General features: G+C 71.1%; 107 protein-coding genes and 8 pseudogenes (2 of these 115 running past the window's edge). 59 read left to right on the top strand and 56 right to left on the bottom strand.

What is annotated here, in order from left to right; translation table 11 throughout:
- The 3 genes in view from A4E84_RS39000 to A4E84_RS38990 are tightly spaced (each overlapping or abutting the next) and all read left to right on the top strand, a layout consistent with a single transcriptional unit that may run on beyond the window.
- Positions 1–633: the 3' portion of an NAD-dependent epimerase/dehydratase family protein gene (locus A4E84_RS39000; protein WP_062931056.1), read on the top strand. It extends 270 nt beyond the left edge of the window; 633 of the gene's 903 nt are visible here — the last part of the coding sequence; its start codon lies off the left edge, out of view; the stop codon is at positions 631–633.
- Positions 630–1292, top strand: a complete 663-nt coding sequence (locus A4E84_RS38995; protein ID WP_062931055.1) for a spherulation-specific family 4 protein — start codon at positions 630–632, stop codon at positions 1290–1292. The genes A4E84_RS39000 and A4E84_RS38995 overlap by 4 nt, the downstream gene beginning before the upstream one ends.
- On the top strand, positions 1289–2095 hold the full coding sequence (locus tag A4E84_RS38990; protein ID WP_062931054.1) for an endo alpha-1,4 polygalactosaminidase: 807 nt from the start codon (positions 1289–1291) through the stop codon (positions 2093–2095). The genes A4E84_RS38995 and A4E84_RS38990 overlap by 4 nt, the downstream gene beginning before the upstream one ends.
- Positions 2096–2186: 91 nt before the next feature.
- Here A4E84_RS38990 and A4E84_RS38985 read toward each other — a convergent pair whose 3' ends face one another.
- Entirely contained in the window at positions 2187–2465 is a 279-nt protein-coding gene (locus A4E84_RS38985) for a GlsB/YeaQ/YmgE family stress response membrane protein (RefSeq protein ID WP_062931053.1), read from the bottom strand.
- A 178-nt stretch (positions 2466–2643) separates the two neighbouring features.
- Between A4E84_RS38985 and A4E84_RS38980 the strand changes: the two genes are divergently transcribed.
- Complete coding sequence (locus tag A4E84_RS38980; RefSeq protein ID WP_062931052.1) at positions 2644–3558, top strand: NAD-dependent protein deacetylase; 915 nt, start codon at positions 2644–2646, stop codon at positions 3556–3558.
- On the opposite strand, the gene A4E84_RS38975 is transcribed toward A4E84_RS38980, so the two are convergent.
- Together A4E84_RS38975 and A4E84_RS43290 are read right to left on the bottom strand one after the other, a co-directional pair.
- Positions 3521–5500, bottom strand: coding sequence for a glycosyltransferase family 2 protein (locus tag A4E84_RS38975; RefSeq protein ID WP_335340849.1), 1980 nt, complete (start codon positions 5498–5500; stop codon positions 3521–3523). The genes A4E84_RS38980 and A4E84_RS38975 overlap by 38 nt on opposite strands.
- 142 nt (positions 5501–5642) lie before the next feature.
- Positions 5643–5927 (bottom strand): hypothetical protein, encoded by a 285-nt coding sequence (locus A4E84_RS43290; RefSeq protein ID WP_062931050.1) that lies wholly within the window; start codon positions 5925–5927, stop codon positions 5643–5645.
- Between A4E84_RS43290 and A4E84_RS38965 the strand changes: the two genes are divergently transcribed.
- The 3 genes and pseudogenes from A4E84_RS38965 to A4E84_RS38955 all read left to right on the top strand — a co-directional run bounded on the left by A4E84_RS38965 (position 5823) and on the right by A4E84_RS38955 (position 9740).
- Positions 5823–6986: a tryptophan dimethylallyltransferase family protein gene (locus tag A4E84_RS38965; RefSeq protein ID WP_079129297.1), complete on the top strand. Its 1164-nt coding sequence runs from the start codon at positions 5823–5825 to the stop codon at positions 6984–6986. The genes A4E84_RS43290 and A4E84_RS38965 overlap by 105 nt on opposite strands.
- Positions 6987–7170: 184 nt before the next feature.
- A pseudogene (locus A4E84_RS38960) lies at positions 7171–8357 on the top strand (tryptophanase).
- A 195-nt stretch (positions 8358–8552) separates the two neighbouring features.
- Entirely contained in the window at positions 8553–9740 is a 1188-nt protein-coding gene (locus A4E84_RS38955; RefSeq protein ID WP_062931048.1) for a beta-ketoacyl-[acyl-carrier-protein] synthase family protein, read from the top strand.
- Between the two features lie 28 nt (positions 9741–9768).
- Here the strand turns inward: A4E84_RS38955 and A4E84_RS38950 are convergent, their stop codons facing one another.
- The 4 genes and pseudogenes from A4E84_RS38950 to A4E84_RS38935 all read right to left on the bottom strand — a co-directional run bounded on the left by A4E84_RS38950 (position 9769) and on the right by A4E84_RS38935 (position 16136).
- A complete protein-coding gene (locus A4E84_RS38950) occupies positions 9769–11919 on the bottom strand; it encodes an ATP-binding SpoIIE family protein phosphatase (RefSeq protein ID WP_062931047.1) in 2151 nt (716 codons plus the stop codon).
- Between the two features lie 165 nt (positions 11920–12084).
- Positions 12085–14169, bottom strand: a complete 2085-nt coding sequence (locus tag A4E84_RS38945) for a SpoIIE family protein phosphatase (protein WP_062931046.1) — start codon at positions 14167–14169, stop codon at positions 12085–12087.
- Between the two features lie 219 nt (positions 14170–14388).
- Positions 14389–15689: pseudogene (locus A4E84_RS38940) on the bottom strand (MFS transporter).
- A gap of 51 nt (positions 15690–15740) precedes the next feature.
- On the bottom strand, positions 15741–16136 hold the full coding sequence (locus A4E84_RS38935) for a GNAT family N-acetyltransferase (RefSeq protein ID WP_062931045.1): 396 nt from the start codon (positions 16134–16136) through the stop codon (positions 15741–15743).
- A 124-nt stretch (positions 16137–16260) separates the two neighbouring features.
- On the opposite strand from A4E84_RS38935, the gene A4E84_RS38930 reads away from it, so the two are divergent.
- The gene (locus A4E84_RS38930; RefSeq protein ID WP_062931825.1) at positions 16261–16794 is read left to right on the top strand and encodes a GNAT family N-acetyltransferase; all 534 of its coding nucleotides are present in this window, start codon (positions 16261–16263) and stop codon (positions 16792–16794) included.
- A gap of 151 nt (positions 16795–16945) precedes the next feature.
- Here A4E84_RS38930 and A4E84_RS38925 read toward each other — a convergent pair whose 3' ends face one another.
- Positions 16946–17545 carry a TetR/AcrR family transcriptional regulator gene (locus tag A4E84_RS38925; protein ID WP_062931044.1) on the bottom strand — a complete coding sequence of 200 codons (600 nt, stop codon included), beginning with the start codon at positions 17543–17545 and terminating at the stop codon, positions 16946–16948.
- 145 nt (positions 17546–17690) lie between these two features.
- On the opposite strand from A4E84_RS38925, the gene A4E84_RS38920 reads away from it, so the two are divergent.
- Positions 17691–18602, top strand: coding sequence for an NAD(P)-dependent oxidoreductase (locus tag A4E84_RS38920; RefSeq protein WP_062931043.1), 912 nt, complete (start codon positions 17691–17693; stop codon positions 18600–18602).
- A gap of 244 nt (positions 18603–18846) precedes the next feature.
- Here the strand turns inward: A4E84_RS38920 and A4E84_RS41735 are convergent.
- Positions 18847–19183 (bottom strand): annotated as a pseudogene (locus A4E84_RS41735) (inositol monophosphatase family protein); the annotation flags it as partial.
- A 48-nt stretch (positions 19184–19231) separates the two neighbouring features.
- Positions 19232–19993: a ZIP family metal transporter gene (locus tag A4E84_RS38905; RefSeq protein WP_062931040.1), complete on the bottom strand. Its 762-nt coding sequence runs from the start codon at positions 19991–19993 to the stop codon at positions 19232–19234.
- Positions 19994–20279: 286 nt separating this feature from the next.
- Here A4E84_RS38905 and A4E84_RS38900 point away from each other — a divergent pair.
- Positions 20280–20854: pseudogene (locus A4E84_RS38900) on the top strand (dihydrofolate reductase family protein).
- Positions 20855–20875: 21 nt separating this feature from the next.
- Positions 20876–21049 carry a hypothetical protein gene (locus tag A4E84_RS43630; RefSeq protein ID WP_167455431.1) on the top strand — a complete coding sequence of 58 codons (174 nt, stop codon included), beginning with the start codon at positions 20876–20878 and terminating at the stop codon, positions 21047–21049.
- Here the strand turns inward: A4E84_RS43630 and A4E84_RS38895 are convergent.
- From A4E84_RS38895 to A4E84_RS38880, 4 genes are all read right to left on the bottom strand, one after another.
- Entirely contained in the window at positions 21046–21339 is a 294-nt protein-coding gene (locus tag A4E84_RS38895; RefSeq protein WP_062931039.1) for a hypothetical protein, read from the bottom strand. The two genes, A4E84_RS43630 and A4E84_RS38895, sit on opposite strands and share 4 nt — an antisense overlap.
- A 32-nt stretch (positions 21340–21371) precedes the next feature.
- On the bottom strand, positions 21372–22091 hold the full coding sequence (locus A4E84_RS38890) for a hypothetical protein (protein WP_062931038.1): 720 nt from the start codon (positions 22089–22091) through the stop codon (positions 21372–21374).
- A 136-nt stretch (positions 22092–22227) separates the two neighbouring features.
- Entirely contained in the window at positions 22228–22995 is a 768-nt protein-coding gene (locus tag A4E84_RS38885) for a class I SAM-dependent methyltransferase (RefSeq protein ID WP_062931037.1), read from the bottom strand.
- Between the two features lie 73 nt (positions 22996–23068).
- On the bottom strand, positions 23069–23551 hold the full coding sequence (locus A4E84_RS38880) for a MarR family winged helix-turn-helix transcriptional regulator (protein WP_062931036.1): 483 nt from the start codon (positions 23549–23551) through the stop codon (positions 23069–23071).
- 107 nt (positions 23552–23658) lie between these two features.
- Between A4E84_RS38880 and A4E84_RS38875 the strand changes: the two genes are divergently transcribed.
- The gene (locus A4E84_RS38875; RefSeq protein WP_062931824.1) at positions 23659–24405 is read left to right on the top strand and encodes a dienelactone hydrolase family protein; all 747 of its coding nucleotides are present in this window, start codon (positions 23659–23661) and stop codon (positions 24403–24405) included.
- Positions 24406–24490: 85 nt separating this feature from the next.
- A pseudogene (locus A4E84_RS41730) lies at positions 24491–24679 on the top strand (nuclear transport factor 2 family protein); the annotation flags it as partial.
- A gap of 89 nt (positions 24680–24768) precedes the next feature.
- Here the strand turns inward: A4E84_RS41730 and A4E84_RS38870 are convergent.
- Positions 24769–25407 (bottom strand): maleylpyruvate isomerase family mycothiol-dependent enzyme, encoded by a 639-nt coding sequence (locus A4E84_RS38870; RefSeq protein ID WP_062931035.1) that lies wholly within the window; start codon positions 25405–25407, stop codon positions 24769–24771.
- Positions 25408–25504: 97 nt separating this feature from the next.
- Here A4E84_RS38870 and A4E84_RS38865 point away from each other — a divergent pair, with 97 nt between their 5' ends.
- Positions 25505–25969, top strand: a complete 465-nt coding sequence (locus tag A4E84_RS38865) for a MarR family winged helix-turn-helix transcriptional regulator (RefSeq protein WP_062931034.1) — start codon at positions 25505–25507, stop codon at positions 25967–25969.
- Between the two features lie 305 nt (positions 25970–26274).
- Here the strand turns inward: A4E84_RS38865 and A4E84_RS38860 are convergent, their stop codons facing one another.
- Positions 26275–26670 carry a RidA family protein gene (locus tag A4E84_RS38860; RefSeq protein ID WP_062931033.1) on the bottom strand — a complete coding sequence of 132 codons (396 nt, stop codon included), beginning with the start codon at positions 26668–26670 and terminating at the stop codon, positions 26275–26277.
- A gap of 136 nt (positions 26671–26806) precedes the next feature.
- On the opposite strand from A4E84_RS38860, the gene A4E84_RS38855 reads away from it, so the two are divergent.
- Positions 26807–27775, top strand: a complete 969-nt coding sequence (locus tag A4E84_RS38855) for a helix-turn-helix transcriptional regulator (protein ID WP_062931032.1) — start codon at positions 26807–26809, stop codon at positions 27773–27775.
- Positions 27776–28145: 370 nt separating this feature from the next.
- On the opposite strand, the gene A4E84_RS38850 is transcribed toward A4E84_RS38855, so the two are convergent.
- Positions 28146–28763 carry a TetR/AcrR family transcriptional regulator gene (locus tag A4E84_RS38850; protein WP_062931031.1) on the bottom strand — a complete coding sequence of 206 codons (618 nt, stop codon included), beginning with the start codon at positions 28761–28763 and terminating at the stop codon, positions 28146–28148.
- A gap of 68 nt (positions 28764–28831) precedes the next feature.
- Here A4E84_RS38850 and A4E84_RS38845 point away from each other — a divergent pair, with 68 nt between their 5' ends.
- Positions 28832–30166 (top strand): alpha/beta fold hydrolase, encoded by a 1335-nt coding sequence (locus A4E84_RS38845; protein WP_062931030.1) that lies wholly within the window; start codon positions 28832–28834, stop codon positions 30164–30166.
- Positions 30167–30182: 16 nt separating this feature from the next.
- Here A4E84_RS38845 and A4E84_RS38840 read toward each other — a convergent pair whose 3' ends face one another.
- The gene (locus A4E84_RS38840; protein ID WP_062931029.1) at positions 30183–30815 is read right to left on the bottom strand and encodes a TetR/AcrR family transcriptional regulator; all 633 of its coding nucleotides are present in this window, start codon (positions 30813–30815) and stop codon (positions 30183–30185) included.
- Positions 30816–30880: 65 nt separating this feature from the next.
- Between A4E84_RS38840 and A4E84_RS38835 the strand changes: the two genes are divergently transcribed.
- Positions 30881–32485 carry an FAD-binding oxidoreductase gene (locus A4E84_RS38835; RefSeq protein ID WP_062931028.1) on the top strand — a complete coding sequence of 535 codons (1605 nt, stop codon included), beginning with the start codon at positions 30881–30883 and terminating at the stop codon, positions 32483–32485.
- Between the two features lie 33 nt (positions 32486–32518).
- Here A4E84_RS38835 and A4E84_RS38830 read toward each other — a convergent pair whose 3' ends face one another.
- A complete protein-coding gene (locus A4E84_RS38830; RefSeq protein ID WP_062931027.1) occupies positions 32519–32827 on the bottom strand; it encodes a hypothetical protein in 309 nt (102 codons plus the stop codon).
- A 981-nt stretch (positions 32828–33808) separates the two neighbouring features.
- Between A4E84_RS38830 and A4E84_RS38820 the strand changes: the two genes are divergently transcribed.
- The 3 genes from A4E84_RS38820 (at position 33809) to A4E84_RS38810 (ending at position 35317) form a co-directional block, all read left to right on the top strand.
- A complete protein-coding gene (locus A4E84_RS38820) occupies positions 33809–34576 on the top strand; it encodes a restriction endonuclease (protein ID WP_062931025.1) in 768 nt (255 codons plus the stop codon).
- A gap of 23 nt (positions 34577–34599) precedes the next feature.
- On the top strand, positions 34600–34785 hold the full coding sequence (locus tag A4E84_RS38815; protein ID WP_062931024.1) for a hypothetical protein: 186 nt from the start codon (positions 34600–34602) through the stop codon (positions 34783–34785).
- A 106-nt stretch (positions 34786–34891) separates the two neighbouring features.
- Entirely contained in the window at positions 34892–35317 is a 426-nt protein-coding gene (locus tag A4E84_RS38810; RefSeq protein ID WP_062931023.1) for a DUF6003 family protein, read from the top strand.
- A gap of 91 nt (positions 35318–35408) precedes the next feature.
- Here the strand turns inward: A4E84_RS38810 and A4E84_RS38805 are convergent, their stop codons facing one another.
- From A4E84_RS38805 to A4E84_RS38795, 3 genes are all read right to left on the bottom strand, one after another.
- Positions 35409–36080, bottom strand: a complete 672-nt coding sequence (locus A4E84_RS38805) for a hypothetical protein (RefSeq protein ID WP_062931022.1) — start codon at positions 36078–36080, stop codon at positions 35409–35411.
- A 362-nt stretch (positions 36081–36442) separates the two neighbouring features.
- Positions 36443–37648, bottom strand: coding sequence for a glycoside hydrolase family 64 protein (locus A4E84_RS38800; protein WP_062931021.1), 1206 nt, complete (start codon positions 37646–37648; stop codon positions 36443–36445).
- Between the two features lie 97 nt (positions 37649–37745).
- On the bottom strand, positions 37746–38345 hold the full coding sequence (locus A4E84_RS38795; protein ID WP_062931020.1) for a DUF998 domain-containing protein: 600 nt from the start codon (positions 38343–38345) through the stop codon (positions 37746–37748).
- A 139-nt stretch (positions 38346–38484) separates the two neighbouring features.
- Between A4E84_RS38795 and A4E84_RS38790 the strand changes: the two genes are divergently transcribed.
- The 6 genes from A4E84_RS38790 (at position 38485) to A4E84_RS38765 (ending at position 43512) form a co-directional block, all read left to right on the top strand.
- Positions 38485–39483: an inorganic phosphate transporter gene (locus tag A4E84_RS38790; protein WP_062931019.1), complete on the top strand. Its 999-nt coding sequence runs from the start codon at positions 38485–38487 to the stop codon at positions 39481–39483.
- A gap of 19 nt (positions 39484–39502) precedes the next feature.
- Positions 39503–40117 (top strand): hypothetical protein, encoded by a 615-nt coding sequence (locus A4E84_RS38785; protein WP_062931018.1) that lies wholly within the window; start codon positions 39503–39505, stop codon positions 40115–40117.
- Positions 40118–40144: 27 nt separating this feature from the next.
- Positions 40145–40948 (top strand): DUF817 domain-containing protein, encoded by an 804-nt coding sequence (locus tag A4E84_RS38780; RefSeq protein WP_062931017.1) that lies wholly within the window; start codon positions 40145–40147, stop codon positions 40946–40948.
- Positions 40949–41072: 124 nt separating this feature from the next.
- Positions 41073–41903 (top strand): PP2C family protein-serine/threonine phosphatase, encoded by an 831-nt coding sequence (locus A4E84_RS38775; protein WP_062931016.1) that lies wholly within the window; start codon positions 41073–41075, stop codon positions 41901–41903.
- Between the two features lie 59 nt (positions 41904–41962).
- A complete protein-coding gene (locus A4E84_RS38770; protein ID WP_062931015.1) occupies positions 41963–42958 on the top strand; it encodes an MASE1 domain-containing protein in 996 nt (331 codons plus the stop codon).
- 56 nt (positions 42959–43014) lie between these two features.
- Positions 43015–43512: a hypothetical protein gene (locus A4E84_RS38765; RefSeq protein ID WP_062931014.1), complete on the top strand. Its 498-nt coding sequence runs from the start codon at positions 43015–43017 to the stop codon at positions 43510–43512.
- Positions 43513–43527: 15 nt separating this feature from the next.
- Here the strand turns inward: A4E84_RS38765 and A4E84_RS38760 are convergent, their stop codons facing one another.
- The 3 genes from A4E84_RS38760 to A4E84_RS38750 form a co-directional block, all read right to left on the bottom strand.
- Positions 43528–44187, bottom strand: a complete 660-nt coding sequence (locus tag A4E84_RS38760) for a YceI family protein (protein ID WP_062931013.1) — start codon at positions 44185–44187, stop codon at positions 43528–43530.
- 190 nt (positions 44188–44377) lie between these two features.
- Positions 44378–45343 carry a transferase gene (locus A4E84_RS38755; protein ID WP_237305086.1) on the bottom strand — a complete coding sequence of 322 codons (966 nt, stop codon included), beginning with the start codon at positions 45341–45343 and terminating at the stop codon, positions 44378–44380.
- Positions 45340–46605 (bottom strand): glycosyltransferase family 4 protein, encoded by a 1266-nt coding sequence (locus A4E84_RS38750; RefSeq protein WP_062931012.1) that lies wholly within the window; start codon positions 46603–46605, stop codon positions 45340–45342. Before A4E84_RS38750 ends, A4E84_RS38755 begins: the two co-directional genes overlap by 4 nt.
- A 217-nt stretch (positions 46606–46822) precedes the next feature.
- Here A4E84_RS38750 and A4E84_RS38745 point away from each other — a divergent pair, with 217 nt between their 5' ends.
- On the top strand, positions 46823–48541 hold the full coding sequence (locus A4E84_RS38745; RefSeq protein ID WP_062931011.1) for a VanW family protein: 1719 nt from the start codon (positions 46823–46825) through the stop codon (positions 48539–48541).
- 117 nt (positions 48542–48658) lie between these two features.
- Positions 48659–50050 (top strand): hypothetical protein, encoded by a 1392-nt coding sequence (locus tag A4E84_RS38740; RefSeq protein ID WP_062931010.1) that lies wholly within the window; start codon positions 48659–48661, stop codon positions 50048–50050.
- Between the two features lie 46 nt (positions 50051–50096).
- On the opposite strand, the gene A4E84_RS38735 is transcribed toward A4E84_RS38740, so the two are convergent.
- The 4 genes from A4E84_RS38735 to A4E84_RS38720 form a co-directional block, all read right to left on the bottom strand.
- On the bottom strand, positions 50097–50912 hold the full coding sequence (locus tag A4E84_RS38735; RefSeq protein WP_062931009.1) for a carbonic anhydrase: 816 nt from the start codon (positions 50910–50912) through the stop codon (positions 50097–50099).
- A 177-nt stretch (positions 50913–51089) separates the two neighbouring features.
- Positions 51090–53309 (bottom strand): catalase/peroxidase HPI, encoded by a 2220-nt coding sequence (gene katG / locus A4E84_RS38730; RefSeq protein ID WP_062931008.1) that lies wholly within the window; start codon positions 53307–53309, stop codon positions 51090–51092.
- Positions 53310–53415: 106 nt separating this feature from the next.
- Positions 53416–53853 (bottom strand): Fur family transcriptional regulator, encoded by a 438-nt coding sequence (locus A4E84_RS38725; protein WP_062931007.1) that lies wholly within the window; start codon positions 53851–53853, stop codon positions 53416–53418.
- A 177-nt stretch (positions 53854–54030) separates the two neighbouring features.
- Positions 54031–54897, bottom strand: a complete 867-nt coding sequence (locus A4E84_RS38720; RefSeq protein WP_062931006.1) for a hypothetical protein — start codon at positions 54895–54897, stop codon at positions 54031–54033.
- 157 nt (positions 54898–55054) lie between these two features.
- On the opposite strand from A4E84_RS38720, the gene A4E84_RS38715 reads away from it, so the two are divergent.
- Positions 55055–56500, top strand: coding sequence for a glyceraldehyde-3-phosphate dehydrogenase (locus A4E84_RS38715; RefSeq protein WP_062931005.1), 1446 nt, complete (start codon positions 55055–55057; stop codon positions 56498–56500).
- A gap of 51 nt (positions 56501–56551) precedes the next feature.
- On the opposite strand, the gene A4E84_RS38710 is transcribed toward A4E84_RS38715, so the two are convergent.
- Positions 56552–59731, bottom strand: coding sequence for a glycoside hydrolase (locus A4E84_RS38710; protein WP_062931004.1), 3180 nt, complete (start codon positions 59729–59731; stop codon positions 56552–56554).
- A 205-nt stretch (positions 59732–59936) separates the two neighbouring features.
- Here A4E84_RS38710 and A4E84_RS38705 point away from each other — a divergent pair, with 205 nt between their 5' ends.
- From A4E84_RS38705 to A4E84_RS38685, 4 genes are read left to right on the top strand one after another with little or no spacing between them, the layout of a single operon-like run.
- A complete protein-coding gene (locus A4E84_RS38705) occupies positions 59937–61478 on the top strand; it encodes an ABC transporter substrate-binding protein (protein ID WP_062931003.1) in 1542 nt (513 codons plus the stop codon).
- 10 nt (positions 61479–61488) lie between these two features.
- On the top strand, positions 61489–62415 hold the full coding sequence (locus tag A4E84_RS38700) for an ABC transporter permease (protein ID WP_062931002.1): 927 nt from the start codon (positions 61489–61491) through the stop codon (positions 62413–62415).
- A 14-nt stretch (positions 62416–62429) separates the two neighbouring features.
- A complete protein-coding gene (locus tag A4E84_RS45045; protein WP_237305085.1) occupies positions 62430–64370 on the top strand; it encodes a dipeptide/oligopeptide/nickel ABC transporter permease/ATP-binding protein in 1941 nt (646 codons plus the stop codon).
- Complete coding sequence (locus tag A4E84_RS38685; RefSeq protein WP_062931001.1) at positions 64363–65355, top strand: ABC transporter ATP-binding protein; 993 nt, start codon at positions 64363–64365, stop codon at positions 65353–65355. The genes A4E84_RS45045 and A4E84_RS38685 overlap by 8 nt, the downstream gene beginning before the upstream one ends.
- A gap of 93 nt (positions 65356–65448) precedes the next feature.
- Here the strand turns inward: A4E84_RS38685 and A4E84_RS41715 are convergent, their stop codons facing one another.
- Positions 65449–65622, bottom strand: coding sequence for a CsbD family protein (locus A4E84_RS41715; RefSeq protein ID WP_078625313.1), 174 nt, complete (start codon positions 65620–65622; stop codon positions 65449–65451).
- 102 nt (positions 65623–65724) lie between these two features.
- Positions 65725–66351, bottom strand: a complete 627-nt coding sequence (locus A4E84_RS38680; RefSeq protein WP_062931000.1) for a TetR/AcrR family transcriptional regulator — start codon at positions 66349–66351, stop codon at positions 65725–65727.
- Positions 66352–66451: 100 nt separating this feature from the next.
- On the opposite strand from A4E84_RS38680, the gene A4E84_RS38675 reads away from it, so the two are divergent.
- Together A4E84_RS38675 and A4E84_RS38670 are read left to right on the top strand one after the other, a co-directional pair.
- Positions 66452–67123 (top strand): hypothetical protein, encoded by a 672-nt coding sequence (locus A4E84_RS38675; protein WP_063827544.1) that lies wholly within the window; start codon positions 66452–66454, stop codon positions 67121–67123.
- Positions 67124–67190: 67 nt separating this feature from the next.
- Positions 67191–67835 carry a hypothetical protein gene (locus A4E84_RS38670; RefSeq protein ID WP_062930999.1) on the top strand — a complete coding sequence of 215 codons (645 nt, stop codon included), beginning with the start codon at positions 67191–67193 and terminating at the stop codon, positions 67833–67835.
- An 8-nt stretch (positions 67836–67843) separates the two neighbouring features.
- On the opposite strand, the gene A4E84_RS38665 is transcribed toward A4E84_RS38670, so the two are convergent.
- Entirely contained in the window at positions 67844–69517 is a 1674-nt protein-coding gene (locus A4E84_RS38665; protein WP_062930998.1) for a hypothetical protein, read from the bottom strand.
- Between the two features lie 189 nt (positions 69518–69706).
- Between A4E84_RS38665 and A4E84_RS38660 the strand changes: the two genes are divergently transcribed.
- Positions 69707–71086, top strand: coding sequence for a GH1 family beta-glucosidase (locus A4E84_RS38660; RefSeq protein ID WP_062930997.1), 1380 nt, complete (start codon positions 69707–69709; stop codon positions 71084–71086).
- Positions 71087–71496: 410 nt separating this feature from the next.
- Positions 71497–72324, top strand: coding sequence for an SAM-dependent methyltransferase (locus A4E84_RS38655; RefSeq protein ID WP_062930996.1), 828 nt, complete (start codon positions 71497–71499; stop codon positions 72322–72324).
- Positions 72325–72390: 66 nt separating this feature from the next.
- Here the strand turns inward: A4E84_RS38655 and A4E84_RS38650 are convergent, their stop codons facing one another.
- Together A4E84_RS38650 and A4E84_RS38645 are read right to left on the bottom strand one after the other, a co-directional pair.
- The gene (locus A4E84_RS38650; RefSeq protein WP_062930995.1) at positions 72391–73305 is read right to left on the bottom strand and encodes a helix-turn-helix domain-containing protein; all 915 of its coding nucleotides are present in this window, start codon (positions 73303–73305) and stop codon (positions 72391–72393) included.
- Positions 73306–73458: 153 nt separating this feature from the next.
- Positions 73459–73689 (bottom strand): DUF397 domain-containing protein, encoded by a 231-nt coding sequence (locus A4E84_RS38645; protein WP_062930994.1) that lies wholly within the window; start codon positions 73687–73689, stop codon positions 73459–73461.
- Between the two features lie 231 nt (positions 73690–73920).
- On the opposite strand from A4E84_RS38645, the gene A4E84_RS38640 reads away from it, so the two are divergent.
- The 6 genes from A4E84_RS38640 (at position 73921) to A4E84_RS38615 (ending at position 81181) form a co-directional block, all read left to right on the top strand.
- The gene (locus A4E84_RS38640; RefSeq protein ID WP_062930993.1) at positions 73921–74514 is read left to right on the top strand and encodes an ATP-binding protein; all 594 of its coding nucleotides are present in this window, start codon (positions 73921–73923) and stop codon (positions 74512–74514) included.
- Positions 74515–74543: 29 nt separating this feature from the next.
- Positions 74544–75080: a hypothetical protein gene (locus A4E84_RS38635; protein WP_062930992.1), complete on the top strand. Its 537-nt coding sequence runs from the start codon at positions 74544–74546 to the stop codon at positions 75078–75080.
- A 151-nt stretch (positions 75081–75231) separates the two neighbouring features.
- On the top strand, positions 75232–77967 hold the full coding sequence (locus A4E84_RS38630; RefSeq protein WP_174569495.1) for a SpoIIE family protein phosphatase: 2736 nt from the start codon (positions 75232–75234) through the stop codon (positions 77965–77967).
- A 128-nt stretch (positions 77968–78095) separates the two neighbouring features.
- Complete coding sequence (locus A4E84_RS38625; RefSeq protein WP_062930990.1) at positions 78096–79460, top strand: FAD-dependent oxidoreductase; 1365 nt, start codon at positions 78096–78098, stop codon at positions 79458–79460.
- A 156-nt stretch (positions 79461–79616) separates the two neighbouring features.
- Positions 79617–80111, top strand: a complete 495-nt coding sequence (locus tag A4E84_RS38620; protein WP_062930989.1) for a lamin tail domain-containing protein — start codon at positions 79617–79619, stop codon at positions 80109–80111.
- A gap of 95 nt (positions 80112–80206) precedes the next feature.
- Complete coding sequence (locus A4E84_RS38615; RefSeq protein ID WP_062930988.1) at positions 80207–81181, top strand: alpha/beta hydrolase; 975 nt, start codon at positions 80207–80209, stop codon at positions 81179–81181.
- Positions 81182–81341: 160 nt separating this feature from the next.
- On the opposite strand, the gene A4E84_RS38610 is transcribed toward A4E84_RS38615, so the two are convergent.
- The 8 genes from A4E84_RS38610 to A4E84_RS38585 all read right to left on the bottom strand — a co-directional run bounded on the left by A4E84_RS38610 (position 81342) and on the right by A4E84_RS38585 (position 86637).
- A complete protein-coding gene (locus A4E84_RS38610) occupies positions 81342–82526 on the bottom strand; it encodes an IS701 family transposase (RefSeq protein ID WP_062931209.1) in 1185 nt (394 codons plus the stop codon).
- 91 nt (positions 82527–82617) lie between these two features.
- Positions 82618–82767: a hypothetical protein gene (locus tag A4E84_RS42700; RefSeq protein ID WP_167455396.1), complete on the bottom strand. Its 150-nt coding sequence runs from the start codon at positions 82765–82767 to the stop codon at positions 82618–82620.
- A gap of 109 nt (positions 82768–82876) precedes the next feature.
- The gene (locus A4E84_RS38605; protein ID WP_030847269.1) at positions 82877–83251 is read right to left on the bottom strand and encodes a roadblock/LC7 domain-containing protein; all 375 of its coding nucleotides are present in this window, start codon (positions 83249–83251) and stop codon (positions 82877–82879) included.
- A gap of 91 nt (positions 83252–83342) precedes the next feature.
- Positions 83343–83864: a roadblock/LC7 domain-containing protein gene (locus tag A4E84_RS38600; RefSeq protein ID WP_062930987.1), complete on the bottom strand. Its 522-nt coding sequence runs from the start codon at positions 83862–83864 to the stop codon at positions 83343–83345.
- A 38-nt stretch (positions 83865–83902) separates the two neighbouring features.
- Entirely contained in the window at positions 83903–84763 is an 861-nt protein-coding gene (locus tag A4E84_RS38595) for a hypothetical protein (protein ID WP_062930986.1), read from the bottom strand.
- A complete protein-coding gene (locus tag A4E84_RS38590) occupies positions 84760–85200 on the bottom strand; it encodes a hypothetical protein (RefSeq protein ID WP_062930985.1) in 441 nt (146 codons plus the stop codon). The genes A4E84_RS38595 and A4E84_RS38590 overlap by 4 nt, the downstream gene beginning before the upstream one ends.
- Positions 85201–85855: 655 nt before the next feature.
- Entirely contained in the window at positions 85856–86023 is a 168-nt protein-coding gene (locus A4E84_RS45040; RefSeq protein WP_237305084.1) for a hypothetical protein, read from the bottom strand.
- 239 nt (positions 86024–86262) lie between these two features.
- Positions 86263–86637 (bottom strand): hypothetical protein, encoded by a 375-nt coding sequence (locus tag A4E84_RS38585; protein WP_062930984.1) that lies wholly within the window; start codon positions 86635–86637, stop codon positions 86263–86265.
- Positions 86638–87079: 442 nt separating this feature from the next.
- On the opposite strand from A4E84_RS38585, the gene A4E84_RS38580 reads away from it, so the two are divergent.
- Both A4E84_RS38580 and A4E84_RS38575 read left to right on the top strand, forming a co-directional pair.
- Entirely contained in the window at positions 87080–87763 is a 684-nt protein-coding gene (locus A4E84_RS38580; protein ID WP_062930983.1) for a TetR/AcrR family transcriptional regulator, read from the top strand.
- A gap of 429 nt (positions 87764–88192) precedes the next feature.
- Positions 88193–88876, top strand: a complete 684-nt coding sequence (locus tag A4E84_RS38575; RefSeq protein ID WP_062930982.1) for an acetoacetate decarboxylase family protein — start codon at positions 88193–88195, stop codon at positions 88874–88876.
- A gap of 101 nt (positions 88877–88977) precedes the next feature.
- On the opposite strand, the gene A4E84_RS38570 is transcribed toward A4E84_RS38575, so the two are convergent.
- Together A4E84_RS38570 and A4E84_RS38565 are read right to left on the bottom strand one after the other, a co-directional pair.
- Positions 88978–89166 carry a YbdD/YjiX family protein gene (locus A4E84_RS38570; RefSeq protein WP_062930981.1) on the bottom strand — a complete coding sequence of 63 codons (189 nt, stop codon included), beginning with the start codon at positions 89164–89166 and terminating at the stop codon, positions 88978–88980.
- Positions 89163–91316, bottom strand: coding sequence for a carbon starvation CstA family protein (locus A4E84_RS38565; RefSeq protein WP_062930980.1), 2154 nt, complete (start codon positions 91314–91316; stop codon positions 89163–89165). The genes A4E84_RS38570 and A4E84_RS38565 overlap by 4 nt, the downstream gene beginning before the upstream one ends.
- A gap of 226 nt (positions 91317–91542) precedes the next feature.
- On the opposite strand from A4E84_RS38565, the gene A4E84_RS38560 reads away from it, so the two are divergent.
- The 3 genes from A4E84_RS38560 to A4E84_RS38550 are packed head-to-tail and all read left to right on the top strand — an operon-like array spanning position 91543 to position 93916.
- Positions 91543–93084 carry a sodium:solute symporter family protein gene (locus tag A4E84_RS38560; protein WP_062930979.1) on the top strand — a complete coding sequence of 514 codons (1542 nt, stop codon included), beginning with the start codon at positions 91543–91545 and terminating at the stop codon, positions 93082–93084.
- On the top strand, positions 93081–93647 hold the full coding sequence (locus A4E84_RS38555) for a SigE family RNA polymerase sigma factor (protein WP_062930978.1): 567 nt from the start codon (positions 93081–93083) through the stop codon (positions 93645–93647). Before A4E84_RS38560 ends, A4E84_RS38555 begins: the two co-directional genes overlap by 4 nt.
- On the top strand, positions 93644–93916 hold the full coding sequence (locus tag A4E84_RS38550; RefSeq protein ID WP_062930977.1) for a hypothetical protein: 273 nt from the start codon (positions 93644–93646) through the stop codon (positions 93914–93916). Before A4E84_RS38555 ends, A4E84_RS38550 begins: the two co-directional genes overlap by 4 nt.
- Here A4E84_RS38550 and A4E84_RS38545 read toward each other — a convergent pair.
- Positions 93898–94518, bottom strand: coding sequence for a dihydrofolate reductase family protein (locus A4E84_RS38545; protein ID WP_062930976.1), 621 nt, complete (start codon positions 94516–94518; stop codon positions 93898–93900). The two genes, A4E84_RS38550 and A4E84_RS38545, sit on opposite strands and share 19 nt — an antisense overlap.
- Before the next feature lie 132 nt (positions 94519–94650).
- Here A4E84_RS38545 and A4E84_RS38540 point away from each other — a divergent pair, with 132 nt between their 5' ends.
- A complete protein-coding gene (locus tag A4E84_RS38540) occupies positions 94651–95307 on the top strand; it encodes a maltokinase N-terminal cap-like domain-containing protein (RefSeq protein WP_062930975.1) in 657 nt (218 codons plus the stop codon).
- 10 nt (positions 95308–95317) lie between these two features.
- Here the strand turns inward: A4E84_RS38540 and A4E84_RS38535 are convergent, their stop codons facing one another.
- A complete protein-coding gene (locus tag A4E84_RS38535; RefSeq protein WP_062930974.1) occupies positions 95318–96262 on the bottom strand; it encodes a helix-turn-helix domain-containing protein in 945 nt (314 codons plus the stop codon).
- Positions 96263–96363: 101 nt separating this feature from the next.
- Here A4E84_RS38535 and A4E84_RS38530 point away from each other — a divergent pair, with 101 nt between their 5' ends.
- Positions 96364–97395, top strand: coding sequence for a saccharopine dehydrogenase family protein (locus tag A4E84_RS38530; protein WP_062930973.1), 1032 nt, complete (start codon positions 96364–96366; stop codon positions 97393–97395).
- Positions 97396–97441: 46 nt separating this feature from the next.
- On the opposite strand, the gene A4E84_RS38525 is transcribed toward A4E84_RS38530, so the two are convergent.
- Positions 97442–97729 carry a hypothetical protein gene (locus tag A4E84_RS38525; protein ID WP_237305083.1) on the bottom strand — a complete coding sequence of 96 codons (288 nt, stop codon included), beginning with the start codon at positions 97727–97729 and terminating at the stop codon, positions 97442–97444.
- A 118-nt stretch (positions 97730–97847) separates the two neighbouring features.
- Here A4E84_RS38525 and A4E84_RS41705 point away from each other — a divergent pair, with 118 nt between their 5' ends.
- The 6 genes from A4E84_RS41705 (at position 97848) to A4E84_RS38505 (ending at position 103563) form a co-directional block, all read left to right on the top strand.
- On the top strand, positions 97848–98009 hold the full coding sequence (locus A4E84_RS41705) for a hypothetical protein (protein WP_237305082.1): 162 nt from the start codon (positions 97848–97850) through the stop codon (positions 98007–98009).
- Positions 98010–98186: 177 nt separating this feature from the next.
- Positions 98187–98348: a hypothetical protein gene (locus A4E84_RS43285; RefSeq protein WP_162494365.1), complete on the top strand. Its 162-nt coding sequence runs from the start codon at positions 98187–98189 to the stop codon at positions 98346–98348.
- A gap of 79 nt (positions 98349–98427) precedes the next feature.
- Complete coding sequence (locus A4E84_RS38520) at positions 98428–99516, top strand: ABC transporter substrate-binding protein (RefSeq protein ID WP_062930971.1); 1089 nt, start codon at positions 98428–98430, stop codon at positions 99514–99516.
- Positions 99517–99570: 54 nt separating this feature from the next.
- Positions 99571–102408 carry a SpoIIE family protein phosphatase gene (locus tag A4E84_RS38515; RefSeq protein ID WP_079129293.1) on the top strand — a complete coding sequence of 946 codons (2838 nt, stop codon included), beginning with the start codon at positions 99571–99573 and terminating at the stop codon, positions 102406–102408.
- 171 nt (positions 102409–102579) lie between these two features.
- Entirely contained in the window at positions 102580–103071 is a 492-nt protein-coding gene (locus tag A4E84_RS45560; protein WP_335340858.1) for a TIM barrel protein, read from the top strand.
- Between the two features lie 138 nt (positions 103072–103209).
- Positions 103210–103563: a cupin domain-containing protein gene (locus A4E84_RS38505; protein ID WP_062930970.1), complete on the top strand. Its 354-nt coding sequence runs from the start codon at positions 103210–103212 to the stop codon at positions 103561–103563.
- 329 nt (positions 103564–103892) lie between these two features.
- On the opposite strand, the pseudogene A4E84_RS41700 reads toward A4E84_RS38505, so the two are convergent.
- The 3 genes and pseudogenes from A4E84_RS41700 to A4E84_RS38495 all read right to left on the bottom strand — a co-directional run.
- A pseudogene (locus A4E84_RS41700) lies at positions 103893–104196 on the bottom strand (LysR family transcriptional regulator); the annotation flags it as partial.
- 163 nt (positions 104197–104359) lie between these two features.
- Positions 104360–105067 (bottom strand): GNAT family N-acetyltransferase, encoded by a 708-nt coding sequence (locus A4E84_RS38500; protein WP_062930969.1) that lies wholly within the window; start codon positions 105065–105067, stop codon positions 104360–104362.
- Between the two features lie 140 nt (positions 105068–105207).
- Positions 105208–105759: a DinB family protein gene (locus A4E84_RS38495; RefSeq protein WP_213084223.1), complete on the bottom strand. Its 552-nt coding sequence runs from the start codon at positions 105757–105759 to the stop codon at positions 105208–105210.
- Positions 105760–105989: 230 nt separating this feature from the next.
- Between A4E84_RS38495 and A4E84_RS38490 the strand changes: the two genes are divergently transcribed.
- Positions 105990–107891, top strand: a complete 1902-nt coding sequence (locus A4E84_RS38490; RefSeq protein ID WP_062930968.1) for a rhamnogalacturonan lyase — start codon at positions 105990–105992, stop codon at positions 107889–107891.
- Positions 107892–107912: 21 nt separating this feature from the next.
- Here A4E84_RS38490 and A4E84_RS38485 read toward each other — a convergent pair whose 3' ends face one another.
- Positions 107913–108395: a MarR family winged helix-turn-helix transcriptional regulator gene (locus A4E84_RS38485; RefSeq protein WP_062930967.1), complete on the bottom strand. Its 483-nt coding sequence runs from the start codon at positions 108393–108395 to the stop codon at positions 107913–107915.
- A gap of 154 nt (positions 108396–108549) precedes the next feature.
- On the opposite strand from A4E84_RS38485, the gene A4E84_RS38480 reads away from it, so the two are divergent.
- Positions 108550–109911, top strand: coding sequence for a pyridoxal phosphate-dependent decarboxylase family protein (locus tag A4E84_RS38480; protein WP_062930966.1), 1362 nt, complete (start codon positions 108550–108552; stop codon positions 109909–109911).
- 35 nt (positions 109912–109946) lie between these two features.
- On the opposite strand, the pseudogene folE reads toward A4E84_RS38480, so the two are convergent.
- Positions 109947–110318: pseudogene (gene folE / locus A4E84_RS44000) on the bottom strand (GTP cyclohydrolase I); the annotation flags it as partial.
- Between folE and A4E84_RS45975 the strand changes: the two are divergent.
- A complete protein-coding gene (locus tag A4E84_RS45975) occupies positions 110247–110420 on the top strand; it encodes a hypothetical protein (RefSeq protein ID WP_213084253.1) in 174 nt (57 codons plus the stop codon). The pseudogene folE and the gene A4E84_RS45975 sit on opposite strands and share 72 nt — an antisense overlap.
- A gap of 171 nt (positions 110421–110591) precedes the next feature.
- On the opposite strand, the pseudogene A4E84_RS38470 reads toward A4E84_RS45975, so the two are convergent.
- The 3 genes and pseudogenes from A4E84_RS38470 to A4E84_RS38460 form a co-directional block, all read right to left on the bottom strand.
- A pseudogene (locus tag A4E84_RS38470) lies at positions 110592–110909 on the bottom strand (VOC family protein).
- Between the two features lie 51 nt (positions 110910–110960).
- Positions 110961–111308: a YciI family protein gene (locus A4E84_RS38465; protein WP_062930965.1), complete on the bottom strand. Its 348-nt coding sequence runs from the start codon at positions 111306–111308 to the stop codon at positions 110961–110963.
- Positions 111305–112052 carry the 3' portion of a Vgb family protein gene (locus tag A4E84_RS38460; RefSeq protein ID WP_062930964.1) on the bottom strand. It continues 194 nt past the right edge of the window, so only the last 748 of its 942 coding nucleotides appear in the window; its start codon lies off the right edge, out of view — the gene reads right to left on this strand; the stop codon is at positions 111305–111307. The genes A4E84_RS38465 and A4E84_RS38460 overlap by 4 nt, the downstream gene beginning before the upstream one ends.

Genomic DNA, 112052 nt, shown 5'->3' with positions numbered 1-112052 from the left:
GCACTGCGCGAGGCGGCCCCGGCGGCTCGCCTGGTGCACCTGGGCTCGGCCGCCGAGTACGGCCCCGGAGCGCCGGGCACCCCGGTGACGGAGTCGGCGGCCACCCGCCCGGTCGGCCCCTACGGCGCGACCAAGCTCGCGGGCACGGTCGCGGTGACCGCCTCCGGCCTGGACGCGGTGGTGCTGCGGGTGGGCAATCCGGTGGGGCCCGGGGCGCCACCCTCCGGACTGCCCGGCCGGATCGCCGCACTGCTGCGCGAGGCCGGCCCCGGACCGGAGGCGGTGCTGCGGCTCGGCGACCTGTCCGCCCACCGCGACTTCGTCGACGTGCGCGACGTGGCGCGGGCGGCGGTACTCGCGGCCACGGCCCCGGGCCCGCTGCCGCCCGTCCTCAACATCGGCGGAGGCCGGGCCGTTCCGGTGCGTGACCTGGTGCGGGGCCTGGCCGATCTGGCCGCCTTCCGGGGCCGGATCGAGGAGGGCACGTCGGGCACGGCCGGCTCGGCCCGTTCCGCGCAGGTGTCGTGGCAGTGCTCCGACATCGCCGCCGCCGGACGGGCCCTGGGCTGGCGTCCGGCCCACACCCTCGACGACGCGCTGGCCGCGCTGTGGGAAGGCGGCCGCACCCCGTGAACCTGCTGATCCCGCTGTACGTCCACCCGGCCGAGGACCCGGGCGCCTGGCACCGGCTGATCACCGCCGCGAACCGCACCTACGGGGTCGTCCTCAACCCGGCGAGCGGTCCGGGCGAGGTCCCCGACCCGGCGTTCACCGCTGCGGCCGGTGCGCTGCGGGCCGCGGGGGCGCGTCTGCTGGGCTACGTCGACACCGACTACGGGGTGCGCGAACCCGCGGACATCGCCGAGGACGTGCGCCGGCACCGGGAGTGGTACGCGGCGGACGGCTGCTTCCTGGACCGGGTGACGGCGACCGCGGACGGGCTGCCTGCCTGCCGCCGCCTGGTACGGGCGGTACGCCGGCTGGGGGCGGGGACGGTCGTCCTCAACCCCGGGGTCCATCCGGCCCCGGGATATGCCCGCCTCGCCGACCTGACCGTCACCTTCGAGGGCCACTGGTCGACGTACGTCTCCGCCTTCAGCCGGCCGGCATGGACCGCACGGCACCCGCCCGAGCGGCTGTGCCACCTCGTCTACGGCGTGCCCGGGGCCCTCGTTCCCCTCGCCGTGCGCACCGCGCACGAGCGCGGTGCGGCGGTCAGCGGACCGGTGACGGGCGAACCCCCCAACCCGTGGGCCCAGTTGACGCCCGCGCTCACCGGGGCGGAGCGTTGAAGAGGACGGCCCTTGCCTGTGCGGTCCTGCTGACCGCGCTGGCGGGTTGTTCCGGCAGTGCGAAACCACCTGCCGACGCCCCGGGTACGACATCGCCTTCTCGTGCCGTGTGGAAACCCCGTCCGGGTCTCGCCTGGCAGTGGCAACTGGACGGCAGGGTCGACGCCTCGGCCGATGTTCCCGTCTACGACATCGACGGATTCGAGAACTCCGCGGCGGACGTGGCCCGGCTGCACCGTGCGGGGAAGAAGGTCATCTGCTACGTCAACGTGGGTGCGTGGGAGGACTTCCGGCCGGACCGGGACGCCTTCCCGCGCTCGGTGCTGGGCGAGCCCAACGGGTGGGCGGGCGAACGGTGGCTGGACATCCGACGGCTGACCGTCCTGCGACCGATCATGGAACGTCGCTTCGACATGTGCCGCGACAAGGGCTTCGACGCGGTGGAACCCGATCTGGTGGAGGGCTACGGCAACGACACCGGCTTCCCGCTCACGGCACGCGACCAGCTCGGGTACAACCGTATGATCGCGGCCATCGCCCACGAGCGCGGGCTGTCGGTGGGACTGAAGAACGACCTGCCCCAGATCCCCCAGCTCGTGGACCACTTCGACTTCGCGGTCAACGAGGAATGCGCCCAGTACGACGAGTGCGGCGAGCTCTCCCCGTTCATCGCGGCGGGCAAGGCGGTGTTCCACGTGGAGTACACGGAGCCCCGGAGCGGTTTCTGCGCCGAGTCCCGTCGGCTGAAGCTGTCGTCGATGCTGAAGAAACCGGAGCTCGGGGTGTGGCGTCTCCCCTGCTGAATGTGCTCCGGACGCACCTCGACGGCTCCCTCCCCTGTGAACAAGGGGAGGGAGCCGTCGAGGTGCGTCCGGAGTGTCCGCTGTCAACGGGTCACGCGTGGCGGTGCGAGCGCCGGTTGCCGGTGACGACGCGGTAGAGGGCCAGCAGGATGAGGGAGCCGACGATCGCGGCGATCCAGGTGGAGAGTTCGAAGAACCCGTCGACGGAGTCGACGCCGAAGATGACCTTGCCCAGCCAGCCGCCGAGCAGACCGCCAGCGATGCCGATGAGCATGGTGATGATGATGCCGCCGGGGTCCTTGCCCGGCATCAAGGCCTTGGCGATCGCGCCGGCGAGCAGCCCGATGATGATCCAAGCAATGATGCCCATGGTCCGTCTCCGCTTCGTCGTATAAGGATTGCGTTAAGTCATCGGGTACGCCGATCCCGCCCGGCCAAACGTCTCGGCCTGATATCGGCTCAGGCGCGGTGGAGGTGGCGGCTCCCGTCGGGCCCCGGCCATGGCCGTGCGGTCTCCTTGCGGAGGTGTCCTTTCGTACCCTGACTGCATGCGCATGCGTCCCACCCTGAGCTGGACCCCTTCCGAGAACCTGCCACCCGCCACCTCGGACGCGGGGCCGGTCGCCGATGCGCTGAGCACCGGCGGAGTGCTGGTGCTCAGCGGAGCGGGCATCTCCACGGAGTCGGGCATCCCCGACTACCGGGGCGAGGGCGGGAGCCTCAGCCGGCACACTCCGATGACCTACCAGGACTTCACCGCGAGCGCCCAGGCCCGGCGCCGGTACTGGGCACGCAGCCACCTCGGCTGGCGCACCTTCGGCCGAGCCCGTCCCAACACCGGGCACCTGGCCGTCGCGGCCTTCGGTCGGCATGGCCTGCTCTCGGGCGTCATCACCCAGAACGTGGACGGCCTGCACCAGGCCGCCGGCAGCGACGACGTCGTGGAACTCCACGGCACCCTGGCCCGGGTCGTCTGCCTTTCCTGCGGCGCCTTCACCCCGCGCCGCGAACTCGCCCGGCGGCTGGAGGAGGCCAACCCGGGGTTCGAGCCCGTGGCCGCCGGGATCAACCCGGACGGTGACGCCGACCTCACGGACGACCAGGTCGCAGGCTTCCGCGTGGTTCCCTGCACGGTCTGCGGCGGCACCCTCAAACCGGACGTCGTGTTCTTCGGCGAACCGGTTCCGCCGCAGCGCGTCGAGCACTGCCGCGAGCTGGTCCGTGAGGCGGCCTCGCTGCTGGTCCTGGGCTCCTCGCTGACGGTGATGTCCGGGCTCCGCTTCGTTCGCCAGGCGGCCCAGGCCGGGAAGCCGGTGCTGATCGTCAACCGGGATCAGACCCGAGGCGACCAGCACGCCCTCACAAGGGTGTCGCTCCCGCTGGGCACTGCCCTCGGCGCCGTCGCGTACCGGTTGGGCATTCCCGTCAGCCGAGTCGTCGACGGAGGGCCGCAACCGGTCTGACCGGCGCCACGCGCAGCACCATCGGTCGCTTCGGGCTGCCCGCGAGCGGCTTGGCGTAGTAGGGGCGGCCGAGCCGGGCGGCGCGATACCAGCGAGTGCCGGACAGTGCCTTCGGGGTCGGGACGGGAACGGGGCTCTTCGGGTCGTCCGTGCGGAGGGTCAGCGTCCAGCGCCCCGGCCGCAGGTTCCTGACCGGCATGCGGGCCGTGAAGGTACGGCTGCCGTGCGGTGCGTACAGCAGGGGCACCTCTCGGACCGAGCCCGCGTCCTCTGCGGCGCGCAGGGCGACGGGTTGGGGGTGGCGCGCGGCTTCGCCGGTCAGGCGTCCGCTGACGACGAGCGTGGCGGGGGCGAACGTGTCCCAGGCGATTGCGGTCACCAGGCATACCGGCTCGGCCTCGGTCCGCCGGACGTCCAGGGAGAAGTTGCCGTGGGGCGTGAAGAAGGGGCGTGCGGTGCTGGGCTCGTGGCCGCGTCGGGAGCCGGTGGCCAGCTCTCGCTTCGGTGGAGCGGTCCTCCGGCCGTCCGTGTCCGTCCGGGTCCGCCGGAGCCTGACGGTTCGGCTGACTCCCTGGGCGCGTACATCCAGGTAGAGGTCCCACTGGCCGCCGCCGAGCGGGGCGCCCGCGTCCACGGTGCTCAGGTCGACGTCGACGGTGAAACCGGCCGCCGCGTCGTCGCCGTGGTGCGGGGCGGTGCCGACGGTCGCGGGCACACGGATGTCCGGGTGGCGGAAGCCGCTCGGACGCAGGATCACTTGGGTGGTGGGCTGGAGGGGGCCCAGGGACTCGATGCGGGCATGGCCGCCGAGCCGGAGGACATCGCCGTCGCCCGTCCAGGCCGCTTCGGCCAGTTCGTGGTGGACCGGGAGGCGGTCCGTGGTGTCGAAGCAGACGTCCGGAACCGCCTTCGCGGGGTCGCGGAAGAACGGGTGGGACCAGTAGACGCGGCCCTTGTCCACGACGTGGCCGCGCTCCGCGTCCGCCTTGGCGTGCCGAGCCACGGTCATGAGGTCCTCGAAGCGGTCCACGCGCAGGAGGTGGACGATCAGCCGGTCCTGCGGGGCGATCAGCTGGAAGACGCCGTCGGTCACGTAGGTCCGCGCCCAGTCCCGGAACTGCGGGTAGAAGTGCTCCCGTGCCTGCTGTTCGCTCTCACGGGGCAGCAGGGCGCGCAGCGGCCCGCACAGCTCCCACTCCACGTGGCGGCGCATGATCCGGTCCTGGCGCGGGCCGGGTTCGAGGTAGCGGGCGACCGTTTCGAAGCACAGGCGGGTGCCGTCCATGCGGTGGACGAGGTCGGCCGCGGTGAGGGTGAGGTTGTTGCCGTTCTGGCGGTTGCGGGAGTAGTAGCAGTCGTAGTCGGCTACGACGGAGATGCCGTCGGCGTTGAGGTAGGCGGCGGCGGTGAACGGCTTGTCCTCGCAGTTGCGGTACGGCGGAAACCTCAGCTCCAGCCGTTCGATCAGCGAGCGCCGGAACAGCTTCCAGCAGCCCAGGGTGCGGTAGGCGTGGGAGGAGAAGATGTCCGTCCGGGGCTGGTTGTGCGAGAAGACGGCCGTCGGCACGGCACGTCCGCCGACCGACACCATCTTGCCGAGGACCACGTCGGTGCGGTTCTCGTCCGCCATCGCCACCATGCGGCGCAGGGCGTCCGGGCCGAGGTAGTCGTCGGAGTCGAGGAAGAAGACATAGTCGCCGCCGGCCAGGTCCAGGCCGGTGTTGCGGGGGACTCCTGCTCCTCCGCTGTTGGGCCGGTGGACGACGCGGAGGCCGGAGCAGGTCCGTGCGAGGCGGTCCAGTTCGCTTCCGGTTCCGTCGGTGGAACCGTCGTCGACCGCGATGATCTCGATCTTGTCCGGTCCGAGCGTCTGCTCCATGACGGACGTGACGCACTTCGTCAGTTCCGGCATCGCGTTGTAGGCGGGGATGATCACGCTCACGCGGGGAGGGTTCCTACGGGACATGATGGGCTCCCGGGCCGTGGAGTGGTGCGAGGGTGAGGGAGGCAGTCCGGATGCGGGCGAGCGGCTCCCTGGAGCTTCCGGCGCGGGCCGCTGCCGCCGCCCAGCGTGAGGCGTCGTCCTACGCCGTCGGAGTGGGCGAACCACCCGTTCGGGTGCGTGTCGGCTCCCCTCGGAACGTCCTCTCCTCGCGCTCCTGTCGCAGAGCGTCCTCGGCGGAGGCGCCCCGGGACCAGGCCGCCGTGTACTGCGCGGCGTCCAGGGATGCCCGCACCCGTCTCTCCGCGGTGAGGTGCGCCTCATGGAACGGGCGCAGGCCGATCAGCGCCACGCCCGTGTCCTGGCGCATACGGTGAGCGGCGCCCAGGAGCCACGCGGCCCGGGTGCAGTCACCGGTGGCCGCCACCGCCCAGGCCAGGGTCTCCAGACCGGTGACGGTTCCGGCCTCCCCTTGTTCGATCTGCTCGGCCTGCTCGGTCCCGCCAGCCGTCCCCTCGGGGCCGGGCCGCCCTCCCCTTCATTCGTCTGCGACGACCATTCCCCGGTGGAGTTCTCCCTCGCCTTCACGGCCGGGAGTCCGGTGACACCGCGTCTCCTGGTCGAGCCCGGTTGCGCCGCGGACCCACTTGAGGAGAACGCCCGTCTGGGCCGGCGGGCCGTCGAGGCCCTGGCCGCACGCCGGGACTTCTCGACCGACCCGCTGCGCCGGGTGGAGGACTTGTTCTTCCCCCCCCCGGTGATGCAGGGCTCGTTCGCACTGAGGTGCGCAATGGACCTGCGGCAGGACCTGACCACGGGCGTCAAGGTGTACGTCGATCCGCAGGCCCACGGGCGGGAAGAATCGTCACAGGTCACGGAGGAGGCGCTCAACCGGTTCGGATTCGGCCGGGCTTGGCCCGCACTCCGGGAGCGAATCCTTCAACGCGGCCCGGGCAGGGACGAGATCCGGTTCTTCGCGCTCGACCTGGGCAGGTGGCGCACACCGCGGGTCAAGGTCTACATCGCTCACCACGACAGCAGCGCCACGCTCATGCGCACCGTGTCACGGCTGGTGCCCGGAGCGCCGGCGGAGCAGGCGGCGGAGTTCTGCCGTGCGGTGGGCGGCGGTACCGGGCGCTTCGCTCACCGGCCCCTGGTGTCCTGCCTGTCCTACGCGGGGCGGGACACGAGGCACCCGAGCGGCTGCACCGTGCACGTTCCGGTTCGCGACCACGTGCCGGACGACGGGATCGCCCTGGACCGTGCCAAGGGTGTTCTGCGGCACCACGGAATGGACTCGGACGTGATCGATGCGGCGTGGGCCGCGATGACGTCCCGTCAACCGCGTGACGGGGTGGGGCTGCTCGCCTATGTGTCGCTCGTGCAGAGCGCCTGGCAACCGCCGCGCGTGAACGTCTACTTCTCGCCGGAGGCTTACGCGGTCAGCCCTCCGCGCGCCGCAGACCGTACAGAGGAAGGTGAGTGAGGCAGTGGAGCCTTACAGGATCAAGGTCGTCGAACCGATCCCGGTCACGACACGCGCCCAGCGGGAGCACGCCCTGCGGCGGGTGCACTACAACCTGTTCGGACTGCGCGCCGACGAGGTCACGATCGACCTCCTCACGGACTCGGGTACGGGCGCCCTGTCGGCGGCACAGTGGTCCGCGGGCATGGCCGGTGACGAGTCGTACGCCGGATCGAGGTCGTTCTACCACTTCCAGGAGGTGGTCCGAGACCTGACCTCCTATCCGTACGTCCTGCCCGTGCACCAGGGCCGGGCAGCGGAACGCATCCTCTTCTCCGCGCTGCTCCCCCGGGGAAGATCACGCTCGGCAACACGCACTTCGACACCACTCGCGCCAACGTGGAACTGGCCGACTGCCGGGCGGTGGATCTGCCCTGCCCGCAGGCCGGGGACCCGGACAGCGACGAGCCGTTCAAGGGCAACATCGACCTGCACCGGCTGGCGGCGGCCCTGCGGGGTCCGGATGCTGCCAGGATCGCCCTGGTCGTCATGACGCTGACCAACAACGGCGAGGCGGGCCAGCCGGTCTCCATGGACAACCTCGCCCGAACCGCCTCCCTGTGCCGGGAACACTCGGTTCCGCTCTTCCTCGACGCCGCCCGCTTCGCCGAGAACGCCCGGCTGGTCACCCAGCACGAAGCGACCTGTCGCGGCATGAGCCCGCGTCAGGTCGCAGAGCAGGCGTTCCGACTGGCCGACGGCTGCCTGATGAGCGCGAAGAAGGACGGGATCGTCCACGTCGGCGGCTTCCTCGGCCTGCGTGAGCGCGCCCTGGCCGAGCGGTGCGAACTGCTGCTCATCGCCGCGGAGGGCTTCCCCACGTACGGCGGTCTGGCGGGCCGGGACCTGGACATGATCGCCCTGGGGCTGACCGAGGTCACCGACCCCTGCTGCCTCCAGGCCCGCGCCGGCGCCGCCCGGCACCTGGCCCGACTGACCCGCGAAGCGGGTATCGCCATCGTCGAACCGCCGGGTCTGCACGCTCTCTACCTCGACGCGGGCCGCCTGCTTCCGCACATCCCCGCGCATCGCTTTCCCGGCCATGCGCTCGCCTGCCAGCTCTACCTCGAAGGCGGCATCCGCTCGGTGGAGCTGGGTTCCCTCTGCCTCGGCAGCGAGGACGAGAACGGCGCCCCGGTCACCGCAGCGCCCTACGAGCTGGTCCGGCTCGCACTCCCCCGCCGCACGTACGGCCTGAGCCACCTGAACCGTGTCGGCGAGGTCCTGGCCGCCACGGTCAAGGACAAGGATCGGATCCCGGGCTACCGCCTGGTCGAACAGCCCCCGCTTCTCCGCCATTTCCGCAGCAAGCTGGAACCGGTTCAGGGGTGAGCCGTGTCACACCGACCAAAATGCGCCTAAGTTGTCTGCATCACAGCGGAAATGTCCCTTTGACCTCCATGCTCGAAACGGACACCGGATCCCGAAAGGGCGTTCACCGGCATCCTCTTGGGCGCTAGGTTCCAAAGTGACCCATGACACAGCACTCGTGACATTCTCCCTGTCCCCTCTGGAAGGTGCCCCATCATGGCCGCTTACCTCTGCCCGCCTGCCGTGATCCACGGCGAGCACGCCGTGAAGACCAGTGAGATCGTGGCGGAGGTGCGTGACCGGCACCCCCACGCGACGTGGGCGCCGCGGATCGACGGCATCGCGGCGAGCACCGGCATCGAGACCCGCGGCTGGATGCTGCCACTGGAGACCGCCGTCGCGCCCGGCAAAGGCAGCGGCCTGCGGGCCGTCGGCGTCGAACCCACTCAACAGGCCCTGACCCGTGAGGGGTTCGCCCAGCAGGACGTGGACCGCGTGATCGCCGCCCTCGAATCCATACCCGCACCGCAGACCGTGCAGGAGCGCACCGCGCCGGCCTGGGAGGCAGTGCAGTCCTACGGGGAGCGCGCGGCGCGCGGGGCCCTGCAGACAGCCGGGCTGGACGCCTCGGACGTCGACTGCCTGATCACCAGTCACTCCACCACTCCGGCGCTGCCGGGCCTGGACATGACCCTGGCCAACAGGCTGCGGCTCCGCAGCGATGTGATGCTGCTGCCGGCCACGCAGTGGGCCTGTATCGCGGGGACCCGCTCACTGGCCCTGGCAGCGGACCTCGTGGCCGCCGACCCCGACCGGGTGGTCCTGGTCGTCATATCCGAGGCGCTGAGCACGACCTACCAGCCCGCGGACGACACCCTGGAATCCCTGATCGTCCGGCTGCTGTTCGCCGACACCGCCGTGGCCGCGGTGGTCACGGGCCGCCCGAGGCCCGAGGCGGTGCTGCGGCTGGACGCCGCCTGGCATCACACTCTGCCCGGCACCCAGGATCTGCACCGCCTGGAGACACGGGCGGACGGCACCCACTTCGTGATGGACCGGCGCGGGCCGCGCGCCGTGCAGGAGACGGTCACCGCGATGTGGGAGTGGCTGCACGCCCGCTACCAGGACGACCCCGACGCCTGGCATCCCGATGTGCTGCTCGCGCACCCCGGCGGCACCCGGGTGCTGGAGTACATGGAGCAGACGATGCCCGACACGTGGCCGCCGGGGCTCCTCGACTACAGCCGGGACAGCTACACCAGCGGCAACCGCGGCGGCGCCGCCGTCTTCGACATCCTGCGGCGGGCGCACGACGCGGGGCTGCAGAAGCCCGGAAACCGCGCCGTCCTGTACGCGGCGGCACCGGGGCTCACGGCCACCGCCCTTGAGGGGCAGTGGCTGTAGAGCGCCGAAGGGTCCGGTGCGTGCCGCGTCACCTCGCCACTTCCGCCCAGACCACCTTGCCCGTGTCCGTCCACCGCACCCCCCACCGGGTGGTGAGCCGGTGCACGATGCTCAGGCCACGGCCACCGTCGTCGAGCAGGTCGGCACGCCTCAGCCGTGGCCTGCCGTTCCCGGTGTCTCCCACCTCGCACAGCAGGCCGTGGCCGGCCCTGATCAGCCGCACCGTGATGGGGCCGGTGGCATAGCGCACCGCGTTGGTGACCAGCTCACTGACCAGCAACGTCGCGTTGTGCCGGGTGTCGTCCCTGGTGCGCCACTGCCTCAGCAGCGCGGACACCTGCTCGCGGGCCCGGGCCGGGGCGTCGTCGCGAGCGGCCAGCCGCCAGGTCGCCGTGTCCCCCTTGCGGTAGCCGATCATGCGCGCGAGCAGCAGCGTCACGTCGTCCCGCTGAGGCGCGGGCGCCAATGAGGAGACGACGTGCCGGGCGGCCCGTTGCAGGGTGTCCCAGGGATGCACCGTGGCCACCGCGTCCGTCAGCCTGCCCATGCCCTCGTCGATCGACAGAGCGGGGTCCTCCACCAGGCCGTCGGTGTAGAGCGCGAGCACGGAGCCGGGAGGCACGCCGACGGTGTACACGTCGAACGGCTCTCGCAGCGCGAACTCGGCTCCGAGGCCGGGGTGGGGGCGGATCGCGAGGGGGCCCGCCCGCCCGTCCGGGGAGACCAGGATCGGGGGGAGGTGGCCGGCGCTGGACAGCGTCATATGGTGACCGACCGGGTCGTAGAGGGCGATGCAGCAGGTCGAGCCGAGGGCGCTGTAGCCGGCCGCCAGGCCGGACTCGGCATCGTCCAGCACCGTCACCGTCTCGTCCAGGTGCTCCAGCACCTGGTCGGGCGCGAGGCCGGCGGACAGCAGCGCGCGGGCCTCCATGCTCAGCTGGCCCATGGTCGCGGCGGCTCCCAGGCCGTGCCCGACGACGTCACCGACCACCAGCGCGGTACGCCCGTCGGGCAGCGGAAAGCTGTTCACCCAGTCGCCGCCGACGCCCGCGCTGTCGGGGGTGGCGGGCTGGTAGACGCTGGCGATCTCGATGGTGTCGCCACCGGCCCGGGGCAGGAGCCGGCGCTGCAATGCCAGCACCTGCGTGTGCTCGCGCTGGTGCTGTCGGGCGAGGTCGACGTGGTGGGCGGTTCTGGCCACCAGCTCCTGGAGGTCGAACAGCTCGCTGTCGCGGAAGGGGCAGTCCGCCCGCCGCCAGACCTCCGCCACGCCCAGCACGACGGGCGGCGCACTGTCGAGGACGAGTGGTATGCACACCACACCCGCCGAGAGGTCACCGGGCACCAGGGCACGCGCCACGCGCGGGCTGCCGAAGACCCGCTCGACCGCCTCACCATCGGGTATGACGATGGTCTGCGGCGCATCGTCCCGCAGCACCGCCTGGGCGAGCAGGCGGCTGGCGTCGCCGGGGAGATCCTCGCCCGGGGTCATATAGCCCTCGGGCCACACCCGGTCCGGTACCAACGCCGCCCGCCGCAGCCGGATACGCCCGTGCGCCCTGCCGGAGACTCCCTCCCCCGTCCACACGGCGAAGTCGAGGTCCACGGCGGCCACGTCTCCCCAGGCCAGCAGGGACTCGGCCAGCGACTGTGCGGTCTCGCCGATGTCCAGCGAGGTGCCGATCGCGGTCTCGGCGGCGTAGAGGTGCAGTCTCCTGGCCATGGCGATCACAGAGACCGTCAGGCCGCCCTCCGGCGCCGCGGAGGGCAGGATGCTCATCGAGACCACCAGCTCCGACCCGTCGCCGCGCCGCAGGCGCTGGATGCGGGCGACATGCGCCTCACCGCTCTCCACGACCTGCAGCAACCGCCGTGTCACCGTCGGTACGTCCCCGGGGGGTAGGAGATCGACGAACGGCCGCCCCGCCCCCGCGTCCAGACCCGCGAACACGGGGGCTTCCAGATTGCAGCGGGTGATGATCAGGTCCCGGTCCAGGTTGACCGCACCGAGGATCTGCTCCTGACCTCCGTCCGCCGGGTGGTCGGGCGCCTGCCCGCGCGTGGCGCGGTCACCCGGCGGGTCGGCAGATGCCGCTCCGCCTTGCGGGATGTAACGCCCAAGGGCGCGGCTGACCAGGTCGAACGCCGAGGAGGACGAGGGCGAGGGTGTGGAGTCCATGCGGCTCTCTCAGCAATCCCCGGCGCGGTACCGGGGCGATGTCCGGACCCGTGCGGTCGGGGCCCCGAGCTTCCTGACCACACACCTCATTGAATAACACCGCGGGCAGCTTCGCACACACCAGCGAATCGCGGGAACGTCGGCCGTCGGGAGCAGACGCCGCCGTCAGGGCCCGGCAAGGGGCCTTGCCTGGGCGATGAGCAGCGCGACGTCGTCGTGGTCGGCGGGACCGCGCAGTTGCCGGAGCAGCAGGTCGCAGGTCTCCTCCGCGGAGCGGCAGGGCGGGGACAGCAGGCCCAGGAGGTCGTCCAGGCGCTGGTCGATGGGGTCGTCGCGGGTCTCCACCAGGCCGTCGGTGTAGAGGACGAGCTGATCGCCGGGGTTCATGGTGAGGACGGCGGTCTCGAAGGGACCGCTGCCGACTCCCAGCGGGGTGCCGGTGGGCAGGTCGAGCAGTTCGGGCGGTCTGCCGGCGCGCACCAGGACCGGGGGCAGGTGACCGGCGCAGGCGACGTGCAGGCGGGAGTGGTGCGGGTCGTAGACCGCGTACACACACGTGGCGATATAGGGGTCCAATCCCTGGGTGATCTTGTCGAGGTGGGTGAGGATCCGGCTCGGGGCGAGGTCGAGGTCGGCGAGGGTGGAGGTGGCGGTGCGCAGCCGGCCCATGGCGGTGGCCGCCGGAATGCCGCTGCCCATGACGTCACCCACCGCAAGGGCGGTCCGGTCGCCGCTGAGGGGCAGGACGTCGTACCAGTCGCCGCCGACTTCGCTGAAGGCCTGGGCGGGCAGGTACCGGGCAGCGATCTCCAGGCCGGGGCGGCGGGGCGAGGGCTGGGGCAGCAGGCTGCGCTGGAGGGTTTCGGCGGCGCTGCGGATGTGCTGGTGCAGGACGGCGTTGTCGATGCTCAGCGCGGCGGACGAGGCCAGTTCGTAGGCGAGGGTGAGATCGTCCTCGTCGAACGGCTGGGGGTTGCGCGCGCGGGCCAGGCCCAGCACGCCGATGATCTCTCCGCGCGCGATGAGAGGGACGGCCATGTCGGTGTGGACACCGGCTTCGGCGAGCAGGCCGGCGGCGGCGGCGTCGGCCGCGATGCGGCTGAGATCGCCACTGTCGAGGTGGGTGATCAGCAGGGGCTTGCGGGTGCGGAAGCAGTGGGCCGCCGGGTGGTCCGCGTGGTAGGTGGTGAGGTGGCCGGGCGCGATGATCGCCTCGGAGGCGGCGGTGGGATAGGCGGTCTTCACCGCCAGCGCCCGGAACAGGGCCGGACCCTCACCGCGGTCCGGGCGGCCCGTTCGCAGGACGGAGTCCAGGATGTCCACCGCGATCATGTCGGCCAGGTCGGGCACCAGGACGTCCGCCAGCTCCTGGGCGGTCCGCTCCACTTCCAGGGTGGTCCCGATGCGGGCCGAGCCGTCGGCCATCAGGCGCAGACGCTGCTGGGCCCGGTCGGCCTGCCTGGCTGCCTCGTACCGGTCGGTGACGTCCACCACCACGTTGGCGATCCCGAGCACGTGTCCGCCGTGGTCCTCCAGCCGGTAGAGGGACACGGCCCAGGCGTGGTCGTTGTCCGGGTCGGCGCGGGTACGGCCCACCACCTGCTCGTCCACCATGGGCCGGCCGGTCTCCAGGACCTCCCACATCTGGTTCTCCGCGGTCGTGAAGGGCGCGCCGGGCAGGATCTCCCGGAAGTGGCGGCCCATGTGGTCGGCCTCGGGGACGCCGTGCATCGAGGCGAGGGCCCCGTTGACGGCCACGTACCGCAGCTGGGTGTCCAGGACGGACAGGCCGATCGGCGCCTGGGTGACCAGCTGGCTGGACAGGGCCACCTTGCGCTCCACCTGCCGCACCGTGGCCCGGTCGGCGGCCAGCCCGAGCGCGTAGTGGTCGCCGAGGTTGTCCGTCAGCCGGATGTTGCGGAACTCGATCGTCCGGGTGCTGCCGTCCTTGAGCCGGACGGGAAAGGGACCCGCCCAACTCCGGCCGGTCTCCATCACCTCGGCGAACAGTCCCATCCCCGCCTCGCGGTCTTCGGGGTGGAGAAGCAGGGCGGCCGCGTACCGCCCGACCGCTTCGTCACCGGTGTAGCCGAACAACTCCTCGGCCTGGGGACTCCACATGTCGATCCGGCCGTCGGCCTCCACGAGCACCGCGGCGACGCCCAACAGGTCCATCAGCCCGCTCGGGTCCGATGCCGCCTTCTCCGGATCAGCCGCCCGCTGTGGAGGCTGCTGCTTCGCTCGGCTCATCACATTCGCCCCTTAGGCCTGACGACCTCATCGGCGCACCCGCCTGCTCCAGCAGACGTCCACGGTGGTCTCCCTGCAGGTCAGCAACCCGTTCACGATGCGGTACGCGACCTGCGAACGGCCAGGGGACGCGCCGGGCGGGCGCCGTGCGCGGTCGAACCTCACGGCCCCGGGCGACCGGAACGAAGATCACGCGTGCCCGGTTGGCCGGGCCGTTCCTTACCCTTCCAGCCTTCCACACCTCCCGGCTCCGGCCGAGGAGATCAGCCTCCGGGCGGCCCGCCGCGCGGGGGCCGGAAACTCCCGTCCCAGGCGTGCGAGCGGGGAGAGGGCCATCACCACCGGGGACAGCATCATGCCCGCGGCCGCCACCAGCAGGCCGGTGCGCAGCCCCCACTCCCCCGCGAGGAATCCGCCGGACAGAGAGCCGAGCGGGGTCAGCCCCATGCCGGCGAACGTGATCGTGGCGGCCGCGCGGCCCTGCATCCCGTCCGGAGTGACGGCCTGGCGGACGGCCATGATCGTGACATTCACCAACTGGCCGCCGAGCCCGGACACGAAGCCGACCACGAGCAGCGCGGGAACCGTCACCGCGGAAGAGCCGTGCAGCGCGGGCACACACAGGAAGACGCCGTCGCCGAGCGCGGCCGCGCACACGAGCACCGTGCCGTGGCCGATCCGGCTCGGCAGCCGGGCCGCCAGCAGCGAGCCCAGCAGCGCGCCCGGTCCCGCCGCCGCGGGCGCAAGGCCCACGACGGTGCCCGACAGGTGCAGTTCCCGCGGCAGGAACAGCAGGTAGACGGTCATCATGGCCGTGAAGGAGAACTGGAACGCGGCTGAGGCCAGGCACACGGCACGGAGCACGGTGTCGCGGGCGACGAAGCGCAGGCCCTCATGGATCCGGTGCCGGACCCGCGGGGTGTCTTCCGGGCGCTTCGGGGCCGCCTCGATCCGGCGGATCCGCCGGATCGACAGGAACGACAGGAACGACAGCACGAAGAACAGCGCGCCGGAGGCGGCGGCGATCGGCGCCGACAGCAAGGACACCAGCGCACCGCCGAGCGCGGGGCCGCCGATCTGCGCCGCGGACCGGCTGCCCTCGAGCGCGCTGTTGGCGCGCAGGAGCCGGTCGCGTTCCACCAGACGTACGAGGGACGCCTGGTACGCCACGTCGAAGAAGACGGACAGGGCCCGACGGCGAAGGCGAGCACGTACAGGCCGGGCAGGCCGAGCCGGCCGAAGAGGCAGGCCAGGGCCACGGTGCCGAGGGTCAGGGCCCGGCCGGCGTCTGTGAGCACCATCGTCGCACGGGTGCGCCACCTGTCCACCCAGGCACCCGCGAAGAGCGAGAGCAACAGGATCGGCGCCTGCCCCACCGCGCGGAGCACGCCCAACTGGCCGGCACCGGCGTCCAGTGTCAGGACGGCCAGGAGCGGCAGCACCACCAGGCTTGCGTGTTCACCGAGTTGGGAGGCCGTCTGCCCCAGCCAGAGCCGGCGGAAGTCGGCGTCCCGCCACAGACTGGACGGAGCAGGCCGGGAGGAATCGGAGGCAGTGGCGGTTGTGGTGTGTCACAAGCCGATCAGACCGGCTGTCGTCTCCTTGAACCCGCAGGCATCGAAGTAGAACGGACGCAGGTGCTCCTCGAAGTCGACGTGGAGCCAGGCACACTTCGCGGCCCGGGCCTCGCGAGCCGCGGTTGCGACCAGCGCGGCACCTACGCCTTCCGCGCGACGGTGCCGGGCGACCACCGTGTCCAGGATGAAGGCGTGAACCCCGCCGTCCCAGGCGACGTTGACGAAGCCGATCAGTGAGTCGTCTTCCCAGGCGCAGACCCAGCCGAGGCTGTGGCGCTCAAGCCGTTCTCGCCAGTCGGTCCTGGCGAGCGGATGACCGAAGCCGTCAGCGTGCAGCGCGTCGAGAGCTGCGTTGTCGAAGTCTGCCCGCCACTCGTATGCGATCGTCACCCTCCGATCGTAGAGTCCGCCGCGAGTCCGGCATCGTGGCATGGCGCTCCGCGCGGCCCCGCTCACCCCCGGAGTGCGGCACCGCGGTTCGCGATCCCGCCGCCGCGTCGGCAAGATGGGGATCATGACCGACATCCGCACACCCCGTCTTGTCCTGCGCCGGTGGCTCGACGACGACCTCGTCCCCCTGTCCGAGATCCACGCCGATCCGGTGGTGATGCAGCACATCGACGACGGCACGCCGCGCTCCATGGAGCAGACAGCCCAGGACATCGAGACCTGGGAAGAGGAGTGGGACGAGGAAGGGTTCGGGATGTTCGCCGTCGAACTCCTGGGTTCTGGCGAGCTGGCAGGCACCGTCGGTCTGTCCGTGGCCGACGCTCCGGCCGAGATCGCCGGTCAGGTGGCGATCAGCTGGCGGCTCGGTCGGGTGTTCTGGGGACAGGGATACGCGTCGGAAGCGGCGCACGCCACCCTGGAGTTCGCCCTGCAGGACCGCGGCCTCGACCGGGTGGTAGCCGTGTGCCGCACGGTCGACGGAGCCTCCGCCAACGTACTCGGCAAACTCGGCATGGAGCCGGAAGGCACAGCACAGCACCCGGTCCACGGCCACGACCTCACGGTGTACGGCATCGACCTCACGCAGTACGAGGGGTAGCACCGGCGCGTGCGGCCGGCGCGGACGCCGTTCGTTTTGCGGGCCCCCCGTCCGACCGGCCTGCGCCGACACGAACGCCTCCGCGCTCCCCGCGCCGCGAGTTCACCCGGAGGAGGCGCCCCGCGGCCGTCCGTTCAGCCGTCTGTTCAGCTCAGCCGTCCGTGCGCACGGCCGCGTCGAGGACAGGGCCGAGCTCCCGGGCCACGGTCGTCAGGGCTCGGACGTCACGCTCGGCTCGGGCGAGCAGGATCGCCCCCTCCAGGCTGCTGATCATGAGCGTGGCGAGCGCCCCGGCCCGTTCCCCGGGAACGCCCATCTCGGTCAGGGCCTGGGCGACCGCGCCGGTCCAGGTGGCGAACGCAGCCGATGCGGCCTTCCGCGTGGAGGGGACCGACTCCGCGCAGTCCACCATGGCGGCCGCGACAGGGCAGCCGCCCGCGAAGCCGTCAGCCTCGTACTCGTCGGTCCACTGGCGCACCATCGCGGTGAACAGCCCGCTCGGCGTCGGCTCGGGCAGCGCGTCCAGGAAACGGGCGACACGGCCTGCCGCGTAGTCACCTGCCCAGCCCACTGCCTCGTCGACCAACTGCGCCTTGCCGCCGGGAAAGTAGTGCTGGAGCGAACCGCGTGGCGCGGCGGCGTCGAGGGCGACTTCGCGCATCCCGGTGGAGACGACTCCGTCACGTCGGATGAGCTGAGCCGCGCTGAAGATCATCCGCTCACGCGGCCCCCGCTCGGCCTTCACCGTCATCGACCTCCGTCAACTCGCTCACGCGTCTCTTTCCCGGATACCACTCTATGACCGCCGTCATAATCACGGCTACTATGACCACGGTCATAGTCGACGACGACGGTGGCGGCTCGGCCTCGGCCCGAGCCGGAGGAGGCGGTGCGTCATGTACGTCGGTTTCATCGGTCTGGGGGTCATGGGGCAGCCCATGGCACTGAACCTGGCCCGCGCCGGGACACGGCTCGTCGTCTGGAACCGCACCTCCGAGCGATGCGAACCGCTGCACGCCGCCGGCGCCGAGGTGGCGGCGAGCAGCGCCGAGGTCCTTCACCGGGCGGCCACCGTTTTCCTCATGCTGTCCGACGAGACGGCCGTGGACGCGGTACTGGGCCGCGGCACCCCGGACTTCGCCCAGCGCGTCGCCGGTCGTACCGTCGTCCACATGGGCACGACTGCGGCCGAATACTCCCGCACCCTCCAGGAGGACATCCGGACCGCGGGCGGCCGTTACGTCGAGGCCCCGGTCTCCGGCAGCCGTGTCCCTGCCGAACGGGGCGAACTGGTGGGGATGCTGGCGGGCGACGGCGACGCCGTGACGACCGTGCGGCCCCTGCTCGGTCCGATGTGCCGGGAGACGTTCGTGTGCGGGGCCGTCCCGGGCGCGCTGCAGCTGAAGTTCTCGGTGAACCTGTTCCTGATCACCGTGGTCACGGGCCTTGCCGAGGCATTCCACTTCGCCGAGCGGCACGGGCTTGATCAGCGTCTCTTCCGCGATGTCCTGGACGCGGGTCCGATGGCCAGTGCCGTCTCCCGGGTCAAGGCATCGAAGCTGCTGGAGCGCGACTTCTCGGTCCAGGCAGCCGCCGCGGACGTCCTCAAGAACAATCGCCTCATCGCCGAGGCCGCCCGCAAGGCGGACCTGGCGTCCCCGCTTCTGGACGTGTGCCACGCCCTCTACGCCGAGACCGTCCAACGGGGCCACGGCGGCCAGGACATGGCGGCCGTCCTGCACGCCCTGGAGGCTCGGACCGACGGAACACCGGTTGCGGCGCAGGGAATCGCCGGCACGTCCGCCTAGGCTGGGTGGAAACCACGACTGCTCATGAGCGCCAGGAGCGCAAGGAGGACCGACCGGATGGGGCTCATGGTCTGCCCTGCGGACGACGAAGTGACGAGCCCGGCCATCTCGTGGGCGTACTACGGCAGCGACCACGACCCCACGGTCCGCCTCCTCCAGCGGGGCGCCGTCGATCCCGGTGACAACGCAGCCGGCCGCCGGCACAGAGCGATCCCCGCCGCGACATGCACGCTGGCGGAGAATCCGCCGGCCCATCGCGCAGCGCCACGTTGACGGCCACCAGCATGCTGCCGACGGCGTAGTTCAGCGTGCCGCACAGGGGATCGATCCACCAGCCACTGGCGCCGAACTCCGGCTGCGCCCTGCTGCCCACCTTCCTCGCCGAGCACCGCGTCATCGGGCCGTGCGGCACGGATGACGGCGAGGATCGCCGTCTCGGCCTCCACATCGGCGGCGGTGGCGAAGTCCCCGGCGCCCTTGTCGATGCGGCTGAGCTGCCGGCCGTACATGCGCACCACCGCCGCACCGGCCCGTGCCCCGGCTGTCGCGACATCGGTACCACGCACAGGTGAGTCGGTCATGCCGCGCAGGCTATCGAGGAGAGCTCCCCCGGCGAGGCCGAGGTGCTGTCAGGCATGGGACAGCGCGAAGGAGACCAGGAAGCCGCTGACCGTGACCAGACCGATCGCCAGGTGGGCCTCCTGGAACGCCTCGGGGATCATCGTGTCGGCGATCATGGCCAGGATCGCACCGGCGGCCACGGCCGTCACTCCCGCGATCACAGTGGGCGAGAAACCCCCGAGGACGGCGTATCCAAGGACCGCGGAAACGGTGCTCGCGAGCGCGATGGCGCCCCACACACCGAAGACGTACGCCTTGCCGCGCCCGGACTTCTTCATCCCTGCCGAACTGGACAGGCCCTCCGGGATGTTGCTGATGAACACCGCCGCGACCGTCACGAGGCTCACTGCCCCACCATCGAGCAGACTGACGCCGATCACCGCCGACTCGGGCACTCCGTCCAGCAGCGCGCCCAGCGCCAGCGCCAGGCCCGAGCCGCTGTTCTGCTCCTCGGACGGCTGGGTCTGCTCGGCGTGGTGGCCCGATCGCTTGCGATGGCGGGCGCCTCGGCCGGCCAGCCACAGATTGCCCGCCGTGTAGGCCACCGCACCGGCCAGGGTCCCCACCGCCGCCGGGCCCAACCCGCCTTGCTCATACGCTTCGCCGACCAACTCGAAGGAGACGGCCGAGAGCAGGACACCGGCACCGAAGGCCATCACCAGCGCGATGACTTTCTGCGACACGCGCATCCCATAGCCGAACACCGCTCCCACCAGCAGAGCACTCCCCGCCAGCAGCCCCCAGCCACCTGCTTGAATCACCTCGGACATACAGCGCCGCGTACCCGCGGGGGCGTGATCGGCACCTGCGGCATTCACAGGTCGCGCGCCTGGGCTCGCTGAAGGGCCCCTCCACCTCGGCAGTGGGCATCATGCAGTGATCAGGTCCGTCTGTCTCCGCCGTTCGAGCGATCCGGGGCCACCTGCGGTGGGCAGAGCGATGAGTTGCGCAAGCGCGACGGGTCCAAGGGTGGGACGGTCACCGGACCGCATCCGAATCCGAAGAAGATCGCCCGTCGGCACCTCCCCCCGACCGACCGCACGCGAGGAGAACCACATGACCGCCCCCTACACCTTCGACGTCTTCTCCAGCCTCGACGGCTACGGAGCCGCCGGCGCCGACTGGACCGGCTACTGGGGCAAGCAGGGCCCCCAGCTGCTCGACCACCGCCTCGCCCTCTACGGCGAGGAGCAGCGGATGGTCTTCGGGGCCCGTACGTACCGTGCCTTCACACAGATGCTGGCTTCGAGCACCGAGGAATCCGACGTGCGCGACCCGTGGGTGACGCGGATGCGCAACCTGCCGGCGACGGTGGTTCGAGGACGTTGGAAGGTCCCCTCGACTGGCCCGACGCGACACTCGTCAGCGGTGATGCCGTCGAGGTCGTCGCCCGGCTCAAGGAGGAGTCGGACGTGCCGTTGCGGTCCCACGGCAGTCTGTCGTTGAATCGCGCGCTGATGGCAGCCGGACTGGTGGACCGCTTGCAGGTGACGCTCTTCCCCGTCATCACCGGCCGGACCGGGCTGGACCGGATCTTCGAGGACGCCGCGGACTTCGATCTAGAGCTGGTCGAGAGCCGGACGCTCGACGGACACATCCAAGAGCTGGTTTACCGCCCCACCCTCCACTGACCGCCCGGTAGCCTCACGCTCATGGACCAACTGCCCGCGAGCGTGGACCACGACATCCTGGCGCACCGGAGCATCGCCGCGATCGCAACGATCCGCGAGACGTTCGGCTGCACCATTCACCAGGCACTCGATGTCTACGCCGAGCGGTACGAGGAACTCCGTCGCGACCGCCCGGGCGACTTCCACCCGTCCTAGGCGTTGGCGTGGCGACGCCAGGCCGGCCTGCGCGGAGCGGCGTGATGCGCGGGCTCGTCCGGGTGGTCGGCCTGCTGACGCCTCAGCCAGATGCACGTCATGGCGAGCAGAGCGGCGAAGACCACCAGGAATGCCACCGAGACCCACATCTGCCTGCTGCCGGGGTCGTCCCACCCCGCCGACACGGCCGAAACGGCCCACAGGACGGCGCCCCCGGCGTAGAACGTGCGCATCCGGCGCAGCTGCCGCAGGGCTCGTACGGATTCAGCGTGATCGGTTTCGGTAGCCATGCCGACGCAGGTACCCCGATTCGCGCCGCCTATCAGCCCTCGCCGATGTCCTCTGTCGCGTCCGCGGCCGGGCGGTGGTGTGAGAGGAGGTACGGCTCGTCGAGGCGGGCGTCGTCGGCGCGGTCGCGCACCTCGGTCAGGAGCCAGCTCAGCAACTCGGCGGAGGCGTCGTACTCGTCGTAGAAACCCATGTGCAGCCCGGTGATCTCGTATTCGACCAGCACGTCGTCGATGAAATCGGCCAGTTGCGCGTCGGCGGCATCGGTGCGGGTGGCGGTCCAGATGTCCAGCCAGGGGCGCAGGGCACCGGTGGCGACGGTGATGAGGCTGAGGGTCTCCCTGACGGAGACGGGACCGCCGGGGCGGGAATGCAGGGTGGCTCGCCACCAGGCGGCCCAGACCTCGTGAAGGGCGCCGGCCAGGGGCGCGTCCCAGGTGGTCCATTCCGCTGCGACCAGGCGTGAGGCGATGAGGTTCTCGTCGACATGGAGCCGGCCGGTGACGGCGCTGCGGATGATGCGCGGGGCGAGGCGGCGGTAGAGACGCGGGAAGTCGTCCCAGTGGCCGGGGACTTCCGCTGCGACGGAGCACAGCAGCTCGTCGGATATCAGATCGAGCGGTCCGGAGAGTTCGGCCAGGCCCTCGTCGCCGTAGCAGTACGTGCATCCGGTGACGGGGAAGGGTTTTTCCGAGGCGAAGGCGCGGTCCAGGGCGTCGAGCGCTGTCGCGAGCTGCTGTTGGTGGCGAGACATGGCGACCTGCGAGAGGGACTCCGACCGGGTGACCGGCGAAGGTCGCAGGCTATCAGGTGGCTTACGAGGAACTCGCGCCGCGGGGCGGGCGTACCGGCCGAAGACGGCGCCGTGAGGCGTGTGCCGTGTGCCGTGTTCAATCCTCGTGGCGCCGACGCGCGAGATGGACGGTGATGTCGGCGGTCATCTCGACCGTGTCCGGGAGGACCTGCCGGATCCGGTTGAACACCTGATCTCGCACCGAGGCAGACAGGACGAGGTAGGCGGAGATGGTCGAGAGTTGTCCGACGTAGTCGTGGGCGGTCATCGTCACCTGCCGTTCGATCACGGCCTGTTGGACGTCAGTGAACCACTCGGACCGTTGCAGCTCGCTCCCCGGCCACTGCATCTCATGATCGGGAGGGGTCCCGTCGGGGGACGGAATCTCGTCGCTCTCCAGGAACGGTGCCCTAGCCGCGTGGACGGCTTCCCGCACGGCCGGGTCGGTCAGCCGGAACGGCCCGCCGAACGAGGCGAACACGCCACCCGGCTCCAGTAGCGCGGCGATGCGTGGCCACCGGCCCTCCGGACTCGTCCAGTGCAGCGCTGCCGCCGCGTAGACCAGCCCGTAGCGCTCCCCCGGCCGCAGGTCCTCGAACGCGGCCCGCACCGTTGCGACGTTCGCCGGTACGTGCTTGCGCAGTTCGGCGAGCATGGACCCGTCGGGTTCGGTCGCGGTGACCGCGATCCCCCGTCGAGCGAACAGCCGGGTCGCCTTACCCGTTCCGGCACCGACCTCGAGAGCGGTCGGAACCGGGCGGCCCGCGTACGCCATCACGATCTCGAACAGCTCCACGGGGTATCCCGGCCGGAACCGCTCGTAGGCTTCCGCGACTCCTCCGAAGCTCAGCGCTCGACCAGACATGCCGAGCATCCTGACACACGGGGATGAGGGACGAGCGGTCGGGGAGATCGTCCGCCTCCCGGATCAGGGCGGCTCAGGAGCCCCGGGTGTGGTGGTCCAGCAAGCGAGTGAGCAGCCGCACGAACTGGTCGCGTTCGGCCGGATTCAGCGGTGCGAGGAGTTGGTCGTGGAGGTCGTCCAGGACCTGGTCCAGCCGGCGCAGGTGGCGGCGGCCTCGGGCGGAGATCGTGATGACGTTGCGGCGCCGGTCGTCGGGATCCGGCGCCCGCTCGACGAGGTCACGCCCGGCCAGTTCGTTCAGCACGCCCACCATGTCGCTGCGGTAGATGCCGGAGCGTCTGCTCAGCTCCGCCTGGCTGACCGGCCCGTACTCCTGCAGTGAGGCGAGCACGGCGTAGTGCCACTTGCGGGCATCGGCGTGGGCCAGCCCCTCGGTGATCAGCCGGTCCGACCGTGTGGTCAGGTGCGACAGCAGTCGGCCTGCCCGCCGGCGCAGCCTGTCGGGCGTCTGGAGGGCGCCGTCATCGGGCAGGTCGGCTGCTTCGGCTCTGATCACGGCACCGACCCTACCCGTTGTGTTAGTGCCCCTAACGATGTACGTTCGCCGAGCCAGAAACGTTAGTGCGACTAACGCTAGTTGAGTGCTTTCACGACGGGACGATGTTGCCCACCAAGACACTGCTGATTCCCACCGTGGACGGCCGGGCCGACGCCTTCGCCGCCCATCCCGACGACGGCGAACGGCACCCCGGGGTGCTGATGTACCCGGACGGCTTCGGCATCCGGCCCGTGCTGCGGGGGATGGCCCGCGAACTCGCCGGGCACGGGTACTACGTGCTCGTCCCCAACGTCTTCCACCGGCACGGCCCGGCTCCGGTGATCGAACTGCCCGAGCACATCGGAGAAGAGGACCGGCCCGCGATCCTCGCCCGGCTGATGCCCATGATCGAGGCGCACGGCACCGAACGCGTCCTGAGTGACGCCGACGCCTACCTCCAGTTCCTCACCACCCGGCCCGAGGTCGGGGCCGGGCCGGTCGCGGTGACCGGCTACTGCATCGGCGGCCTCCTGGCGATGCGCACCGCCGCGGCCCGTCCCGACCTGGTGGCCGCCGTCGCCGGGTTCCACGCGCCCGTGGCGGTCGACGGGCCCGAGGGTCTGCACCGCCTCCTGACCGGGCTCACCGCCGAGGTGCTTCTCGGTCATGCCGAGTCCGACCTGACGCCCGAGGCGCTCGGCGAGCTCAACCGCGCGCTGGATGCCGCAGGGGTCTCTTACACCTCCGAGATCCATCCCGGCACCGTCCACGGCTTCACGATGCCCGACACCGACGCCTTCGACCCGACCGCGCTGCAACGCCACTGGGACCAACTGCTTCCCCTCCTCGGACGCACCCTGGCCGGCGGCTGACACCCGCTCGACATCACGGCCGGCGCACAGGCCCGGGCTCATCATGAGGGCATGACCGACCGTAGAGCCGGACGGGCTCCTCACCGGCTTGGGGAAGAGCTTCTCCGACTGCACCTCGTGCGAGTTCGAACCGCAGGCGTACGGCGTTTCGGGCGACATGGCCGGCACGGCCGGTCTTGAGCACACCTCGGCCTCCGTCGACGGAGAGCCGCGTACCAACACGTTGCGGGTCACTCAGGTGTACCGCCGCGAAGAGGACGAGTGGAGGGTGGCCCACCGGCACGGCGACGCGGTGACCGGGTCCAGAGGACCCGCCCCCGGTGGTCCGCGACCGGGGACCGCACGCTCTCGCCGATCGATGCCTCACCGGGGAGTCGCGACCCCCGTCCACGACTCCCCGGCGCGTTCGGCCCACTCCCGGGCCGCCTCCTGGCGGCCGGTGAGCAGCAGGAGCAGGGCCGCGATCGGGCCGCGGACCTCCGGGCCGGCCCCGCGCGTGAACTCGATGTCGGTGGCGACGAGCCGGGCCTTCGGCAGGGGCCAGGGGCGCGGCGGGACGCGCATGGTCCACACCCGGTCGGCGGCGTCACGGGCGGCGGCCGGGGGCATCCGGCGCGTCCGGCCGAGTGCCAGGGCGATGTCCTGCCCGTGGACGAGGAGGTCGAGGAGCGGCTCGCGGGGCGAGGTGGTGGGTGCCAGGCGGCGGGAGCCGACGATCGAGCGGAGGTTGGCGGCGATCTCGGCGACGGGCAGCGCCCCTTCGCGCACCGCCGAGTCGTGGATCATCCGGTTCCAGTTCCCTCGGGCCCGGACCATCTCCCGTACGACCTGGCCGTGCGAGTAGCGCGCCGCGATGGTCAGATGCGCGGCCACGTCCCGCACCCGCCAGTCCCCGCAGCGCGTGCGCGTCTCCCACTCCTCGGGACTCAAGCCCTCCAGCAGGTCGGCCAGGCTCGTCCGCTCCTGGTCGACGATCCGCCAGAGCTCGTCGGTGTCCAGCACTGCACTCACGGCATCACCCACCCAAATGGTAAGCTTCTCTGACCAAAGTAGTCAGAGAAGCTGACCACTGTCAAGCGGAGCGGGGTGTCCACCGACCATGGGTGCGGGCAGCGAGCCGACGACGGCGACGGAGAGCGACCTGAACACGGGGGTGCTCCTGTTCCTGCCGTACCGGGCCCTGGAGAACCGCGTCTTCGCCGCGCTCGCCGAGGCAGGTTTCGACGACTTCACGCCCGCCCAGGCCCGGGTCATGCAACGCATCGGCCCGGAGGGCACGCGCCTCACTGAGCTCGCCGAACAAGCCCAGATCACCAAACAGACCGCGGGCTTCCTCGTCGACCAGCTGGAGAAGGCCGGCTATGTCACCCGGGTACCCGACCCGACCGACAAGCGGGCCCGCCTCGTCCGCGGGGCGGAGAAGGCCTGGGCGGCCAAGGAGGTCGCCGACGCGGTGGTGGCCGAGGTGGAGAGGGAGTGGGAGGAGCACCTGGGCAAGCGGCGGATGAAACAGCTGCGGGAAGCGCTCACCCTGCTCAGGCAGATCACCGACCCTTGGGCCTGACGCTGTTCCACGTCGGCATACGGCCCGGGTCACCGACCGGGAACCGATGGCCCAGCTCAACAGGTCCGCACGCCGGCCCTCTGAGCCGCAACGCTCACCGAAGAACCCCTCCCCACGTCTTGCGGGAACCACCAGGAAGGTCCCGGCGGATCAAAGAGACCTGAGATCCGAACCGATCGATGAGCGGACCGCCGCGATCGCGGCGCTGTAGACGCATCGTCAGATCTGAGTATCGCCGGCACCCCATCTGCCCGCCGCCCGTGCCGGTGCGGCCGGCCCGAGCAGCACGAAGCGGCGAGGTCGCGTCACGCGACGGCGGTCCCTTCGAGTTCCACCATCTGACCGGGGACTGCCAGCCGTGTCACCCCGAGCATCGTGGTGGCCGGTGCCACCCCGGCGGCGCCCAGCCGCGACGCCAGCACTCCGTAGTGCGGGAACAGCAGATCGACGTCGGTGGTGTAGACGTCGAGCCGGACGAGGTTCGCGAGGGACATGCCGGCCTCGCCCAGCACGGCCTCCAGGTTGTCGAGGCTCAGCGCCAGTTGTGCGGCCATGTCACCCTCGTGCCGGGGCTTGCCGTCTTCGCCCATCGCGGTCTGTCCGGAGCAGTACAGGGTCCGGGTGTGCCCGGAGACGACCTCACCCTGATTGAACCCCAGCTCGGCCGACCACGTCACCGGGTTGATCGCCGTTCGTTCCACTGCCACATCCGCTCCATTCGGGTCATGGGGAGTGCGTACGTCCAGCGGCGCGGTTGCCACCGTCGTCGACGTCGCTGCTGAAGAGCCTTCCAACGAATCACGACACCCTTGGTCATGTATTCGTTAAGCTCCTCGCATGCGCGCCGATCGGCTGGTCTCGCTGGTGCTGCTGCTGCGTCAGCGCGGTCGGCTGACCGCGGACACGCTGGCCCGCGAGCTGGAGGTGTCCACCCGTACGGTGCTGCGCGACATCGAGGCGCTGTCGGCCGCCGGAGTCCCGGTCTACGCCGAACGCGGCCGGCACGGCGGGTTCGCGCTGTTGCCGGGTTTCCGGACCGAGCTCACCGGCCTGAACCACGACGAGACCCTTGCGCTGTCGGCCGCCGGATCGGGGCGCGGCGAGCAGGCGTTCGGCCTCGGCTCGGCGCTCGCCTCGGCCATGCGCAAGGTGGTCGACGCGCTGCCCGAAAGCCATCAGGCCACCGCGAGCGACGCGGCCCGGCGATTCCTCGTCGAGCCGGAGACCGACCTGCTCTCACGCCGGGCGGTCACCGATGAGGTGCCCGACGCGACCATGTTCGAGATCCGGCGCGCGGTGCTCGCCGGACACAAACTGCGCATCCATTACGCGGCCACGGGCCAGTCACCGCAGTGGCGCACGGTCGACCCGATCGGTCTGGTCACCGTGCGCGACCGTGGCTACTTACTGGCCACGAGATCCGGCGCGGACCGCACCTACCGGCTGTCGCGGGTGCTGGCGGCCGAGGAACTCCCCGAAGCCGCGCAGCGACCGGACCGGGTCGATCTGGACCGGGTCTGGCGGGAACGCTGTGCCCGGTTCCTGTCCGGCGACCACATCGCCGTGCTGGTGCGGGTGGACCCGAAGCGGCGGGAAGAACTGCTGAGCAGCGCGGTGGCCGTCCGCACCGCGGAACCCGACGCCGACGGCCGGCTGAGGCTGGAGGTGACGTTCCAGGATCTACGGCACGCCGAGTGGGCGCTGTGGCAGCTCGGCACGGACGCGGAAGCCCTGGCTCCGGGGGCGTTGCGCACCGCCCTGCGCGACCGCGCCGCCGCGATGGCCGCGCGGTACGCAGACGCGTAGGAGGCCGGTCGCCCGTCCGCGTCCCGGCATGCCGATCCGGGCTGCCGGCGCCTGTGCCGGCAAGCGCCCGCTTCAGCCTTCCGGCGTCCCGTAGTGACCGTCTTGTGTGGCGGCTGGGACGCATCGCGGAACAGGCTGAGGTCGTCCGAGCGGCTCGCCGGACAACCCGCTTCGCACCCTGGAAATCTCGAATACGCGCTCGCGCTCTGCCGCCCCGTCCGCCCGCCTCGCTCTGGCCGCGGTAGCCGTGGTGGCCGTCACGCAGCGTCGCCTGAACGGCACGAGGGTCCGTCCGGCCTGCCGCGCCTCGCCGCCCACGGTGATCCAGGCGACGCGCTCGTCCGGTACCCGAGCGCCCGCGTCCATCACCTCAAGGAGCGGACTCGGCTCGGCGGAGGCTGCTGAACACCGCCGGGGTCGTCCATCCGCGGAGCGTGGCGTGCATCGTCGACCGGAAGGCGGCCTCCGCCGTGGCGGCGTCGAGGGCACCGGCCAGTTCGAGCGTCACGAGTCCGTGCATGGCCGCCCAGACGGACAGGGCGATCGACGTGGCCTCGCCGTCGAGAACGGATTCCGCCCGGGCGCGCTCGATCGCCGCGAGGAGCGGACCGATCGGGTCGTTGACACCGACCTCGCCCGACGGGTCGAAGGACTGCACACCCCCGAACAGCACCGTGTACAGGTGACTGTGGCCGCACCCCCACCGACGGTAGGCGACGGCCAGCGCATAGAGGTCGGCCAGAGGATCCGCGGTGGCCGGCACCGCCGACACCTCCTGGAACAGGCCGGCGACAGCTCTGTCACGCACCGCGCCGATCAACCCGTCCTTGCCACCGAACAGCGAGTACACCGCCGTCGTCGACGTTTCGGCGGCGGCGGCCACGGCGCGGACCGTGACCGACTCCCGCGGCCCCGTGGCCAGCATCTCGCTCGCGCACGCCACGAGCCGCTCTTTGACGGCGTGGTCGTTCGTTTTCGGCCTACCCACGACCGACAGCCTACCTCCTCTGATAACGTCGTTTTGAAACAGCGTTATGAAACTGATGGAGGTCCGCCATGTCCCTGTCCGCCCCCCGCATCCTCCACGCCACCGGGCGGTTACTCCTGTCCCTGGCGGCCGTGGCGGCTCTGGCCGTCCTCTTCGTCGCCCTGATCGCCCTCACGGACGGGGCCGGCTCGGGCTGGGCCGCATGGGGGGCGACCCTTGGCGCCGGGGCCGGCCTCGCGATATGGCAGGCGAGGCGCCGCAGCCCGCGGGCGCGGCTCGTGACGTTCTTGCCGGTGGCCGTCGCGGCGGCGTTGACGGCGACGGTCTGCATCCCGACCGTGCCGACGACACGGCAGCCCCCACCCGCCCTTCCGTTCGTGGCGACGCAGCACTGGAGCCTGGCCACGGGCAGCCGGGTCGCGGTGTACCACTACCCGCCCGCGAACACCGGCCCGCGGTATCCGGTCCCGCTCGTGTACCTCAACGGCGGGCCGGTGCGGGGCATTTCGGTGCTCGACCACCGGTTCCTTCGACTCCTGGCCCGGCGGGGCTACGACGTCTACGCCTACGAACAGGCCGGCGGCGGCCGCAGCGACCTGCTGCCCATGGACCAGTACTCGATCTCCAGGTCGGTCCGTGACCTCGGCGCCTTCACGGACCGCCTGGGCAAGGGCAAGGTCGACGTTCTGGGGTTCTCCTCAGGAGGAGTGGTGCTCACCCGGGCCCTGGCGGAGCCGAGCGTGGCCGCACGCCTGCACCGGGCGGTCATCGCCGATCCCGGACCCATGGACGGGCCCACCGCGCGTATCACGGGGCCCAAGGGCCGGACGTCCGCACGGAATCTGGCACCGGCCATGACCGGACCGCGCTCCACGCACCTCCCCCGGTACGCCGTGGCGTTCGGCCTCATGCGACTCGGATTGCTGACCCCCGAGACCGGGTTGATCGGGCAGGCCGAGGGGGGTAACGCCTTCAGGGCCGCAGACCTCGGCAGCGACACGGCGTCCGCCTACTGCGCGCGCGACGCCCACCGCATCCCCGTCGAGGACACCGCCCGGAACTTCTCGTTCAGCGCGGCCGCCAGCCTCCGGGTCCAGCAGACCATCAAGGACTCGCCCTCCATCGTGCCGCGACTGAAGCAGTCCCGGACGCCCGCCCTGCTGATGATCGCCGAGTGCTCCTCACAGGTCCGGCGATGGGCGACCGAGATCCTCGCCCACGCCCCCGCCGTCCGCCGGACGCACGTCATGCCGGGAGTCGGACACCACATGTGGAACGGCCTGGACGACAACGACGACCGCGCCGCCGCCGTCATCACCGCGTTCCTGCAGAACAAGCCGGCACCCCTGGCGAACCGTCCGACGCGCGACGAGATCCCCTCTTTCCTGCGCGACCACACGTGAAGGGCGACGCAGGACGTCACTCCGAAGCCTCCGCGAGGAGGGTACGGCCGGCTGCGAAGAGCCGTGCGCAGCGCTGCGTCATGGCTTCGGGCGACTGGTCGGGGTGGCTGACCCACCAGCGGACCAGTGCGGTGCACAGACCACGCCAGGCGTAGGCGAGGGCGTCGGCGTCGAGCGGGTCGCCGGATCCGGTCGTCCGCAGGAGGTCGGCGGTGCCGGTCGCGGCGAGGTCGTCGATGGCGCGGCGGTAGTACGCAGCGCGGCGGGCGGCGTCGCTGTCGGGCGGCAGCGTGGTGTCGTAGAGGACGAACCATGCCTCGCGCTGCCCGTCCAGGGCGGTGAACAGGGCGTGCAGCACGCGCAGAGCGGTGGGCTGCGCGGCGGAGGCGGACTCGGTCATGGCGGTGCGGACGGCATGCAGCAGCCGGTCGCCCACGGGGTTCAGACACGCGAGGTAGAGGTCCTGCTTGCTGCCGAAGTAGTGGTGCAGCAGGGGCTTGGTGACGCCGACCCGGGTGGCGACAGCGGCCACGGTGGTGGCTTCGTAGCCGCGGCGTCCGAACTCCTCGGTCGCCGCGTCCAGAAGCTGTCGTTCGCGGGCGGCCCTGGGGACCCCCTTGGTGCCGGCCTTGGAGGGGGGCGTTGTCATGAGCTGAATATTACCCTACGGTAATTTTCCGACAGGTCACTTCACCGGCCTCGTTGGGAGCGCACATGTCTGCCTCACCCTCCGGCCCCGGCACCTCCCGCACCCGCTCCTGGTGGGGCTGGGGGTACACGGATGCCCACCCCGACGACGCCGAATGCGTGGCGCTGGGGGCCCTGTTGCCGGGCACCCTGCCCCGCCCGCTGCCGGTGCCCCGGGTCGCCGACCTGCCGATCGGCCGCCCCGGCGTGACACCTCCGACCGCGCTGGCGCACCTCGTCACGACCGATCCCGACGTGCGCGCAGCCCACGCCATGGGCAAGGCCTACCGCGACGTCATCCGGGCCCTGCGCGGCCGTCCGGGCCGGATCCCCGACCTGGTCGCCCGCCCGACCGACGACCGGGACATTGCCGATCTGCTGGACTGGGCCGGCGGGCGGGGCGTTGCCGTCATCCCCTTCGGCGGCGGGTCCTCCGTGGTCGGCGGCGTGGAGTACCGCGGTGACGCCCACCGGGCCGTGCTGTCACTCGACCTGACGTCGATGGACCGGGTCCTGGAGGTCGACACCGTCAGCCGTTCGGCCCGCATCCAGTCAGGGGCGCTCGGTCCCGTGCTGGAGGCGCAGTTGCGGTCCCACGGCCTCACCCTGCGCCACTTCCCGCAGAGCTTCGAGTTCTCCACTCTCGGCGGCTGGCTGGCCACCCGAGCCGGAGGTCATTACGCCACCGGCCGCACACACATCGACGACTTCGTGCAGTCCCTGAGCGTGGTCACGCCCGCCGGGCCGGGCACATCCTGGCGGCTGCCCGCCTCCGGCGCGGGGCCCTCGCCCGACCGCCTGTTCCTCGGCTCCGAGGGCGTGCTCGGCATCATCACCGAGGCGTGGATGCGCCTCCAGGAGCGGCCACGCCACAAGGCTTCGGCGTCGGTGGCGTTCGCCGACTTCCAACAGGCGCTGGAGGCGGTGCGCGCCATCGCCCGGTGCGACCTCTCCCCCGCCAACTGCCGCCTGCTCGATCCGGGCGAGGCGCTGCTGTCCGGCGCCTCCCACGACGGCTCCTCCGTCCTGGTCCTGGGCTTCGAGTCCGCCGCCTCGCCCGTCGGCGGCCGCCTCGCGAGCGCCCTGGACCTGGCCCACGCCCATGGCGGCCGGGGCGGGACACCGGCGGCGGACGGCGACGCCCCGGGCGACACGGCGGTGAGCGCCTGGCGTTCGGCATTCCTGCGCATGCCCTATCTGCGGGACGGCCTGGCCCGCATGGGCGCCGTCGTCGAGACCTTCGAGACCGCCGCCACCTGGGACCGGGTTCCGGCCCTGATCGACGCCGTCCGTACCGAGGTGGGCTCCGTCGCGTCGAAGGCCACCGGGCACCCGGCCACCGTCAACTGCCGCCTGACGCACGTCTACCCCGACGGCGCCGCGCCCTACTTCACCGTGGCCGTCGCCGGTCGTCCGGACGACGAAGTGCGGATCTGGGACGACATCAAGGCTGCCGCGAGCGACGTCCTCCACCGCTACCGCGCCACCATCACCCACCACCACGCCGTCGGCCGCGACCACCGTCCCGGCTACGACCTCCAGCGCCCGGATCCCTTCGCGCTGGCGCTGCGCGCCGCCAAGGACGCCCTGGACCCCCATCGCATCCTCAACCCGGGCGTCCTGATCGACTGACCGGCTCTCCTCAACTCCGATGCGCACCGGCCGCTATGCGAGCCAGAGCGAGCTACGCCGGTGACGCGCCGGCACGATGTCGATCGTGTCCACCGCATCGAGCGCGAGCTCGTCGGCGGTGGAACGCACCAGCCGCAGGAGAGCGCCTGCCTGGGCCCGCAGCCGCTGCCGCGCCCGGCGTTCCTCCGTCGCGGACCACTCGGCCACGGATCGGTCCCGCTGGTGTCGGGCGAACGAGTAGACCGCCACCGTCCGGCGGACCGTGCGAGGTTGGGGCCGGCCGGACTGTCGTGCGGCATCGGTGAAGGTCCGTGCGCTGTACCTGAGGTCGTAGAGGATCACGGAGCGCCAGGGCTTTCCTGACGGGGAGGCGTGTGCACTCCGGCTGTGCGCAGGGGGAAGGTGATGAGCGGTGCGTGTCACGGAACTCCGATCGCAGCCACCGCCAGGAGTGTCCTGGCGGGCTACCAGAAGCCCATCGGTCCTGTCGAACGCGCGTTTCCCATGGGCGTGACCCTATCTCGCTGCACGCGTGCGTGCGGACCTGTCACAGGTCTTCTCAGCACCGCTTGCCGAGGGCCGGGCGCGCGGCCGAAATGGCCGGCTGGAGTGCTTCGGTGGGCTGGGGCTCGGACTCGGTCGCGGACAAGACCCGCGGCGTGGTCGGCTGTGGCAGGATGCCGGCATGGTGCTGATCCGAAAGGGCAATGCCGCGTAGGCGCCCGAAGGCCGTCCGCGCCGAGCGGTGGCGGCCCTCAAGCACACGCCGGTTCGCCGGATTCCGACCGTGTCGGCCCGAACTCGGGCCGCTGTGCTGCCTGTTGAGGCCGAACGCCTGTGACCAGATGCCGTCGCTGTGGCTCTCAGCCGCTTCGAGGGCCTTCAGTCATCCGGGGCGTTACCTGGAGGGTCGTTACGACAGTCCCGGCATCGAGATCGAGGACGGTCGAGACGACCTGGAAGAGGCTCTGCGGCACCTGCCCACCGGGGCCCGGGCGGATCTGGCGGGGCGGCGAGGCGGACGCCGGTGCGGAGGCGGGCGCGGGCGCCGGAGCCGGTGCGGGTGCCGCGCGGGCCGGGGCAGGTGCCGGCGCGGAGGTCGCCTGGTGGAGCGGATCGACGCGGAGTCCGAGCGCCGCACGCTTCCGAATCCGGGGTGGGTGAGCGAGTGGACCGCGGGACATTGGTGGTGGCGGCGCCTCCGGGAACGATGACGCCGCGCGACCGGCGCCCCCAGGCCGGTGGCGGCGGGAGCGGTGAAGCCGGTGATCTTGGGAACACGGTGGGAGTGATCTTGCTGTCGGTCCCAAGAGGGGGGATGTCGTGACAGTGCCTCCGCAGCGCACGCGGCTCGTGAAGCGCCGCCGGTATGGGTTCGACCTTAGGTCGACGGCCCTGTTCTTCCTGTTTCTCGCAGTGGTCGTGAGTGTCCTGGGCCTCGCCGCCCGCGTGGCGGCGAACACCGTCGAGCGGCGTCCTGCCTGGATGTTCGTCCTGATCGTGCTGGCTGTCGCGGTTTGGCTGGGTCTACGGCGCCGGATGCGCGTGGCGGAAGTTGCGCGCCGGGCCGCCGCAGCACTCGACGAGGCGGCCAGGGAGGCGGCCGAGGCGCTGGAGGCTCCACCGGTTCCCCGTCAGCGGGCGGCCGCCGACGTCGTCGTCGACTACGACGCCCTGACGCCGGAGGAGTTCGAGGAGGCGATCGCGGCGCTCTGCGAACGGGACGGCTGCTCGGGTGCCGACGTCGTGGGAGGCGCAGGGGACTTGGGCGCCGATGTCGTGGCCGCGACGCCCGACGGGCGCCGCGTCGTCATCCAGTGCAAGCAGTACGGCGAGTCCCATCGGGTCGGTTCGCAGGACCTGCAGCGCTTCGGCGGCACCTGCTTCACCGTGCACGACGCCGACGTCGCCGTGCTGGTCAGTACGAGTGACTTCACAGCGCCGGCGCTGGAGTACGCCGAGCAGTGCGGGATCGTGTGCGTGGACCGGGAGACGCTGGAGGCGTGGACGGTCGGCACCGGTCCCCGGCCCTGGGACGCGGCCCCGGGCGGCGGGGCGGCCGGGTGGGAGACAACCGGTGCCGCGTTCTGAGATGCCCGGCGAACGCGGCCCATGTGCCCGCGCCGCCTTCCTCACGCTGGATCTTCGTCCTCGCCCGCGAAGGCATCGCCCTGGACGGCGTCACCCTGCTGCTCCGCATCGCCTTCGGCGCCGACGAGCCCAGGGACCCGCTCGTCCTCGCCTCGTACGTCGGCACCCACCTCACCGAGACCCGGCGCCGCGCCGCCGTCCCCGAGTGAGTCCCGTCATGCGGGTGGTCTTCCCTCTCAGCGGTGATCGGGCGATATTCCGAGCGCAGCGGGGTAATGGCATGTCGATCAGCACCGTGGTGAGAAGGAGCCGAGGATGACCGACGACGCCTACCTGTTCCTGCTTGACGACGCGTCCGCGCAGCTCGGCGTGGTTCCGGCGGCCGTCGGTGAACTCGCCTGCATGGAGACTCCCGCGGTGCGCGCCTGGCTCGACGCTCAGGGAAGCTCGCCGACCTCGCCGCACCTGCGTCTGCTGCCGCCGGAGGAGAGGGCGGCCGTGCCCGAGGGAGCGGAACGGCTGCCCGTCCCGCTGAGCGAGGAGGAGCTGAACCGCCTGCGCCACCAGATGGCGCCGGAGCCGCTGGCCCGGGTCGAGGAGGAACTGCTCGCCTACCGCGACTGCGCGGACGGTCGGGACGGCCTGATCGGACGAGCCCTGGCCGCCGGTGTGGCTCCGCACCGCATCGTCGAACTGACCGGGGTCGATCCCGCCGCGGTGAACGCCGCCGCGAGCAGTTGACGACGCTTCGGGCACCCGTCGGACGAGAACCATCTGACGGGGCCGGTCGTCAGCCCGCGTGCCTCCTCCCTGACTGCCGAGGCGGGCTGGATCAGCGGCTGCGGGTGAAGACCTTGTCCTGGGTGGAGCCGCCGGCGCACAGCTTCTTCTCGTCGGCCGTCATCTTGCGGGACTTGACCACGACCGCGCTGTGCTTGCCGTCCGTGCCGTTCGGGGCCGGGCCGGTGACCGTGTCGGGCACGAACCAGTAGTAGTGGCCCCACTTGGGGTCGTCGTAGTGGGTCTGCCACGTGCCGGATATCTGCCGCATGACCTGGGCGCGGGAGATCCAGCCCACTTCTCCCGGCTTCACGGTGACGGTGAAGGAACTCGTCTCCGTGTGCGAGCTCTGCCAGGTGTAGTTGTACGTCGCGGTCACACTGGCCGTGATGATGCCCTCGATACCGCCGCCCACGGTGACCGAGCCTCCCACCGAGTGGGATGAACCCACGGTGTCGGCCCACGACATCGACTGGGAGGCGGGCGAGTCGGTGCAGTTGAAGAGCAGTTCGGAGACCTGGCGGGGCTCACCGAGGTAGGCCTTGCCGAGCCGCGGTGAGTTGAAGCTGCACTTGCCCCCTCCGGAAGCGCAATCGGCCAGGATCTGCTCCGCGGTGGGCTGGTCCTCGGCGGCGGCCGGGACCGCCGTCGCGATCACCCCCAGGGCGGTCGCCGTCAACGCGAGCGTGCGGCTGCCGTACCGCAGGGCGTGGTTCATCGTCATCGTCGGTGCCTCTCACCAGTGCGTGGGGGGAATGTGACCACAAGTGCCCTTGCTCTGGGCGGGGTTGTGGTCGACGGGTGATGCCCATGAGGCTCACGTAATCGACTGTCGAGCTACACCAAGAGCCGGCAAAGTTGTAATTGATTGTCAGAACTGATGAACAGCCAACTTCGTGGTCGCCGACCCGCCATCGAACTCCCCGCGCCGCTCCTGACCCCGGAACCACCCCTCGGGCAGCCCCTTCGCCCCCGGCCACGCCCCGGCGACGGAGCGGAGCCCCGGGCCGCCCCCGCAGCCGCGGGATACGGCAAAGCCGCCGGCACCGCGTTCGGTTCGCGGAGCCGGCGGCAATGCCGGGCCGTTCAGTTGAGGGGATCGAGCGTGAGGTAGGCCTGGCGCGGGTTGCCGTCGTGGACGAGCGATTCATGGTGGCCCACGTCGTCGAACGCGAAGGCGTACGCCTTTCCGTCCGCCATCTGCGCGTGGATCTTGCGCGCGTAGTGATTGGTGACGTTGTCCTTGTAGAAGTCGGCGGCACTGGCGTCGGGCTGGCTGGAGTTGACCAGCAGCGTGGAGCGGTTGAAGCCGGCACACAGGGTGCGCGATATCGGCCCGCGCACCTGGTCGTTCGGGGCGTCGAGCCTCCTGTGGCAGCCGAAGACGGAGGATGCGTCCGGCTTCTGGAAGGTGGTGACGACGGCACCGGCGCTGTCGGTGAAGTTCATGACGCCGCCGGAGACCCGGCCGTAGTACTTCGTGCCGGGCCGGTCGGTGAAGGGGGCGACCGTCAGGGTCGACGTGGAGTACTTCTGCCAGACACGGTTGATGTAGTCGTCCATGACGGTGGCCGGCAGGGCGCCGGTCTCCAGGCCGTACAGCGGTGACAGCGCGCGCAGTACGGTGCCGTCGGAGCGGGTCTGGATCAGGTTGGCCCAGCCGCCGGGCTGCCCCTTGAGGGCGTTGAAGAAGCCGTTGTATCCGCCGGGCTTGAGCCGGCCGGTGCTCGCGGTGCTGCCGTCGGCTCGCTGCACTCCCACCGCGTAGGGGGCGGAGAACATGTCGACCTGTGTGCTGTTGATCCACAGGCCGGAGTCGTTGAGCGTGTACTCCGACCAGTTGAACAGGATGTTCCGGTTGGGGTCGGACGGGTTCTGCACCGCCGGCTGGACCAGGCCTCCGGTGGTGAGCCTGAAGGCCAGCTTCTGGCCGTAGGAGAAGTACACGCGGCCGGAGAACTTGGGCATGCGGATCGTGGCCGACTGGCCCGCGGCCGGGCCCGGGATCGAGGCGTCGGGAGCGGGGGTCGGCGGATTGCCGCCCGCCGGCCAGGGGTGGAAGGTGCCGGCCGCGTCGGCCCAGCCCTGCCGACCGGTCGAGAGTTCCGTGCCGAGGTTGTAGATGTACAGCTGCTCGCCGCGGGCCGAGTTGTTGGTGATCTTCAGTGGGATCGTCGCCGGGACGGCGGCGTGGGCCGGAGCGCCCGTCCCGGTCGCCAGCAGTGAGCCGGCGAGCACCGTGGCGAGGGACAGCCCCGCGGCCGTGGCCCGGCGCCTGAGAGTTCGCAACACGCGCTGCCTCCGTTCAACAGTTGACCGATTCAGAACTTTGAGAGCGCTCTCAGAGTCGTCTCTTGGTCCGTACCTGTCAATGCTTCGGACTGCTCGGTCAGCGCCGGCACCCGTCGCGCGGGGATCCGCGCAGGCAGGAGTGGACGACCACCAAGGGCCAGACCGACTGGAGGGTCGTCACCGCGCGCTCGGCCACGCCGGCCACGCCGTGGAGGTGCAGCTCGATCAGGAACCAGGCCGCGCCGGCCGCCATGACCGCGGTCGCCGCCAGAGAGGGGAAGGGGCGCAGGGCCCACGGCACGGCGGTACCGGCCCGGGCCGCGAGGACGGGCCAGGCTGCCAGGAGGGTGAAGGCCACGGCGGCCACGGAACCATGACTCAGGGACCCGCCGCTGCTCGGCGCCGGGAACATGGCCACCGCCAGCGCCGACACACCTCCGGCCGCCAGGGCCGTCCGCCCCGCGGTCGCGGCCGGGCGCAGGCCCCAGGCCGTCAGCAGGTGACAGAACCCCAGCGCGATGAACGCCGCTGTCATCACCCAGGACCCCGAGTTCCCGGGCGCGGCCAGGACACTGATCGTCTGGGCTGCGGGGTCGTAGGGGGGACCCTGCAGCGACGCCGCCACCAGCCAGCCCAGGATCAGGAAGAGCGGCGCGCACCCCGATGACACCAGAGCCCATGTAGGAACAGATCGCATCAGGACACCGTAAAGCGGGGCATCCGTGTCCCCGGGTTCCGTCGGGCGGCTCGCCTCACGTGGCGTAGTCGCGCAGCCGGTCTCCCTCCGGTGTGCGCACGATGGAAGCCTGCGGCCGGACGGCAGGAGGTGATCGCGCATGGAGCTGACACTCGTGGTGCTGATCATCATCGTGGGACTGACGTTCGACTTCACCAACGGTTTCCACGACGCCGCCAACGCGATCGCCACCTCCATCTCCACCCGGGCCCTGACACCGCGCGTGGCCCTCGTCATGGCCGCGGTGATGAACTTCTGCGGCGCCTTCCTCGGCACCGAGGTCGCCCAGACCGTCGGAAGCGGCATCATCGGGGCTCCCGAGGCGACTTCAGGGCTGCTGCTCGTCCTGTGCGCGCTCATCGGCGCCATCGGGTGGAACGTCTTCACCTGGTGGCGAGGCCTGCCCACCTCGTCCTCGCACGCCCTGATCGGCGGCCTGGTCGGTGCCGCGCTCGCCGCCTCCGCCACAGTGCACTGGTCGGGCATCCTGGACAAGGTCATCCTGCCGATGCTGCTGTCCCCGCTGGTCGGCGTGGTGCTCGGGTACCTGCTGCACACGGGCATCCTGTGGGCGTTCCGCCGTTCAGCGCCTCGGCGTACCACACGGCGGTTCCGTATGGCGCAGACCGTCTCGGCCGCCGCCATGGGGCTGGGGCACGGCTTGCAGGACGCGCAGAAGACCATGGGGGTCATCGTGCTGGCGCTGGTCACGGCCGGCTGGCAGGACGACTTCTCGGTGCCGGTGTGGGTGATCGCCGCCGTGGCGGCCGCCATGGCCGCCGGTACGTACAGCGGCGGGCGTCGCATCATCACCACCCTGGGGCGGCGCATCGTGCACCTCGATCCGCCGCGCGGCTTCGCCGCCGAGACCGCTGCCGCGGCCGTCCTCTACACCACCGCGTTCCTGGTGAAGGCGCCGATCTCCACCACGCAGACCATCACCGCCGCCATCCTGGGTTCCGGGGCCACCCGGCGCTTCTCCGACGTACGCTGGCAGGTGGCCCGTTCGATCGGCACCGCCTGGCTCCTCACGTTTCCCGGCGCGGGGGTCCCTGCCGCGGCGCTCTACCTCTTCCTGCACGCCGTCACGCCTGTGTGAGCACAGTCGGAGGCCGCCCATGATCGCTCTTCCCGGCCGCCCGGCGTCCGTGGAGTCGCCTGCCCGGCTCCCGTCCGGCCTTCCGGTGCCGGCGCGTTTCGCCCATCTGCACCCGGACGACGGTGCCTGTCTGATGGAGGCCGCCGGACTGCTGGCCACCGGCCGCTTCACCGACAGCCCGGCCGGGACGCATCCGGCGCTCGCGGCCCTGGCCCGGGTGGTCAACGACAGCGTCGGCGACGACGCCCGGCACGCCCTGTGGCCACTGGCCGCCGACCTCGCCGACGCCCGCCCAGCGGGCCGTGCCTACCCGCCGCTGCTCGTCGGCATGGTCGTGGACGCGGCACGCCGGGTGCGCCCCGCGTCGCGGCGTCTGGCGCGGAACGGCCGGGCGTGCCGGCGGAGGGCGGAGCGACTCGCCGACGCGCCCGCCGGTGGTCCGTCGGTCCGGATCGCCGATCTGCTGTGGTGGCGCGGGCCGGGGCGCCGACGCCTGGAGCAGGCGCTCCGGGTGCTGTGCGCCGCGCCGGAAGCCGATCGGCTGCTGTCCCGGCTGTTGCGGCAGGCCGCGGCTCAGGCGCGGGAGTGCGGGGGCGCCCTGGCTGCGGGCAGGGAGGTTCACTGCAACCGGTAGGCGAACCGGTCCGTCCTACAGGGCACCATGATCCCTGCAAGCGTCGCCGGCCCCTTGGCCGCACCGGTTCGCCAGCTGCTCGCGTTCGCCTGGACGCAGACGCGGGCCTGCGCGTTCGCCTTCGCCCTGCTGTCCGGCGTGGCCGTGTCCGCGCTTCTGCCCGAACTGCCGGTGGCTCGCTACGACTTGCTGGTGGTCTACGGTGTGCTGCTCACGCTGCTGTTCTGGGCTCGCGGCTGGGAGAGCGGGCGGGACATCACCGTCATCGCCGTCTGCCATGTCATCGGTCTGGCCTTCGAGCTGGTGAAGGTGGCGCTCGGCTCCTGGAGCTACCCGGAGCCGGGCGTGCTGAAATTCGCCGGTGTCCCCCTGTACGGCGGGTTTCTGTACGCGGCCGTGGGCAGCTACGTCTGCCGGGCCTGGCATCTGTTCGATCTGGAGCTCGTGCGGTACCGGCCCCGGGCGACGGCCGTGGTCGCCGCGGCCATATACGTCAACTTCTTCAGCCACCACTGGCTGCCCGACGCGCGCTGGGTGCTGGCCGGGCTGCTCGTGGCCGTCACGCTGAGGACGTCGGTGCGCTTCACGGTACGGGGGGTGCGCCGGCGGATGCCGCTGGCGTTGTCTTTCGTGCTGATCGGGTTCTTCCTGTGGGTGGCGGAGAATCTGGCCACCTTGGTCGGCGCGTGGCGCTATCCGTATCAGCAGCACGGCTGGGAGCCGGTGGGGGTGGAGAAGTTCGGGGCCTGGGCGCTGCTCATCAGTGTGACGTTCGTACTGGCGGCGGTGGGGCGACGGACGGATCCCGGAGCGGAGCGACCAGCTCCGTGAGGGCTCCCGGAGGGGCGTGAAGTCGTCGCTGAAGCGCTCACCTGCGTATCATCCTATGGACGTAAATCAGGTGATTTACCTTCTCGGTCGTCACCTACCGTGGCCTTTCTCGCCGGAGTGATCAATGTCCCGCACCGGCACGACGGACGACGGCGACGAGCTGCTGACCAGGCTCGGGGCCTTGACAGCTCAGGCGCGCGCGCAGGCCGAGATGCAGCGGTCCCGGGTCGAGCTGGCGATCGCGCTGCAGCGCGGCATGCTGCCGCGGGACCTGCCCGTCGCCCGTCGGCTGCATCTGGCCGTGCGCTACACACCCGCGTGCCAGGGCCTCAACGTGGGCGGCGACTGGTACGACGCCTTCACCCTGGGCGACGGCCGGATCGGTCTGGCCATCGGCGACGTCCAGGGCCACAACATCGAGGCCGCAGCCTTCATGGGACAGGTGCGGGCCGGGCTGCGGGCGCTGGCCTCCGTCACCAGTGAACCGGGCGAAGTGCTGGCCCGGACCAACGATCTGCTGCTGTCTCTAGGCTCCGACCTGTTCGCCACCTGCACGTTCATGCGGCTCGACCCGTGTGCCGGGGTGCTGGAGAGCGCGCGGGCCGGCCATCTGCCCTGCATCTGGGCCACGGCGGACGGGAAGTCCGGCGTCACCGAGGACGAGGGCGGGCCACCCCTCGGGGTGCAGGCGGGGATGCCGTACCCGGTGACGCGGTACGAACTCACCACGGGCGGCGTGTTCGTCCTGCTCACGGACGGTGTCGTGGAGGGCCCGTCGATGCGGCTGGAGGAGGGCCTGGACCAAGTGACGCGGCTCGCGGGCATCGCGGCGGTGGCGGGCATGGACGTGGACACACTCGCGGCCGCCGTGATCAAGGGGGCCGAGCGTGTGGGGCACGACGACGACGCCGCCGTCCTGGTGGTCGGCCTCGACGGGCCGGACGCTCAGCCATAGGGCGCACGACACGCGCTCCCGCCTCGCCGGGGCTGCGGCCCCGGTGTCTCATGGCTGCTGTGGTGGGTAGCCAGGATCTGCGCAAGCCGGTCGTCGTCGCTCTGCAGACGCCGGCCGTCGCCGCCTGCTACTACGGGTCGGCGCAGCTGGGGCTGTTGCGGGAACTGGTCGTCGAAGGCGCGGTCGTCACCCCCATCTGGCCGCCCACCGGCGTCTCGGTGGCCTGCCTGCTCCTTCTCGGGCTGCGCTGCTGGCCCGGTATCGCCCTGGGCGCCTTCTTCGTCATCCTCTCCCTCACCTCCCTGACGCCGTCCGCTCTCTGCGTCCTGGCGGGCAACACGGCCGCCCCCGTCGTCGGTTACCTGCTGCTGCGACGGGCCGGCTTCCGCACCGATCTCGCCCGGCTGCGGGACGGGCTGGCCCTGGTCTTCCTCGGCGCGTTCACCGCGATGCTGATCGGCGCGACCACCGGCGCCGGCACCCTGCTCGCCACCGACAGGATCGAACCGTCCGGCTTCTGGGCGGTCTGGCTGGCCTGGTGGGTGGGTGACGCCATGGGCGTGCTCATCGTCACGCCGGTACTGCTCCTGCTGTCCCGGGTGCGCCTGCCGCTGCCCTTGTCGCGCTGGAAGGAGGCCGTGGGGCTCACCGTCATCGCCTGCTGCCTCGTACCCCTGGCCGCGCGCAGCTCCGTCAGTCTGCTGTTCCTCGTCTATCCCCTGCTGATCTGGGCGGCTCTGCGGTTCCAGCTGGCCGGCAGCCTGCTGTGCGCGCTGTTCGCCTCCGTCATGACCACGGTGGCCGCGACCGACCGGGTGGGGCCGTTCGAACGAATCAGCCGGGTCGAGGTGATGATGAAGCTGCAGGCCTTCAACGGGGCGATGGCACTCACCGCCCTGATCCTGTCCTCAGTGATCACCGAGCAGATCTACACACGGCGCTCCGTGGAGCGCGCCTGCCAGGAACTGGTCGAGGTCCTGGAACATCTGACCGCGGGCGAGGCGGCGGACGGCCGGGCTCCGCTGGAGGACCGCGGGCCCGGGCGGCGGGAGTGACTGGCTGAGGCTCGGGGCCACTCGACGGTGGGTTGCCGAAACGTAGGGTGGGCGTCATGACCGAGGTGGAGGTACTGCAGCTCCTGGTGTCGCCCGCGCACCGGATGTCCGGACGGCCGTCCGACGGAGTGTCCCCCGGTCCGTCCGACGAGCGGGTCAGCCGGGTCGAGGTGCGCAGCGAGCTGGGACTGGTCGGCGACCGCTACTACGCCCGGCCCGCCCACCGCAACGCGGCGGTGACCATCATGGCCGCGGAGAACCTCCCGCCCGACGCCGATCTGCGGCACACCCGGCGGAACATCCTGCTCAGGGGCATCGACATCGATGCGCACGTCGGTGCCACGATCTCGCTCGACTGCGGCACCGGGCCGGTGGTGTTCGCCGTGAAGCGCCCCGCCCGGCCCTGCGCGTGGATGGACGTGACCATCGGCCCCGGGGCGCAGCGGGCCCTGCGCGGCCGGGGCGGCGTGCGGTGCAGCCCTCTGAGCGACGGGGTCCTCACGCTCGGCCCGGCCACATTCCGGGTCGTGGCCGGGGCCGACACCCCGTCGTGACGCGCCGTGGCGCGGTCAGCCGCCCGAGGGCGCCGTACGGATGGCGGCGATGTCGAGCTGCAGGCGCACCTTCTCGCTCACCATCGCGCCGCCCTCGGCCAGCCTGCTGTTGTACGTCAGGCCCCAGTCGGAGCGGTTGATGGTGGTGGTGCCGTCGAAACCGACCCGGTCGTAGCCGAAGGGGTCGGTGACATTCCCGATATAGGTCATGTCGAGTACGACGGGACGGGAGACCCCCTTGATGGTCAGTTCCCCCGACATGCTGAACAGGTCGGGGCCCGTCTGCTGCACCCCCGTGCTCGTGAAGCGCATCCGCGGATAGGTCGCGGCGTCGAGGAAGTCACGGCCGACCAAGTGCGCGTCGCGTTGTTCCACACCGGTATCCACACTCGCGGTGAACAGAGTGATGTCGGCCCGTGACCGTGTGGGGTCGTACGCGTCGAAGTAGAGCCGACTTTCGTACTCCAGGAAACAACCGCGCACGGTGGTCACCATGGCGTGCCGGACGGAGAAGCCGATCCTGCTGTGCGCGGGGTCGACGACCCATTCACCGGACAGGTCGGCCAGGTTGGGGTCCGGCAGCACGGCGGTGGAGGATGCCGGTGCGCCGACGGGGCGCTGTGGGGGGAGCTGTGCCTGCCGGCGGGACGGCACAACGCGGTTGAACAGGTTCATGATTCATCTAGGTACTTGAGTTTGGTTATAGCCGCAAGTCCCCTCCCGATTTGCGGCTGTTGAGAACAAGCCCCTGGCCCCTTTTGCCGCCGCTTTGCACAAAATCCACACATCGCTGTCGCGGCACATCACCGAAACGACCATCCGAAACTCCAGGGATTTTCATTTCGGGCATTTCGGCGAATCGGTCTTACGTCACCTCTATCGCGAGGTCGTTGTCGACGGTGTAGTAGGGGCGGAGAGCGGAACCGTCCCTCTCGATCGCCGGGTAGACGTACACGTGTTTGCGGTCCGCCACGTCGTCGAGCAGCCGGCCGACCCTGATCGGCGGTGCACCGTCCGCCGGGCGGACGAAGGCGTCCCAGACGCGGGCCGCTCCCCCACCGCCGTCCGCCAGGTCCCCGGGCCCGACGGTGAAGGAGAAGCCCCTGGCGTCGTCGTCGGTCCGGGGGCGGAGGGTCCGTACGGTGTCGGTGCCGCGCAGACGCAGACGCACGGTGGCGTCCGCATGGAGCTCGGCGCCGTGCAGACGGGCCGTGACCGTCATGGTCCGGTCCGTGACGTCGATGGTGCGGGCCTCCACGTGGGCGGTGCGCCGCCATGCCCTGAGGGCGAGGAAGCCGTCCTTCGTGACGTAGGGGATCCTGACCGCGACCGGCGCGGGGCGGTCGCGCAGGTGGCCGTCGACGAGGCTGCGCAGATCCCGCAGGCCGGGTCGCAGCCGCCGGCGCTCGGCACCCGGTTCCGGCAGCAGGTACACGTCCCAGCGGCCCTCGTCGAGGAGGGGGTGCGGTTCCAGCACGGCGTGCCGGTGGCCGTCGGGCCGGTCGGAGTCCAGGTCGAGGAGGTGCCGGGTCGTCTCCGAGCGCCCCTTCTTGGGCCGCAGCCGCAGGAGCAGCCGGGGGTGTGCGCCGGGGAACGGCGGCAGGCGGAAGGTGATCCGGCCGTCGATGTCGGTCGCGCAGTCGGCGCGCAGGGGGGAGCCGAGCTGCGGGCCCGCCGTCGTGGCCTGCGCGGTGCTCGGCGTCGCGCCCAGATGAGGCGCGCCCCGCGTCACGCCTTCGCGCGGCACGCCCGGGGTCATGCCCTCGTGCGGCGCGCCCGGCGTCCCGCCCTCTCGCGGCTCCTCCGTCGTCCTGTCTTCCGGAGTGCTCATCGGCGTCCCTTTCGTATCGAGCGCAGTACGCCGGAGGCAGCGGCGTGGGCGGCGTCGCGGGCGGCGTGGCCGCGGCCGGTAAGGGCGCTCTGGGTGCGGTGGTGCTGCGGGGTGGCCGTCCGGCCGGTGCTCCTGGCCGCAGCGGCGGCCTCCAGGAGGCGTTCGGCCTGGGCGACGACGGGGCCGGGGGCGAAGCGGCGCGCGTTGTCCAGGGCGGCCCGGCTCATGCGGCGGCGGCGCTCGTCGTCGCCGACGAGCTCCAGCAGGGCGGCGGCGAGCGCGTCACGGTCCCCGACCGGTACCAGCCTGCCGTCGGTGCCGTCCGCGATGATCTCGCCGGGGCCGTAGGGGCAGTCGGTGCTGACGACGGGCAGTCCGCAGCGCATCGCCTCGACGATGGTCATGCCGAACGGCTCGAAGTTGGACGCGGCCGCGCCGATCGAGCCCTTGACCCACTCGGCCTCCATGGGGGTGGCGGCCCCCATCAGGAACACGTTGTTCCACATACCGAGCCGCTCGATGAGCTCCCGCAGCCTGGGCTGCTCCTCACCCTTGCCGTAGATGCGCAGCTGCCAGTCCGGATGCACGGCGGCGACCCGGGCGAACGCCTCGATGAGGAGGTCGTAGCGCTTGACCGGAACCAGGCGGCCCGCGGCGATCATCACCTTGGCGGTGCTGTCGGCGGGAGGCAGGGCGGGGTCGGGGACGCTGTTCGGAAGGGCCTCCACATGGACGCCGGGCAGCCACATCTTGCGCCGGTAGGCGGCGGCGTCCGCTTGAGTGACGGTGGTGATCACGTCGAGGCGGCGGTAGGCGCGGCGCAGGGCGGTGCGCAGTCGCGGCGAGTGGTTGTCGAGCGTGAGGTGCTCCTGTCCGACGCGCAGGACGTGCTGCGGGGCCTGGCGGGCGATGTGCACGTTGAGGCCCGGGCGGGTGCCGATGACGACGTCGGCGTCGAGCGCCGCGAGGCACTCGCCGATGCGCTCATCGGTCAGCTCGCTGTACTGGTGATGGCGGTACTCGGCGGCCGGGAACACCTTCGCCGGTCTCTGGTGCAGCGGATGGTCCGCCTCCTTGCGCAGGTCCACCAGCGCCCGCAGCCGCACCCGTGGATCGGGGACGAGGTTGGGGTCTTCCCGGTGGCGTAACGCGGAGACGATCTCCACGTCGTGCCGTTCGGCCAGGGCCCCCGCCAGGTTGAACGTCGTGGTGATCGTGCCTCCGATTCCGTAGGCGTTGTGAATCAGGAAAGAGATCTTCATGGTGGCCTAGACCGTGTCAACGACCCGACCGTTGTTCGCCGTTACCACTCTGTGCCCGGCCCCGACGGACGGGCCGGTCCGGCCGGTTCCGGAATGATCTCGGACATAAGTGGTCTGGGCCATACCGGTTCGCCCCTGATGTGTGGATAGCTTGATGTGTTTGCCCGCGCATCGTCGCGTCATCGGGTGCACCCTCGTATCGATCTTCTGGAGACCCATGCGCCCCCGTACCACCCTCGTCCCGCGCATCACCTCCCTCCCGCCCGTCGCCCTGGCCGGCGGCGCGCTGGCCGTGGGGGCCGGTGGTCTGTATCTCGCCGGGCTGCTCCTCGCGGGCGGCCAGATCGACTCCGGGACGACCGTGCGCGGGGTGGACATCGGGGGGCTGAGCCGCACGGAGGCGGTGCGGAAGCTGGAACGGGAGCTGAGCGTGGCCGGCGCCCGGGAGCTGCCCGTCAAGGTCGGGGACCGCACGGGCCGGGTCGATCCGGAGCGCGCGGGCCTCTCCTACGACGTCGAGGAGACCGTCGACCGGGCGGCGCGCACCGGCGCCGATCCGGTCAGCGTGTTCGGCGGGTTCTTCCGCTCGGGCGGCGACATCGAGCCGGTCGTGAACCTCGACGAGGACGAGGCCCGGTCAGCCCTCGGGCGGCTGGCGAAGGGCCTCGACCAGAAGGTCAGGGACGGCGGCGTCGCGTTCGACGGCGGCCGGGTGAAGACGGTCACGCCGCGGACGGGGTACGCGCTGGACGTGAACGCCGCGCTCCGGCCCCTGCGCGACTCCTTCCTGCGCGGTGACACCCGCACGGCCACTCCCCTGCCCACCCGCGAGACCCGCCCTCGGGTCACCGCCGGGGAGGTGGAGCGGGCGGTACGCACCTTCGCGGAGCCGGCCGTGTCGGGCCCCGTCACGCTCACCGCCGCAGGCCGGCGGTTCACGGTCGGCCAGGAAGCCCTGGGCGAGCATCTGACCATGCGGCCGGACGGCAGCGGCGAGCTGAGACCGAAGCTCGACGTGAAGGGGCTGCGTGCCGAGTCGTCCGTGGCCGGTCCCCTGGACGACATCACCACGACCGCCGAGAACGCGAAGCTGCGGCCGGAGGGCGACAAGGCCGTGGTCGCCGAGGATGCGACGGTGGGCCGGTCGGTCACCGACAAGGCGCTGGGCAAGGCCGTGCTGCCGCTGCTCACCGCGTCGGGCGCCGCCCGCAGCGGCGAGGTGGAGGTGCGCGAGACCCGGCCCGAGGTGACCCGCGAGAACGCCGCCGAGCTGGGGCTGACGGAGAAGATGTCCTCCTTCACCGTCCACTTCGAACCGGCCGAGTACCGCACGAAGAACATAGGCCGGGCGGTGGAACTCATCAACGGCTCCGTCGTCAGGCCGGACGAGACCTGGAGCTTCAACCGGACCGTCGGTGAGCGCACCGAGGCCAACGGCTTCATGGACGGCATCATCATCCTGGACGACAAGTTCACGAAGGCGTCCGGCGGCGGTGTCTCGTCGGTGGCGACGACTGTGTACAACGCGCTGTTCTTCGCCGGGCTCAAGCCCGTGGAGCACGGAGCGCACTCGTTCTACATCGAGCGCTACCCGGAGGGCCGCGAGGCGACGGTCGCGTGGGGCAGCCTGGATCTGCGCTTCGCCAACGACTCCGGCAAGGCCGTCTACATCCAGGCCGAGTCCACGGACACCTCCGTCACCGTCTCCTTCCTCGGCACCCGCAAGTACGACGAGATCAAGTCGGTCACAGGCCCGCGCACCGAGGTGAAGAAGCCGGCGAAGAAGGTGAGCGACGACAAGGAGTGCGTCCCGCAGACCCCGCTCGAAGGGTTCGACGTCACCGTGGAGCGGGTCTTCTACAACGACGGACGGGAAGTGAAGCGGGAGCCGTACCGCACGCACTACACGCCGCGGGACGAGATCGTCTGCGAGTGATCCGCATCCTGTTCGCCTTCCCCGTCAACACCCCCTTCCGACCGGAGCGTTGACCCCGCCCCGGAGCGCCAGCACAATGAGCGCGCACGGGATTGAGAGCGCTCTCAAGGGAGATCCATGACTGGCAGACAAGGCCCGGCGCTCAGCCGGCGTTCGCTCATCGGTGCGGGACTCGGCATCACTGCCGGGGGGCTCACCGCCGCCGGCTCGGCGCAGGCCGTCGCGGCCGGTCCCGCCGGTGCGCGCCCCGCATCGGCCCCGGCCAGGGGACTGGCCTTCCTCGCCGCCGCCATGGACGCCTACCCCGACCACGGCGCCCTGAGTCTGGCCCAGAGCTACACCGACCAGGCCGGCCTGTTCAGCACCGCGTTCACCTACGACAACGCCCTCGCGATCCTCGCCCACCTCGCGGCCCCGACCTCGGCCGGTCTGACCAGGGCCAAGGCGCTCGGCGACGCGCTGCTCCATGCCCAGGTCCACGACCCGGCGTACGACGACGGCAGGCTCCGGCAGGCCTACAACGTCGGGCCGTACACCTTCTACGACGGCTCGCTCCAGCCCGACGGCTTCGTGCGGTCGGACGGCACCGTCAACGTCGGGACGCAGTTCGGCTTCACCGGCACCGCCGTGGGTGACATGGCCTGGGCGGGCATCGCGCTGAGCGCCCTCGCCCGGCGTACCGGGGCGCGCCGCTTCCTGGACGGTGCCGTGCGGATCGGCGAGTGGATCGAGCAAAACGGCCGGACCGACGAGCCCCTCGGGGGCTTCAAGTTCGGGGTCGACGGGGCGAATCAGAAGCTGCCGTTCACCTCGACCGAGCACAACACCGACCTGATCTGCCTGTTCGGCCGGCTCGCCCGGCTCACCGGCGACCGGGTGTGGCTGGAACGGCGGCGGCGGGCCGAGGCGTTCGTGCGGCGGATGTGGGAGCCGTCGGGCGGCTTCTTCTACACCGGCACCAATGACGGTGTCACGGTCAACACGTCCCCGGTCCCGGAGGACACCCAGACCTGGACGCACCTCGCGCTCGGCTCCCGCCGCCACTCCCGTTCGCTGGACTGGGCCGCGGCCGAGCTGGCCGTCACGGACCACTCCGGACGCGTCAACAGCACGGTGCCGGCGGGGCAGTCGTACGAGGGTGTCACCTTCAGTTCGGCGAGCCTCCTCGCGAACGAGGACGCTCCGATCGCGGCCGGCCAGCCGAAGCCCGATCGCAACGGCGTGTGGTTCGAGGGGACGGCCCACCTGGCGCTCGCCCTGCGCGACCGGGGGGCGCGGGGTGACGAGGGGCGCGCCCGGCGTCTGATCGCGTCCACCGAACAGGCCCAGGACCTGCTGGGCGGTGGTCAGACCGTCGGCGGGAAGGCGCTGCCCGAGCGCTGCGGGGTGGTGTCCGCGAGCAGTCCGCTGGACACCGGATTCGGCTTCGGCTACTACCCGTACCGGCACACGGGGGCGACCGCCTGGTACGTGATGGCGGCGGCGCGGTACAACCCGCTGCGGGCGTGATGGAGCGGCCCGGTCCGCTGTCTCGTGCAGCGGACCGGGCGGGTGGTCAGGCCAGGCGGTGGACCGCCTGGGTGGACAGTTCGTAACGGGCACCGACGACCGCCAGCTTGCCCGTGCCGATCCTGGCGGCCAGTTCGGGTTCCGCGGCCAGCCGGGAGCGTACGAGCCGGACGTTGGCGCTCACGGTCGCGTCGATCCGGGCGTCCCCTTCCTTGCCGCGGTCGATGGCCGGGCCTATCTGGTCGACGAGGTACTGCATGTGGGCGGGCAGTTTCGTCCCTGACTCCTCCGCCTCGACGGCGGCCCGGACCGCGCCGCACGACTGGTGTCCGAGGACGACGACCAGGGGTATGGCGAGTTCCAGTACGCCGTAGGCGACGCTGCCGAGGACGGCCTCGTCCAGCACCTCGCCTGCGGTGCGCACGGTCATCAGGTCGCCGAGGCCCTGGTCGAAGACGAGCTCCGGGGGCACGCGCGAGTCGATGCAGCCGAGGACGACCGCGAAGGGGTGCTGGCCGGTGGCCAGCGTCCGGCGCAGGGCGGGGTCCTCGTGCGGGTGGCGTTCCCGGAAGGCGCGCCAGCGGCGGTTGCCCGCGGCCAGCTCCCGCAGGGCATCGGCGGGAGTGGCGGGCCTCGGCCGGGTGTCCCTGGTGAGGGTGGCGGGCCTCGGCTCGGTGTCACGGGTGGGGGTGGCGGCGGCAGCCGGCCGGGCGGCGCCGAGGCCCGCCCCGAGCGCTGCGGCCCCCGTCAGGGCGGTGCGCAGCAGGGTGCGGCGGACGGTACCGCCGGTGGTGGGCCGTGCGGCGGCGAAGGGGTGCGGTGCGCGGCCGGCGCCTCTGTGGGCAGCGGAATCTGTGTTCACGGCCCGAACGTATGCGCCGATCCGGGCGCGGTCGCGTTCCTTGCCCTTTCATGGTGAGAGTTGGGTAAGTGATGTTCTTACCTTGAACGGGTTTTGACGGTCCCTCAGGCAACGCTGCCGGGACAACGCGGGACGCCCCGGGCCGAGGGCCCGGGGCGTCCTGTCATGCGGAGGTGATCAGACCAGGTCGAACCGGTCCAGGTTCATGACCTTGACCCACGCCGCGACGAAGTCGTTGACGAACTTCTCCTTCGCGTCGTCGCTCGCGTAGACCTCGGCCAGGGCGCGCAGCTCGGAGTTCGAGCCGAAGACCAGGTCGGCGCGGGAGCCGGCCCACTTGACCTCGCCGGTGGCGGCGTCGCGGCCCTCGAACGTGGTCTGGTCCTCGGTCGTCGACTTCCACTCGATGCCCAGGTCGAGCAGGTTGACGAAGAAGTCGTTGGTCAGCGAGCCGGGCGTCTTGGTGAGGGCGCCGAGCTGGGACTGCTGGTAGTTGGCGCCCAGCACCCGCAGGCCGCCGACCAGGACGGTCATCTCGGGGGCGCTCAGGGTGAGCAGGTTCGCCCGGTCCAGCAGCAGGAACTCGGCCGGCAGGCGGTTGCCCTTGCCGTGGTAGTTCCGGAACCCGTCGGCGGTCGGCTCCAGCGCCTCGAACGACTCGGCGTCGGTGTGCTCCTCCGTCGCGTCCACACGGCCCGCGGCGAAGGGAACCTGCACCTGGAAGCCGGCTTCCTTGGCGGCCTTCTCGACGGCGGCGGTGCCGCCGAGGACGATCAGGTCGGCCAGGGAGACCTTCTTGGCGCCGGAGTTGAACTCCTGCTGGATGCCCTCCAGGACCCGCAGGACCTGCGCCAGCTCGTCGGGCTCGTTGACCTCCCAGCCGCGCTGCGGCTCCAGGCGGATACGGGCGCCGTTGGCGCCGCCGCGCTTGTCGCTGCCGCGGAAGGTGGACGCCGAGGCCCAGGCGGTGGACACCAGCTGCGAGACGGACAGACCCGACTCCAGGAGCTTGGTCTTGAGGGTCTCGATGTCGCCGGCGTCGACGGTCTCGCCCTCGGCCTCCGGCAGCGGGTCCTGCCACACCAGCGTCTCCGCCGGCACCTCCGGGCCGAGGTACAGGGACTTCGGGCCCATGTCACGGTGGGTCAGCTTGAACCAGGCGCGGGCGAAGGCGTCCGCGAACTCCTCGGGGTTCTCGTAGAACCGGCGGGAGATGGGCTCGTAGATCGGGTCGAAGCGCAGTGCCAAGTCCGTGGTGAGCATCTTCGGACGGTGCTTCTTCGAGGAGTCGTGCGCGTCCGGGACGATCTCCGGGGCGTCCTTCGCCACCCACTGGTTGGCGCCGGCCGGGCTCTGCTCGAGCTCGTACTCGAACTCGAAGAGGTTCTTGAAGAAGCCGTTGCTCCACTGGGTCGGCGTGCTCGTCCAGGTGACCTCCAGGCCGGAGGTGATGGCGTCGCCGCCCTTGCCGGTGCCGTAGGTGCTGCGCCAGCCCAGGCCCTGCTCCTCCATGGAGGCGGCCTCGGGGTCGTCGCCGACGTGGTCCGCCGGGCCCGCGCCGTGGGTCTTGCCGAAGGTGTGGCCGCCGGCGATCAGGGCGACGGTCTCCTCGTCGTTCATCGCCATGCGGCGGAACGTCTCACGGATGTCGCGGGCCGCGGCGAGCGGGTCCGGGTTGCCGTTCGGGCCCTCGGGGTTGACGTAGATGAGGCCCATCTGGACGGCGCCGAGCGGGTTCTCCAGCTCGCGGTCGCCCGTGTAGCGCTTGTCGTCGAGCCAGGTCGTCTCGGGGCCCCAGTACACGTCCTCCTCAGGCTCCCAGACGTCCTTGCGGCCGCCGGCGAAGCCGAAGGTCTCGAAGCCCATCTGCTCCAGCGCGACGTTGCCGGTGAGGATCATGAGGTCGGCCCAGGAGATGGACTGGCCGTACTTCTTCTTCACGGGCCACAGCAGCCGGCGGGCCTTGTCGAGGTTGCCGTTGTCCGGCCAGCTGTTGAGCGGGGCGAACCGCTGCTGGCCGGCGCCGGCGCCGCCACGGCCGTCGCTGATGCGGTAGGTGCCCGCGCTGTGCCAGGCCATACGGACCATCAGGGGGCCGTAGTTGCCGAAGTCGGCCGGCCACCAGTCCTGCGAGCTGGTGAGCACCTCGGCGATGTCGCGTTTGACGGCGGCGAGGTCGAGACCCTGGAACGCCTCGGCGTAGTCGAAGTCCTCACCGAGGGGGTTGGCCACCTCGGGGTTCTTGGCGAGGATCTTCAGGTTGAGCCGCTCGGGCCACCACTGGCGGTTGCCGCCCCCCTGGGTCGGGTGCAGAGCGCGGCCGTGCGCCACGGGGCAACCGCCTCCCGTTTCCTCCGACTTGGGGTCGGTGACGATCGCGTCGTGGTTCTCAGTCATGGAAATCCTTCCGGACGGGGTGGATCACGGTGCTCGGGTGGATCACGGTGCTCAGGAACGCTCGGGGTGGATCACGTGCTCAGGAACGCTCGGGTGGATCACGTGCTCAGGAACTGCGAGCGGTGGAGCAGGCGGGGCACAGGCCCCAGTAGATGACCTCGGCCTCGTCGACGGCGAAGCCGCGGTCGTCGGACGCGGTCAAACAGGGGGCGTGGCCGACCGCGCAGTCGACGTCGGCGACGGATCCGCACGACCGGCACACGAGGTGGTGGTGGTTGTCGCCGACCCGCCCCTCGTAGAGGGCCGGGCTGCCGGGTGGGTCGAGGCGGCGTATCAGTCCCGCCGCGGTGAGTGCGTGCAGCCCCTCGTAGACGGCTTGGACGCTGATGTGGCCCACGCGGCCGCGCACCTCGGAGGCGATGGCCTCGGCGCCGAGGTGGTCACCGTCCCGTACGGCTTCGAGCAGCGCGACGCGGGCGGCCGTCACCCTCAGGCCGGCACCGCGCAGCTCCTCGGCGGCGGTCGGGTTCCCGGATGCGGTCATGCGGACAACCTAGTCACACAAACACGACTGGTTCAAGAAAACGAACGGTTCAATTTTGGTGTCCTGCGTGTGGAGCAGTGCTGGACGGCCCACTTGAGAGATGTGAGTTGAGTCACAGTGACATGATCGCGCCTCGGCAGGCGCCAGGTGGCGCGCACCGCCGTGCCGGTCCGTCGATCACGCGTCCGATGAGGTGAGGCGTTCGAGCCGGGCAGCGGCCGTCGCGGCCTTGCGGTCGGCCTCACGAACCCGGCGGTCGGCCGTCCGCGCCCGTTCCCGGGCCGTCCGCTCGGCGAAGCGGGCCTGCTGGTGTTCGCCCCTGATCCGTTCCAGCTCGCCGGTGAGCTCCTCCACGCGCCGCTGGAGGGCATCCACCTGCTGCTTCGCCTCTCCCGCCGCCCGGCCCGCCACCGCCGCCTCGTCCCGCAGCTCCCGCAGCTCGCGCTCGACGGCGTCGGCCTCCTTCCGGGCCCGCTCCAGTCGGCGTCGTTGCTGCTCGCTCGTCTTCTTGTCCGGGCGGGAGGGGGCGGGCGCGGGCGCGGGGCGCTGCGGCCGGGCGCCCTCGGCCACGGCGGGGAAGCCGACGGCCGCGTTCAGCGGCTTGGTCAGACGGCCGCCCGCCCAGGCCCGCGCAGCCTCGGGGTCGGCCAGGACGGCATGCAGGGTGTTCTCGACGTCGCGCTGCGCACCCTCGCCGATCGGATGGCCGGCCTCTTTCGCGAGCTGCCGGGCCTGCAGGGACAGGGCCCGGATGAGCGCGTGCTGCCGACGGCTCAGCTCACGCAGCTGTGCGCCGTCCAGGTCTTGGTGGGCCTGCCGCAGCCCCTCCCCCAGGCGCAGCAGGGGCTCGACCTCCCCGGGGCTGCCGCGGACCAGCAGGTTGCTGACCCAGGCCGCGAGGCTGGGCTTGCGCAACGCCCCGATCCGTTCGGCGAGTTCCCGGTCACCGGCGGTGCGGGCGGAGGCCACGGCGGAGGCGCGGGCGGCGGTGAACTCCTCCGGGCGCAGGGCGTACAGCTCGTCGGCCACGGAGTCGTAGTCCATGTGTACCCCTTCCGCGTAGAAAATCCGCTTTCGATCGTCTCAGGCCCGGCCCTGAGGGGCGCGCGGAGAGGCCGCCGAACGCATCGGAGGCCCCCGTTCATGATCCGGAAATCGACGGTTTAACATATGAGCGCCGCCTAGCTCGAAAGATGAACTCGTGACTCTCAACGACGACTCGTTCACCAACTGGAAGAACCGCGAGGAGATCGCGGAGTCGATGATCCCGATCATCGGGAAGCTGCACCGGGAGCGGGACGTGACGGTCCTGCTGCACAGCCGCTCCCTGGTGAACAAGTCGGTGGTCAGCATCCTCAAGACTCACCGGTTCGCCCGGCAGATCGCCGGTGCGGAGCTCTCGGTCACCGAGACGCTGCCGTTCCTGCAGACCCTCGCCGAGCTCGACCTCGGGCCGTCCCAGATCGACATCGGCATGCTCGCCGCGACGTACCGCGAGGACGACCGCGGTCTGTCGGTCGCGGAGTTCACCGCCGAGGCCGTCGCCGGTGCCACGGGCGCCAACAAGATCGAGCGCCCTGAGGGCCGGGACGTCGTCCTCTACGGCTTCGGCCGCATCGGCCGGCTGGTCGCCCGGCTGCTCATCGAGAAGTCCGGCTCGGGCAACGGTCTGCGGCTGCGGGCCATCGTCGTGCGCGGGGGTGGCGAGCAGGACATCGTCAAGCGTGCCTCGCTGCTGCGCCGCGACTCGATCCACGGCCAGTTCCAGGGCACCATCACCGTCGACGAGGCGAACAGCACGATCGTCGCCAACGGCAACGCCATCAAGGTGATCTACGCCAACGACCCGTCCGAGGTCGACTACACGGCGTACGGCATCAAGGACGCCATCCTCATCGACAACACCGGCAAGTGGCGCGACCGCGAGGGCCTGTCCGGGCACCTGCGCCCCGGTATCGACAAGGTCGTGCTGACCGCGCCCGGCAAGGGCGACGTCCCGAACATCGTGCACGGCGTCAACCACGACACCATCAAGCCGGACGAGCAGATCCTGTCCTGCGCGTCCTGCACCACGAACGCGATCGTGCCGCCGCTGAAGGCGATGGACGACGAGTTCGGGGTCCAGCGCGGCCACGTGGAGACGGTTCACTCGTTCACCAACGACCAGAACCTGCTGGACAACTACCACAAGGCCGACCGCCGAGGCCGGTCCGCGCCGCTCAACATGGTCATCACGGAGACCGGTGCCGCCTCGGCCGTCGCCAAGGCGCTGCCCGACCTCAAGGCACCCATCACCGGAAGCTCGATCCGCGTCCCGGTCCCGGATGTCTCGATCGCCATCCTCAGCCTGCGGCTCGGCCGGGAGACCACCCGCGAGGAGGTCCTCGACCACCTCCGCGACGTCTCCCTGACCTCGCCCCTCAAGCGCCAGATCGACTTCACCACGGCCCCCGACGCGGTCTCCAGCGACTTCATCGGCTCGCGCCACGCCTCGATCGTCGACGCCGGCGCGACCAAGGTCGACGGCGACAACGCGATCCTCTACCTGTGGTACGACAACGAGTTCGGCTACTCCTGCCAGGTCATCCGTGTCGTGCAGCACGTCTCCGGCGTGGAGTACCCGACGTACCCGGCCCCGGCGGTCTGATCCCGGAAGACGGAAAGCGCGGGGCGTGCGGGCCCCGCGCTTTCCGTGTGTTCAGCGGCGGGTGAGCTCGATCCGGTACTCCCGTGTCTGTGAGCCGTCCTCGCCGGTCACGGTCACGGTGTGGACCGTCCTGCCCCCGGCCGTGTCCCTCCGGACCGTCACCTTCGCGTAGGGGTCACGCGGTGTGGCGGTGATCTCGGCGCGGTCCGGGCGGTCGACCGCCACCCGGTAGCTCGCCCGGTCCGGCTCGAAGCCGCTGAGGGTCTTGCCGTCCACCGCGATCGACGCGGCCGCGGCGTCGGTGGAAGCGCCCGGCGCCTTCGCGAGGACCTCGATCTCGCCGAGGGTGATGTAGCCGCCCGGGCGGGCCGTCATCACCACGCGCACGCCCGTCGCCGGGCCGGCCGCGCGCACCGGCACGTCGGCCACGGGCGTCCCCTCGGTGCCGACGGCGACCTGGCCGCTCGCGTCGGACCAGGTGCCGTCGGAGCCCCGCACCTGCACCTTGAGGGACTCCGCGAAGCTGACGTTGGCGCCGTCACGGTGGAAGTGGGTCACGACCCGGCTCACATCGCGGGCTTCCGGCAGCGTGAAGGTGATGGTGTCCGCAGGGTTCTTCGTGCCGGACTTCCAGTTCGACCATGCCTTCTCGGACGTGGTGCCGTTGCGCAGGCCCTCCGCGGAGTAGCCGCTCTCGGTGTAGGTGGCGCCGACCGTCACGCCCTTCTCGCCCCCGGCGTCGGTCTCCCGGGGTGCGGTGACCTGGACGCGTACGGTCGCGGCGGCCGTGTCCCCGCCCGGGACCCGGGCCGTGCCGCGCAGGGTCACCACGCCGGTGTCGTCGAAGGCGCCTTCGGATGCGGGCTCCCAGGTGACCGGGAGTTCGGCGGTGCCGCCGTGCCGTCCCACGCCGGTCACCGTGGCGGGCAGGGAGGGCCGTCCGCCGGTGAAGGCCTTGGCGCGGGCCGGGAGGGTGGAGGCGATGGTGTCCACGGTGACCACCGCTTCGGCCGCGACGGTCCGGCCGAGGGCGTCGGTGGCCCGGCCCTCGACGCGTACCGTTCCGGGCTTGCGCCAGCGTGCGTCGGAGGGCAGCGCCCACCGCACGGGGAGTGCGCCCCGGGCACCGTCACGGAAGACGGGTGTCACGGTCCCGGGCAGTTCGGGGGCGCGCCCGGGCACGGTGAACGCCGTCGCCGGCCGTGTACGGAGCACCGTCTCGTCGGTCACTGCCCAGCGCTGGTTCGCGCCCGAGGTCGGGAGGTGGGCCGAGACGCGGGCGCCGTCCGCGGTCGACTGCCCGACGACGTCGAGGAGGCGGCCCGTCGCGGCGTTGACGAAGGTCCAGGTGCCGTCGCCGGTGGTGGACGTGATCCACTGTGCGGCCGGTGTGGCCCCGTCTTCGAGTACGGCCTCGTCGTCGCGGACGGCCAGGCGCCTGCCGTTCGCGGCGTTGACGAGGGCGTAGCGTTCACGGTTGCCCTCGCCGCGGGTCAGCCGCTTCACCCGCCACAGCTGGGACTCGGCGGCCGGGTCGGCCGTGCGGACGACGACGCCGTCGCCGTCGGGGGACGGTGCAAGGGACTTGCCGCTCTGGGTGCCCTGGAGGCGGTAGACATGGCCGGGCTGGACGAGCCCGGCGTCGGCGGCGGTACCGGACACGCCGTCGACGAGGAGGGTCGTGACCGACTTGGCCGGGACGGTCACGGTGGCCGCGTCGTTCTTCACCTTGACGGACGTGCCGCGGACGAGCGCACCGTCGGCGCTGGTCACCACGGGGGTCACGGTGGCGCCGGGGGCGACCCGCCGGAACTTCGAGAGGTCCACGGTCACCGCGCGCGGGGCCGTGCCGTTGTTGACGTGGACCACCGTCGCTCCGCGGCCGGACTTGCGTACGGCGGCGACGCTGGAGGGGTCGTCGGACTTGACGAAGTGGTCGCCGGGGCGGATGTGGTGGGTGAAGTTGCGCAGGGTGTGGTACTTGGTGTTGGCCTTGACCGGGCAGGTCTCCAGGGTGTCCTTGGCCGTGCAGTTGAACGGGATGTGGATGCTGCCCCAGTTCTTGCCGGCCTGCGCCTGCGGGATGGAGTCCTCGACCGGCTGCCACAACACCCAGGCGGACGGCTCCAGTTCACGCATGTCCTCGATGACCCGGGTGGCGATGCCGAGTCCCGGTTCCATGCCGGTGAAGTCGGTGCCGGTCCCCCAGGTGCCCTCGACCTCGCTCATCCAGAACGGCTTGTCCGCGGCCTTGGCGCTGTCGCGGGCGCTGGTGCGCATGCCGGTGCCGTAGGTGTGCACGTTGAGCTGGTCGACGGCGGCCCGGGCGGTGCTGTCGTAGGCGTTCCAGTTGCGGACGAAGGTGCTGGGGTTCGTCTCGTCCATCGCGGAGATCGTGGCGCGGGTTCTCGCCTTCTCCAGTGCGCGTTGCAGGGCCAGTACGACCTTCTGCTGGAGTTCCGGGCCGGCGTGCGCGCCCTCCTGGCGGCCACCGGTGGGCTGCCCGTCGGGGCCGATCTGGGTGCCCCAGTAGTTGGTGTTGGGCTCGTTGAGCGGGGCGATGGTGTCGAACCGGATGCGGTGCTTCTTCTCCAACTGGTCGGTGACTTCGACCAGGTAGGTGGCGAAGTCGTCGACGCGGTCCGCCCGTATCTGGTCGGTGTTCGCGTCGAAGCCGCCCGAGACGTAGCCGCTGACGGTCTGGAACCAGGGCGGTGAGTTGCTGAAGGCCTCCCACTTCGTCACCTTGCTCTTGACGCGGTCCACCCACCAGCGCTGGCCGGGGTCGGCGGACCAGTCCCAGTGCCCCGGGTCGTCGGGGTTCCACCAGTCGGTGTCCGCCCTGGTGGTGCCCTCGGGCGCCTTCCAGAAGCCGTCCATCGTCGCGCCGGTCTTCATGTAGTCCTTGCGGACGTCGGGGGCGTTGCCGCCGCCGATGTTGTAGCGCGCGATGTTCAGGCGGAGTCCGTCCTCGCCGAACAGCATGTCGGCGAGCTTCTGCCGGATGGGTTCGGGGTAGCGGCCTGTGATGTTGGCGAACCAGACGAGGCTCGTCCCCCACCCTTCGAACTCCTGCTGCCGGTAGGACGGGTCGATGCTTACCGTGACCGCACTCGCGGGCGGGTCGGCGGCAGCGGCGGCGGCGGGAGGCAGGGCCATGAGGCCCGCACCGAGCGCCAGGGGGACGGTGATCGCCAGTGCCGTCCGGGCGAGGCGACGTCTGCTGGACATGGATTCCCTTCAGAGCGAACAGAACCGCGCAGAATCAATCGAGTTTCCCGAATGTTTTAGGACGGCAATCAACACGTCAAGAGCTGAGGCGAGTTGAGAACCGGCGCACACCTCTTGACGCGTTCAGGCCGGGCCCCTCAATAATGATCGTCCACATATCTAAACAACGTTCTCTGTTGTGCACGCGAGTGAACGCGGAGGAACCGTGCCCGGCCCAGGCTTGTCCCGCAGTCGTCCGATCGTCACGTCCCTCGTCGTCCTGCTCGCCGCCTCCGGCTGTTCGGTGGCGGGTGCCGATCCCGTCGGCGGCGGCCCGGGCACCCTGCGCATCGTCCTTCCCGAGGAACCGCCCACCCTCGACCCCTGCGACGCCTCACTGACGGCGACCGGCAGGGTGACACGGGCCAACATCACGGAGGCCCTCACCGAGCGCGAACCGTCGACCGGAGACCTCGAACCCGCTCTCGCCACCAAGTGGACCCGTACGTCGGCCACTTCGTGGAACTTCACCCTCCGCAGAGGGGTCACCTTCCACGACGGCTCGCCGTTCACAGCGGCCGCGGCGGCGTTCTCGGTCGAGCGCGCCACGGACTCGGCCATCGACTGCAACGTCGACGGCTACATCTTCGCCGACAGCGAGCTCACGGCCACGCCCGTCGACGACACCACCCTCCGGGTCACCACCTCGAAGCCCGACCCGATCCTGCCGCTGCGCCTGTCGTTCGTCGAGATCGTGCCGGTGGGCACCGACCCCGACTCCCGCGTGCGCGAGCCGGTCGGCACGGGGCCCTACCGGATCGACGAGTGGAACCAGGGCCGCTACCTGCGGCTGAAGCGCTTCCCCGGCTACTGGGGCAAGACCCCCGACTTCTCCGCGGCCACCTATGTCTGGCGCGCCGAGGGCAGTGTGCGCGCGGCCATGGTGACGAACAACGAGGCGGACGTCGCCATCGGGCTCGCCCCCGAGGACGGGGCGGGTGACCGGGCGGTCGAGTTCGCCACCAACGAGGTCTCGTACCTGCGGATCGACGCCACCAAGCCACCGCTGGACGACATCCGGGTCCGTCGGGCCGTCAACTACGCCATCGACCGCGAGGGGTTGACGACGGCCGTCTTCGCCGGCCGGCCCAGCGGGCAGCTCGTCTCCCGGGGCGTCACCGGCTACAACCCGCGCATAGCGCCCTGGCCGTACGACCCGGAACGCGCCCGGCGGCTCGTCGCCGAGGCCCGCGCCGACGGGGTACGGACCGACACCACCCTCACCATCATCGGCCGCAACGGCATCTACCCGAAGGCCGCCGAGGCCATGGAAGTCGTCCAGGACGGTCTGCTCAAGGCCGGGCTGAAGGCCAGGATCAAGATGCTCGACGTCAACGCGTGGCTGGAGTACCTGCTGCGCCCCTTCCCCACCGGTGACACCGGCCCCACCCTGCTCCAGGCCCAGCACGGCAACCAGGCCGGGGACGCCGCGTTCACGCTGGGCCAGATCTACGGCAGCCAGGGCGCCCAGAGCAGCTACGGCACCGCCGAGCTCGACGCGCGCATCGACAGGGCCCAGCTCGCCTCGGGCGCCACACGACAGCGTGCGTTCGCCGACGCGTTCGCCTACCAGAACGACGAGGTCGTACGGGATGCCGTGATGGCCAACATGACCGGCCTGCTGGCCCTCTCCCCCAAGGTCCGCTACAAGCCCGACTCGGCCACCAACGACGAGATGCGACTCGCCGACATGCGACGCGCGGACTGAGGGAGGACCCATGCTGACCCTGTTACGCCACCGCGCCGTCTCCAGCGTCATCCCGCTGCTGGTCGTGGTCCTCGGCGTGTTCTTCCTGGCCCGCCTCACCGGAGACCCCGCCAACCTGTACCTGCCGCTGAGCGCGACGCCCGAGATGCGCGCCGAGTTCGCCGCCCGCAACGGCCTGGACGAACCGCTGATCACCCAGTTCGGCGACTATCTCGCCCAGGTCGCGCACCTCGACTTCGGCGAGTCGCTGCGCACCGCCCAGCCGGCCGGCGAGGCCGTCCTGCGCGCCTTCCCCGCGACGCTGCAACTGGCCGGCTGGACGATGCTGCTCGCCATCCTGGGCGCTGTGGTCATCGGCAGCCTGGCTGCCTACCGGCCGAACTCGGCGACCGACCGGATCGCGAGCTTCCTGTCGTCCACGGCCGCGAGCGTCCCCGACTTCTGGATCGCCATCATGGGCGTGCTGGTCTTCGCGGTCACCCTGGGCTGGCTGCCCACCTCCGGCACCAGCGGCGCGGCGGCCTGGGTGCTGCCCGTGGCGACGCTGCTCATCCGTCCGTTCGGCGTGCTGGTGCACGTGGTGCGGGGCGCCATGGTCTCCGCGCTGTCCGCCCCGTACGTGAAGGTGGCGCGCGGCAAGGGGGCCTCCGAACCGCGTGTGGTCTTCGGGCACGCGCTGAGGAACGCCGCGGCACCGGCCCTCACCGTTGCGGGCGACCTGGCCGTGGGGCTGGTCAACGGGGCCGTGGTCGTCGAGACGATCTTCGGCTGGCCCGGGATCGGCAAGCTCATGATCGACTCGGTGCTGCAGCGCGACTTCGCGGTCCTGCAGGCGGCGGTGCTCCTGACGGCACTGGCGATCTTCGCCCTCAACATCCTGGTGGACCTTCTCCACGCGCTCCTGGATCCGCGGGTACGGCAGCGGGCGGCGGCATGAGCCAAGGACGGGACATGCTCGACACATCCGAGGCCGGCGGTCCGGCCGTACGGCGGCGGTGGTTCGCCTTGCTGCTCCGGGACCGGTTCGCCTGCGCGGCCGCCCTGGTGCTGGTCCTGGTGGCGCTGTGCGCCGTCCTGGGGCCGCTTCTGGCCGCGGACCTGGCGACCCGTCAGAACCTGCGCGCTCCGGACCGGCCTCCCTTCCGTCTCGACCACGGCTGGGCCTTCGTCCTCGGCAGTGACTCCCTCGGCCGCCCCGTCGCCGCGCGGCTGCTGACCGCGGCCGGGACCACCCTGGCCGTGGCGGTGCCCGCCGTCCTGTGCTCCCTCGCCGTCGGCTCGGTGTGGGGCATGTGGGCCGGATACCACGGCGGTCGGCGCGAGAGCGTGTCGCTGCGCGTGGCCGACGTGATCCTCAGCTTCCCCTCCCTGCTGCTGGCCGTGGTCGTGCTGTACGTCTTCTCACCGAGTGCCGCGAGCCTCGTGCTGGTCCTGGCCGTGGCCCGCATCCCGGTCTACCTGCGGACCGCCCGGGCCGAGGCGGCGGAGCTGCGCGGGCGGCTGTTCATGGACGCGGCCCGTACGTTCGGCACGGGCAGCTGGGCTGCCGTCCGGCGGCATGTCGCACCGAGTGTGCTGCCCACGCTGCTCACCGTCGCCGCGCTCGACTTCTGTTTCGTGATGCTGGCCGAGTCATCGCTCAGCTTCCTGGGCATCGGCATCCAACCGCCGGATGTCTCCTGGGGGTTGATGGTGGCGCAGGGGCGGCAGGAGTTGCAGAGCGCGTGGTGGATCGCGTTCTTCCCGGGGCTCGCCATCGTCGTCACGACCGTGTCCGCGACCGTTCTCGCCTCGTGGGCTCGGCTGACGGCCGATCCGGGGCAGCGGTGGCGGGAGGCGCTCGGACGGACGGCCGGGAGGAGGCCGCGTCGCGAGCGGGAGCGTTCGGCGGCGGGGAGCGGCACCCGCCCGTCGAACGCGGCCGTCCTGGCCGTCGAGGACCTGTCCGTCGACGTCCACACCCCGGCCGGGCCCGTCCACGTGGTCCGCGGGGTCGGCTTCACCGTGCGGTCGGGCGAGACGCTCGCGCTGCTCGGCGAGTCGGGCTGCGGCAAGAGCATGACCGCGCACGCCGTAGCCGGGCTGCTCGACCCGGTCGCGGAGGTGACGGGCGGCCGGGTGCGCCTCGACGGTGTGGACCTGCTCGGGCTCGGCCCGCGGGCCAGGCGGCGGCTGGCCGGCCCGCATCTGGCCATGGTCTTCCAGGACGCGCTCAGCGCGCTCAACCCCGTCCTCACCGTCGGCACGCAGCTCGCCGAGCCGTTCCGCATCCACGAGGGCATGTCCCGGCGGACGGCGCGGGCCAGGGCGGTGGAGCTGATGGAACGCGTGGGCATCCCCGAGGCCCGCTCCCGGGCGGCGGCCTATCCGCACCAGTTCTCCGGCGGCATGCGGCAACGTCTGCTGATCGCGACGGCGGTCGCCCTGCGGCCCAAGGTTCTGATCGCCGACGAGCCCACGACCGCTCTGGACGTCACCGTGCAGGCCCAGATCATGGACCTCCTCGCCGAGTTGCGCGGCGAGCAGCGCACGGCGCTCGTCCTGATCACGCACGACCTCGGGCTCGCCGCCGAGCACGCGGACCGGGTCGCCGTCATGTACGCGGGCACCGTCGTGGAGACCGGGCCGGTGGCGGAGGTGTTCGCCAGACCTCACCACCCCTACACGCGGGGCTTGCTGGAGTCGGTCCCGGCCGAGCAGCACCGGGGCGCCCGGCTGCGTTCCATTCCCGGCGGCCCTCCGGACCCGGGCGCCGTCCCGGCGGGCTGCGCGTTCCGTACCCGCTGCCCCCTGGCCCGGGAGCGCTGCGCCACGCACCGGCCTGCGCTGACCGGCACCGGAGCGGGCCGGGCCGCCGCCTGCCACTTCGGGAAGGAACTGGCCGATGCCTGAGCACGAGGCACTGCTTGCGGCCACCGGTCTGGCCAAGAGCTTCGCCGTCCGGCGGACCCTGCGGGGCGGCAGGCGGCTACGGGCACTGGACGGGGTGGACCTCACCCTGGCCCGCGGGGAGACCCTCGGTCTCGTCGGTGAGTCCGGCTGCGGCAAGTCCACGCTGGCCCGGGTCCTGCTGCGGCTGGAGCGCCCCGACGCGGGCAGCGTCCGGTACGGGGGCGCCGACCCCTTCGCGTTGTCGGGCGCGGAACTGCTGGCCTGGCGGCGCAAGGTGCAGATGGTCTTCCAGGATCCGTTCGGTTCGCTCAACCCCCGCCTCACCGCCGCGGAACTCATCGGCGAGCCCTGGCTGACCCACCGGTCCCTCGTTCCCGTGTCGCGGCGTGCGGCGCGCGTGACGGAGCTGCTGGAGATGGTCGGCCTGCGTGCCTCGGACGCGCGTCGCCTTCCGCACGAGTTCTCCGGCGGGCAGCGGCAGCGGATCGGGATCGCCCGGGCCCTGGCACTGGAACCCGAGGTGATCGTCTGCGACGAGCCCGTCTCCGCGCTGGACCTGTCGGTGCAGGCACAGGTGCTCAACCTCCTGTGCGACCTGCGGGACGAGCTGGGCCTGTCGTACGTGTTCATCTCGCACGACCTGTCCGTGGTGCGGCACCTGGCCGACCGGGTCGCCGTGATGTACCTCGGCAAAATGGTGGAGTCGGGCCCCACGGAGGAGCTCTACGAGCGTCCGCGCCATCCGTACACCGAGGCGCTGCTGTCCGCCGCGCCCTCCCCCGTGGCCGGCGGGCGCCGAAGGCAGCGCATCGTGCTCACCGGTGAGCTCCCGTCACCGGCCGATCCGCCCTCCGGGTGCCGGTTCCGGACGCGGTGTCCGCGGGTGCGGGACGTGTGCGCCGAGACCGTGCCCACGCCGCCACCCGGTGCGCCGCTCCACGGAGCCGCCTGTCACTTCCCCCTGGAGGAGACCCCTGCGACGTGACGGGCCGGTCCTGGCTCATGCAGGTGGGAACATGGCCGTGCCGCGTCCCCACGGGACGCGGCACGGCCACATGATCTCTCTCGTGCCAGCGACTCAGTGCTTGAAGACGTCCTTCGTCTTCTCCTTGGCCTGTCGGGCGTCACCCTTCGACTGCTCCGCCCGGCCTTCGGCCTCCAGCCGCTCGTTGCCCACCGCGCGGCCGATCGTCTCCTTGGCCTTGCCCTTGGCCTGCTCGGCCTTCGCCTTGCCCTTCTGGTCTCCAGCCACGGTTCGCTCACTCCACGTCGTGTCCGACTACGGGTCACCGCACGAGTGACCGGAGCAGCGGCAGCCCAAACGTGTCACGGGCCCCGAGTCCGTCACCGGCGGTCAGTGGAGCAGCTCGCGCACCAGCACACCGCACCACCACTGTTCCACCTGGTCGGCTGACCACCCGCGCTCGCCGGTCAGTACGGCGTAGACGTCGATGTTGCACAGCGCCGCGTAGACGTCGACCGCCGACAGCACATCGAGTCCGGTTCTCAGGACACCCGGCGGCCAGGAGGAGAAGACCTGTGCCCGGGTCCGGTCGCCACGTCGGCGACTGTCGTCGTACAGCGTGGCGAGCTCCGGCTCGGAGCGGCCCGCTTCGCGTACGAGGGTGATGACGTCACCGGCGCGCTCGTACAGGCGCCGGTCGTATCCGGCCATGGCGGCGAGCTGGCCCGCGGGGTCCGCGGTGGGTGACTCCAGCGCCGCGACGAGCCGCGGCACATCGGCCGAGAGGTCGGCCGCATCGGCCAACGCCCGGGTCAGGCCCGACTTGTTGCCGTACGCGGCGTAGACGGTCGGCACGGACACCCCCGCCTCGCGCGCCACGTCCCGGATCGTGGTCGCCGCCCATCCCTGGGAGACGAACAGGCGCAACGCGGCGCGGGCGACGTCGGCACGGGTCTGCTGCGCCTGTGCCGTCCGGCGCAGCGAGTCGTACCGCCGTCGCCCCGGCTCCTCGCTCATGGCTCCTGCCCTTCCGCGCTTTGGGTCCTACGGTCTTTTGGTTTACGGCCCTTATAATCAATATATGTTACGTACACTGCCGGGGAGCGCCCCGGCCGCCATGAGTTTCACCCGTGTCAGCGGCTTGGCCGCGCTGGGCTTCGCCTTCCTGATCGTCGCCGGGAACGTGGTCCTGGTCCCGGCGGGCCTGCCGCGCACCGGTGCCGGCATCGGGGAGGTGGACGGGTTCTTCCGGGCCCACCACGACCTGGTCGGCATCGGTTCCGCGCTCACGCCCGCGGCCTGGGTCCTGGCCACGGTGTTCGGTGCGGGAGCGGTCCGGGTGCTGTGGCAAGGCGAGGGGGAGCGCGGCTCGGCGTGGGCGCTGGTCGGCTTCGCCGGGCTCCTGTTGCAGAACGCGGCTTTCGCCGGCGTCATCGCCCTACGGCTGGCCCTCGCGTCGACGGCGGCGGACGGCGTCGGCGCGGACACGGGTCTGTGGGCACTCCACGACGCCCTGTTCACCCTCAACGGCACCTTCCTCGCGCTGGCCCTGGTAGGTCTGTCCGTGGGCGGGCTGCGTACCGGGCTGGTGCGTCCCTGGCACGGCAGGTGGGGTCTGGTGTCGGCCGCCCTGATGCTCGGCTCGGCCGTGTTGACGCCATGGGTCATGGACCGTCTCGGTCCGCTCGAGCACCTCGGGCTCGCCGGATGGCTGATGTGGGTGGTGTGGATCGTCGTGTACGGGATCGTCCTGCTGCGCGCCGAGCCGGGACGGCCGACCGGCCGTTGACCGTCGGCCGTTCACGTCGTGAGAGGCTGGGCGTGATCACGATCGGTGTGACGAGCGGGGACAGTGCATGACCATCAACCGGCCGGGGCTGCCCGGGGATCTGCCGTCGCCGGACGTGCTGTGGGCTCGCTGGGCGCTCATCGCCGTGCTGGAAGCCACCGCGGCGGACGAGCGGGAGGCTCATCACCGTACGGGGACCTGGGTGGACGACACGGGTCTCCGTCTGGACGACGCCGGTTGCACGTGGTGGGGGTTCGCACCGCGGGGCGCGGGGCGGTATGTGCTCTTCGGCGAGGACGAGTCGAGCGGATGCAAGTGGCACGAGCCGCCGGTCGACATGCTCGCCGGCGCCCCCGCCTGGCTCCCCCACGATGAGCTGGGGGACTACCTGAGCGGCAATGAACTGGGCTGTGTCTACTGGTACGAGAACGGGGCCTGGGCCCGCGCCCCGTACCCCGGCACCCTGAACGACGACGGCCTCGACTGCGGTATGAGCCGCTTCACCGACCGCGACGACGTACTGCGCACGATCGCCGACGAGGACCACGGCGCCACGTCGGCCCGCGACGCGGAGGCTCTGCTGGCGCACGCCGAGGGCTACCGGCTGACCCCGGAGCTCCTGATGTCCCTCACCAGCGACCCGGACCGGCGGCAGCGGGACCGGCCTGCCATGACCCGGGCGCTGGAGCTCGCGCGCCTGAACCGGTTCTGACCGCGGGGTCAGTGACAGCACCCGCCGGCGGGCTCCGCGACATCCAGACGGCAGAAGCAGGACGACTGCACCGCTACGTCGGCCAGTGCGCTCGCCATCTTGAGCTGGTGGGCCACGAGGGCCGCCTCGCCGGTCTTGCCGGAGCGGAGCAGGCACTCGTGAAAGCCGTGCAGCGCCCAGACGTTGCCCGGGTGCTGGAGGGGCCGGGGCAGGGTGTCGTCGAGGCCGAGGTCGGCACGGTAGACGGCCTCGGCCTCCGCCACGCGGCCCTGCTCCAGCAGCAGTGCGCCGTAGGCGTGGCGGGTGGGCTGCATCCAGCCCCAGGGCTCGTCGTAGGGGAGGTTGTCGTCCAGCTCGATGGAGCGTTCCAGGGCGGCGAAGGCGAGGTCGTGGTTGCCCCTGCGGTATTCGAGTTCGCCGTCCAGCATGGCCGCGGCGATCGCGAGGATGTCGTGGCAGGTGTTGTTGAACAGCATGCGCGTCCCGGGCACCCGGCTCACCGCCGCCCGGAAGAGCTCGCGTTCGGCCTCCGCGCGGTCGACCTCGCCGGTGGCGGAGAGCGCGACGCCCCGGGCGTAGTGCCGCATGGCCACGGTCATCGCGTAGAGCTCCGGGTCGGCGGGGGCGGGCAGTTCGAGGATCTCGGTCCAGCGGCCGAAGCGGATCAGGACGTGAACGCGCATGGCCAGGAACGCTTCCAGCCAGTCGGCCATCGGGGGGCTCGGCACGCGGAGCAGGTCTTCGGGGATGGCCGCCTCCAGCTGGGCGGCGGTGTCGAGGGCGACCTGCGCCTGGCCGAGGAACAGGGCACCGTAGATCTTGAAATGGTAGTTGTGCGCCCGGTAGAGGGTGTAGAAGTTCATCGCCCCGGCCTGCCGGTGGTACTTCTCGTCGGCGGCGATCGCGTCGCTGTTGGCCGCGACGACCTGGCGGTAGTCGCCGCACAGGACGTCCAGGTGTGAGGGCATGTGGAGCAGGTGCCCGGCGTCGGGCACGATGCCGCGCAGCCGGTCGGCGACGGTGAGGGCCTGCTCCGGGGTCGGGGACATCTCCATCAGGTGGATGTAGAGGTGCAGGACCCCGGGGTGACGTACGCCGGCCTCGGTGGCGAGGGCGCCTTCCAGTACGGCCCTGGCCTCCGTGGTCCGGGCGCCTTCGGCCGGCTGACCGGTCCTGAGGTCCCACAGCTGCCACGGGGTGAGGTTCATCGCGGCGTCGGCGTGCAGGGTGGCGATGTCCAAGTCGTCGGGCGCCAGTTCGTACACGACGCGCATCGCGTCCGCGTAGGGCTCGTTCCACACCGAACAGTCCTCGACGGCCTCCGGCTGCGGATAGCGGGCCCGCAGTGCGCCGATGAGGGCCCGCTCGACCGGAGTGGCGCGGGCGGCCTTCTCGTGAGCGCGCTCCACGGCGGCGTGCGTGCGTTCGACGGTCCGTGCCAGTTCCTCGCCGTCGAAGAATTCCCAGGGCTTGTTGTAGTTCGGGCCGAGCGCGTAGGCGATGCCCCAATACGCCATCGCGCACTCCGGATCGGCCTCGGCAGCCTTTTCGAAGCAGACGACGGCTTCCTCGTGATGAAAGGCGTACGTCCACACCAGGCCGCGGTCGAACCAGAGTTGGGCGTCGGCGGAGGACGTGGTGACGGGACGGCTGTGCGTGCCGAGGTCGTAATAGTCGCCCATGAGTTTCTCCTGGAAAAGCGGCCGGGTCCGTGAGAATAGCGGTTGCGGACACGCCCTCGACTTCCGATCAATTCTCGCATTTCCAGATTAGCGGTTCGGATGGCGGTGAGGCGGCGCACTGCCTCGGTGCATCTCCTGCCCGCGGCCGATTCCGAGAGGCAGCCCGCTGGGACAGGGCATCGTTGAGGCATGACCGACTTCCCGAGTTTTCCGTCCGGCTTCGTGTTCGGGGCCGCCACCGCCGCATACCAGATCGAGGGGGCTGCGCAGGAGGACGGGCGTGGACCGTCCATCTGGGACACCTACAGCCATACCCCCGGCCTGGTGGCGAACGGTGACACAGGTGATGTCGCCTGCGATCACTACCATCGGTATCCGGAGGACGTGACGCTGCTGCGCGAGCTGGGCGTGGGCTCCTACCGGTTCTCGATCGCCTGGCCGCGGATCGTGCCGGACGGGTCCGGCCCGGTGAACACCAAAGGGCTCGACTTCTACTCGCGCCTGGTCGACGAGCTCCTCTCGGCCGGGATCGAGCCCGCTGCCACGCTCTACCACTGGGATCTTCCACAGGCCCTGGAGGACGGCGGCGGCTGGCGGGTGCGGGAGACCGCCGAGCGGTTCGGTGCGTACGCGGCCGTCGTCGCCGAGCACCTGGGTGACCGGGTGCCGCGCTGGATCACCCTCAACGAGCCGTGGTGCAGTGCCTTCCTCGGCTACTCCGTCGGCCGGCACGCCCCGGGCGCCCGCGAGGGCCGCGGCGCGCTGGCCGCCGCCCACCACCTGCTGGCCGGGCACGGCCTGGCGGTCGCGGCACTCCGGGCGGCAGGGGTACGCGAGGTGGGCATCACCCTCAACCTCGACCACCATCTCCCCGCGACCGCCTCACCCGCCGACCGGGCCGCCGTCACCCGTGCCGACACCCTGCACAACCTGGTGTGGACCGAGCCGGTCCTCGCGGGCCGCTACCCGGTCTCGGAGGAGGAGACCTGGTGCGAGCTGATCAGCGGCCAGGACTTCCGGCGGGACGGCGACCTCCGGCTGATCTCGCAGCCCCTGGACTTCCTGGGCATCAACTACTACCGGCCGATCGTCGTCGCCGACGCCCCGTACCGCGAAAGCGACCCGGCGCAGCGCGTCGCGACCGACAACCGGTACGCGGAGGTGCCCATGCCCGGCGTACGCCGCACGGCCATGGGCTGGGCCGTCGCGCCCCACACCCTCACCGACCTGCTCGTGCAGCTCAAGCAGCGCTACGGCCACGCCCTGCCGCCCGTCCACATCACCGAGAACGGCTCCGCCGAGGACGACGAGGTGGGTCCCGACGGGGCCGTCCACGACCATGACCGGGTCGCCTACCTGCGCGACCACCTCACCGCGCTGCGGGCCGCGATGGATGCGGGCGTGGACGTGCGCGGCTACTACGTGTGGTCCCTCCTCGACAATTTCGAATGGGCCTTCGGTTACGGCAAGCGCTTCGGGATCGTCCGCGTCGACTACGCCACGCAGCGCCGGACGCCGAAGGACAGCTACCACTGGTACCGGGCCATGATCGCCGCGCAGCAGCGGTGACGCGCCGGCTCGGACACCGGACGCAGGTGCCGGGGTGGGCCGAGCCGATGCCGTCGGTGGAGAGGCGCGGGGTGCCGCCGGGGGCCCCGTCGGAGCGCGGCCGCCGGACGCCGCTGCCGCCGGGGGCCCCGTCGGAGCGCGGCCGCCGGACGCCGCTGCCGCCGCGCAGCCGGTCGTACGGTCCACCTCCCGCGAAGGACGGCACTGCCGTCGGCCGCACCCTCCCGGGCGCCGGGGACACAAAGTACGTGAATGCCCGCTTAAGGCGCATAGGCCGACGTGGGCAGCGATCATCTTGTCGTTCGATCGTGGGCACCTTCGCCGGTGGGCTGGCACCGCCCAACTCCCGCTCCGTAGGATGTACTTCCTGTCCAGCCAGTCCGTTGGCGCGGCACCTTGCAGGGGGAACGATGCACTCCGAGAAGCAGCTGTCCACCGAGATCGACGCGAACGTGCCGACGGCAGCGCGCATGTACGACCACTACCTGGGCGGCAAGGACAACTACGCGGCGGACCGCGCCGCGTGCGAGGCACTCGACAAGGTCGTCCCCAGCACGCGCCGCCTGGCCCTGAACAACCGGCGCTTCCTCCAGCGGGTCGTGAAGACCCTCTCCGAGGAGCACGGCATCCGGCAGTACCTGGACCACGGATCCGGCCTGCCGACGCAGGACAACGTGCACCAGGTCGCCCAGCGCATCGACCCCACGACCCACGTGGTCTACGTCGACAACGACCCGATGGTGCTGGTGCACGGCCGCGCGCTGCTGGAGCAGGACGAGCGGACGACCGTCATCCACGCGGACATGCGCGAGACCGACCAGATCTTCGGCCACGCCGACACCAAGCGGCTGATCGACTTCGACGAGCCGGTGTGCGTGCTGTTCAACTCGGTGTTCCACTGCATCCCGGACAGCGACACCGACGGGCCGCTCGCGGTGGCCCGGCGCGTACGGGAGCGACTCGCGCCCGGCAGCTTCATGGTGATGTGCCAGCTGGTCAGCGAGGACCCCGAGGTCCGTGCCTTCGTCACGAACTTCATGGACCAGGCGACCCAGGGCCATTGGGGCCGCGTCCGCGAACCGAAGGACGTGGAGACGTACTTCGAGGGCCTGGAGATTCTCGAGCCGGGGCTCGTCGAGGTGTCGACCTGGCGTCCGGACACCGAGGTGGCACCCCGTCAGCTCACGCACGAGTGGATCGAGTTCGGCGGCGTCGGGCGGATCCCCCTGGAGAAGTGACCCGGAGATGTGACGGAAGCGGTGCCTCGTGCGGGACGGCCGTCGCCCCTCACGAGGTTCCGCGGGTCACGGGTAGCGCTGCTCCATCGTCTGCCGCAGCAGCTCCATCGAGTCGCGGGGCTTGAGCGCCTCGTCCGCGAGCCGGTCCAGCGCGATCCGGTACTCCTCGGTCTCGTCGCGGTCCTCGAGGAAGTTCGCGCTCTTGATGTGCTCCAGGTAGACGACGTCGGGCAGATCGAGACCACCGAAGCGCAGGTACGTGATCGGGATGGCCGGCGCCGAGGCGTTGGTGACGCTCAACGGCACGATCTGCAACGTCACATTGGAGCGTCCAGCCATCTCCACGAGGTGCGTGAGCTGCTCCCGCATCACATCGGTGCTGCCCAGGACGCGCAGCAGCACGGACTCGTCGATGATCGCCCACAGCTGCGGGGCGTCGGCCCGCGACAGCAACCGGGCCCGGTGCCTGCGCAGTTCGACGCGACGCTCCACCTCGCTCGCAGGCGCGTTCGGCAGGCCCCGCTCCACCACGGCCCGGGTGTAGGCGGGTGTCTGCAACAGGCCGGGCACGTACTGGATCTCGAAGGTACGAATGGTGGCGGCGGCCTCCTGCAGCCCGACCAGCCGGTCGAACCACTCGGGCATCAGCCGCTTGTCGTACCGCTGCCACCAGCCGGGCTCGCCGGCCCGCTGCAACAGCTTGAGCAGCACGGAGACTTCGTAGTCGTCGGTGCCGTACAGCTCCAGCAGGGCACGGACGTCGTTCTCCGTCGGCGGGCGGCGGCCCTTGCCCGACTCGATGCGGGACAACTTCGCGGCACTGAACCCGACAGCGCGCGCCGCCTGGTCCTGGGCGAGCCCGGCGTCCTCGCGGAAGCCGGCGAGCTGCACACCGACCAGCATCTTCAGCAGTGTCGGCGCCGGCTCGCGCCTGTCCAGGTAGGGTTCCAGACGGGAGATGCGATGCGACGCGGCGGACATCCTGACTCCCAGCAGACCGGCACAAGGGCGACTTACACTATCGCACTTCACCGGGTCTTCACGCATCCGCCCGCAAGGCCCCCGCGAAAGTGGGGAGTTGAACTCCGCTTCTCCCCGAGGGCATCACGCGCCGGGCACGAACAGGACCGTTCCTCACAGCAGGTGGTCGAACTCGCCGTCCTTCGCCCCGGCCAGGAAGGCCGCCACCTCCGCCGACGTGTAGACGAGGGCGGGCCCGTCGGGGTCGCGGGAGTTGCGCAGGGCGATCCCGCCGTCGACGAGGGGGGCGACTTCGACGCAGTTGCCCTCGGCGTTGCTGTGCCGGCTCTTCATCCAGCAGGCTTCCAACGAGCTTGCCCGCACTCCGTTCTGCACTGGTGGCACCGCAGTCTCCTCGCTGTTCTCGTTCCCCGCCGCGCACGGTGTGCCCGGCCGTCCGGACGAGTGGCGGGCACGTCCCTTCGACCGCACTCGTCCCGGCTTGCGTACCCACAACGGCTTGATTCTCACGCAATTTCTCGTGCAATTGCACGCGAGCGCCTTCAGCGTGGATAATAGCTGCGGCGTCAACCCCCGGGCTGGCGCCGCGTCCTGACGTCGCATCGGGGAGATGCCGTGTCATCACCTGCGCAGCACGTGCTCCGGCCGCCGAGTGAGGCTGCGGCGCACGCAGGCGCACCCGCGGCGGACCACGCCTTCCCGGCCGGCCCGCACACGGCCTCGCCGTACGGGGCTCCGCCCTCGGTGCCGCAGACACTGCCGCAGTTCTCGGGTGTCCTGTCCGCCTCGGCCGTACTGCGGGTCGAGTGCAGCCGGGAGGGGTTCGCACGAGCCCGCTCCTTCACCCGCGACACCCTGCACGGCTGGTCGCTCGGCCACCGCTGCGACGATGCGACCCTCGTCATCACCGAGCTCACCGCCAACGCCGCGACGCACGCGGCGCCGAGAGCCTCGAACGCGCCGGGCGTGCCGGAGATCCGGCTCGGATTCCTCCTGGACCCCGGCCACCTGCTGGTTACCGTCTCCGACCTCGACGACCACCCGCCCGTGTACCGGCCGGCGGGCATCGCCCTGGAGGAGCACGGCCGGGGGCTGTGCATCGTCGACGCCCTGTCCGAGGAGTGGGGCTGGGCCCCCAGCCCCCCGGCGGGCAAGACGGTCTGGGCCAGGATGTCGACCCGGCCGGCCACCCCCTGTCCACCCATCTGACACCGACTGCCGCGGAAAGGCCTCTCGCCATGCGCAGCGCTTCGACGGAACACCCGAGCGGCGAGCGTCCCCAGCGCCCCGACGCCCCGGCCCGGAACACGCCGCTCACAGCACTGGACCGCGTGCCGTGGGGCGATATCCAGGACTCCACCGGTTCGGCGGCGGCCATCCCCCAGTTGCTCACCGGCATCGCGGGGGGTGACGCCGACGCCGCCCGTTCCGCCCTCGACGACCTGCGGAAACGGATCTGTCAGTTCGGTTTCGTGGTGGAGCAGGCGACCGCGGCCACGGTTCCGTTCCTGTGGGAGCTGGCGAAGCTGCCGCAGGTGACCTGCCGCGCCCAGATCATCCGGCTCCTCAAGAACATCGCCGACGCACGGCAGTGGGAGAGCACCGCCGCCGTCTATCCGAAGCTGCTGAACCATCGGGAGAACCCGGTGGTGTGGGAGCGTGCGGCGCGCCAGGCGGTGCGGTCCCGGCGCGGTGAGCTGGGCCGGCTGATGGCGGACGAGGACGGCGAGATCGCCCGGGCCACGACCGAGCTGGCCCGCTCGCTGGGCGCGTGAGGCTGCCGTACGTTCTCCGGTAGGCAGGTCGCACGTCCACGGGTGGGTGGCGAGCACGTCAGACCCGCAGACGTGACGAAACGGTGAGGACCCCCTGTCACCATGGGTGATGCCCCTCGCCTCGCGAGGCCGGGCAGTGTAGACATGGCACATGGTCCGACTCTTGGGTCGATCCGGGACTCGATCGCCCCTGCGGCCCGGCGCTGCGCCGTCGGCACGGCAGCGGTGGGAGGCGGGCTCGCCACGGTGGCAACCGGGGGCGGGGCTGCGGTCGGTGCTGGGCGGACGCAGCGTCGCCGGACAGGTGTTCCTGCTCGTCGTGGTGATCGTGCTGCTGCTGGTCGTGGCGGCCGTGGTGGCACTGGTGCTGCAGGTGCGGCACGACACGACGCAGGAGGCCCGCAACCGTTCGCTCGCCGTCGCGGAGACCTTCGCCAACGCGCCGGGCACCGTCGAAGCGCTGCAGGGCCCTGATCCCACCGCCGTGCTCCAGCCCCGGGCCGAGGCCGCCCGGGAGCGGTCGAAGGTCGACTTCGTCGTCGTCATGAGCACCGAGGGGGTCCGCTACACCCATCCCAGGACGGACCGGATCGGGAAGAAGTTCGTCGGGACGCTCGCGCCGGCGCTGGCCGGGCAGTCGTTCACCGAGGAGATCGAGGGCACCATCGGCCCGCTCGTGCAGGCCGTGGTGCCGGTGAAGGACCCGGACGGCCGGGTCGTGGGCCTGGTCTCGGCGGGGATCACGACCAAGAACGTCGGCGGCACCGCCGACCGCCAGCTGCCGCTCGTGCTCACGGCGGCCGCGGTGGCGCTCGTCCTGGCGACAGCGGGTGCCGCACTGGTGAGCCGGCGGCTGCTGCGCCAGACCCACGGGCTCGGTCCGCACGAGATGACCCGGATGTACGAACATCACGACGCCGTGCTGCACGCCGTCCGGGAGGGGGTGCTCATCGTCGACGACGGGGGCACCCTGGTCCTCGCCAACGACGAGGCGCACCGGCTGCTCGGGCTGCCCGCCGACGCCGAGGGCCGGCACGTCCTCGGTCTCGGTCTCGACCCGGGCACCGCCGACCTGCTGGCCTCCGGACGCGTCGCCACGGACGAGGTGCACCTCGTCGGGGACCGGCTCCTCGCCGTCAACCAGCGGACGACGGACCGTGCGGGGGTGCCGCCCGGCAGCGTCGCCACCCTGCGCGACTCCACGGAACTGCGGGCGCTGTCCGGGCGGGCCGAGACCGCGCGGGAACGGCTCAACATGCTGTACGACGCCGGAGTGGGCATCGGCACCAGTCTGGACGTGACCCGTACGGCCGAGGAGCTGACCGAGCTGGCCGTGCCGCGGTTCGCCGACTTCGTCACCGTGGACCTGTTCGACGCGGTGCTGGGCGGCGGGCAGCCGAACGCGGCGGCCTCGCTCAGCCGGACGGCGGTGAGCGGGATCCGCAAGGACGCGCCGCTCTACCCGGTCGGCGAGCGGATCAGGTTCGTCGAGTCCTCTGCACAGGGCCGCAGTCTCGCCACCGGCGGTCCCGTCCTGGAACCCCGGCTGTGTGAGGCCTCCGGCTGGCAGGCACAGGACCTGGAGCGCTCGGCCCAGATCATCGCGTACGGCATCCACTCGCTGATCACGGTGCCGCTGCGGGCCGGCACCCTGGTGCTGGGCGTGGTCAGCTTCTGGCGCTGTGAGAAGCCGGAGCCCTTCGACGCGGACGAGCTGGCCCTGGCCGAGGAACTGGTCGCACGGGCCGCCGTCTCCATCGACAACGCGCGCCGCTACACCCGCGAGCACAGCATGGCGGTGACGCTCCAGCGCAGCCTGCTCCCCCGCAACCTGCCGGAGCAGGGCGCCCTGGAGATCGCCTACCGCTATCTGCCGGCTCAGGCCGGGGTGGGCGGTGACTGGTTCGACGTGCTGCCGCTGTCGGGGGCCAGGGTGGCGCTCGTGGTCGGGGACGTCGTCGGTCACGGTCTGCACGCCGCGGCCACGATGGGGCGGCTGCGCACCGCGGTGCACAACTTCTCCGCCCTCGATCTGCCGCCCGAGGAACTGATCGCCCTGCTGGACGAGTTGGTCGGCCGCATCGACCAGGACGAGACGGAGGACGAGGGCAGCGCCCCGGTCACCGGCGCGACCTGTCTGTACGCCGTCTACGACCCGGTGTCCCGGCGCTGCACCGTCGCGCGGGCCGGGCATCCCCCGCCGGCGCTGATCCACCCGGACGGCACGGTGGAGTATCCCGACGTGCCCGCCGGTCCCCCGCTGGGACTCGGCGGCCTGCCGTTCGAGACGGCGGAGCTGGAGCTGGCCGAGGGCAGCCGGCTCGTCCTCTACACCGACGGGCTGGTCGAGGACCGGGAGCGGGACATCGACGTGGGTCTGGAGATGCTGCGCGCGGCACTGGGCCGGGCGGGGCAGTCGCCGGAGGACACCTGCCGGGTGGTGCTCGACTCGCAGCTCACGGCCCGCTCCAGCGACGACATCGCGCTGATCGTCGCGCGCACCCGGGCGGTGGCCCCCGGCCAGGTCGCCGAGTGGCCGGTGCCGGCCGATCCGGCGGCCGTGGGCGAGGTGAGGGCGGCGGTGAGCCGGCAGCTGACCGAGTGGGGCCTGGACGAGCTGACGTTCAGCACGGAGCTGATCCTGAGCGAGCTGGTCACCAACGCGCTGCGGTACGGCGGCGGACCCATACGCGTCAGGATGCTGCGCGACCGCAACCTGATCTGCGAGGTGTTCGACAGCAGCAGCACCTCACCGCACCTGCGGTACGCGACCATGACGGACGAGGGCGGGCGTGGCCTCTTCCTGGTCGCGCAGCTCGCGGAACGCTGGGGGACGCGCTACCTGCCCGCCGGGAAGGTGATCTGGGCGGAGCAGCCCCTGCCATAAGCGGGACCGTGGACCGCCCATAAAGTAGCCTTATGAGCTCATAGACCGGACCCTCGTACCGACTTAGGCATGCCTTAGTTTAGGCTTCCCGTCGAGATCGCTTGTCGCCGCTCGAAGGGAACCTGACCATGCCCCGCCCCCTGCGGGTAGCCATCGTCGGATCCGGCCCCGCCGGGATCTACGCCGCCGACGCCCTGCTCAAGTCCGAGGTGGCCGCCGAACCCGGCGTTTCCATCGACATCTTCGAGCGCATGCCGGCGCCGTTCGGTCTGATCCGTTACGGCGTCGCCCCCGACCACCCGCGGATCAAGGGCATCATCACGGCCCTGCACCAGGTGCTCGACAAACCGCAGATCCGGCTCTTCGGCAACGTCGACTACGGCACCGACATCGGTCTGGACGACCTGCGCGCGTTCTACGACGGCGTGATCTTCGCCACCGGCGCGACGGCCGACCGGGCGCTCTCGCTGCCGGGCATCGACCTGGACGGCTCGTACGGCGCCGCGGACTTCGTGTCCTGGTACGACGGCCACCCGGACGTGCCGCGCACCTGGCCGCTGGAGGCGGAGAAGGTCGCCGTGCTCGGCGTCGGCAACGTGGCACTCGACGTCGCGCGCGTCCTGGCCAAGACGGCGGACGAACTGCTGCCCACCGAGATCCCGGCGAACGTCTACGAGGGCCTGAAGGCGAACCGGGCCAAGGAGATCCACGTCTTCGGCCGACGCGGCCCGGCACAGGCGAAGTTCAGCCCGATGGAGCTGCGGGAGCTGGACCACTCCCCCAACATCGAGGTCATCGTCGACCCCGAGGACATCGACTACGACGAGGGCTCGATCACCACGCGGCGCGGCAACAAGCAGGCCGACATGGTCGCCAAGACCCTGGAGAACTGGGCGATCCGCGACGCCGGCGACCGGCCCCACAAGCTCTTCCTGCACTTCTTCGAGTCGCCGGTCGAGGTCCTCGGCGAGGACGGCAAGGTCGTGGGCCTGCGCACCGAGCGCACGGAACTCGACGGCACCGGCAACGTCAAGGGCACCGGCACGTTCAACACCTGGGACGTCGGCGCGGTGTACCGCGCGGTGGGCTACCTGTCCGACAAACTCCCCAAGCTGCCCTGGGACATCGACTCGGGCACCGTTCCGGACGAGGGCGGCCGGGTCGTGCAGGAGTCGGGCGAGCACCTGCAGTCCACGTACGTCACCGGCTGGATCCGGCGCGGCCCCATCGGCCTGATCGGGCACACCAAGGGCGACGCCAACGAGACGGTGAAGAACCTGCTGGAGGACTACGCGGGCGGCAGGCTGCACACGCCCGCCGCGCCGGACCCCGAGGCCGTGGACGCGTTCCTCGCCGAGCGCGACATCCGCTTCACCACCTGGGACGGCTGGTACAAGCTGGACGCCGCGGAGAAGGCTCTGGGCGAGCCCGAGGGCCGCGAGCGCGTGAAGATCGTCGAGCGCGAGGACATGCTGCGGGCCAGCGGCGCCTGACGCTTCACACCTGACGTTTTACCTCCCGCGGGGCGGGTTCGGTGGCAATGTCACCGGACCCGCCCTCCTGCGTACTTGAAGCATGTACGATCCGGATGCTTCACCGAACCATCACATCGCCTTCACCTGAAGGCCATGCAGGGGGGACGAACGTCCATGCGCATACGCCTTGTCGCCACCACGGCTCTCGCCGCCGGGGCCCTGACCGCCCTGTCGGCGGTTCCGGCCCAGGCCGCCGAGTACGACTCCGCTCTGAAGATCCGGGGCATCCAGTACGACGCTCCCGGCCGCGACTCGAACCGCTGCTCGGGCGGGAACACCGCCGAGGAGTACCTGACCATCAAGAACTACTCGCGCTCCACGACGGTGAACCTCAAGGGGTACGTCGTGAAGGACGCGGCGGGGAACAAGTTCACCTTCACCGCGAGCCACACCCTTCAGCCGGGTGACTACGTGAAGCTGCGCGGCGGCAACGGGGCCGACTCCGACACCAAGAACGTCGTCTACCGCGACAACTGCAACTTCATGTGGAACAACGACAAGGACACGATCTACGTGTACAAGCCGTCCGGCAGCCGTGCCGACGTCCACTCGTACACCAAGCGCGGCTCCGACGCGGACGGCAACGGGTACATCACCTACCACGGCTGAGCCTTTTGCCGATCCGGCAACCGGCTTGGCGTGCGGCGCGGCGGGCGCTGGATGATCGGTGGGACCGAGCACCCCACCGGATCGCGGGAGGATCCATGCCGCAGACGTCCGCCGCCGACCGCACACATCGCCTGGTGCCCACACCGGCCGGCCGGACCCACCTCGTGGAGCAGGGCGCCGGACCGCTCGTCCTCCTGCTGCACGGGTTCCCCGAGTCCTGGTACGCCTGGCGCCATCAGTTGCCCGCTCTGGCAGCGGCCGGCTACCGCGCGGTCGCCGTGGACGTACGCGGCTACGGGCGCTCGTCCCGGCCCCCGGAGGCAGACGCGTACCGGATGCTCGAGCTGGTGGAGGACAACGTCGCCGTGGTGGAGGCGCTGGGCGAGCCGTCCGCCGTGCTCGTCGGGCACGACTGGGGCGCGACCATCGCGGCGACCTCCGCGCTGGTCCGGCCGGAGATCTTCCGCGCGGTGGGGCTGCTGAGCGTGCCCTACACCCCGCCCGGTGGGCCGAGACCGAGTGAGGTCTTCGCGCGGATGGGGGGTGACGAGGAGTTCTACGTCTCCTACTTCCAGGAGCCGTGCCGGGCCGAGGCGGAGATCGAGCCCGACGTGCGCGGCTGGCTCGCGGGCTTCTACGCGGCCCTGTCGGCGGACACGCTGCCCGAGGCCGACCCCCATTTCGTGGCCCGTGGCAGCCGGTTGCGCGACCGGTTCCCCGTCGGCCGCCTGCCGGAGTGGCTGAGTGAGGCCGATCTCGACGTCTACGCCGCGGAGTTCGAACGCACCGGACTGACGGGGGCGCTGAACCGGTACCGGAACATGGACCGCGACTGGCGGGACCTGGCGGACTTCGCCGGTGCCCCTGTCACCCAGCCGTCGCTGTTCATCGGAGGCACCCTGGACGCGTCCACGACCTGGCTGGCCGACGCGATCGAGGCGTACCCGAACACGCTGCCCGGGCTGAGGGGCTCGCACCTTCTGGACGGCTGCGGTCACTTCGTTCAGCAGGAGCGTCCCGCCGACACCAACCGGCTCCTGATCGAGTGGCTCGCCGGCCTCCCGGGCTAGTACTGCAACGGTGCTTGCCGTGACTGATGGCCAGTTCAGGGGCTGTGTCCGCGTCGTTTGTAGTGGCTGGTGCGGGCCTGGTGCTGTCGTCGTCGGCGCCAGGTCGACCAGTGCAGGATGTGCTCGACGGGTGTGGGTCGGCGGTCGGTGAGGCGGGTGATCAGCCGTCGTATCTCGGCGAGGCTGAGGTGGATGAGCTGGGAGGATCCGTTTCTGCTTTCCCGGCGTCCAGCTCGCGGGCTCGCAGGACGGTCAGGCAGGCGTGGGCAGCCATGGCCAGGGTCATGTGCCGGTGCCAGCCGGGATAGCGGCGGACCTGGTAGTCGTCCAGGCCGCATTCCTGTTTCGCGCTCTGAAAGCACTCCTCGATGGCCCACCTGCTGCCCGCGATGCGGATCAGGTCGTCAAGCGTTGCCTCAACCGGGCAGTAGGCGATGTAGTAAGAGATCTCCCCGGGTCGGCTCACGCTGCGGCGGGCGAGGACCCAGTGGCGGCGGTCGGGTCGGTGCCAGGGCCGGACCTCGACGCGTGCCCAGTCGTAGATCCGCGGGCCGTGAGCCCCGGTGCCGCAGGAACGGCGCTTCCATTTCTGCCGGGCAAGACCGTTGAACAAGTCATGGACGGGATGGTCGATCGCCCAGCGGGTGACCACGGTGTCGTGGCGGGTGGTGGCCATGACGTGGAAGACGTCCGCCCGCTCCAGCTCCGACCGCCAGCCTTTGCTGAACCCGTAGGCGGCATCCGCGGTCACCCACCGAAACGGGACCCTGTCCGCCATGGCGCGGCGGACCATCGCCTTCGCCATGGCCACCTTGGTCTCAAAGGCGACCTCGTCGTCGACGCCGGCCCGGCGGCACCTTTCACGGTCGTCGGTCCAGGATGCGGGCAGATACAGACGCCGGTCGATCAGAGTCCGCCCGCGGCTCGTGGCATACGCGAGGAAGACGCCGACCTGGCAGTTCTCCGTCCGCCCGGCGGTGCCGGAGTACTGCCGCTGCACCCCGGCCGACCGCGTCCCCTTCTTCAAGAAGCCCGTGTCGTCCACGACCAGGACGGCGTCCTGGTCGCCGAGGTTGTCGACCACGTACTGACGCACGTCGTCGAGCACCTCATCCGCGTCCCACTCGATCCGGTTCAGCATCCTGTGGATACGATCCGGGCCTTCGTGGCCGGCTTCCTCCGCCAGCGTCCAGCCGTTCTTCCGCTGCAGCGGAGCGATCAGGCCCCGCATATAAGCCAGTGCCGACTCCCGCGGCTCCGACCTGCTGAAACGGTGCACGAACCGCTCATGCACAGCGTCCAGTTCACCCGCCCACAACCTGACATCAGCAAGGTCCCCACCCATGAACACACCAACGACCAACCTGGCCATCAGTCACGGCAAGCACCGTTGCAGTACTAGGGCCTGTCGTTTGGATCAGGCCGCAGGAAACCGGTCACGCGCAGCACCCGTGGGGGCAGGTGCAGGTGCGGCCGGGCGGCCGGGCGACGATCCGGAACGGGGTTTCACAGGCGCGCGGTTGGGTCGCGGGCGCGAGTCCGGTGGGGCCCGCGCCCACCACGAGCACGTCCAGGGGTGCCGTCATGGCGCCCACCGTAGACGCGGCCGGCTGTGCGCGGCCCGTCGCCGTGCGGCGTGCCGGTGCCCTCCGCGACGTGTCCGTGGCGGAGGGCTCCCGTCGGGTGATGCCGGGTTCAGACCTCCAGGTCGGCCTCGATGCGGCGCAACTGGTGGCGGGCCATGGCGAGGTTGGCCCGGCTCCCGTCGAGCACGAGGTAGAGGAAGAGTCCGCTGCCTCCGCGGCCCTTCAGGAGGCGGATGAGGTGGTACTGGGTGTTCAGGGTGATCAGGATGTCCTCGATCTCCTCCTTCAGTCCCAGGTGCTCCATGGTGCGCAGCTTCGACCGCACGACGTCGGTGTTGCCCGCGGCGGCGACTTCCAGGTTGAAGTCCTTGCTGCCGCCGAGGGTGCCGAGGGCCATGCCGCTGGTGTAGTCGACGAGTGCGACGGCTGTCGCTCCGTCGATGGAGCTCAGGCATTCCTTCAGCGCGGTCTCCGTGTTGGCCATGCGCTCGGTTCCTTTCCTTCGGTCTTCTACTCAGGTGGGTCGGAAAGTTCGGTGGGTTCGGAAGGTCGGTGGGTCGGAAGGCTCGGGTGGCTCAGATACCGGTCTGCGGGCGTGGCTGGTGTGCGGGCCGCTGCGGGGTCCGTACCGGGAGGGTGCCGATGGGGCGGTCGCCGGCCGGGGGCACCGTGGCGAGGTGCTCTTCGGGTGCCGGCCGGTCGGCGTGGCGACCGGTGCCCGGGCCGACGCCCGTGGCCACCAGGTCGGCGATCCGGGCGCCGCTGCGCCGGCCTTCGAGGTGCAGGCGGCCGACGTTGACGCGGTCCTCGGCGAGGAGAGTGAGCACGGCGGTCGTTCCGGCGGCGTAGGTCGCGATGTAGCCTCCGGAGCCACGCACCAGCAGTTCGCGGAAGTCGCCGCGGGCGGCGGCGTCGGTCATGCGGTAGGCGACGCCGAGGGCGGCGGCGGTGAGCGCCGCGAGCCCCTCCGGCTCGGTGCCCGGCACGTCGTGGGCGAGGACGAGTCCGTCGACGGTGGCCGCGAGGGAGCCCGTCAGCCGGGGTATGCGGGTGCGGAGCCGACGCAGTTCGTCCAGGACGTCGGTCTCGACGGCCATGAGCAGTCTCCTTTCGGCACGCTGTCTTCGCGCGCGGATCACAGTGCCTCCAAGGCGTGCAGGAGCCGTCGCAGCAGTGCGGTGTCGGGCTCGTCCGGTGCCGCGGGACGAGGTGAGGGGCCCGGCTCGGCGGACACGGTGGCGGGGGCGGACGCTGGGGCTGGGGCTGGGGCGGGGGCGGCGGCGGGGGCTGGAGCGGCGGTCGGGACGGGGGCCGGGGGGGCCACGGGGGTGACCAGCCCGGCGGCGGCGAGGCGGCGGAGTTCGACGAGGGTGTGGAAGGTGCGGCAGGCGAGGGCGGTGGCGATCTGGGCGGCGGTGCGGACGCCGTCGACCTGGGCGAGGGTCCGGCCGCGGCGGGCCGGCAGGTCGGCGGCGTCCGGTCCGGGCACCCGGGCGAGCGGCGCGCGGTCGACGGCGGGTTCGGGCCATATGCGGTGCAGCAGTTCGCGGCGGCGTCTGGACTCGCGCAGGACGGTGTCCACCGGTACGGGCCGGACCGCGCCGAGCCAGTGAGCGGCTCCGGGCCGGAAGCGGAGCGCCGGTCCGTCGTGGGCGAGGACGAAGTACGCCGCGTCGAAGAGGGCGCCCAGATGGCACAGTTCCAGCGCGCCGGCGGCGAGGTGGCCGCTGTCGACCAGTTGCCGTCCGACACGGCAGCGGCGGCCGGCCTGGTCGATCGCCTCCCACCAGCCGTCCGGGGCGAGCGCGCCGCTGTGGGTGAGCAGGTCGCCGAGATCGGGGGTGACGGCTGATTCGACGTGGACGACGTGACCGGCCGCGAGGTAGACGATCCCCGTCTCGGTGGACAGGGCGCCGGTCGCGCCCTGCTCGGCTAGGGTGCCGAGCCGGGCCGAGGCGGGTTCGCCGGTGCGCAGGGTCCCCGTCGGCGTGGTCATCCGAGCACCAGCCGGTCCGCCATCTCGGCCAGGCGGATGCGGGCCAGGGCCAGGTTCCCTTCGTCACGGTCCAGCCACAGGTGCACGAACACCGTGCTGTCGAAGGTCGTGGTGACGAACCTGAGCAGGTGGTACGAGTCGGCGTTCGTGATGATCAGGTCCTGTACGGGGGGCTCCTTGCCGGACGGCCCGCCGGACGGCCCGCCCGAGTCGTCGTCGGGCGGCCCGCCCGGGCCTTTGCCGGTCAGGGCGAGGGCGCCGCTCTCGGTGGCGAGACGGGCGAGTTCGGCGGTTTCCGCCGCCGTCGCCTCCACGTCGCCACCGGGTGCGTCACCCACCGCGCCGAGCGCAAGACCACTGATCCAATCGACCACCGACGCCCCTCGAGCACCTTGCAGCCGCATGGCGTCCAGCAGACTCTCGTCGATTCCGGGCACGCCGAATCCCCTCCCCCTGCACGGCCGTTCCCGCGAACGTGAGCACGACACTACGCACCGTGCTTGGCCCAGGTGAACGCTTTGGCATTTTCCAAAGGAATGTGCAGGGAAGCGGGCGGGGGTGAGCGGGGTCGATCGGAAATTGGGCAGGATGCATCGCGGGGCGCGGCAGGGCAGTTGGCCGTCCACTCCGACCTGCACCTTCACGAGTCAGGCGGTGGTGCCCGTGTTCGTTCGCCTCACGGAACCGGCCCTCGACGGCCCAGAGCCGGTCCGGTCACGTGCGTACGCCGATTCGCCGTCTCGCCGCCGCCGTTCACGCGGTCGCGAGGTCTTGCAGGGCGTCGCGCTCCAGGGCCACGGAGGCGGCGACGGCGCCGCCCATGACGGCGCCGCTGACTCCGGCCGAGGCCACGTCCTGGCCGGTGAGCAGGAGGCCGGGGACGTGGGTGTGGGCGCCGAGGTCACGCAGGGCGAACCGTTGCGGGGTGTGGGCCAGTGACAGGAAGTCGCCCCTCTCCCGGCCGAGCCCCTGTCGTCCAGCATGACCTTCTCGACCTCCGCGGAGATCAGGACGGTGCCTCCGGCCCCGGTGATGGCGTCGGTCGCTGTCTCCGCAAGTCGGGCGGAGCCTCCGACGGGGAAGTTCGCACCGTTAGTGGCGGATGAGCATGGCGTGTATGCCGAACGAGGTGCGGCCGGGGGCGAGGGAGTAGTCGCCGTAGTGGCTGCTGAGCGCGGCGCGCAGCTCCGCGTCCTCGGTGAGGTCGGTGAGGACCTCGGTGAGCGTCCGGTCCGCGTACGAGCGGAAGGGTGCGGCCATGTCGTCGTAGCGGGTCTCGGCGACGGAGTGCGGCAGGCTGCGGTGGGTGAGGCAGGGGCGAGCCGCACGGTTCGCCCCTGCCTCACCCTCGGATGCGCGCTCATCCGCTGGAGGCGCCTGTGCTCACTCCGAGGGGCACGGGCGGCGCACCGGTCTGGAGAAGTGACGAAGCCTCCACCCGGCGGCCGGGGGGAGGCTTCGGACCTGGCCTGCAACGTCGCGCAGGCCACGCCCGTCCGTTAGTTGTAGTGCGGCCTGAGATGCAGCGAGTTGACGGGCGTCAGGTCTCGGTACTCGCCGTGTTCGGCCGCGATCGACGACGTGCAGTCGTTCGCGTTGTAACTGAGGCACAGTTCGACCACCGCGCCGTCGTACTGGTTGTTCAGCACCCAGTGGTTGCCCACCTGATTGCTGAGGTTGTGGGCGCCGTAGGTCCAGTAGATGTGGCTCGGCGACACCGCCGGGTTCTGGTTCTGCGGGTAGATGCAGACTGCGCCGTACGGGCAACCTGCCCAGGTGTCGGCCGGCTTGGCCTGTGCGGTGCCCGTCGCGACGACGACCGCGATCACGCCGGCGAAGGCCATCGCGGCGGCGCGCCTCAGTGTGGTGCGCATGGTAGGTGATTCCTCCACTGTGAGATCGGGTGATGCCCGAGGACCTTATGGAGCGGGTGGGCGTGGCAGGTCCTGACAGATGTCAGGGCCTGGTGGGCAGCGCGAGTGCGTACGTTCGCGGGAGATCACCGAGACCAGGGGGAGTGCCGTGGACGCTGACGCATCGGCTGGGCTCCCCGGGCTCCCCGAGCTGCGCAGCCGACAACCACGGCGGCGCAGCGCTCGTCGCCCGGCTTCTTGCCGACCTCCGCAGGTACAGGCACGGCCAGTCCTCGATCGAGTCGAACGGAAGCGACCCGGAGCGCCCAGCCTGGCGGACTCGGTCCGTGCGGCGGACGCCACGCCGGCACCTCCTCATGCTGAATACCTTTTGAACGGTGCTCAGTACCAACAGAGGAGGCAAGTGGCATCCGCCTGCCGAGACGGGGAAGGATGGGCGTTCATGAGCAAGCCACCTGCGCGGATGCGACTCGCGGACGCCGCGTTCGCGCTCTTCGACGAGCGCGGATACGACCAGACCACCGTCGACGACATCGCCGAACGGGCCGGAGTGGGGCGTACCACGTTCTTCCGGCACTACCGGTCCAAGGAAGCGGTCATCTTCCCCGACCACGACCGGCTGCTGGAGCTGATCAAGGACCGTCTGGCGACCTCCAGCAACAGCACCGCCCTGGTCGCGGTGTCCGACGCGGTCCGCCTGGTGCTGCTGCACTACATCGACGAGGGAGATCTCGCGCGCCGCCGGTACGCGCTCACCAGCAAGGTGGCCGCCCTGCGCGACCGGGAGATCGCCAGCGTGGCCCGTTACCAGCGACTGTTCCGGGAGTTCATCGCGAACTGGATGGGAGACCCCACGGAGTCGGCGTCGCTGAGGGCCGAACTCATGGCGGCGTCCGTGGTGGCGGCCCACAACCACGTGCTCCGCCGATGGCTACGGGGCGAGTCCTCCGACCCGGTCGCCGAGGTCGACGCAGCGATGCGCGAGGTGCTCGCGCTGTTTCCAGCGCCCAACTCCCTGCCCGAGACCGGGCGTGGCACCACCGTCGTCGCGTTCCGGAGCGGGCAGGACATCGACGCATTGCTCCCCGCGCTGCGGCGCCTCGTCGAGGACGAGCCCGGGCATTGACCACCTGACCATCACCACTGGAGCGGAAGCGGACCCCTCCGACGAGATCCCCCCGCGACGAGGACACCGGCCGTCGCCAATGCGGCGGCAGCGTGGTCCGGAGGTCGGTTTCCGGGCTGCGCCGAGTTGTGACATCCACCTGGGTACCAGGCCCCGGAAGCTGACCCCGATGTCGATCGCGGTGCACAGCGCCGCAGGCGAGGGTGTCCATGAACGTCATGTCAACGGTGCAGCAGGTGTTCGTCGGAGCAGGGGTGCGTGGCGATGAAGGCGGTGGCGTGCGACCACCCGCGAGCATGCCGCATGTCCGGTGGTCCAAGCCGGTGGTCGGTTCGCCGACGGCGGTACGCGGGCATGTTCCGCTGGGAGAAGTCGGCCGTACGAGTCCGAGCCGAGGAAGTCGGTCATCACGTCGTGGAACAACCAGCCGTGCCTTTTCCTCCGTCGCCGTGGCACCTCACCGGCGACATGGTCGTCTCCCTGTGGCGCGTCCCGACGGACGATCTGCCGCCCTGGCCCCTGCCGCACGGGGTCCGCCCCTGGTTCGTGCGGGGCCGTGCCACCCTGCTGACCTTCTGGGTGGACTACCGGCCCGGCGGCGTCCTCGCCTACCGCGAATTCCTCATCGCCCTGGCCGTTCGCCACGGCCGCCGCCTCGCCGGCAGCACCGTGGCCGCCTGGGTCGACGACGAACGCTCCCTGGCCGGGGGACGCGCCCTGTGGGGCATCCCGAAGGAGCAGGGCGTGATCATGCTCAGCGCGGACGGCCGGGGCAGCCGGGGCGAGCTGACCGCCGAAGGCATTCCGCCGGTCCGCGTCACGTACCGGGATGTGCTGCGGCTGCCCTTCCGGCTGCCTGCCCGCGCCCACCTGGTCCAGCAACTGCCCGACGGTAAGGAGTGCCACGTGCCCATGCGGATCAGCGGACGGCCGGCCCTCGGCCGCAGCCGCGTCACGACCGGGGCCGACGTTCGGGGCCAGTTGCTCGACGGCTCGGCCGGCCCGCCGCCCGGAGCCGCCCTCGGCGCGAGCGCTCCGCTGTCCTTCCTCGCCCGGCATCGGCCGCTCCTCTCCCTCGCCGTCCGCGACTTCCGCAGCACCGTGGGCAGTTGAGCCGTACGGCCCTCCCCCGGCACCGCGCGTTCACGGGATGAGGCACCTGCCTCGTCCGGCCCTGCCGGAACGCGCCGCACGCGCGGTGCCGCGGGAGCCCTTCAGCAGCAGCGGCTGTGGGTGCGGGCCTCTTGATGCCGGGTGCGCAGCACCTGGTACTCCCGGCGGGTCGGCACCGGGGTGAGCGGGTGGTGGAGTCGGTGCCGCTCGCAGTGGCGGTCGTACTGGGCCTCTCCGGTCAGCTCGCGCAGATACCAGCGCACCGCCCGCGCCCAGTGCCGGATCCTCACGAGCGGGCTCCGGCCAGGGGCTCGACGGAGTCGCCGGGTGCGTCGATGCGTGACTCGACGTACGGGGCCTCGGTGGTCGGCAGCGGCGTCGTGGACCGTATCGCGCGCACGCAGACCACCGCCGCGTTGCCGATCACCACGGCGACCAGGAGCAGGAAGAGGGCAATGAGGACGCCGTCGACGGTGGAGTTGGTGACCACGGTGTGCATGTCGGCGGTCGTCTTTGCGGGGGCGAGGATCCGGCCGGCGTCCAGGGCGTCGGCGTAGTGGGCCCGTTGGGCGAAGAAGCCGATCTTCGGGTCGGCGGAGAAGACCTTCTGCCAGCCGGCGGTGAAGGTGATCGCGGTGACCCAGGCGAGGGGAACGCCGGTCACCCAGGCCCAGCGCAGCCGCCCGGACTTGACGAGGACGGTGGTGCAGACGGCGAGGGCGATGGCGGCGAGCAGCTGGTTGGCGATGCCGAAGAGCGGGAAGAGCTGGTTGATTCCGCCGAGCGGGTCGGTGGCGCCGGTGTAGAGGAAGTAGCCCCAGGCGGCGACGACCAGGCCGCTGCACAGCCAGATGCCGGGCTTCCAGTTGACCCGGCCGATGGGCTTCCAGACGTTGCCGAGCATGTCCTGGAGCATGAAGCGGCCGACGCGGGTGCCGGCGTCCACCGTGGTCAGGATGAACAGCGCCTCGAACATGATCGCGAAGTGGTACCAGAACGCCTTCATGGCAGCCCCGCCGAAGACTCCGGAGAAGATCTCCGACATGCCGACCGCGAGGGTCGGGGCGCCGCCGGAGCGGGCGATCAGGGTCTGTTCCTCGACCGCCTTCGCGGCCTGCGTGAGCTGGTCGGGGGTGATGGTGAAGCCGAGGCCCGCCACTGCGTGGGACGCGGACTCGGCGGTCGCGCCCAGCAGACCCGCCGGTGCGTTCATCGCGTAGTACAGGCCCGGCTCCAGCGTCGCCGCGGCGATCAGCGCCATGATCGCGACGAACGACTCCATCAGCATCGCGCCGTAGCCGATCAGCCGGACCTGGGACTCCTTCTGGATGAGCTTCGGGGTCGTTCCGGAGGAGACCAGGGCGTGGAAGCCGGACAGCGCGCCGCAAGCGATCGTGATGAAGAGGAAGGGGAACAGCGCCCCTGCGAAGACCGGGCCCGTTCCCGACGTCGCGAAGTCGCTCACCGCGTCGGCCCTGAGCACGGGCGCGGCCACGATCACGCCCACCGCGAGCAGGGCGATCGTGCCGATCTTCATGAAGGTGGAGAGGTAGTCGCGCGGCGCCAGCAGCATCCACACCGGCAGCACGGAGGCGACGAAGCCGTAGCCGATCAGGCAGAAGACGAGGGTGGTGGGGCTGAGGGTGAACGTGCCGGCGAGGGAGGAGTTCTGCACCCAGCCGCCGCCGACGATCGCCAGGAGCAGCAGCGCCACGCCGATGAGGCTGGTCTCGACGACCCTGCCGGGACGGACCCGGTGCATCCAGAAGCCCATGAAGAGGGCGATGGGGATGGTCATCGCGACGGAGAACGTACCCCACGGGGAGTGGGCCAGGGCGTTCACGACCACCAGGGCGAGCACCCCGAGCAGGATGATCATGATGGCGAACACCGCGACCAGAGCGGCCGCCCCGCCCGCCCGGCCGATCTCGTCACGGGCCATCTGCCCCAGCGACTTGCCGTCCCGGCGCATCGACAGGAACAGCACCACCATGTCCTGCACCGCTCCGGCGAAGATCACCCCGGCGACGATCCACAGCGTGCCCGGGAGATAACCCATCTGGGCCGCGAGAACCGGTCCCACCAGCGGCCCGGCGCCGGCGATCGCGGCGAAGTGGTGGCCGAGCAGCACCCGGCGGTCGGTCGGCTGGAAGTCGACGCCGTCCTCCAGTCGCTCCGCGGGCGTGGCCCGGCGGTCGTCCGGCCGGAGTACGCGGCGGGCGATGAACCGCGCATAGAAGCGGTAGGCGATGGCGTACGAGCCGAGCGCGGCGACCACCAGCCAGATCGCGGAGATCTTCTCGCCCCGGGCGAGCGCGAGGACGCCCCAGGCGACGGCTCCGAGCAGGGCGACGCCGGTCCACAGCAGGGCGGACCGAAGTGATATACGCGACTTCTCGGGCGCGGGCGGGCCGGATTCGGGCAGGGTGGACACAGACATGGCGGCTCCTCACCAGGGTGGGGCGGGACACCTCGTGACCCGAGGTGCCCGGGAGTCAGCGAAGCGGCGGCTCTCCCGCTCGCTGGGGGTCTGTGCAAGAGTTGCCCACCCCCCGGAACCGGTTGACAGCGAATTTCCAGAGGATTTCCCGCCGGTTCCGTGTCCTCCGATCGGGCCCGCCGCGCAACTCCCCCGTGAGGATCAGGCACACCAAGGACGGTGACCCATGGCCGACGGCACCCTGACCGCGACGTTCCTCGCCGTGATCGGCGGAGCGTCGCTGCTCGCCGTCACCGCACGGCGCCTGCGGCCCAGTGACCGGCTGCCGTCCCTGGAGGGCTGGGCGCTGGCCGACCGCAGCCTGGGCCCGGTGTGGACCTGGTTCCTGCTGGGCGGCACGATCTACACCGCGTACACCTTCACCGCCGTGCCGGGTCTGGCGTACGGCAACGGCGCCGCCGCGTTCTTCGCCGTGCCGTACACGGTGATCGTCTGCCCGCTCGCCTTCGTGCTGCTCGGCCGGCTGTGGAGCGTGGCCCGCGCCCACGGCTACATCACCGTCGCCGACTTCGTCCGCGGACGGTACGGGTCACCGCCGCTCGCCCTGGTGGTCGCGCTGACCGGGATCCTCGCGACCATGCCCTACCTGGCGCTCCAGCTGCTGGGCATACGGGCCGTGCTGACGGCCGGCGGGGTGTATCCGCGCGGTGCCGCCGGGGATCTGGTGATGGTGGCGCTGTTCGCGGGACTCGCCGTGGCCACGTACCGGCACGGGCTGCGGGCACCCACCGTCATCTCGGCGCTGAAGGCGGTGGCCGTCTTCGTGTCGCTCACCGCGGTCACCTGGCTGGTCCTGGAGCGGCTCGGCGGGCCGGGTGCCGTCTTCGACGGAGCGGCCCGGCGGCTCGGCGGCGACGCGCTGGTGCTGACCCCGGCCCAGCAGCCCGCCTACGCCACCCTCGCGCTCGGTTCGGCGCTCGCCCTGCTGATGTACCCGCACGTGCTGACGGCGGGGTTCGCCGCCGACGGGCCGCGCACCCTGCGCAAGGTCTCGGTGGCGCTGCCCGCCTGGACGGGACTGCTCGCGCTCTTCGGCGTCCTCGGCTTCGCGGCGCTCGCGGCCGGGGTGCGGGCACCGGAGGGCGGGGCGGAGGCGGCCGTGCCGATGCTGGTCGACCGGTTGATGCCGGGGCCGCTGGCCGGGCTGGTGTTCGGCGCGATCACCGTCGGGGCGCTGGTCCCGGCGGCGGTGATGTCGATCGCGGCCGCCACCAGCTTCGTCCGCAACGTGTACGTCGAGTACGTGCATCCGACGGCCACGCCCAAGCGGCAGGTCCGCATCGCCAAGGCCGTCTCGCTCATCGCGAAGGCCGGGGCGGTCGCGTTCGTCTTCGGGCTGCGCGACCAGGACGCGATCAACCTCCAGCTGCTCGGCGGGGTCTGGATCCTGCAGATCTTCCCCGCCGTCGCCGTCGGCCTGTTCACCGGACGGCTGCATCCACGGGCCCTGCTCGCCGGGTGGGCGGCGGGCATGGTGGCCGGGACGTACCTGGTCGTCCGCGAGGGCTTCTCGTCCATCGTGGGCTTCGGTTCCGGGCCGCTGGAGATCTACGCCGGGCTCGCCGCGCTGCTGCTCAACCTGATCGTCGCGGTGGCCGGCACCGCCGTACTCGAACGTCTCGGCGTCCCGCGCGGCGCCGACCTGACCGACCTGCCGTCCCGCCTGACCGTCAGGCGGCGTCCGGAGACGGGAGCGAACCAGCAGTGAGACACAGACACCCGATACCGCTGCCGGAGCACGGCGTCGAGGCCCTGGCGCCCGCGCCGGCCGACCCGGCGGAAGTGGAGCGCGAGGCCGGACTCGCGGGGCTCTTCGAGCTGCACTACGCCTCGATGCTGCGCCTGGCGGTGCTGCTGGGCGCGGACGACCCGGAGAACGTGGTGGCCGAGGCGTACTACCAGATCTACCGGAAGTGGCGGCGCCTGAGGGACATCGAGGCGGCGGAGGCGTATCTGCGCTCCACGGTGTGCAATCTGACCCGCATGCGGATCCGGCACCTCCAGGTGGCCCGCAAGCACGTGGAGAGTCCGCCGGAGGAGACCGTCGTCTCCGCCGAGAGCGCGGCGCTGCTCCGCGACGACCAGCGCGTTCTCATCGACGCGCTGCAGCAGTTGCCGGCCCGGCAGCGCGAGGCGCTCGTGCTGCGGCACTGGCTCGGACTGAAGGAGGGCGAGATCGCGGCCGCGATGGGCATCTCCTCCGGTTCGGTGAAGACACACACGGCGCGCGGTCTCGCCGCGCTGACCCAGGCGATGGAGGCCCGGCGATGAACCACACCGATCCGGACCGCACGGAGCGGGAGCTGACCGAGGCCCTGGCCGCCCTCGCCGGCGGGGTGCGCGCCGCACCTGACGCCTACCGCACGGCACGCGGCGAGTGGCTGCGCCGCGAACGCCGTCGCCGGCTCGTCCTCACCGTGCTCATCACCATCGTGTTCGCGCTCGCCACACTGATCGGTCTGTGGGTGCTGAACGAGGCTCCGTCCCATCCGGGAGTGATCTTCTCCGGTCTCCCGAGCGCTCAGGTCAGCACGCGGTAGGTCAGGTGCGTGACCCGGCTCGCCGCCCGCGAGGTCACCTGCTCCAGTCGCAGCGGCGGGACGCCTTCGAAGAGCCGCGTGCCGGCGCCGAGCGTGAGAGGCACGATGTGCAGCCGCAGCTCCTCGACCAGGCCGGCGGCGAGGTACTGGTTGACGGTGGTCGCGCCGCCGAGGACGGTGACGCCGCCGTCCCCGGCGGCCTCGCGTGCCCGGGCCAGGGCCGACGCGATGCCGTCGGTGACGAAGTGGAACGTGGTGCCGCCCTCCATCGGCTGCGGCTCGCGCGGGTGGTGGGTGAGCACGAACACCGGCGCGTGGAACGGCGGATCGCCACCCCACCAGCCGTTCCACGGGCGGTCCCACGCGCCCCGCACCGGGCCGAACATGTTGCGTCCCATGATGAACGCCCCGGCTGTGTTCAGCCGGTCGATCTCGGCCCGGTTCTCGTCGGGTGTACGGAACATCCAGGCGTGCAGTTGTTCACCCGAGCCGTCACCGCCGTCGTCCCCGAACGGCCGCTCCTCCGTCTGGCCGAGCCCGGCCGAGTACCCGTCGGCCGAGATCGTGATGTCGCACACCACCCTGCCCGTCGATGTGGTCATGGCCCAGTCCTCCTCGTGGCGTCCCAGTGTCAGAACCTACGCGCACGAGCCCCCGTCCTGGGGACCCCGCCCGCGCCGCGCGGATGCGAAAGTGTGATCGCCCGTACGACGCATCGGAAGGGAACTCTCGGCATGGCCGTCATCCACCACACCACCCTGAAGCCGGCCAAGCTGGAACTGCTCACCGCCTGGCTGCCATCCCGCCCGTGGTACCGCGGCGCGGCGGAACCGGAGCTGGCGAAGGCGGGAGGCTTCCGGCTCGACGATCCGCAGGGCGCGGTGGGGATCGAGTTCATGGTGGTCACCGACGTCTCCGGCCCTCGGCCGGTCGCGTACCTGGTGCCGCTGGCCTATCGCGGTGCCCCGCTCGAAGGGGCGGAGCACGCCCTCGTCGGCACGATGGAGCACGGGGTGCTGGGGCAGCGCTGGGCCTACGACGGCTGTCACGATCCCGTGCTGGTCGCCCAGTTGGTGGCCCTGATCGAGGGGCGGGCCCAGGCCCAGGACCCCAACGTCAGCGACACCCCCGCTCAGGAGATCGTCGTCTCCCGCCCAGAAGAAGGCTCCCTGTCAACGGACCTCACCGTCACCGACGACCGGGAAGGCACCGCGCTGACCACACCGCAGGGCCTGGTCCTCCGCTTGCACCGGCCCCTGCAGCCCGCTGCCGATGGCCTGTTCGTGCCACCGCAGGGGGCGACCGGCCATGTCGCGGGTTCCTGGGAGGCGCCGGACGGCACCCGCGCGCAGGGGGTGTTCGCCTTCCTGCACGGCGGCAGCAGGGCGTAGCTCCCCGGGGTCAGCGTGTCCGCGAGCGGAACGTCCTGCGGTACGTGTCCGGGGGCACGCCGACCGTGCGGTTGAAGTGGCGGCGCAGGGTCGTGGCGGTCCCCATGCCGGTGGCCGCCGCGATGGCGTCGACGCTGTCGTCGCTCTTCTCCAGCAGTTCCTGGGCGTGCCGGATGCGCTGGGTCAGCAGCCACTGCAGAGGGGTCGTGCCGGTCACCGCTCGGAAGTGCCGGCCCAGGTGACGGGAGCTCATTCCGGCCCGGCGGGCCAGGTCCTCCACGGTCAGCGGCTGGTCGAGCCGCTCGATGATCCAGGGGAACAGGGCGGCGAGCGGGTGGTCGTCCCGGTCGGGCACCGGAGCCGTGACGAACTGGGCCTGGCCGCCTGCCCGGTGCGGGGGTACGACCAGGCGGCGGGCGACGGCGTTGGCGACCGACGAGCCCAGGTCGAGACGGACGAGGTGCAGGCACAGGTCCAGCGCGGCGGCCTTGCCGGCGGAGGTGAGCACCCTGCCGTTGTCCACGTACAGCACGTCAGGGTCGACCTCCACCAGGGGGTGACGGGCGGCCAGTTCATCGGTGTGCGCCCAGTGCGTGGTGGCGCGCAGCCCGTCGAGAAGCCCCGCCGCGGCCAGTACGAACGCGCCCGTGCACAGGGAGACCACCCGCGCGCCCGCCTCGTGGGCCTCGCGCACGGCGTCGACCAGGCCTTCGGGCGGATCCTCGTCGACGTCGGCCCAGCCGGGGACGATCACGGTGCCGGCGTGGCGGAGCCGGTCGAGGCCGGCGTCGGGTTCCAGCCGGAACCGGCCGATGTGCACGGCGGCCGGGCCGCAGACGGTGAGGTCGTACCAGGGGCCCGTCACCCCGGCCGGGGCGGCGGCGAACACCTCGTGTGCCAGGGACAGTTCGAAGTGCAGCATCCCGTCGGTGGCGGCCAGCGCGACAGTGGTCATGTCCGTAATTGTACGGGGCGTGTCGTTCCAGACCCTCACGGTCGGATGCTCATCACCGTCAGGATGGCCACAGTTGATCAGTCGAGCACAGGGGAGAGCTCATGGGACCGGGTCAGACGGTGACGGTGTTCGGCGCGTACGGGCACACCGGGCGGTTCATGGTGGCGGAACTGCTGGAGCGCGGGTTCGTCCCGGTCCTCTCGGGCCGCGACGAGGTGAAACTCAAGGCGCTGGCGGCGGCGTACCCCGGGCTGGAGGTCCGTCCGGCGTCGGTCGACGATCCGGACGCGCTCGACCGCGCGCTGGCCGGGGCGGCGGCGGTGGTCAACTGTGCCGGGCCGTTCGCCACGACGGCCGCTCCGGTGATCGAGGCGGCCCTGCGCGCCGGCGTCCCGTATGTCGATGTGGCGGCCGAGATCGAGGCGAACGCGGACACGTTCGCGCACTTCGCGGACCGCGCCCGTGCCGCGGGAGCGGTGATCGTCCCGGCGATGGCCTTCTTCGGCGGACTCGGTGACCTGCTGGCCACCGCGGCCATGGGCGACTGGACCGGGGCCGACGAGGCGCACGTCGCGTACGCGCTGAGCGGTTGGCAGCCCACGGACGGGACACGGGCCGCCGGCGCGGTCTCCCGGGAGCGGCGGGGCGGTGCGCGCGTGGTGTACCGCAACGGGCGGCTGGACTACCGCCGGGACGAGGCGACGACCCTCCAGTGGCCCTTCCCGGAGCCTTTGGGCTCCCGGGCGGTCATCGGGGAGTTCACCATGGCCGACGTCGTCACCATCCCCAGCCACCTGGCCGTCCCCGACGTACGCACCTACATGACGGCCGAGGCCGCCCGGGACGTGTCGGCCCCCGGCACACCGACGCCGACCGTGGTCGACGAGCACGGGCGGTCCGCACAGACCTTCCTCGTCGACGTCGTCGTGCGCTCCGGCGGCGCCGAACGGCGCGCCGTGGCGAGGGGGCGGGACATCTACGCGGTCACGGCGCCGCTGGCGGTGGAGGCGGTGCACCGCATCCTCACCGGACGGACCCGGACGGCCGGTGTCGTCTCCGCCGGCGAGATCTTCGACGCGGCCGACTTCCTCCGCTCGCTGTCCTCGCACCTCTCGGTGGAGCTGCCTCGATAGGGGCCGGCCGGCCACGGGGAGTTGTTCCGGCCGACCGCCCACCGCCTCAGAAGGCCGGTGCGGAATGTTCGGCCGGCTGGTTGTGGCGCCGTGCCCCGAGTACGGCGTCCCGCAGCCGCTCCTGAGCCATCGTCAGACATGCGTACACCGCTCCCTGCGCGGTCGACAGACCGATGAGGTGCTGCACCGGTCTGATCTCAGGGGCGGCCGGCAGGCTCCGGTCGAGCCGGCCGCGCACCTCCAAAAGCACCTCGTCGACGAGCGGACCCAGCCGGCCCACGAAGTAGACCGACTCGGGGTCCAACGTCACTGCGACGACGCTGACAGCGGTCACGATCGCCGTGGTGAACGCCTCCAGCACCTCGGCACGCGAGCCTCGGGGTGCGGCTCCAGCCAGAGGTCCTCGATGCGCTCGAGCGCGAGAGAAGCTCGACGCGGCCCCCGAGAACTTCGTGCACGTCGCCTCGCACACCCGGTACGACCACCAGTCGATGCACGACATGGGCTTCCGCAACCTGGTTCTGCTGGACCGCGGCTACGACCCGGTGACCCACGGCTACGACTACGTGACGGTGAAGTCCCTGGACGACCTCAACACCATGCTCGGCATCTGATCCGAGGCGACACCTTTCCCGCACGGCACACACCGGTCTTTTCTGACGGCTTGTGCGGCCGTGCGGGACGAGAACCCGGTGCCTTCCGCCCCCGTTCCCCGGATGCGCTGCCGAGGTCGCCTACGGCGCCAGGTTCTTCCGCTGGTTCTCCGAGGAAGCCGTCCGTGTCGCGAGACCATGGGTGAGAGGGAAGCGCTCATCGAGCTGTTCCTGGACAACCTCACCCGCCGCGCCGAGGGCCTACCGCTGCGCGACGTCGTCGGCAAACGCCGCGGTCACGTGGTGGACTCCAGCCCACCACGCCTCTGTGAAGGCAGTACTTTTCCTGGTAAACACTGACTGAAGCCGCACGAAGAAGAGGCCGGCCGGGAAATCACCTCCGTCACGGATCATCCAGAAGGCACTGTGGAGGCAGCCGGTGGGAGACGTCGCATTCGACCGCAGAGCCTTCCTGACCGGTGCCGGCGGGATCGCCCTCGGCGCAGCCGCCGCCTCGCTCACGGCATGTGAGACCCGCGCCGGGCGGAATGTCACCAAGACCGGCAAAGTGCTCATCGTGCGGAACATCGGCGGCTCCTACGGCGAGGCGAACCGGAAGGCCCTCTACGACCCGTTCACCGCAGAGACCGGTATCCGGATCAAGGTGGTGAACTTCGGGCACGAGCAGATGCTCGCCCAGGTCAAGGAGGGCCGTCCGCGGTTCGACGTCATGGACATCGACATGTCCAACCTGGTGCTCTTCGAGCACGAGGGCGCCTCCGAGCCACTGGATTACGGCCGGCTGAAGAACACCCGGAACGCCGGCATCGCCCAGTCGCTGCTCACCCCCAACGGCGTGGGCAAGAGCTACTGGGCCAGCGTCCTCGCCTACCGCACCGACGCGTTCGGCGGGAGGAGGCCCGAGTCGTGGGCGGACTTCTGGAGCCTGTGGCGCTTCCCGGGCAGCCGCGCGCTGCAGGGCGAGGTGGACTATCCGGAACTGGAGTTCGCGCTGCTCGCGGACGGTGTGCCGCTCGACCGGCTCTACCCCCTCGACGTGGACCGCGCCTTCAAGGTCATGGACGAGATCAGGGGTTCCGTACGGACGCTCTGGGAGTACGGCGCGGAGCCCGGTGAGCTGCTGTCCCGCGGCAGTGCCGTGGCCTCCAGCACCTGGGCCGGCCGACTCCAGAGCCTCCTCGGGCGCGGGACTCCCCTCGCCTACGAGTGGAACGGTGCCCGCAGGCAGAGCAACGGCTTCGGCATTCCCAAGGGTTCCGCGAACCCGGACGCCGCCTACCGGCTGATCGATTTCGCGCTGCGGCCCGAGGTGCAGGCCCACATGGCCCGGCTCTCCCTCGACGGTCCCGTGGTGCCCGCCGCCTACGGGCACCTCACCGAGTCCACCGCCGTGCATGTGCCGAGCACTCCTGGCCACCTGCTGTCGGGCTTCGACCTGGACATCGGCTGGTGGCTCGAGAACCGTGACGCCGTGACCAGGCGTTGGCAGGACTGGGCGCGCACCTGACCGACTCAATGCAGCCATATGGCTGAATATGAACGCGCATGGTAAAGAGTCGGTATGCTCCGGCACCCCGGTCGATTCTCGGCCTTCCGCTCCTCTCCGCCCAGCGGGGGGCGTACCCGGTCGGCCTCACGACGGCCGAGGCGGCACGACGCGCGGCAGGAGTCCGGCGCCCGGTCCCCGGGAGCGAGATGGGGGACCCTGCCGAGGGTGCGGAGCGTCGCCGGCCAGGTGTTCCTGCTGCAGTCGGTGATCATGGTGCTGTTCGCCGCCGCCGCGGGAGGAGCCCTCGTCGTGCAGGCGCGGGAGTCGAGCACGCAGGAGGCGCGTCAGCTCTCGAAGGGCGTCGCCCAGTCCTTCGCTCGGGCCCCGGGAACGCTGGCCGCCATGAAGTCCGGCAACCCCACCGAGCTGCTCCAGCCGCGCGCGGAGGACACCCGGAAGAACACCGGCGTCGACTACGTGGTGACCTTCGATCCACAGGGTTTCCGCTGGACCCACCCCGACCCGAAGCTGATCGGCCGGCACATCTACGCCGTACGCGAGGGCGGCGCCGCCGACCGGCCGTTCACCAGGACGTTCGAGGGCAGTCTCGGTCTCGCCGTGGACACGACGGTTCCGGTCTACGACACCAACGGGATCACCATCGTCGGCTTCGTGTCGGTCGGGGTCACCGTGGCCAGTGTGGACGACGTGGTGCAGGATCAGCTGCCGCATCTGCTGGGTTTCGCCGGCGGCGCGCTCGCGGTGGCCGCGGGCGGCACCGCGCTGGTCTCGTGGCGGTTGCGGCGGCAGACCCGCGGCCTGGATCCGTCCGAGATGACGCGCATGTACGAGCATCACGACGCGGTGCTGCACGCGGTGCGGGAGGGCGTGCTGATCATCGGGAGCGACGGCCGGCTGCTGCTCGCGAACGACGAGGCGCGACGGCTGCTGGGCCTGCCCGCCGATGCCGAGGAGCGCCGGGTCACGAATCTCGGTCTGGAGGCGGGTACCGCCGAGCTGCTGGGTTCGGGCCGGCCGGCGACCGACGTGGTGCACCTGGCGGGCGACCGGCTGCTGGCGGTCAACGTGCGGCCGGTCGACCCGGACGACCGCACGGCGGGCAGCGTGGCGACCCTGCGCGACACGACGGAACTGCGGGCACTGGCGGGCCGGGCGGAGGTGGCCCGGGAGCGGCTGGGGCTGCTGTACGAGGCGGGGGTGCGGATCGGAACGACACTGGACGTGGTGCGTACCGCGCAGGAACTGGCCGAGGTGGCGGTCCCCCGGTTCGCCGACACCGCCACGGTCGACCTGCTGGATCCGATCCTGCGCGGTGCGGTGTCGGCCGGGCCCGGTCCGCAGATGCGCCGCGTGGCGGTGCACGGCGTCGACGGTGCCCGGTCTCTCTATCCGGTGGGTGAGCTGATCCGCTTCGTCCCCTCGTCACCGGCGGCCGTCGGTGCCGAGCGCGGCCGTGCGGTCCTGGACGTCGACCTGACCGCTCCGGGCGGCTGGATGAGCGCCCAGGACCCCGACCGAGCGCGGCGCGTGCTGGATCTCGGTTTCCACTCCCTGATCACGGTGCCGCTCCAGGCCCGCGGTGTGGTGCTGGGCATGGCGAGCTTCTGGCGCTCCGACGGCGCTCCCTTCGGCAGGGAGGATCTGGCCTTCGCCGAGGAACTGGCCGCCCGGGCCGCGGTCGCCGTAGACAACGCCCGCCGCTACACCCGCGAGCACACCCTCGCCGAGTCACTGCAGCGCAGCCTGCTGCCGGGCTCCCTGCCCGACCACTCGGCCGTCGAGGTCGCCCACCGCTACCTGCCCGCCCTGGAGGGCGTGAGCGGCGACTGGTTCGACGTGATCCCCCTGCCCGGTGCCCGGGTCGCCCTGGTGGTCGGCGACGTCGTGGGGCACGGCCTGCACGCGGCGGCCACGATGGGCCGGCTGCGTACCGCGGTGCACAACTTCGCCGCCCTCGACCTGCCCCCGGACGAGCTCCTCGGGCACCTTGACGAGTTGGTCGCACGGATCGACAGCGACGAGAACGGGGACCGGGACCACGAGAGCGTCGCGGGCGCCACCTGCCTCTACGCCGTCTACGATCCGGCGTCCGGGATGTGCTGCCTGTCCCGGTCCGGGCATCCGGAGCCGGCTCTGGTGCACCCCGACGGCACCGTGGAGTACCTGCGGGTGCCCGGTTCACCGCCGCTCGGCCTGGGCGGCGCCGAACCTTTCGAGACCGCCGAGGTCAGTCTCCCCGAGGGCTCGCGGCTGGTCTTCTACACGGACGGTCTGGTCGAGGACCGGGAGCGGGGCATCGACAGCGGCCTGGAGGCGTTGCGCCACGCTCTGGCCGGCGCTCGCCGCACTCCGGAGGAGACCTGCCAGGACGTCCTCGACGCGTTGCTTCCCGCCCGGTCGAGCGACGACATCGCCCTGCTCGTCGCCCGCACCCGCCTGCTGGACCCCTCCCGGGTGGCCGAGTGGGAGGTGCCCGGCGATCCCTCGGTCGTCGCGGGCATCAGGGCGGACGTCACCGGACGGCTCAGGTCCTGGGGACTGGAGGAGCTGGCCTTCACGACCGAGTTGATCGTCAGCGAACTGGTCACCAACGCCATCCGCTACGGCATCGGACCGATCCGGCTGCGGGTGCTGCGCGACGGCGACAGCCTGATCTGCGAAGTCGCCGACGGCAGCAGCACCTCACCCCACCTGCGCAGGGCCGCGATCACCGACGAGGGCGGGCGGGGACTGTTCCTGGTCGCCCGGTTCGCCCGGCGGTGGGGAACGCGCTACATGGCCCGCGGCAAGGTGATCTGGACCGAACAGCCGACCCGGAGTCCGGCGGTCGAGCCCGAGGAGATGTCGGCCGACGCCCTGCTGGACCAGTGGGAGGACGCGGCCTGGTGAGAAGGCCGCCTCATAGGGCCCCCATACAAGGCGGCTCGCGATGGTGACTTGGCCGCGCCGCCCGGCCCGCCGCTGCAGCCGGCCGCATGACGAACCAGAACCACCGCTCATTCCGCGCAGGAGGTGGGAGCCTCGCATCTCAAGGTGCAGCTCGACCTCTAGCACTGCCAGATCGTCGAGGGCGACCTCACCTCGACCGTGCGCCGCGACCTGGCGACCGGCCGGGTCGGTCATCTGCAGATCGCGGGGGTGCCCGACCGTAACGAGCCCGACCGGGGTGAGCTCAGCGTCCGCCACCTGCTCGACGTGGTCGACGAGCTGGGCTTCGACGGGTGGACCGGCTGCGAGTACAACCCCCGTGCGGGCACGAGCGAAGGTCTCCGCTGGCTCTACGGCTACCGGAGCCACCGTGGGTCGGAGGGGCACCGCTGCGGGAGCATACGGCGGAGATCTCAGCACCTCGTCGGGCCGGACGGGGCCGTGAGTGCCGCATCCCAGCCCTCTCTTGACACAACGTCCGAACTTCGTGCCGGCAACGGACAGATCACCCGTCGGCTCCGTGCGGGGCCTCGGAGAACCTTGATGGAACGCGACAGTCGGACGATCCACGCCACCGGTGCGGGCCCGTTCGAGCATCGTGCCCGGGAAAGGTCGATCCGGTGATCGCCGAGGCCCCCCCAGGTCGCCTTCGAGGTGATCGACATCGCCAAAACGACCCTCACCAACGGCCGGTTCGTGGCCTGACTCGGTCAGGCGTCCGCCCCTGTTCTGCATCGTTTCCAGACCCTCAGAAGGAAAAGCATGTCGCTCCTGAAGACCATCGATCCCAACCCCTCCTTCGCACCTCAGGAGTCCGGCCCGCTGCCGGAGCGCCTGATTTCCGGCGAAACGGCCTACAAGACCTGGGCTCAGGACGCCGCCTGCGGGGAAACGATCAAAACGGGCGTCTGGGAAGCCACGCCCGGCGAGACGCGCTCGATCAAGGGCGAGACCTTCGAGTTCTGCCACATCCTCTCCGGTGTCATCGAGCTCACGCCGGAAGGCGGCGAGCCGGTGGTCTACAAGGCAGGCGACAGCTTTGTCATGAAGCCGGGCTATGTCGGGGTCTGGAAGACCATCGAAACCGTGCGCAAGATCTACGTGACTGTGTCGTGACACCGATGCCGCAGCGCGCGAGCGTCGTCGAGACCTCTCGCGAGGGCAGTCCGCCGAGAGGACACATGTCCTCGGTGCCGTGATGACCACGCTGTGGCAGAAATCCAGATCAGCGATGGGGCAGGTGGCGATGGGACGGGCGGCTGCCGCCCGGTCCCATCCGTACTGCTCGGCGTCGCCGCGCCCGACAGCGGCGACGCACCCCTGCCACGCAGCCAGCCGTTGGTGCCGATCACCAGCCATGCGGACTCGATCGAGCTCGGGGGAGGCAGGTGAGGACCCCGGAAAGCTCGCCGATGCCGATGCCGACGCGGCCGCCTTCGCGGTCGCGGCCCGACTGCTTGACGCCGCGCCACATCCAGGCGCCCCTCACGCAGCTCATGCACCGCCGCGACACTCGCCCGCGCCGTCTGAAGACTCCGCACTGCCTCCCGGGCCGGCTCGACCAGGGGCCCTTCCGGCGTCCGTCAGGACTGCCCTGCGCCCGATGCGATGGAACAACGCGGAGCCGAGATCACGCTCCGGTGCTCGCGCGGCCTGCGACAGCGACGGCTGCGCCACGTACAGAGCAGAGGCCGCGCGGTTGAACCCTCCGCGATCGACAATCGCAAGGAAGTATTCCAGCTGCCGAATGCCCTACGTGCCCTCCGCCCCTCAAGAAATCAACTGACGACCTCGATCGGTCCCGACCACGGTTGCGTGAAGGATCGCCTCGACGAAGCACGGACCTGCACTGAACGTAACCCGTCACCGAAACCCGGTCACAGCTGACTGAGGCACTTCCCGATCCGATGTCTCACGGGGTACGGAACCCGCGGAACGTCACGTGCTTGCGAGTCTCGAAGCCGAGCCGTTCGTACAGCGCGAGCGCACCGCTGTTCTCCTCGGCCACGTGCAGGAAGGGACGGTCGCCGCGCGCCACGACGCGTGCGATGAGGGCGCACAGCAACCGGACGGCGTGGCCCCGGCCGCGGGCCTCGGGGGCGGTGCAGACGGCGCTGATCTCGGTCCACCCTGGAGGCCTCAGCCGCTCCCCCACCATCGCCACCAGCGTGCCGCCGTCGCGGATGCCGAGATAGGTGCCGAGTTCGTGCGTGCGGGGCCAGAACGGCCCCGGCCGGGTCCGCTCGATGAGGTCCAGCATCTCGGGCACGCTCTCCGCGCCGAGTTCGACGATGCCGGAGTCGATCTCGGCACCGGACGGATCCGGGCCGTCGTGACCCGCCCAGATCATCTGCCGGCCTTCCAGGACGAAGACGGGCTCCCAGTCCGGCGGCGGAACGGCCGGGCAGCTGAACATGTCGGCGAACTCGCCCGGCCCCAGCAGCTTGGCCAGGTCGGCCCATGCTTCCGCGTCCGGCTCGGCGGGCACCGCGGAGAAGGTCGCGACCCCGGGCACGTAGGTGGCGGCGGCACCGAGCCGGCGGGCGAGATGCGCGTGGTGCCCCCGGAGGGACGCGCCCACCGGGTCGTCGAGTGCGTCGGCGTCGCTGAACCCCGTCATCGTGCTGCGTCTTCCCTGCCGTCGGCCGGTGCCGGCCGGACAGGAGACCGGCGGCGTCTTCGGATGCCGCCGGCCATGCTAGTGCGGTGACCGCCGGGGTCGGCGGGCGGGGCGGGTCCGGTGGATGGCCGGTCCCGGCCTCACAGGCCGATCGCTCCGTCGATGCGCTCGCGGAGCAGGTCGGCGTGGCCGTTGTGACGGGCGTACTCCTCGATCATGTGGATGAGTACCCAGCGCAGCGACACCGTTCCGCGCCAGGAGTCGTCGCCCTCGACGTCGAGATCGGGGGCCTCGGTGACGAACCGTTCGGCGAAGGCCACCTCGGCCCGCCACGCCTCCCACGCCGCCGCGACGCCCGTCGGGTCGTCCGTGGCTCCGTGGAAGTCCTCGTCGGGGTCGGCGGTCGAGGAGAAGAGGGTCGGCGCGTCCCGCCCGGCCAGGACCCGCCGGAACCAGCGGCGTTCCACATCGGCGAGGTGACGGACCAGACCGAGCAGGGAGAGCGTGGACGGCGCGACGGACCGCAGGGCCAACTCCGGCCCCAGACCGGAGCACTTGAGCTGCAGCGTGGCGCGCTGGGCACTCAGGACGTCGATGAGCATCCGCCGTTCGTCGCCCGTCGTCGGGCCGGTGAACCGGGGACCGCTGTCGCCGCCGCCGAACAGTTCGGCTCTTCTGGTGGTTTCGGTCACGTCCGCCCTTCCGGTCGCGTCGTACCCGCTGCGCACGCCGTCCGCGTGGCTGTGGCCGCCACGGTCGCGCGCGTCCGTCGACGACCATCGGTCCCCGGGCACCGAGAAAGCCACGGACCCGAACAGGCCCAAACAGCAGACTGGACAGAATCCTTGACGAGGCATCAGCTCGTTCTTACGCTCCCACTCTATGGGAGCGTTCCCATACCCCCCACGCCCCGGAGGCCACCGTGACCGATCCGTACCGGCGTCCCCGCACCGCGCCACGACCCCGGAGATCGCCCTTCCGGCCGGGCGGCCGCTTCATCGGCTGCGTCTCCGCCGCCGCACTCGCCGTTTCCGCGCTCGTCGCACTGCCGCAGAGCGCGAACGCGGCGACCGCCCGGCAGGTCGAGAAGCTCGACCGCGGACTGACCAGCGTGCACACCGGCAGCGGAAACCTGGTGTCGTGGCGGTGGCTGGCGACCGACCCGAACGACGTGTCGTTCAACGTCTACCGCGGCGGCACCAGACTCAACTCCTCCCCCGTCACCGCCTCGACGAACTACTTCGACGCGGGCGGCGCGGCCTCGGCCGACTACACGGTGCGCGCCGTGGTCAACGGCACCGAGCAGGCCGCGTCCGCGCCCGCCGTCCAGTTCCGCACGGGCTACAAGGACGTACCGGTCTCCCCGCCCGCGGGCGGTACCGCTCCGGGGAACTCGGCCTACACCTACGAGGCCAATGACGCCTCCGTCGGCGACCTCGACGGCGACGGCGTCCTGGACCTGGTCCTCAAGTGGCAGCCCACCAACGCCAAGGACAACGCCCAGTCCGGCTACACCGGCAACACCGTCGTCGACGGCATCAAGCTCGACGGCACCCGGCTGTGGCGTATCGACCTGGGCCGCAACATCCGCTCCGGCGCCCACTACACGCAGTTCCAGGTGTACGACTATGACGGCGACGGCAAGGCCGAGGTCGCCATGAAGACCGCCGACGGCACCCGCGACGGCACCGGCGCGGTCATCGGCAGTTCCTCCGCCGACCACCGCAACTCCAGCGGCTACGTACTGTCCGGCCCCGAGTACCTGACGATGTTCAACGGCCAGACGGGCAAGGCGATGCAGAGCGTCGACTACGTCCCGGGCCGCGGCACCGTCTCCTCCTGGGGCGACAACTACGGCAACCGCGTCGACCGCTTCCTCGCCGGCACCGCCTACCTGGACGGCGCCCGCCCCTCCCTGATCATGGCGCGCGGCTACTACACCCGCACGGTGATAGCCGCCTGGGACTGGCGGAACGGTGCCTTCACCCGCCGCTGGACCTTCGACACCACCTCCTCCACCAACAGCGGCAAGGGATACGACGGCCAGGGCAACCACAGCCTGTCCGTCGCCGACGTCGACGCCGACGGCAAGGACGAGATCGTCTACGGCGCGATGACCGTGGACGACAACGGCAGCGGGCTGTGGACCACCCGGCTCGGCCACGGCGACGCCGGCCACGTCGGCGACCTCAACCCGTCGCGTCCGGGCCTGGAGTACTTCAAGGTCTCGGAGGACTCCAGCAAACCCGGATCCTGGATGGCCGACGCCCGCACGGGTGCGCGGCTGTGGCAGACGGCATCGGGCTCCGACAACGGCCGTGGCGTCGCCGCCGACATCCACGCCGGCAGTGCGGGCGCGGAGGCCTGGTCCGCCGCCGACACCACCCTGCGCTCGGCCACCGGCGCCTCCCTCGGCCGGGAGCCCTCCAGCGTCAACTTCCTGTCCTGGTGGGACGGCGACCCCGTCCGCGAGCTCCTCGACGGCACCCGCATCGACAAGTACGGCACGTCCGGCGACACCCGGCTGCTGACCGGCTCCGGCGTCGCCTCCAACAACGGCACCAAGTCCACGCCGGTCCTGTCCGGCGACCTCCTCGGCGACTGGCGCGAAGAGGTGATCTGGCGCACGAGTGACAACAGGGCGCTGCGGATCTACTCCACGCCGAACCAGACCAGCACGAAGATCACCACCCTGCTCCACGACACCCAGTACCGCACGGCGCTCGCCTGGCAGAACACCGCCTACAACCAGCCCCCGCACCCGAGCTTCTTCATCGGCAACGCCATGCCGACGGCGCCCCGGCCCACGGTCTACACACCCTGACCCAGGGGCCCTCCCGCGCTGTCAGGTGTCGCGCAGCGCCTTGTCGATCTCGCCCAGCGCGTGGGTCAGTCGTGCGTAGTCGGCGTGGGCCACCGGCGCCACGAAGTACCGCTCGACGACCTGCGCGTGGACGGCGGCGGCCCGGAGGAACACCGCCCGGCCGTGATCGGTCGCCTCGACCAGGACGCTTCTGCGGTCTCCGGGAGCCGGCACGCGCCGCACCAGAGCGGCTCCCTCCATGCGGTCGATCAGGCGGGTGATGCCGCTGCTGGTGAGAGTGAGGTCGTCGGCGAGCCGGCGCTGCGAGATCTCCTCGTCCGGGCGGCGGCACAGCCGGATGAGGACCTCGAACATGGTGTGGCTGACCTCGCACTCCCTGCGCAGGGCCGTGTCGATCCGCTGTTCCAGACGGGTGGCGGCCTTGATCAGCAGTCCGAAGTCCTGCACGAGCCTGCTGCCGGCGGCTCGGGCCGCGTCGTCGTTCTCTCGGTTCGCGGGGTTCACCCGGCCGACTTTACTGCTTCTTCATCTACTGCTCCCTCACCTACTGCATCTTCATCTACTGCCGTCTCAATTGCTGAGCAATCAATTGCTGAGCAGTCAACGATTCTCTACGGTGGACACCCAGCACCCACCACGTCGGCAGAGAGGGAGATCAGTGGACCTGCAGCACTGGCTCGGCCGGGCCAACGACGCGATACAGCAGTGGGCCGACACCTTCGGCCCTTACGAGCAGCACCCGTCCCTCCTCGTCGACGACGACCGCTTCGCCGTCGCCTTCGGAGAGCTCACCGGAAGGCTGAGGGAGAACTACCCCTTCTTCCATCCGCGCTACGCGGGACAGATGCTCAAGCCTCCGCACCCGGCGGCGATCGTCGGCCACCTCACCACCATGCTCATCAACCCCAACAACCACGCCCTGGACGGCGGCCCGGCCACCGCCCGCATGGAGCGCGAGGCCGTCGCTCAACTGGCCGCGATGTTCGGCTACGACACCCACCTAGGCCACCTCACCACCAGCGGAACGATCGCCAATCTCGAAGCCCTCTTCGTCGCCCGCGAGCTCCACCCCGGCCGCGGCATCGCCTACAGCGCCGACGCGCACTACACCCACGGCCGCATGTGCCACGTCCTGGGCATGAAGGGGTACCCCGTCCCGACCGACGACCGCGGCCGGATCAGCGTCGACGCGCTGGAGGACATCCTGCGGACGGGAGAAGTGGGCACGGTCGTGCTCACCGCGGGCACCACGGGCCTCGGAGCCGTCGACCCCGTCCACTCCGCCCTCGCCCTCCGGGACCGCTACGGGGTCCGGCTCCATGTCGACGCGGCCTACGGCGGGTTCTTCACCCTGCTCGCCGGCGCCGACGGCCCGGAAGGACTCCCCGCGGAGCCCTGGCGGGCGATCGCCCGCTGCGACTCGATCGTCGTCGATCCGCACAAGCACGGACTCCAGCCCTACGGCTGCGGTGCCGTCCTCTTCCGTGACCCCGAGGTGGGCCGCTTCTACCTCCACGACTCGCCCTACACCTACTTCACCTCCAGTGAACTGCACCTCGGCGAGATCAGCCTGGAATGCTCCCGCGCCGGGGCCGCGGCCGCCGCCCTGTGGCTCACCTTCCAGGTCCTCCCGCCCACCCCCGACGGACTCGGCCGCGTCCTCGGCGCCGGCCGCCGGGCCGCCCTGCGCTGGGCCGACCTGATCACCGCCTCGGACGCCCTGGAGCTTTACCAGCGGCCCGAGTTGGACATCGTCGGCTACTTCCCCTCGGTGGAGCCGGCGACCCTCAGCGGTGTCGACGCGGCATCGGCACGCGTCCTGGCCGACGGCATGGCGGGGACCGATCCCGTGTTCCTGAGCACCCTCAAGGCCGACCGCGACGCCTTCACCGCACGCCACCCGGAGGTCACCGCCGACGCCGACGGCGCCCGCATCCTGCGCAGCGTCCTGATGAAGCCGGAGTCCGAGGACCACGTACAGCACCTGCACGACCAGGTCACGCTTCTCGCCCGGTCGTGATCCCCGGCCCCGTCGGTCCGGGCGCCGCGCCGCCGTCAGGGGGTCACACGCGTCAGGGCGAGGAACTCGCTGCGGGAGCGGGCGTCGGAGCGCAGGAGGCCGAGCAGGGTGGAGGTCAGGGTGGCGGAGCCGGTGGCCTGCACGCCGCGCGGCGTCATGCAGGAGTGCTCCGCCTCGATGACCACGCCGACGCCCTTGGGCTCCAGATGCGCCTGCAGCCAGTCGGCGACCTGCTTGGTCAGGCGCTCCTGCACCTGGGGGCGGCAGGCGAAGTGCTCGACCACGCGCGCCGGCTTGGACAGGCCCAGGATGCGGGCCCCGGGCAGGTAGCCGACGTGGGCGACGCCGACCACCGGCAGCAGATGGTGTTCGCAGACGGTGCGGACGGGGATGCGCCGGACGAGGACGAACCATTGACTGAACGGCGCCGACTCATCGATCTGGGGATGCCCACGTTCAGCCGGATCGCACCTCACTTCAGCACCACGACGAACCCGCTCAGCTACTGAGGTTGCAGCCGTGTTGTCGCCTGGGCTGACAACACGTGATCGTCGCGGTATAGCCGCGGGGAGTGGAGAACGGCCCCCGGCTGATCTCCCTGACCCACCGCCATCGCCGGTGGACGAGTAGCGGTTGAGGGCCGCACTCCGCGCCAGGGGGGCGGCCCTCGGTTCGTGTCGTTACGAGCCCCAGCCGCCGTACGGCACGGTGATGAGTTCCATGGCGTGGCCCGCCGGGTCCATGGAGTACACGCCGCGGCCACCGTCGTTGTGGTTGATCGTGCCGGGCTGCTTCCGTTGAGGGTCGGCGTAGTGCTCGACGCTGCGCTGTCTGATCTGCGCGTACGCCGCGTCGAACTCCTCCTCGGAGATCAAGAAGGCGAAGTGCCGGGGGGGTGATGCTGTCCGCGGGGACGGTGGCGAAGTCCAGCGTGACGCCGTTGCCCAGGCCGACCGCGATGAACGGCCCCACTCGGCGGTTATCTCAAGGTTGAGCAGGTTCGCGACGAATCCTGCGGACTCCCGGTTGTCCTGGGCAGGGGACGCTCCTCAGGCGGATTCGAGGACCGGCCGGAGTTCGAGTGTCTCAGGGGTGGGGAAGCTGCGGGCCAGCTCGATGGCTTCGGCGTGATCTGTCACCTCCAGCAGGAACCAGCCGCCGAGGGTTTCTTCGCCGCCGTGCACGGGCCCGTCGGTCACCGAGACGGTTCCGTCCGCCGCCGTACGCACGGTGACAGGACCTTGATGCTCGGTGTCGAGGGCATCGCCGCCCGCAAGTTTGCCCGCGGCAGCCAGCTTGCCGATCCATGTCTCGTAGGCCGCGCGGTGGGCATCGCGGTCGGCCTGGATCCGGGCGCGTGACGCGTCGGTCTCGAAGATGACGAGGGCGTACTTCATGACAGGTTCCTCTTCTCGGTGGGTACTGCAGAACTGGTGGCTTTCGCATCGATGGCGGTCGGGTCGAGGCGCGCCAGTGCACCTGTCTCCAGCGCGGTCCATAGCGCGCTGTCCGGGCCCACCGTGATGCCGTGCGGTTCGGAGGCCGGGGTGGGCAGGTCATGGACGGTGACGTTGCCGTCACCGGTGAGCGAACCGACCCGGTTCGCGCCCCACTCGGTGAACCACGTGGTGCCTTGCGCGTCGGTGGTGATGGCGTGCGGCCGGGCCGACCGGTCGGGCAGCGGGTACTCAGTCATCTGGCCGTCGGGTGTTCTGCGGCCGATCTGGCCGGCCGCGATCTCGGTGAACCAGACGGTGCCGTCCTGATCCACGGTGATCCCTACCGGTGCGGCCGCTTCGGTGGGCAGCTCGTGGACCGTGATGCGGCCGTCCATGTCGATGCGGCCGATGGCGCCCGCCTGGTTCATCGTGAACCACATCGCGTCCTGGGACGCGGCGATCGCGGAGGGGAACGCGCCGGTGCGCGGCAGCGGGTATTCGGTGACCGAGCCCTGCACGGTGATCCGGCCGATGCGGTCGGCGGCGGTTTCGGTGAACCACAAAGCCCTGTCTGGCCCGACGGCGATACCGAAGGGGCCGCACTGCGCGGTGGGCAGGGGGAACTCGGTCACCTCGCCGGCGGTGGTGATCCGGCCGATCCGGTGCGCACGGTACTGGGTGAACCACAAGGCGCCGTCCGGC

It is taken from the genome of Streptomyces qaidamensis, assembly GCF_001611795.1.
Taxonomy (GTDB): Bacteria; Actinomycetota; Actinomycetes; order Streptomycetales; family Streptomycetaceae; genus Streptomyces; species Streptomyces qaidamensis.
Note: the sequence above shows the minus strand (reverse complement) of the source record. Positions and strands in the feature narration are given on the sequence as shown.

Bases quoted from the DNA above. Each gene is read 5' to 3' on its own strand.
- A4E84_RS38745 (WP_062931011.1), top strand. From the start codon at position 46,823: ATGCGCCCCCGTACCACCCTCGTCCCGCGCATCACCTCCCTCCCGCCC.
- A4E84_RS38650 (WP_062930995.1), bottom strand. From the start codon at position 73,305: ATGTCCGCCGCGTCGCATCGCATCTCCCGTCTGGAACCCTACCTGGAC.
- A4E84_RS38750 (WP_062931012.1), bottom strand. From the start codon at position 46,605: ATGAAGATCTCTTTCCTGATTCACAACGCCTACGGAATCGGAGGCACG.
- A4E84_RS38905 (WP_062931040.1), bottom strand. From the start codon at position 19,993: ATGTCCGAGGTGATTCAAGCAGGTGGCTGGGGGCTGCTGGCGGGGAGT.
- A4E84_RS38985 (WP_062931053.1), bottom strand. From the start codon at position 2,465: ATGGGCATCATTGCTTGGATCATCATCGGGCTGCTCGCCGGCGCGATC.
- A4E84_RS38950 (WP_062931047.1), bottom strand. From the start codon at position 11,919: ATGGACTCCACACCCTCGCCCTCGTCCTCCTCGGCGTTCGACCTGGTC.
- A4E84_RS38890 (WP_062931038.1), bottom strand. From the start codon at position 22,091: ATGTCTCGCCACCAACAGCAGCTCGCGACAGCGCTCGACGCCCTGGAC.
- A4E84_RS45040 (WP_237305084.1), bottom strand. From the start codon at position 86,023: ATGGCCGCACCCTTCCGCTCGTACGCGGACCGGACGCTCACCGAGGTC.
- A4E84_RS38685 (WP_062931001.1), top strand. From the start codon at position 64,363: ATGCCTGAGCACGAGGCACTGCTTGCGGCCACCGGTCTGGCCAAGAGC.
- A4E84_RS38505 (WP_062930970.1), top strand. From the start codon at position 103,210: ATGTCGCTCCTGAAGACCATCGATCCCAACCCCTCCTTCGCACCTCAG.
- A4E84_RS38895 (WP_062931039.1), bottom strand. From the start codon at position 21,339: ATGGCTACCGAAACCGATCACGCTGAATCCGTACGAGCCCTGCGGCAG.
- A4E84_RS38865 (WP_062931034.1), top strand. From the start codon at position 25,505: ATGGGTGCGGGCAGCGAGCCGACGACGGCGACGGAGAGCGACCTGAAC.
- A4E84_RS38810 (WP_062931023.1), top strand. From the start codon at position 34,892: ATGACCGACGACGCCTACCTGTTCCTGCTTGACGACGCGTCCGCGCAG.
- A4E84_RS38785 (WP_062931018.1), top strand. From the start codon at position 39,503: ATGATCGCTCTTCCCGGCCGCCCGGCGTCCGTGGAGTCGCCTGCCCGG.
- A4E84_RS38680 (WP_062931000.1), bottom strand. From the start codon at position 66,351: ATGAGCGAGGAGCCGGGGCGACGGCGGTACGACTCGCTGCGCCGGACG.
- A4E84_RS38580 (WP_062930983.1), top strand. From the start codon at position 87,080: ATGAGCAAGCCACCTGCGCGGATGCGACTCGCGGACGCCGCGTTCGCG.
- A4E84_RS38955 (WP_062931048.1), top strand. From the start codon at position 8,553: ATGGCCGCTTACCTCTGCCCGCCTGCCGTGATCCACGGCGAGCACGCC.
- A4E84_RS38665 (WP_062930998.1), bottom strand. From the start codon at position 69,517: ATGGGCGACTATTACGACCTCGGCACGCACAGCCGTCCCGTCACCACG.
- A4E84_RS38595 (WP_062930986.1), bottom strand. From the start codon at position 84,763: ATGACCACGCCGACGGGGACCCTGCGCACCGGCGAACCCGCCTCGGCC.
- A4E84_RS38560 (WP_062930979.1), top strand. From the start codon at position 91,543: ATGGCCGACGGCACCCTGACCGCGACGTTCCTCGCCGTGATCGGCGGA.
- A4E84_RS38660 (WP_062930997.1), top strand. From the start codon at position 69,707: ATGACCGACTTCCCGAGTTTTCCGTCCGGCTTCGTGTTCGGGGCCGCC.
- A4E84_RS38655 (WP_062930996.1), top strand. From the start codon at position 71,497: ATGCACTCCGAGAAGCAGCTGTCCACCGAGATCGACGCGAACGTGCCG.
- A4E84_RS38500 (WP_062930969.1), bottom strand. From the start codon at position 105,067: ATGACGGGGTTCAGCGACGCCGACGCACTCGACGACCCGGTGGGCGCG.
- A4E84_RS38925 (WP_062931044.1), bottom strand. From the start codon at position 17,545: ATGACGGTGAAGGCCGAGCGGGGGCCGCGTGAGCGGATGATCTTCAGC.
- A4E84_RS38765 (WP_062931014.1), top strand. From the start codon at position 43,015: ATGACCGAGGTGGAGGTACTGCAGCTCCTGGTGTCGCCCGCGCACCGG.
- A4E84_RS38545 (WP_062930976.1), bottom strand. From the start codon at position 94,518: ATGACCACATCGACGGGCAGGGTGGTGTGCGACATCACGATCTCGGCC.
- A4E84_RS38885 (WP_062931037.1), bottom strand. From the start codon at position 22,995: ATGTCTGGTCGAGCGCTGAGCTTCGGAGGAGTCGCGGAAGCCTACGAG.
- A4E84_RS38615 (WP_062930988.1), top strand. From the start codon at position 80,207: ATGCCGCAGACGTCCGCCGCCGACCGCACACATCGCCTGGTGCCCACA.
- A4E84_RS42700 (WP_167455396.1), bottom strand. From the start codon at position 82,767: ATGACGGCACCCCTGGACGTGCTCGTGGTGGGCGCGGGCCCCACCGGA.
- A4E84_RS38550 (WP_062930977.1), top strand. From the start codon at position 93,644: ATGAACCACACCGATCCGGACCGCACGGAGCGGGAGCTGACCGAGGCC.
- A4E84_RS38835 (WP_062931028.1), top strand. From the start codon at position 30,881: ATGTCTGCCTCACCCTCCGGCCCCGGCACCTCCCGCACCCGCTCCTGG.
- A4E84_RS43285 (WP_162494365.1), top strand. From the start codon at position 98,187: ATGGGTGAGAGGGAAGCGCTCATCGAGCTGTTCCTGGACAACCTCACC.
- A4E84_RS38775 (WP_062931016.1), top strand. From the start codon at position 41,073: ATGTCCCGCACCGGCACGACGGACGACGGCGACGAGCTGCTGACCAGG.
- A4E84_RS38530 (WP_062930973.1), top strand. From the start codon at position 96,364: ATGGGACCGGGTCAGACGGTGACGGTGTTCGGCGCGTACGGGCACACC.
- A4E84_RS38980 (WP_062931052.1), top strand. From the start codon at position 2,644: ATGCGCATGCGTCCCACCCTGAGCTGGACCCCTTCCGAGAACCTGCCA.
- A4E84_RS38605 (WP_030847269.1), bottom strand. From the start codon at position 83,251: ATGGCCAACACGGAGACCGCGCTGAAGGAATGCCTGAGCTCCATCGAC.
- A4E84_RS38600 (WP_062930987.1), bottom strand. From the start codon at position 83,864: ATGGCCGTCGAGACCGACGTCCTGGACGAACTGCGTCGGCTCCGCACC.
- A4E84_RS38920 (WP_062931043.1), top strand. From the start codon at position 17,691: ATGTACGTCGGTTTCATCGGTCTGGGGGTCATGGGGCAGCCCATGGCA.
- A4E84_RS38740 (WP_062931010.1), top strand. From the start codon at position 48,659: ATGACTGGCAGACAAGGCCCGGCGCTCAGCCGGCGTTCGCTCATCGGT.
- A4E84_RS43630 (WP_167455431.1), top strand. From the start codon at position 20,876: ATGGACCAACTGCCCGCGAGCGTGGACCACGACATCCTGGCGCACCGG.
- A4E84_RS38670 (WP_062930999.1), top strand. From the start codon at position 67,191: ATGACCATCAACCGGCCGGGGCTGCCCGGGGATCTGCCGTCGCCGGAC.
- A4E84_RS38710 (WP_062931004.1), bottom strand. From the start codon at position 59,731: ATGTCCAGCAGACGTCGCCTCGCCCGGACGGCACTGGCGATCACCGTC.
- A4E84_RS38535 (WP_062930974.1), bottom strand. From the start codon at position 96,262: ATGACCACTGTCGCGCTGGCCGCCACCGACGGGATGCTGCACTTCGAA.
- A4E84_RS38610 (WP_062931209.1), bottom strand. From the start codon at position 82,526: ATGGGTGGGGACCTTGCTGATGTCAGGTTGTGGGCGGGTGAACTGGAC.
- A4E84_RS38965 (WP_079129297.1), top strand. From the start codon at position 5,823: ATGGAACGGGCGCAGGCCGATCAGCGCCACGCCCGTGTCCTGGCGCAT.
- A4E84_RS38625 (WP_062930990.1), top strand. From the start codon at position 78,096: ATGCCCCGCCCCCTGCGGGTAGCCATCGTCGGATCCGGCCCCGCCGGG.
- A4E84_RS38855 (WP_062931032.1), top strand. From the start codon at position 26,807: ATGCGCGCCGATCGGCTGGTCTCGCTGGTGCTGCTGCTGCGTCAGCGC.
- katG (WP_062931008.1), bottom strand. From the start codon at position 53,309: ATGACTGAGAACCACGACGCGATCGTCACCGACCCCAAGTCGGAGGAA.
- A4E84_RS38630 (WP_174569495.1), top strand. From the start codon at position 75,232: ATGGTCCGACTCTTGGGTCGATCCGGGACTCGATCGCCCCTGCGGCCC.
- A4E84_RS38515 (WP_079129293.1), top strand. From the start codon at position 99,571: ATGCTCCGGCACCCCGGTCGATTCTCGGCCTTCCGCTCCTCTCCGCCC.
- A4E84_RS38805 (WP_062931022.1), bottom strand. From the start codon at position 36,080: ATGACGATGAACCACGCCCTGCGGTACGGCAGCCGCACGCTCGCGTTG.
- A4E84_RS38755 (WP_237305086.1), bottom strand. From the start codon at position 45,343: ATGAGCACTCCGGAAGACAGGACGACGGAGGAGCCGCGAGAGGGCGGG.
- A4E84_RS38945 (WP_062931046.1), bottom strand. From the start codon at position 14,169: ATGAGCCGAGCGAAGCAGCAGCCTCCACAGCGGGCGGCTGATCCGGAG.
- A4E84_RS38845 (WP_062931030.1), top strand. From the start codon at position 28,832: ATGTCCCTGTCCGCCCCCCGCATCCTCCACGCCACCGGGCGGTTACTC.
- A4E84_RS38930 (WP_062931825.1), top strand. From the start codon at position 16,261: ATGACCGACATCCGCACACCCCGTCTTGTCCTGCGCCGGTGGCTCGAC.
- A4E84_RS38780 (WP_062931017.1), top strand. From the start codon at position 40,145: ATGATCCCTGCAAGCGTCGCCGGCCCCTTGGCCGCACCGGTTCGCCAG.
- A4E84_RS45045 (WP_237305085.1), top strand. From the start codon at position 62,430: ATGCTCGACACATCCGAGGCCGGCGGTCCGGCCGTACGGCGGCGGTGG.
- A4E84_RS38635 (WP_062930992.1), top strand. From the start codon at position 74,544: ATGCGCAGCGCTTCGACGGAACACCCGAGCGGCGAGCGTCCCCAGCGC.
- A4E84_RS38540 (WP_062930975.1), top strand. From the start codon at position 94,651: ATGGCCGTCATCCACCACACCACCCTGAAGCCGGCCAAGCTGGAACTG.
- A4E84_RS38790 (WP_062931019.1), top strand. From the start codon at position 38,485: ATGGAGCTGACACTCGTGGTGCTGATCATCATCGTGGGACTGACGTTC.
- A4E84_RS38725 (WP_062931007.1), bottom strand. From the start codon at position 53,853: ATGACCGCATCCGGGAACCCGACCGCCGCCGAGGAGCTGCGCGGTGCC.
- A4E84_RS38465 (WP_062930965.1), bottom strand. From the start codon at position 111,308: ATGAAGTACGCCCTCGTCATCTTCGAGACCGACGCGTCACGCGCCCGG.
- A4E84_RS38565 (WP_062930980.1), bottom strand. From the start codon at position 91,316: ATGTCTGTGTCCACCCTGCCCGAATCCGGCCCGCCCGCGCCCGAGAAG.
- A4E84_RS38700 (WP_062931002.1), top strand. From the start codon at position 61,489: ATGCTGACCCTGTTACGCCACCGCGCCGTCTCCAGCGTCATCCCGCTG.
- A4E84_RS38720 (WP_062931006.1), bottom strand. From the start codon at position 54,897: ATGGACTACGACTCCGTGGCCGACGAGCTGTACGCCCTGCGCCCGGAG.
- A4E84_RS38585 (WP_062930984.1), bottom strand. From the start codon at position 86,637: ATGCGCACCACACTGAGGCGCGCCGCCGCGATGGCCTTCGCCGGCGTG.
- A4E84_RS38675 (WP_063827544.1), top strand. From the start codon at position 66,452: ATGAGTTTCACCCGTGTCAGCGGCTTGGCCGCGCTGGGCTTCGCCTTC.
- A4E84_RS38840 (WP_062931029.1), bottom strand. From the start codon at position 30,815: ATGACAACGCCCCCCTCCAAGGCCGGCACCAAGGGGGTCCCCAGGGCC.
- A4E84_RS38620 (WP_062930989.1), top strand. From the start codon at position 79,617: ATGCGCATACGCCTTGTCGCCACCACGGCTCTCGCCGCCGGGGCCCTG.
- A4E84_RS38795 (WP_062931020.1), bottom strand. From the start codon at position 38,345: ATGCGATCTGTTCCTACATGGGCTCTGGTGTCATCGGGGTGCGCGCCG.
- A4E84_RS38760 (WP_062931013.1), bottom strand. From the start codon at position 44,187: ATGAACCTGTTCAACCGCGTTGTGCCGTCCCGCCGGCAGGCACAGCTC.